This window comes from Mesorhizobium sp. AA23, assembly GCF_001672435.1.
GTDB lineage: Bacteria > Pseudomonadota > Alphaproteobacteria > Rhizobiales > Rhizobiaceae > Mesorhizobium.
Window position 1 is genome coordinate 1 of record NZ_LYTP01000009.1, and the last position, 98,131, is coordinate 98,131.

Sequence of the window (98,131 nt, forward strand, 5' to 3'; positions counted from 1 at the left end):
GCGAGGCGCTGGAGGATTTTGCGCGCAGTGAAGGGGTTCCGCCGGCGGAGTTGCAGATCTTTCTTGTTCTGCCCAGCAACGAGGCTGTGCGTCAGGCGGTGGAGGCTGGTGCCGGCGCGACTATAATTTCCGAGCTCGTCATTGCGCGTTCGCTGGCGGAAGGCAGCTTGCGATCCGTGCCGGTCGTTCTGCCGAAACGCGATTTCGCCATGATTACCCATCGCGACCGGCAGGCGAGCCTCGCGCAAATGGCGCTCAAGGCGCATCTCACCGGCAAGCAGGACGCGTCGTCAACGGGGAGGGGCTAGAGCAAGGAAGCGTCAGGCGAATTTGCGCCGCGCATCAAGCGCGAGCCCAAGCCCGACCGAGCCGAACATATCGCCTTCGATGACCGAGGCCTGCGGCACCAGCGAAAGGATCCGCCGCTTTGCCAGCGGGATCGCCGTCGAACCGCCGGTGAGGAACACGGCGGTGATGGCCGAAGCGGGAACGCCTGCGTCGGCAATCGTTTGCCTGACCGTCGCGGCCACCCGTTCGATGTCGCCGCCGATCGTCTCTTGCAGGCCGGCGCGCGTGATCCCGGCCGCGAAGCGTACGCCGGGCAGCGACACCTTCACCTCGGCCCAGAAATGTTCTGTCAGCGCGATCTTGGCCCGTTCGACCAGGCCGGCCATCGCATGCCCGTAGCGATGCTCGACAATGTGGATGAAGCGGTCGACGAGATCGGCGCGCTCGGCTTCGAAGCGGATCTGCTTCAAATCCGACATCGCCTTCGCGGTGTAAATGAGATTGATGCGCTGCCAGGTCGCGAGGTCGATGAAATAACTTGCCGGCAGATTGCGCTTGCCGTCCTTGGTCGGCGTCAGATAGCCGAGCTCGGGCATGATATGGGCGATGCTGAGCAGCCGGTCGAAATCCGTGCCGCCGATATGGATGCCGCGATTGGCCAATATGTCGCCCTTGCGGTCGTCCGAGCGGGCGCGCTCCGGCGAGACGCGCACGATCGAGAAGTCGGAGGTGCCGCCGCCCATGTCGACGATCAGCGCCAGCTCTTCGCGGGCGACGTTCTGTTCGTAGTCGAGCGCCGCCGCGATCGGCTCGAACTGGAAGGCGATGTGCTTGAACCCTTGTGCGCGCGCCGCCTTTTCGAGCTCGCTTTGCGCCTTGGCGTCGGCGTCGGCATCGTCATCGACGAACTGCACGGGGCGGCCGAGCACGACGCGTTCGACCGGGCCGCCGGCATCCTCTTCCAGCCGCTTCTTCAAATGGCTGATGAATAAGCCGATGATATCGGTGAAGCCGATCAGGCGCGCCTTGATGCGCGTCTTCTCGTTGGCGAGCGAGCTGCCGAGAACGCTTTTCAGCGAGCGCATCAGCCGGCCCTCGACGCTGTCGGTGTAGTCGGCGATCGCGCGGCGGCCGAAATAGGTGTGGCCGTCCTCGAAGTTGAAGAAGACGGCGCTCGGCAAGGTGGGCTGTTCACCCTCAAGTGCTACCAGTTGCGCCCGGCGTGGCGGATCACGCCCACTGTGGAATTGGACGTGCCGAAATCGATGCCGCCGAATGCTGGATGCATAGCAGCCTCCTGTCATTGGTTTCGTCGCAGCGCATCGCCGGCGTCGAAAAACGCGCCGTCACCCGGTCGCCGGACCGCTCTGCCGAATTGAATGTGTGCTTGTCCCCGAGTTGGGAGGCGGCGACTTATCCCAAATCCGGGAAAAGGGGAACCCTCATTCGCGCGAAAAACGTCAATCCTTGCGGAAAACGATGCGTCCGAGCCAGCCGGTGAGCATGGCAAGGGACACGGCGAACACGCCGTAGAGGAAGGAATAGTCGTGCGCGACGCGGAAGATCGACTGTTCGAAACCGGACTTGCGGATTTCGAGCTGGGCCGAGCTCTCCTTCACGAACATGCCGCTCTTGAACAGGAAGGCGCGTGCCTTATGGGTGCCGACCGGGATGTTGGGCGCGAGCCGGACGGTGGCCCGGAACAGGTTCTGCGACAGGAACTGGACGCCCCCGACATTCTCGCTGTAAAGGCCGGTCGCCGTCTTGCGCTCGCGAAGTGCCGAGGTGAATTCCTCGATCGTGATCGGGCTGTCGCTGGGCTCGGCCGGTTGCATGTAGAGGTTCGAAGCGCCGAGCGACAGCTGCTTGTAGCTGTTCGGCTCGGTGATGTCCTGCAGCGGGCGGGTCGTCGCCACCGAGTAGGATACCGGCACGTTCTCGAAAGTCTCCGATTCCAGATTGATCCAGACGCCGAGCACCCTGTCCTTGCGGCGCACGACGACGGGGCGGGCGGGACCCTCCAGCACGACGATGACATCGTAGCGTCCCTGGCGCGCGATCAGCGGATCGGGATTTTCGAGCGAGCCGAAAATGGTGAGGTCAGCGCCGGAAAACCCGGCGGTAATCGAAATGGCGTCGGTCGACAGGCCGATCTGGATGCTTTCCGTCGCCGGCGTCTGTGCCGCCGCCGGCAGTGCTGCGGCAGCGAGCGACAGGATGGCGGCTGCGAACGCTCTCAACGGCCCCATCAGGTCAGGCCCGCGAGCGAATAGCGATTGGGAGGCGTCACGAAGAGGTCGATGGCCAGACGGATGGCGACGGCCAGAACCAACAGCGCCAGAAGCGCCCGCAACTGCTCGCCCCGCAGCCGCTGGCCCGCTTTGGCGCCATATTGCGCGCCGGCAACGCCGCCCGCCATCAGCAGGAAGGCCAGGATCACGTCGACCGTCTGGTTCGTCGTGGCATGCACCAGCGTGGTGTAGGCCGAGGTGAAGATGATCTGGAACAGCGAGGTGCCGATAACGACGTTGGTCGGCACCTTGAGCAGGTAGATCAGCGCCGGCACCATGATGAAGCCGCCGCCGACGCCCATGATCGACGACAGGAAGCCAATTGCCGCGCCGAGGCCGAGCACCGGGATGATACTGACGAACAGCTTCGAGGCGCGGAAGCGCATCTTGAACGGCAGCCGGTGGATCCAGTTGTGCTGGCCGGATTTCTTCAGCACCGGCGCCGCGCCGCTGCGCGAGGCGCGCAGCGCGTTGACGCTCTCGACCAGCATCAGCCCGCCAACGGTGCCGAGCAGCGCGACGTAGAGCAGCGAAATGAAGAGGTCCAATTGGCCGAGCCGGCGCAGCAGCGCAAAGACATAGATGCCGGCGGTCGAGCCGACAATGCCGCCGGCCAGAAGCACTCCGCCGAGCTTGAAGTCGAGCGTGCCGCGCTTGAAGTGCGACAGCGCGCCGGAGAAGGAGGAGGCTATGACCTGGTTGGCCCCCGTGGCCACCGCGATCGCCGGCGGGATGTTGTAGAAGATCAGGAGCGGCGTGATCAGGAAGCCGCCGCCGACCCCGAACATGCCCGACAGGAAACCCACCGCCGCGCCCATCGCGAGCAGCACGAACACGTTGACGGAAATTTCCGCGATCGGGAGATAGATGCCCACCCGTCTGTCTCGATCAGTTTGCCTGTCGGCGAATGCCGCCGTCCCCGGCAGTTTCGCACCGAAAAGCCAATTTTTTCTTGCGCGGCGCGGCGCCGGGGTCAAACCCCGGCGCCGCGCCGAAACGAAAACCGTCTCAATCAGTTAACAGGCAAATCTGTGGCAAGCCGTCGCGGAAGCGACGCGCCTGCCGTTATTTGTGCGCAAGCAGCGCCTTGACGAGTGGCGCGTCGATCTCGCCGGTCGGCTTCATCTTGTTGTCGGTCTGAAAGGCCATGATCGCGTTCTTGGTCTTGTCGCCCATCACGCCGTCGGCGCCGCCGGCATCATAGCCGTTCTTGTTGAGGATCAGCTGGATGTTCTTCACCGCCTTCTTCATGTCGATGCCGGCGGTGGTCTGCGGCGTGCTGTCCTGCCAGGATTCCGGAATGTCGGCCGAGTTGGTGGCTGCGTTGAGCGGCTTTGCCTTCCACAGGTCCGTGGCGGCGCGCGCCCGCTCGAGCTGCTCGGGCCTGAGCGCATTGGCGATCTCGTCGCGTTTGGCCGCAGCGTCCTTGTCGCCGGTCTTGGCGACGAGAGCGAACCATTTGTAGGATTCCTCCAGGTTCTGCTTCATGCCGACGCCCTTGGCCGAAAGGATGCCGAGATTGAACTGGCTGTCCTTGACGCCGAGGTCGGCCGCCTCCTGGAACCAGTGCGCCGCCGACTCATTGTCGGTCACGCCGTCCGCCGCCATGGCGAACAGAACCGCCAGATTGTGCATGGCGCTGGCGTTGCCCTGTTCCGCCGCGAGTTGGTAATAGGTCTTGGCTTTCTTGATGTCGCGCGCGACGCCGATGCCCTTCTCGTAAAAATTGCCGATGCGGTATTCGGCCGGTGCGAAGCCCAGTTCGGCGGATTTCTCATACCATTTGGCGGCCGCCGCCATGTCTTCCTTGACGCCGCGCGATTCCGCGTAGCGCGAGCCGATCTCAAACAGCGCCTTGGCGTCACCGCCTGCGGCCGCGTCGTGCAGCGCCACCGGACCGATATCGGCCGGGACATCGATCTTGGCGGCCGCACTTGCCGTCTGGCCGCCGCCCGGCGGGACGGTGCCCGTGGTGTCGGCGGACGTGGTTGCCGGCGTGCCGGCCGAGGAAGCGCCGGCTGCGGCGGCACCGGGCACTGCTGTGCTCGCCGGCCGCGGGCCGATGGTGGGTTGCGCGTCGCCGTCCGTGTCCATGGCAGGCCCGTTCGCAGCCGGAGAGACTGGCTCCGACGGTGTCGCCGAAGCCATCGGCGCGGGCCGGGCTGGCGCTGACGGAGTCGCCGGAGCAGGCGCCGGTTCGGCTGGCGCCGCGGCCGCGGGTATTTCGGGTGCGGATGGCTGAAAGGCGGCCTGTGGCGTTGAATCGTCCTTCGACGGCTCGGCCTGCCTGACGGCACGCGCCGGCGCGCTCTCGAACTTCGCAGTGCCCGTGTCGGGCTTGGGTGTGCTGACATCGAGCGAGGCGGTTTCGACCGATTGGGTGGAGACGATCGGCGCGACGTCGTTGCTGGCGACCGGCGCGGGGTCGGAGAAGAAGGCCTTGCCGAGCTGCAGGCCGGCCAGTGCCATCATGATCGCGGCCGCCGCCATCAGGATGGGCTTCCGCCGCGCCTTGAGCAGATCGCCGATTCTGAGCGCCTTCACCGGGCCGGTCATCGTCGACTGCCGCTTTAGCGCGTCGGCTTCCGCGGCGGCGGCCTGCGCCGCGCGGCGGGCGGCCGCGATGAAATCGGATTTGGCGGCATCTGTCTCGCTGCGCTTGGCCGGCTGACCGCCGCGCTCGTCGCGCACGCGCTTCATGATGGCGTTGAGGTCCGGCGCGCCGGAACCAGGTTCGAGCGGCCGGTTGGCGGCTCTCGGATCGAGCGGTTCGTCGATGTCGACGGTCGGAACGTCGCCGGCCGGTGCCGAGCCGGCAAGCGGCGGCGTGTCCTCGTTCTTCTTGCCCTTGAAGGCACGCGCCAGTCCGCTGAACATCGACTTCTTGCGGCCGGTGGTCTCAGCCTTCTCGCCAATTTCGTCCGATCCGAGCGCAGCCATTGCGGCGGCGGCCGCGGCCTCGGCGGGCGTGCGAGCGGCAGCTTCGCCGCGCATTACAGGTTCGCCACGCGTAACAGATTCGCCACGCGTAACAGGTTCGCTACGCGTAACAGGTTCGCCCGGTGCAGCCGGCTCGTTTCGCGAAACCGGATCGTGGCGCAGGATGGAGGCGGCGCGCGCATCGAGATCGGCGATGTCTCCGGTCAGTGGCAGCGGCTGGTCGATATCCATCGACGGCGCGTCCTGGACGGCGATCTTGCCGGTGCGGGCGGCCCGCTTGCCGCCCGGCTGCGGGTCGATCAGTTCGCTGACCGCTTCACTGGGACCTTCGGCCTCCAGCGAGCCGAGCCGGTCGACGATCTTGAGCAGCGTGTCGTGGATCGCCTCGAACGTGCGCGAATTGCGCTCGTCGGAACGGCGGGTGAGCGCTTCGAGCGTCTTCAGGTCCTGCGCGAGCCCGCTCACGGCGGCTGCGTTGGAAGCAGCCGTGCCGGAACTCGATTCGCCCAGCGACCGCACGGCGTTCTCCGCAGCCTCGCGCGCGACGGTGAGGATGGAATCGCGCGTGCCGGCCAGCGACTTCTCGATCTCGTCGAGGCGCGGGCTGATGTCCTCGAAATCGGGAAGCGGTCCGCTCGGCTTCGAAAGATGCGCCGAAAGGACGGTCACCTGCGACTCAAGGCTGCGGATCAGTGCCGGATCAATGCCGGCGACCTGCGCGGCGGAGGATTCCAGCCGGCTGGAGATGTCCTCGAGCCGGCTTTCCAGGCCACGGATCGCCATCTCGTTGGCGGGATCGGGCGCGCGCGTCTCGATGCGCTTGGCAAGCGCGGTGAAGCGGGCGTCGATCGCCTCCATGATGCCAGCGCCGTCGTCCTGCCGCATGCGCTGGTCGAGCCTGTCGGCGACTTCGTCCAGCCGCCGCTCGAGGTCGCGGAACAGCAGGTTGCTCTGCTCGATGGCATCGCCCTGGCGGCGCTCGAGCAGCGTGGACAGCGCGTCGAAGCGCTGCTCCAGGCCCTGGAAGATGTGGTCGGCGTCGGGCATCGCCGGCGCGCGGTCTATCTTGTCGGTGATCAAAGCAATCTGCTTGCCGAGACGCTCCATCGCCTGCTCCGGCAGATGGGCGCGCCCGGCGAGCTCGTCCACACGGCTGGACAGAAGGTTGAGGCGGTCGATGACCTCGGCGCCGGGACGTGACTGCGCGACCTCCTCGATCTGCTCCGCCAGCGAGGCGATCCGTTTCTCGATTCGCCCGAAGGTTTCCGGATCGAAGGCATTGGCCTGCGCGGCCACCGTCGAGGCGACGATGGCGCGCGAGATCTCGTCCAGCCGCTCGTCGATCATGGCAAGCGTCTCGCCGCCGCGCATCGTTTGCTGGCTGGCGAAACGGTCGACCGCTCCGGCGAGGGTGCGCACCTTTTCCTCCAGCGAGGCGAGCGACAGCGATTGCGGCAGGTTGTTGACCGCGCTGCTGATCTGTTCGAGGCGGTCGGTCAGCGCCGAAAGGTTGGGACCCTCGGCGCGCTGGCGCTGGTCGGCGTCGACGCGATCCTCGAAGGCGCTCCAGCGGCGATCGAAATCGTCCCAGCGGCGGTCGACGGCCTGCACACTTTGGTCGACGGCCCGCACGCTTTCCTCGCGCGCCAGCGTGTCGAGCGCCGCCTTGACCTGCTCCAACTCCAGCCGCAGCAGGTTGACGCTGCGATCGTCGCTTTTTTCGGCAAGCGTGTGGATGGCGCCGGAAAGCCGTTCGAACTCGAGGCCGAGCTCGGCGCTGTTCTTGTCGGCGGGGGCACCATGCTGGCTCGCCGCCTGCATGGCGCGATCGATATCCTGACGCAGCGCGTCGAATTCGCGCTGCAGGCCGGCGGTCATCTGATGGCGCAACTCCTCGCGCAGGCCGCGCAATTCGACCGCGATCTTGCCAACCATCGCGACGCCGTCTTCCTGTCCGCGCACCCGGTCGATGTCGCGGGCAATGGCCTGATAATTGGGGCCGAAGTCGGAAGCTGCGGCCGCCGGGTTCTGCGGCCCGCGGTTTTGCGGTCCGCGATTTTGGTCCCTCTGCGTGGTGTAGGGTTCCTCGTACCAGCGGGGCGAACCATAAGGTTGCGCGGCCGCATAGCGGGGCTCGGGGGCCGGCCGCCGCGGATCGGGGCGCTCGGGCGTGTCGCTGCGCGTCCGCTCCAGCCGCTGCTCCAGCGTTTCGAGCGAGCGGCTCAGATCCTCTAGCGAGGTCTGCGACCGGCGCTGCCTACCGGCGTTGAGTGTATCGAGATAGGACCGCTTGCTGTTCATCGATGCGCCCGTGTTCAGAATGACCGGCTGAGACCGGTTTCCCAGAGTCTGCCGGGAACGAAGGCGTCCGCGCGGTTTTGCTGCGGAGGAAGACGGGCTTCCCGGGTTTCTCACCCACGCTTCGAAAACCGTGAAAAATTCGCTACAGGATAAACACGGGTGACCGACATGCGCACATTTCGCCCAACGTGGTAAACAAGGCGTTAACCAAGCTTAAGAAGTGGCGCATAATCCTGACCCGCCCGGTGGCATCCGAGTGCGGCATAAAGGAGTGTTTCCGACAACGCGCTTGCGTCAGGTGCCGGCTGTCGGTATAGAATTGACGTAAACGTAAAAGGTGCGAAGCCGTGCCTCTTGCGATTGAATTGTCGAAACCACGATTGGAAGCACGCCCCCGCTTCCACTCAGGCGACGTTTGGTCCGTGACCGCGACGCCATCAGGGGAAAGCCAGTGACCATGAAACTTGTTTCGCCCGGCGAAGCCGCGGCCAATAGCAATCACATATCGGTCGAGACCGACGAAGAATTCGTCCGTATCGGCGAGATGGCCAAGAAGTACGGCGTGACCTTGCGCACGCTGCGATTCTACGAGGACAAGGGCCTGCTCAATCCGAAGCGCGACGGCTCGACCCGTCTCTACACGCGCCGCGACAAGGCCCGGCTGAAGCTGATCCTGCTCGGCCGCAAGGTCGGTTTCTCCCTACGCGACGTCAAGCAGATGATGGACCTTTACGATCCGACCGGATCCAACACCAAGCAGTTGCGGCTGGCGCTCGACAAGTCCGAGAAGCAGCTTGCCCGCTTGCAGAAGCAGCGCGCGCTGATCGATGAGGCTATCAGCGACTTGAGCAATTCGATGGCGATCGTTCGCCAGATGCTGACCGAGCGGGCTGCGCCGCAGGCAAGCGCCGCCGGCTGATCTCACGCTAACGGCAAGCCCAGGATAGAGAAAGCCGCGTGGCTGCAGGCGCGCGGCTTTTTTGTTGCCCTGGAGCCAGCGCTCATCAAAAATTTCGGGCTGCGACGAAGTTGACGTTTACGCAAACGTCAATATTTGCTATCGGGAGCATCGACATTGGCCCGGCCTCCCACTCCGCATCCGGATCGGGAGCTTGCTGGCCGGCTGGGGCCGCAAGGGTGGAGGAAGGCATGACGATCTACAGGGCGCCCGTCCAGGACACGCTGTTCGTGCTCAACGACGTGCTCGGCTACCAGCGCTATTCTAATCTTCCGGGCTTCTCGGACGCCACGCCGGACGTCGTCGAGGCGATCCTTGCCGAAGGCGCCAAGCTCGCCGAAAACGTCATGCATCCGCTGAACCGGGTCGGCGACATGGAAGGCTGCGTGCGCCATGACGACGGTACGGTGACCACGCCCAAGGGCTTCAAGGACGCTTTCAACCAGTATCGCGAGGGCGGCTGGATGGGCCTAGCGGCACCCGCCGAGTTCGGCGGCCAGGGTCTGCCCTATACGGTCCACACCGCGGTCTCCGAATACATGGTGTCCGCCAATATGGCGCTGATGATGTATCCCGGCCTCACGCAGGGCGCGATCGCGGCCATTGTCACCCATGGCACGGACGAGCAGAAGGCCACCTGGTTGCCCAGGCTGATCGAGGGCGCCTGGACCGGCACCATGAATCTGACCGAGCCGCACTGCGGCACCGATCTCGGCCTGCTGCGCACCAAGGCGGTGCCCAATGGCGACGGCACCTACAGGATTTCCGGCCAGAAGATATTCATCTCCGCCGGCGAGCACGACATGGCCGACAACATCGTCCATCTGGTGCTGGCCCGCGTCGAGGGGGCGCCGGAAGGCGTCAAGGGCATCTCGCTGTTCATCGTGCCGAAGTTCAAGCTCGACGGCTCGGGCAATGTCAGCGCGCGCAACGCGCTCTCCTGCGGCTCGATCGAGGAGAAGATGGGCATCCACGGCAACTCGACCTGCGTCATGAACTATGACGAGGCCGAAGGCACTTTGCTCGGCGAGTTGAACGGCGGCCTGAAAGCCATGTTCACGATGATGAACGAGGCCCGCCTGGGCGTTGGCCTGCAAGGGCTCTCGGTCTCGGAGATCGCCTATCAGAACGCGGTGGCTTACGCCAAGGACCGCCTCCAGGGGCGGTCGCTGTCGGGCATCAAGGCGGCGGACAAGAAGGCCGACCCGATCATCGTCCATCCCGATATCCGCCGCTCGCTGATGACCATGAAGGCGTTCAACGAGGGCGGCCGAGCGCTGGCGCTGTGGACGGCGATCAAGTCGGACGTCGCGCACCGCTCCGGTGACGACAGGGACCGCCAGTCGGCCGACGACTACACCGGTCTGATGACGCCGGTGGTCAAGGGCGTGCTGACTGACAAGGGCTTCGATCACGCCGTGATGGCGCAGCAGGTGTTCGGCGGCCACGGCTACATCGAAGAACACGGCATGAGCCAGTTCGTCCGCGATGCCCGCATCGCCATGATCTATGAAGGCGCCAATGGCATTCAGGCGCTTGATCTGGTCGGCCGCAAGCTGGCGCAGAATGGCGGCCGCGCCGTGCAGGCCTTCTTCAAGGAGGTCGGCGAATTCTGCGAGGAAAACCGCGCTGACGACAAGATGGCGCCCTTCACCAAGGCGCTGAAGAAGGGCCTCAACGACCTGCAGGCGGCGACCATGTGGCTGGTGCAGAATGCCATGGCCAAGCCCGACAATGCGGGCGCCGCCTCGACCGATTACATGCATCTCTTCGGGCTTGTCGCGTTGGGCTACATGTGGGGCCAGATGGCCAAGGCCGCCCAAACGAAGCTCGCCGAAGGTGCCAATGGGGCCTCGTCGTTCTACGACAACAAGCTGGTCACGGCGCGCTTCTTCATGGAGCGGATCATGCCGGAGACCGCGACGCGCCTCGCCCGCATTTCCAGTGGCGCGGATACGCTAATGGCGCTGCCGGCGGAAGCGTTCTAGAAATGCTCGGCGTCCCCCTCCCCCTTGAGGGGAGGGTGGCCCGAAGGGCCGGGAGGGGTCGCCCGCGACGAACTCGACGCCAATTCTGGCGACGCACCCTGGGAGAAGGACTAACGCAATGCCCCGCACGCGGGTCAGTTTCGAGATGCGACAGAAAGCGCGCTCGCTTCGTCTGCACACGACGAAGGCCGAATCCTTGCTGTGGTACGAATTGCGCGAGCTGACGGCTGATGGCCTGAAGTTCAGGCGGCAATCGCCGATAGGCCCGTACATTGTCGATTTCGTCTGCCCGAAGGTCAAACTGATCGTCGAGGTCGACGGCGACCTGCACGAAACCGAAGCTGGCAGACGTCATGATGTGAACCGCGACGCCTGTTTGCCGTCACTCGGGTATGTCGTTGTCAGGATTGATGAGCCTGATGTCATTAACAGTGCATGGCATGTGGCGCAGTTTGTTAAGGACAAGGCCGAGCACCTCATCGGCGACCCCTCCCGGCCGCTTCGCGGCCACCCTCCCCTCAAGGGGGAGGGGGACGCCGGCGCAGTGGAGGAAACAGCATGACAAATCCAGCCGACGTTCTTGGCCTGCCGAAGCCCGCCTGGGCGGCGGACGAAGTCGGCATGCTCTACGAGATGGCGAACCGCTTTATGTCGGAGGAGATCGCGCCGCGCTACGAAGAGTTCGAGAAGAACGAGATTTTCGACCGCGAGAGCTGGCTGAAGGCGGGCGCCGCCGGCCTGCTCTGCGCCTCTATGCCGGAGAAATATGGCGGCTCCGGCGGCACCTTCGCGCATGAGAGCGCCATCATCGAGGCCATCGGCCACGTCGGGGTCGACGGCTTCGGCATCGGCCTGCACAACTCGATCGTCGCGCCATACATCCTGCATTACGGCTCCGAGGAGCAGAAAGAAAAATGGCTGCCGAAACTGGCGACCGGCGAGCTGATTGGCGCCATCGCCATGACCGAGCCCGGCGCCGGCTCCGACCTTCAGGGCGTCAAGACCCGTGCCGAGAAGGACGGCAATCACTACAAAATCAACGGCTCCAAGACCTTCATCACCAACGGCCAGCTTGCCAACCTGATCATCGTCGTCACCAAGACCGATCCGGACAAGGGCGCCAAGGGCACCTCGCTGATCGTCGTCGAGACCGACGAGGTCGAGGGCTTCGAACGCGGTCGCAACCTCGACAAAATAGGGCTCAAGGCCAACGACACCTCCGAGCTGTTCTTCAACGACGTGCGCGTGCCGACCTCCAACCTGCTCGGCCATGAGGAAGGCAAGGGCTTCGTCCAGCTGATGCAGCAATTGCCGCAGGAGCGGCTGCAGATCGGCACCGGCGCGATCGCCATGATCGAGCGGGCGCTGGCGCTGACCATCGACTACGTCAAGGAGCGCAAGGCCTTCGGCAAGGCGATCATCGATTTCCAGAACACCCAGTTCAAGCTGGCCGAGCTGAAGACCGAGGCCACGATCGGCCGCGTCTTCTACAACGACTGCGTCGCCCGCCACATCGACGGCGGCCTCGACCCGGTCACCGCCTCTATGGCCAAATACTGGCTGTCCGACCTGCAGGGCAAAGTCGTCGACGAATGCCTTCAACTGCATGGCGGCTATGGCTACATGAACGAATATCCGATCGCCCGCATGTTCCGCGACGCCCGCGTCCAGCGCATCTACGGCGGCACCAACGAGATCATGAAATTGCTGATCGGGCGCTCTCTGTGAGCGCAGCGACCGGCAAATCCAAGGAGCACGAAAATGGCCGAAGCTTACGTCTATGACGCCGTGCGCACGCCGCGCGGCAGAGGCAAGAAGGATGGCTCGCTGCACGAGGTGCCGGCGGTGCGGCTCGCGGCAAAGACGCTTGAGGCGCTGCGTGACCGCAACGCGCTCGACACCGGCACGGTCGACGACATCATCTTCGGCTGCGTCGATCCGGTCGGCGAAGCGGGCTCGGTCATTCCGCGCGCCGCCGCCTTCGAGGCCGGCTACGACACCAGGGCGCCGGGCATGCAGATATCGCGCTTCTGCGCTTCCGGACTCGATGCCATCAATTTCGGCGCCGCCAAGATCGCGCAAGGCGCGGACGAGATCGTCATTGCCGGGGGCGTAGAATCCATGTCGCGTGTCGGCATGGGCATGTCCGGCGGCGCCTGGTTCATGGACCCCTCCGTCGGCCTTCCCGGCTGGTTCGTGCCGCAGGGCATCTCGGCCGACCTGATCGCGACGAAATACGGGTTCAGCCGCGACGACGTCGACGCTTACGCCGTCGAGAGCCAGAAGCGCGCCGCCAAGGCGTGGGACGACGGCCGCTTCAAGAATTCGGTGGTCCCGATCAAGGACCAGAACGGCCTCACCATCCTCGACCGTGACGAGCACATGCGGCCTTCGACCGACATGCAGTCGCTCGCCTCGCTCAATCCGTCCTTCGTCATGCCGGGCGAGATGGGCGGGTTCGATGCGGTGGCCGTGCAGAAGCATCCGGAAGTCGAGGAAGTGAACCACGTCCACCATGCCGGCAACTCGTCCGGCATCGTCGACGGCGCCGCTGCTGTACTACTCGGCTCCAAGAAGGCCGGCAAGGCCATGGGCCTGAAGCCCCGCGCGCGCATCCGCTCGTTCGCCAATATCGGTTCCGAGCCGGTGCTGATGCTGACCGGCCCGGTCGACGTCACCGAAAAGCTCTTGAAGCGTGCCAAAATGAAGCTGTCGGACATCGACCTCTTCGAGCTCAACGAGGCCTTCGCTTCCGTTGTGCTGCGCTACATGCAGGCCTTCGACATCCCGCATGACCAGATCAACGTCAATGGCGGCGCGATCGCCATGGGCCATCCGCTCGGCGCCACCGGCGCGATGATCTTCGGCACGGTGCTGGACGAGCTGGAGCGCCGGGACCTGAACACCGCGCTGGTCACGCTCTGCATCGGCGCCGGCATGGGCACTGCCACCATCATCGAACGCGTCTGACGGGGAGAGAAAAGATGAGCTACACCAATTTCACCCTCGACATGGACGCCGATGGGATCGCGCTGGTCACCTGGGACATGCCGGGCCGCTCGATGAACGTCTTCACCGAAGAGGCGATGCGCGAGCTCAACGCCATCGTCGATCGTGTGGCGGGCGACGCCGCCATCAAAGGCGCGGTCATCACCTCCGGCAAGGACAGCTTCTCCGGCGGTGCCGACATCACCATGCTGCAGAAGATGCTCGCCACCTTCGCCGTCGAAAAGGAAAAGGACCTCGAAAAGGCGACCAAGGCGCTGTTCGACAATGCCGGTTACATGACCGGTCTGTTCCGCAAGATCGAGACCTGCGGCAAGCCGTGGGTGTCGGCGATCAACGGCACCTGCATGGGCGGCGCCTTCGAGATGTCGCTCGCCTGCCACGGCCGCGTCGCGGCCGATTCCGACAAAGTGAAGATGGCGCTTCCCGAGGTGAAGATCGGCATCTTCCCGGGCGCCGGCGGCACCCAGCGCGTGCCGCGGCTGACCGATCAGCAGCAGGCGCTGCAGATGCTGACCAGCGGCCAGAATCTGACGCCGCAAAAGGCGAAGTCGATGGGCCTGATCCACGAGATCGCCGAGCCGAAGAAGCTTGTCGAGACCGCCAAGGCGATGATCAAAAACGGCCTGAAGCCGGTGGCGCCATGGGACGAAAAGGGTTTCAAGCTGCCCGGCGGTCCGATCTATTCGGCGGCCGGCGCCAATCTCTGGCCGCCGGCCATCGCCATCCTGCGCCGCGAGACCTTTGGCAACTATCCGGCGGCCGCCGCGATCCTGAAATGCGTCTATGAGGGCCTGCTGGTGCCCTTCGACACCGGGCTCCGGATCGAGCAGCGCTACTTCACCGAGATCATGCAGACCAAGGAAGCGGCGGCGATGATCCGCTCGCTTTTCGTGTCGCTGCAGGAACTGAACAAGGGCGCGCGCCGCCCGACCGGCGTGCCGGACAGCAAGTTCAAGAAGATCGGCATACTCGGCGCCGGCTTCATGGGCGCCGGCATTGCCTATGTCACGGCCAGGGCCGGCATTCCGGTCGTGCTGCTCGACCGCGACATGGAGTCGGCCGAGAAGGGCAAGGCGCATTCCGACGGCCTGATTTCGGACCAGGTGAAGAAGGGCCGCGCCAAGCCCGAAGAGAAAGACAAGTTGCTGTCGCTGATCACGCCGACGGCCGACTATGCCGACCTTGCCGGCTGCGACCTTGTCGTCGAGGCGGTGTTTGAGGATTCAGGCGTGAAGAAGCTCGCCACCGAGAAAGCGGAAGCGGCGCTGAAGTCCTCGGCGATCTTTGCCTCGAACACTTCGACCATCCCGATCACCTCGCTGGCGAAGAACTCGGCGCGGCCGAAAAACTTCATCGGCATCCACTTCTTCTCGCCCGTCGACAAGATGATGCTGGTCGAGATCATCCTCGGCAAGAAGACCGGCGACAAGGCGCTCGCCGTCGCGATCGACTTCGTACGCGCCATCAAGAAGACGCCGATCGTCGTCAACGACACGCGCGGCTTCTACGTCAATCGCTGCGTGCTGCGCTATATGTCGGAAGCCTACAAGATGCTGATCGAAGGCGTCCCTGCGGCGATGATCGAGAACGCCGCCAAGGCCGCGGGCATGCCGGTCGGCCCGCTGGCGCTGACCGACGAGACGGCGATCGACCTTGCCCAGAAGATCATGAAGCAGACCATCAAGGATCTAGGCGAGAAAGCCGTCGACCCGAAGCAGATGGCGCTGATCAACACCATGGTCGACACGCATGGCCGCTTCGGCCGCAAGAACGGCAAGGGCTTCTACGACTATCCTGCCAAGCCGGCGAAGAAGAAGCTGTGGCCGGGTCTCAAGGATCTCTATCCGCAGCTGAAGCCCGAGAAGGTCGACTACGAGAAGCTCAAAGAGCGCCTGCTGGTCACCATCGCCCTGGAGGCAGTGCGCGTCATGGAGGAGGGCATCGTCACCGATCCGCGCGAGGCGGACGTCGGCTCGATCCTCGCCTTCGGCTTCGCGCCGTTCACCGGCGGCGCGCTCTCCTACATCGACGGCATCGGCGCCAAGCGTTTCGTCAAGATCGCCAAGGGCCTGCAGAAGAAATACGGGGCCGAGTTCAAGGCGCCCAAGCTTTTGCTCGACATGGCCGAGAAGGGCGAGACTTTCTACCAGCGCTTCGACCCTTACCAGAAGGGCGAGGTCAAGAAGGCCGCCTGACGAACTCCGATGTATGTCTGGGGGCGCCTCGCGCGCATGATGGCCACGGCGCGTAGCCGTGGCCCTTATCAAATCGGCGATCAGAGCCGGCTGGCCTTTCGCTGCCTGCCGACCGACATCGATTTCAACAGCCATCTCAACAATGCCCGTTACATGATGCTGGCCGATCTTGGCCGTATCGATGTTTTTCTTCGCGTCGGTCTTGTCGCGCTCGCGCGGCGGAACGGCTGGCGCCGATGATCGGCGGGCTGCAATCGGCCTATGTGCGCGAGATCAGGCTGTGGAGCCGCTTCGAGGTGGTGTCGTCGATCGAGACCTGGGAAGGCACTTCGGTGATCGGCAAGCACCGCTTCGTCCTCGACGATGGGGAGACGGCGGCGCTGATCCTGACCACCGGCGGCGTCTATGACCGGCGCGGTGGCCGCTTTCTCGAAATTGAGGAGGTCGTCGCGGCGCTCGGCCATTCGGCGGAACCGCGCCCGCCGACCGAGCCCGAGCGGGCATTCATGATCTCGCACCGGAACCTGCGCGAAGAGGCCAAGCGGGCCTGATCGAGCAAGCGTTCAATGTTCGGCCCGGAAGGTTTTGCCCAGATCGACCGCGTCGCCAAAATAGTGCCGGAACACATAGAACAGCGGATTCCATCGCGCAGTGTCGATGTGGTTCGTTCCCGGCAAGACGATGCTGCTGTGCGCATGTACTCGCTGCACGTCTACCTCCATGATGAGGTGCATCGAGGATGCGCCTTGCTGCTTCGCGCTGCGATGGCAGGTCAGCAGGCGTGTTTCGAACGCAGGGGACATTCTGCGATGCGCGGCGTCAGGATCAATTCGCTGGGCTGGATCGCAAAACCGCCTAAAGCGAACTTGTCGGCCTCATGAACGAACCCCAATTCGGCCTTATGGGGTGGAACGGATTCGCACCCGTGGTGCGCGCGATCCGTTCGACATTCGCCCAGAGGCTGGCCGCGGGAAAATTGAGGGTGCATTCGCCATCCCGCAGAAGATTGATGGCGCCCTGGGTCGCCGAACTCAAGCCGAGGACCACGCATGAACCCAAGGCCCACGCGGCCGTCATCGTTTCGGGTAACCATCAGGACGACAGGCGTCCCAAAATACAGAACGGATGGGGCGATGGATTGGTGGTTCGGCAACATGAGCAGTCCTTCGCAATTCGAGGACCGCACCCTACCAAGCTTGCGCACCGAGACGTTTCGGCCGGGGTCGAACGATGCATCGCGCACGCGGCGACATGGTCGGTGCCGGCGCCCGGCTCAGGATCGAGCCCGTCAATCTTGCGGAAGCGGCGACTTTCTCTGCAATCCGCTGTTCGCGCCGGTGGACAATTGAATGGTCGCGCGTTAGACAGCAGTGAGGCATTTTTTCCTGTTTTTCGAAGGAGAGCGGACTTGCTCTCACACGATCGCGTCTGGGCCGCAATCGATGCTCTTGCCGAACGCTATTCGCTCTCGGCTTCCGGTCTCGCCCGCCGCGCGGGCCTCGATTCGACCGCCTTCAACAAATCCAAGCGCCTGTCCTCCGACGGCCGGCCGCGCTGGCCTTCGACCGAATCGCTGGCCAAGATCATCGAGGCCACCGGCGCCTCGCTGGAAGAATTCACCGTGCTGGTTGAGGGTCACGGTGCCTCCGCCGCGCCGCCGCCGCGTATGGCCGTGCCGCTGCTTGGCTTCGCCCAGGCCGGTGCCGGCGGTTTCTTCGACGATGCCGGCTATCCCTCAGGGCAGGGCTGGGATCTGGTCGAGCTTCCGGCGCGGGCGGCGGAAACCTCCTATGCGCTGAAGGTCCAGGGCGATTCCATGCTGCCGCTCTACCGCAATGGCGACGTGCTGATCGTCGAGCCGGGCGCGCCGACGCGCAAGGGCGACCGCGTCGTCGTCAAGACCACCGCCGGCGAGGTGATGGCCAAGGTGCTCGACCGGCAGACCGCGAAGTCGGTCGTGCTGGTCTCGCTCAACCCCGCTCACCCGGACCGCGATATCCCGATGAGCGAGGTCGAGTGGGTGGCGCGGATCGTCTGGGCAAGCCAGTAGGTCCGGGCTGGTGCGGGTCCTCCATCTTGCCCTGGCGCTTGTGGCGGTTCCGGCAATGGCGGCGCTGGTCGTCGCCGGAGGCCACTCGCTGAAGGGCAGCGAAAGCGTCGTCGCGGTCGATCAGATCGATCCGGCCAGTGCACTTCCGGGGCAAGACGCCGATGTGGCGCCTCGGGAATCGATAACTGCGGAACCGGCGACGTCCGCCATTCTGGCGCCTGCCGCGCCGCAGCCGCCGAAGCCGGTGGCGCATTCGCGGGCGATCGATCCCGACGTGGTGGCGCCACCCGAAGTGCCTGCCGAGGAACTGGAACGGGTCGAGCCGCGCGCGCCGCTCAGCGATCTGGCGCTGGCCGGTCCGCCCAGGCCGCGGAAAACGAAACTGCCGGATGGCGAGGAGGGCACCAAGTTGCTCCAGCCCGTCGCCACCGCCGCCGGCCTGATCAAGGCCAAGGATTATTCCATCGCCGTGTCGGGCATCGACATCGTCAAAGAGGACGAGACCTGCAGCGACGAAGGCAAGTCATGGGACTGCGGGGTTCGCGCCAGGACGGCATTCCGGGCTTTCCTGCGTGGCCGGACCCTGGTCTGCTCAGTGCCGCCGCAAGACGGGCAGAAGGCCATCGCGGTCAAGTGCTGGGTCGGCAACAAGGATGTCGGTCTGTGGCTGGTGGAAAACGGCTGGGCCCGCGCGGCGCCAGGCGGCCCCTATGTCGAGGCGGGCGACAAGGCGCGCGCGGCGAGGAAAGGCATTTTCGGCGCCGCTCCGAATCTCGGCGGCCTGCCGGCATTGCCGGCCGCCACCGGCCCGGCGCCCGCCGCGCCGAGTTCCATCCTGCCGGCGGAAGATGGCGACGTTACGCAGCCAGCTGACCAGCCAGAGCCCGCTCAATGAGAACGCGCGTCTCCGTAATGCCGTAGAGCGCCGCGAAAGAGCCGAAACGCGGCCCCCGTTCCTGTCCGATCAGCACCTGATAGATCATCTGGAAGAAGGCGACCGACACGCCGGGTCCGCCTTCCGGGCTCTGCTTGGAATGGTCCTGATAGCGCTCGATCCGCCGCGCGACGTTGAGCGCCGCGTTCTGGATCGCCTCGCCGTCCGCGCCCTGCGGCAGCGCGCCGAGCGCTTCCGAAAGCTTCGCCAGCGCCTCGCGCTCAACCTCGTCGGCGGCGCGATAGACCTTGGTCGGCTTCACGAAGTCGTCGAAATAGCGGATGGCATACCCTGTCAGCCGGTCGAGCTCGGGGTGCGTCTGCGGCGTCACCCCGGACGCGTGGCGCGAGATGAAACCCCACAGCACCGCCTTGTCATGCGCATTGGAGGCGCTGACCAGATTGAGCAGCAGCGCGAACGGGACCGGCAGGTCGATGGCCGGCGGATTGCCGTCATGCATGTGCCAGACCGGGTTGCCGAGCCGCTCCTTCCACTCCTGGCGCGGATAGGCGGACAGGAATGCGTAATATTCGTCGACCGCCTTCGGGATAACGTCGAAATAAAGCTTCTTGGCCTGCCGCGGCCGCTGGTACATGTAGAGGCCGAGGCTCTCGGTGGGCGCATAGGTCAGCCATTCGTCGATGGTGAGCCCATTGCCCTTCGACTTCGAGATCTTCTGGCCGTTCTCGTCGAGGAACAGCTCGTAGACGAAATGCTCCGGCGCGCGGCCGCCGAGGATGTTGCAGATGCGGTCGTAGATTGCCGCGTTGGTCTGGTGGTCCTTGCCGAACATTTCGAAATCGACGCCGAGCGCTGCCCAGCGCATGCCGAAATCCGGCTTCCACTGCAGCTTCACATGGCCGCCGGTGACCGGCAGCGTGGTCTCGCTGCCTTCGTCGTCGAAGGTGATGGTGCCGGCCTTGGCGTCGACCTGCTTCATCGGCACGTAGAGCACGCGGCCGCTTTTCGGCGAGATCGGCAGGAATGGGCTGTAGGTCGCCTGGCGCTCTTCGCCGAGCGTCGGCAGCATCACCGCCATGATCTCGTCATAGCGCTCGGCGGCGCGCAGCAGCACTTCGTCGAAGCGCCCGGACTTGTAGTATTGGGTCGCGCTGGCGAACTCATAGTCGAAGCCGAACGTGTCGAGGAAGCGGCAGAGCATCGCGTTGTTGTGGTCGGCGAAGCTCGCATAATCGCCGCCGAACGGATTGGGCACCGATGTGAGCGGCTTGTGCAGGTAGGGCTCGAGCGCCGCGCGATCGGGCACGCTGTCGGGAATCTTGCGCATGCCGTCCATATCGTCGGAGAAGCACAACAGCTTGGTCTTGACCTTGTCCTGCGTCAGCACGCGGAAGGCGTGCCTTACCATCGTGGTGCGCGCCACCTCGCCGAAGGTGCCGATATGCGGCAGGCCGGACGGGCCGTAGCCGGTCTCGAACAGGACGGTATCGGGAAAGTCCTTGTTCTTGTAGCGGGCAATGATCTTCTTGGCTTCTTCGAACGGCCATGCCTTGCTTTCGCCGGCGGCCGCAAGCATCTCGGCATTGAGATCGATGATGTTTGATCCCGTCATGTCACTTTCCAGGGTAATCTGCCGGCCAGATGTGTCGGCTTGGGCGCGCAAAGATTTTCACCCGGTCTCTAGGCGCGACGGGCCGGAGCGTCAACGATTTGCGGCGCTTTTCCTTGCGGCGCCTCACTGCCAATCCTACGTTGAAGCCTCACCATCAAGGAGTTTTGAATGCCTTTGACGCCGCACGAAGCCCTGATCTATCTCATGGTCATCACTTCGGCATCCGACCGCGACATGACCGATGTCGAACTGGCGCGGATCGGGGACGTCGTCCGTTCTTGGCCCGTGTTTGTCGATTTCAACAGCGACAGTCTGGTCGGCGTGGCTCAAGCGTGCCAGCAGGCTCTGCACGACAAGGACGGGCTGGAAGGCGTCCTCGCGCGCGTCGCCGATGCGCTGCCGGAGCGGTTGCGTGACACCGCCTATGCCGCCGCTTTCGAGGTCGCGGCAGTCGATCTCGAAATGCGCATGGAGGAGTTGAGGGTGCTGCAGCTCATCCGACGGGAGCTTGATCTCGACACGCTCACCGTGGCGGCGATCGCCCGTGCGGCGAAGGCCCGCCTGCGCACACTGACTTAGAAAAAGCTCACCGGAAAATAGCGCAGGTAGAACTCGGCGAAGGTTCCCTTGATCGAGATTTCCTGCAGCGCGTAGTCGAAGGCGGCGGCCAGCGCCGGGTCGCCCGCCCTGGTGGCGATCGCCATGCCCGAGCCCAGATATTCGGGCGCCAGATAAGGGCCGCCGGCGAAGCGGCAGCAGCCGGCGGCTTCCGAGCCGCCGAGCCAGAAGGCGAAGCGCATGCCGTCGCCGAAGGCGGCGTCGATCCTGCCGGCCTTGAGGTCCGCGTAGAGGTCCTCGGGCTTGTCGAAGGGCACGACCTGCACCGTGCTGAAATAGTCGCGCAGCATCTTCTCATGCGCCGAGCCGGCGATGACGCCCACGCGCTTGCTGCGCAGCTTGTCGAGGATCGGCTCGGTAAACGCCTTGGCCTTCGGCATGATGAAGCGCGCCGGGAACTGCAGATAGGAACGCGAGAAGGCGTATTTCTCGCGGCTTTCCGGCGTCGCCGCGATGCCGGCGATGATCGCCTCGCCTTCGCCTTTCTGCAGCGCGTCGTCGAGATCGTTCCAGGGCAGCGCCTGGATCTGGCATTTCTCGACGATGCCGAGTTCGGCGCAGATCGCCCGCGCCAGGTCGATGTGGAAACCCGACAGCCGGCCGGAGCCGTCGAGGAAGTTGAAAGGCGGAAAATCGGTGGTGGTGAGGAACCTCAGCCTCGGCAACGCTGAAAGATCGGGCTTCGGCAGCCGCTCCTTGGCATCCCACAGCACCGGAACCTGCGGCTCCGCCGCGCGAGTCGCGTCGGCAAATGGCAACGCTCCGATCAGCGCCGACAGGAGGGCCAGAAATATCCATCGGAATGGCACGATAACGCTCCGCCCAATCATGTCCTTGGCTTTTCGTACGAAAACAGTGCAGGCACAATTGTTTTTGATTTCAAACGGGCGAATTCGGCGTATGGTTTAGTGCGTTTGCAAGTTTCAGCGCGCGCCCGCAACAGGGCAGGTGTCGCGAAGAAACTTGTGGTCCGGGGTTGATGGCGAAGGGTGGTTCGGGCATCTACGATCGGTACGAAAAGCAGAAGCAACATGGGGTAGATGTTGCGATGAGCATGTTCGATAGAACTCTGGAATACATCGACCAATTACAGCACGCCAACACTGCTGCGGCAGTGTGCGAGCGGCTGCTCGGCGTCACCTCGAGTTTCGGGCTGACGGCGCTGATGGCCGGAACGGTCCCGCAACCCGGCACGCCGCGCGGCCAGCAGAAGGACCATGTGCTGCTCTGCGACTGGCCGGGCGAGTGGCTGGAGCGCTATGTGGCGCGCAACTATGTCGACCATGATCCGGTCGTCAGCCACATGAAGCAATTGCAGGCCCCGTTCCAGTGGCGGGAGGCTTCCCAGGCCATCGTCATCGACAAGAGCAGCGACGAGGTCATGGGCGACGCCCGCGAGTTCAAGCTGCGCGACGGCCTCGCCTTCCCGCTGGTCACGCTCGACGGCCAGATCGTCATGGTCTCGCTGGGTGGCGAGTCCGTTGAACTGTCGGACGTCGAATTCGGAATGGTCTCGCTGGTGTCCACCTACGCCATCGGCCGCGCCATGCAGCTTCACACGATGGCCGGCAAGGTCGTCGACCACATCGAACTCACACCGCGTGAGCGCGAATGCCTGCAATGGGCAGCTGTCGGAAAGTCCGAGTGGGAAATTTCGCAGATTCTCGGCATTTCGGAGCATACCTCCGAGAAACACCTTCTCAACGCGAAGAGCAAACTGGGCGCCGCTAACCGTGTGCAGGCAGTCGCCGAGGCGATCAGGCGTGGCTATATTAGCTAAATCGGCCGTGCTGGCCCAGAAACGGTCCCATGCGCATTCGCGTAATATTTTAAGCAAGGGCGAGCGGTGTCCTTGTCTTAAGAGAGGGCTAATACTTTCTTAACGCCAAAGCAAACTGGGCGTCGCCATCCGCGTGCAGGCGGTCGCGGAGGCAGTTAGGCGCGGCTATATTGGCGGGGTCGGTCGGTGCCGACCTAAAAATTCTTGCCTACGCGATCGCGTAATATTTTCCGGAGAGCCCGGCCGTATCTTCCTCTCAAGCCCAGGAGACGGCTAATGCTTTTTTCCCTCACAACTCAGGAATTGATGGCGCGCCCCGATCTGTGGGAAGCGGTTCATCGCCTGCGCTACAAGATCTTCGTCGAGGAGATGGGCTGGACCGATCTCGACCGCCCGGATGGCCTCGAGATCGACCAATTCGACCATGACGAAGCCGAGCATCACCTCGTCATCCGCAACGGCGAGCTAGCCGGCTATCAGCGCATGCTGCCGACGACGCGGCCGCATCTACTGACCGATGTGCTGACGGACCTCTATGAGGGGACGCCCCCCTCGGGGCCGCGAGTCTGGGAGCTGACCCGCTATGCGGTGGCGCTGGGCTTCCGTGACGGCAAGCGCGGCGTCTCTACGGTCGGCACCGAGCTGATCGCCGGTTTCGTCGAATGGGGCCTCAAGCGCAACGTCAACCAGGTCATCATCGAGTTCGAACCGATGTGGGTGCTGCGCGCGCTGCAGCTGCACTTCCTGGCGACGCCGCTCGGTTACCAGCGCACCTATGGCAATCAGCAGGTGGTGGCGACGCTGCTCACCTTTTCCGAGCATACGCTGGAGGTGGTGCGCCAGCGCCGCAACCACTTCCCGCCGGTGCTGATGAGAGGCTATCCCGGCCAGCTCGGCCTCAGACAGGCTTCGTGAGGAGGTTGTCATGAGCTTCCACCCCGAACCTGAGCTGCGCGGCCACACGCTGGTCGTCACCGTGTCCTCGCATGACGGCCGGCCGGTGCTGGACAGGCACGCCTATGCGAGCCTCGCCAGGACCTTCCACGAGGCCGCCGTCAATGACGAGGTTCGCGTGGTCGTGCTGCGCGGCCTTGCCGGCTGCTTCTGCCTCGGCGGCGACTTCTCGGAGTTCCTCGACGCCGCCAAGCACCAGCAGCTGATTGCCGCCGTCACCGATATGTTTCGCAGGCTTGCGACCTTTCCCAAGCCGGTCCTTGCCTGCGTCGACGGGGACGCCGTCGGCGTCGGCTGCACCATCCTGTTCCACTGCGACATGGTGATCGCCTCCAGGGGCAGCACGTTCAGGGTGCCGTTCGTCGATTTCGGCCTGGTGCCGGACGCGGCGACCAGCATCCTGGCGCCCCAGAAGCTCGGCTATGCCGGCGCCTTCCGCTTCTTCTGCCTGGGCGACACGCTGGGCGTCGACGACGCCAAGGCGCTTGGCCTTGTCGGTGAGATCGTGGAAGGCAGCGCCGAGGAAATAGCCTTGGCGCGGGCAAGGCAGCTCGCCAAGAAGCCGGTTGCCGCGCTGTTGCAGACCCGCGGCCTGCTCAAGGGGGATACGGACGTTCTGTGCGACCGCATCGACCATGAGATATCGCTGTTCCAGCAAGCGCTGCAGGACGACGCCACGCTGAAGCGTTTGCAGCGGATCGCCCGCCTCGCGGCGTGACACCTTGGTGGAAAGTCTCAGCGCCGCGTACCCGCGAAGGTGCGCGGCGCTGTAGTGTTGGCCGCCGGCCGCGGGCACGGTGCAAGCTATTTCTCCAGGAACGACGGGCCTTCCCCGATGATCTTCTTGTCGGGCTTGCCGACGGCGTCGAGGTCGCGGCCGTCATAAGGCAAGGACAGAAGGATACGCTGGATCACCGCAAGCCGCGCACGGCGCTTGTCGTTGGCGCGCACGATGATCCAGGGCGCGAACTCCTTGTGAGTGCGCTCGAACATCAGGTCGCGCGCCTTGGTGTAATCGTCCCATTTGCTGATGCCGGCGACGTCGATCGGCGAGAATTTCCAGTTCTTCAATGGCGACCAGCGGCGATCATGGAACCGTTCAAGCTGCGTCTCGCGACCGATGTTCAGCCAGAATTTGAAGAAGTGGATACCCTCGTTGCAGATCATCCGCTCGAAATGCGGCGTCTCGTCGAGGAATGTCTCGTGCTGCTCCGGGGTGCAGAATCCCATGACCGGCTCGACGCCGGCGCGGTTATACCAGGAGCGGTCGAAGGTGACGAACTCGCCGGAGGTCGGGAAATGGTCGACATAGCGCTGATAGTACCATTGGCCATGCTCCGTCGGCGTCGGCTTGGTCAGCGCCACGTTGCGTGCCGTGCGCGGGTTCATGTACTGCCGCAGGACGAAGATCGTGCCGCCCTTGCCAGCCGCGTCGCGCCCCTCGAACAGCGCCAACACCCGTTTGCCGGTCGCCTGCAGCCAGGCCTGCGCCTTGACCAGCTCGATCTGCAGCCGCTCGAGTTCCTCGTCGTACTCTTCACCCTTCATCTTCTTGTCGTAGGGATAGCCGCCGGCGGTCAGCTTGTTGTCCTCGATCCAGTCCGGCAGCACCGGGTTGTCGATGTCGAACTCGCGTTCCTTACCCCCTATCCTCATCTTGATCGGTCCTGCGGCAGGCGCCGCGTCGGCATTTCCCTCGGCTTTTTTCATCGGGACGAACCTTTCCAGCTTGCGGACTCGTGCTATGGGAGCCTCTGAGGCGTTGCGTCCGTCTGGACGCGCGGTAGCACTTTGATTTTGCGCATGAACACTCCAGAAAATCGATTCCGATTTTTGGGGGTCATGCGCAGGTCCAGTCGGCTGACCTTTCACCGACGGGGATACGAGGCAGCGCATGGTCGATAAGGGCGCAGACCAGAAAGGCGCAACGCGGGCAGCCATAGCCCAGCTGCGGCGCAGCCGCTGGTTGCTGGCCGCGGCCCTGGTCGCGGTCCTCGGCGTCTATGGTTTCGGCGGCCTTTCGATCTTTGTGCCTCTGCTGGCCCTCGCGTTGCTGGTCGCGGCCGCAATGCTGCCGACCGCCGCCGAGCGCCAGTCAGCCGGCGGGACTGCCGCCGTCGAAGTCGGCGGGCTGCAGCGGCTGTCCGGCGAATATCTGGCCGCCGCCGTTGCCGATCCGCTGATCATCTTCGACCGGACCGCCACTATCGTCCACGCCAACGCGGCCGCCTTTGCCGCCTTCGGTGGGCTGGCCCCCGGCATGTCGCTGTCGCTCAAATTCCGCGCGCCGGAAATGCAGGCTTTGCTTGACGGGATCGTCTCGGGAACTATGGCGTCCGATGTCGTCGACTACACGGAAAAGCTGCCGGTCGAGCGCACATACCGGGTGAGCGCGTCCTCGGTCGGCCATGGCACCGATCTTTACGTGCTGGTGTTCAAGGATCAGAGCGAGGCGCGCCGCATCGACCGCATGCGCGCCGACTTCATCGCCAATGCCAGCCATGAGCTGCGCACCCCGCTCGCCTCGATCGCCGGCTTCATCGAGACGTTGCGCGGGCCTGCCCGCAACGACGCGGCGGCGCGCGACCAGTTCCTGCAGATCATGCAGAACCAGACGGGCCGCATGGCGCGCCTGATCGACGACCTGTTGTCGCTGTCGCGGCTGGAGATGAAGCCCTATCTGCGGCCGGGGACCGAAGTCGACCTTCGACAGACCATCGACAGCGTCATCGACTCGCTCGCGCCGCTGGCCAACGAGAACGGCATCGCCATCGAGCGGGACTTCATCGATGGGCCGATTTCCGTGCCGGGCGACCGCGACGAGCTCTTCCAGGTTTTCGAGAACCTGCTGGAGAATGCCTGCAAATACGGCCAGTCGGGCGGACGCGTCACCGTGTCGATAGCACACGCCGAGGACGGCCACGACCCAGGCATCGACGTGACCATAAGGGACTATGGTCCAGGCATTGCCGAGGAACACATCCCCCGCATCACGGAGCGCTTCTACCGCGTCGACGTGGAAAACAGCCGGACTCAGAAAGGCACCGGCCTTGGCCTTTCGATCGTCAAGCATATATTGACACGTCATAACGCAAGGCTGTCGATCAAGTCGGAAGTCGGCAAGGGCGCGGCGTTCACGGTTCATTTGCCGGCTCAATGATCCTATATTGGTTGGCAACCGGCATTTTCTTTTTTCTGTCATCCGGCTCGCGTATCAGCGGCAGATTGAGGGAACGCACCAGCCGGCAGGAACCGAGAAGGCATATCGATGCAGTCCGTCCACATTGTCAGTGCCTATGACGAAGAACTGAAATTCCTGTCGAAGCGCATCGCCGCCATGGGCGGGCATGCCGAGCGCATGGTCGAGCAGGCTATCGCGGCCCTCGTGAACGCCGATCCGGGTTTGGCACAGAAAGTCATCCAGGACGATCTCGTTCTCGACGAGGGACAGCGCGAGATCGACGACAAGGCGATCGTCATCATCGCCAGGCGCCAGCCGATGGCGACGGACCTGCGCGAGATCGTCGGCGCCATCCGCATCTCGGCCGACATCGAGCGCGTCGGCGATCTCGGCAAGAACGTCGCCAAGCGCGTCGCGGCGGTCATTGACGGCCGCCAGCCGAGCAGCCTCTTCCGCGGCCTCAAGGCGCTAGCCGATCTGGCGTTGACGCAGCTTAAGGAAGTGCTCGACGTCTATGCCTCGCGCTCGGTCGAGAAGATCGGCTTCGTGCGCGACCGCGACGACCAGATCGACGCCATGTACACTTCGCTGTTCCGTGAACTTCTGACCTATATGATGGAAGATCCGCGCAACATCACCCCCTGCACCCACTTGCTGTTCTGCGCCAAGAACATCGAGCGGATCGGCGACCACGCCACCAACATCGCCGAAACCATCTATTACATCGTCACCGGCGACCAGATGCCGGCCGAGCGGCCGAAGGGCGACAAGACCGACCAGGTGGTGTTGCCTGGCCCAGTATCGGCCGGGTGACGCGGTATCGGCGACCCAAGATCGGCCAAGTGAAGGGGCGGCCACTCGAACGGCTTTCCAATTTAGGCTAAGCTATTCCAGGTGCAGCAGTTTTGTCAGTCGCCGTCTCGGAGGTTTTGCGATGGAGCAAGTTCGAAACCTGACCGCGGCCCCGCAGCCGACATCCGGCATTGTTGCGTGCAGCGTCTATTCCGCCGGCAAGCGCGTCGCCGACATTACGATCGAAGAGGCCGGCATATGGGCGGCAAAGCCCGGCCATGTCGTCTGGATCGGCCTGCTCGAGCCGGACCGCAACCTGCTGCTTAGGGTGCAGGCGCAGTTCCATCTGCATGATCTGGCGATCGAAGACGCAGAACACCCGCATCAGCGGCCGAAAATCGAACAGTATGGCGATGCCTTGTTCATCGTCGCCCGCACAGCGCAACTGATCGATGGCCGCGTCACCTTCGGCGAGACGCATCTCTTCGTCGGCACCGGCTATATCGTCAGCGTCAGGCACGGCCCGTCGACCTCTTACGCCGCGGTGCGCCAGCACTGGGAAAGCTGCCCGTCCTCGCTCGCCAAGGGCGAGGATTTCGTCCTCTATGCAATTCTCGACTTCATCGTCGACAACTACATGCCTGTGCTCGAGCAGATCGAGGACGAGGTCGAGCAGATCGAGGACAAGGTGCTGCTGAAGCCGATGAGCGGTGGCGACATCGAGCGGCTCTACATGCTGCGCCGCGATCTGCTCAGGCTGCGCAACGCGGCGCTGCCGCTGGTCGAGGTCTGCCGGCGGCTGACCAGCGCCGAGCTGCCGCAGATCCATGCCGCCATGCATCCGCTGTTCCGCGACGTGACGGACCACATCCGCACCGTGCAGGAAAAGATCGACAGCCTGCGCGAGGTGCTCGCCTTCGCCTTCGAGGCAAGCCTTCTGGTCGGACAGAGCCAGGAAACGGCGATCTCCAAGAAGCTGGCCTCATGGGCGGCCATCCTGGCGGTGCCCACGGCCTTCGCCGGCATTTACGGCATGAATTTCGACGACATGCCTGAACTGAAGATGGAATACGGCTACCCGACAGTCCTGGCCGCCATCGCGCTGATCTGCGCGTTTCTGTATTGGCGGTTCAGGAAGAATGGATGGCTGTGAAATAGCGAATAGCGAATAGCGATAAAGAAGCTTGTGCCGGACTCGAATACCGATGTTATTCCTATTTCGTTCGCTATTCGCTATTCGCTATTCGCTATTCGCTATTCGCTATTCGCTATTCGCTATTCGCTATTCGCTATTCGCTATTCGCTATTCGCTATTCGCTATTCGCTTAGCGGCTTCTGCGCCTTTCCGCCGCCGGCTGGAACGCCACCCTTGCATGGTATTTGCAGTACGGCCCGGTTTCGCCAGCGTCGTTGCCGCAGAAGCTGAAGTCTTCCGACAGCGGATCGCCGTTGGGCCATTTGCAGGTGCGCTCGGTCAGCTCGACGAGCTGCAGGTTGCGCGAGATTGGCACGACAACGTTCTCGACCGGGCGGATATAGTGGCGCGCCACCGGCTCCGCCTCGAACTGCACCTGCAGAGCGGTCGCGCCGATGGAGGCCGTCACATGACGGGCTGCGCTGGCGGCACGAGCCACGGACTTCTGCATCGAGGCGCCCTGCGTGGCCTTCTTCTGCCGTGCCGGCGCCGCGGTCGCGCGGCCGCGGCCCGACAGTTTCAGGCGATGCACCTTGCCGATAACGGCATTGCGGCTCACACCGCCGAGCTGCGCGGCGATCTGGCTGGCGCTGAGACCCTCCGACCACAATTTCCTGAGAAGTTCGACTCGCTCGTCAGTCCAGTTCATGAGACCGCGCTCCTGCTGAGGCGTGCGGCGGTCAGAATCCTTTCCCGAGCCGGCTCTCGCCGGGCAAACGACACCACATGTACCGGGTGATTAGATCCGCCGCACGAAATCTAGTTATTTCTCGACTACAATTACCTTATGCGCTGACTCGGTGACAAGAGTCCCCAGGGCAACACCGATTCGGTTTTTACGGTTTTCCCCAACTTGCCCAACCGCTGATGGGCCGGCGTGGCGCTGGAGCCTTGCCGCGCGCTTCTGCGCGACCTTTTCGTTGACTTCATGGCCGAAAAACATGATAAGCCGCAAAGGCCGCCGCATTGGCGGCTTTTTTGATTTCCGGTTCCGGAGACGCATATAATGAGCGGTTCGGCGCTTTACGAGACTTTTGCTCGCGCACCCCTGGCCTTCGACCGCGGGGAGGGGACCTGGCTGGTCACCGACAAGGGCGAGCGATATCTCGACTTCGCCGGCGGCATCGCCGTGAACTCGCTGGGCCACAGCCATCCGCATCTGGTCGCGGCGCTCACCGGGCAGGCGGCCAAGCTGTGGCACGTCTCCAATCTCTACGAGATCCCGGAGCAGCGCCGGCTGGGCGAAAGGCTGGTCGATGCAACCTTCGCCGACAAGGTGTTCTTCACCAATTCGGGCGCCGAGGCTCTGGAATGCGCCATCAAGTCGGCCAGGCGCTATCAGTTCGTCAAAGGCCATCCGGAGCGTTTCCGCATCATCACTTTCGAGGGCGCCTTCCACGGCCGCACGCTGGCGACGATCGCCGCCGGCGGTCAGTACAAATATCTCGAGGGTTTCGGTCCGAAGGTCGAGGGCTTCGACCAGGTCGCGTTCGACGATATCGATGCCGCCGAGAAGGCGATCACACCGGAAACCGCGGCTATCCTGATCGAACCGGTGCAGGGCGAGGGCGGCATCCGCCCGGTGCCGACGCAGTCGTTGAAGCGGATTCGGCAACTCTGTGACCGGCATGGCCTGCTTCTGATCTTCGACGAGGTCCAGTGCGGCATCGGGCGCACCGGCAAGCTGTTCGCGCATGAGTGGGCGGGCGTCACGCCTGACCTGATGGCGATCGCCAAGGGCATCGGCGGCGGTTTTCCGATGGGTGCCTGCCTCGCAACCGACGACGCGGCGGCTGGCATGACGGCCGGCGTGCACGGCACCACTTTCGGCGGCAATCCGCTGGCGATGGCGGTGGGCAACGCCGTGCTCGACGTCGTGCTGGCCGACGGCTTCCTCGAGGACGTTCAGCGCAAGGCATTGCTGCTGAAGCAAGGACTGGCGGCGGTCGCCGACGAATTTCCCGAGGTCATCGAAGGCATCCGGGGAAGCGGGCTGATGCTAGGGCTGAAATGCGCCATGCCCAACGCCAAGGTTAACATGGCGCTGCGCGACCAGCACTTGCTTGCGGTGCCGGCGGGCGACAACGTCATCCGGCTTTTGCCGCCGCTCACCGTCACCGACGAGGAGATCGGGGAGGCGCTGAAACGCATTCGGTCGGGCGCCAAGGGCCTGACCGACGCGATTACGGCCGAAGCCGCGAAGTAGTTCTGGAATCTGCCGATGAGCGTTCGTCACTTCACCGACCTGTCCGCCGTTTCCGCAGGCGATCTGCGCGTCATGCTGGACGATGCGATGGCGCGAAAGACCAGGCTCAAGGCCGGCGAGCGTTCGAAGCCGCTCGAGGGCAAGGTGCTGGCGATGATCTTCGACAAGCCTTCGACGCGCACGCGCGTTTCCTTCGACGTCGGCATGCGCCAACTCGGCGGCGAGACCATCATGCTGACCGGCACCGAGATGCAGCTCGGCCGTTCTGAAACCATCGCCGACACCGCCAAGGTGCTGTCGCGCTATGTCGATGCCATCATGATCCGCACCACCTCGCATGACCGGTTGCTGGAACTCACCGAAAACGCGACCGTGCCGGTGATCAATGGGCTGACCGACGATACCCATCCCTGCCAGCTGATGGCCGACATCATGACCTATGAGGAGCATCGCGGTCCGGTGGCCGGCAAGACCTTCGCCTGGACAGGTGACGGCAACAATGTGCTGCACTCGCTTCTAGAAGCCTCGGCGCGGTTCCGCTTCAACCTCAATGTCGCCGTGCCGGAGGGCAGCGAGCCGTTCGAGAAATATGTCGACTGGGCGAAGGCCAATGGCGGCAAGGTGAGGTTTGCCGGCTCGGCCGAAGAGGCCGTCGACCAGGCCGATTGCGTCGTCACCGACAGCTGGGTGTCGATGGGCCAGGAGCATCGCGCCCGCGGCCATAACGTCTTCCTGCCCTACCAGGTCAACGCCGCGCTGATGGCGAGGGCGAAGTCCGACGCGCTTTTCATGCACTGCCTGCCTGCGCATCGCGGCGAGGAGGTCACCGACGAGGTGATCGACGGACCGCATTCGGTGGTCTTCGACGAGGCCGAGAACCGGCTGCACGCCCAGAAGGCGGTGCTGGCCTGGTGCCTGGGCGCTCGACCGGGGTCGACTTGATCCGCGCCAACTTGATCCCGGGATGTGTGATGCCTATTTGCGGGCCATCACTGAAATCGAACGCGCTTCGACCCATGCCGCCTGGAAAGCGGGATGGATGCGCCCCGGAGTTTTGTCATGCTGGAAACGCTTTCCTTGGCTGAGCATCAACCCAAACTCGGCGAATTCGGCTTCGCAGGCGACGACCATGTCGTGCCTTACGAAGTAGCGCCCCTGGATGTGCGCGGCCGCACGGTGCAGCTCGGGCCGATGCTCGACGCCATTCTCAGCCGCCACGATTATCCCGAGCCGGTCGCGCGCCTGCTGGCGGAGGCCTGCGTGCTCACCGTGCTGCTCGGCACGTCGCTGAAATTCGAGGGCAAGTTCATCCTGCAAACCCGCACGGACGGACCGGTCGACATGCTGGTGGCGGACTTTACCACGCCGCATTCGTTGCGCGCCTATGCGCGCTTCGACGCCGACCGGCTGCAGGCGCTGATTGCCTCGGGCGAGATCTCGCAGGAGAAGCTGCTCGGCACCGGCGTCTTGGCCCTGACCATCGATCAGGGCGCGCACACGCAGCGCTATCAGGGCATCGTCCAACTCGACGGCACATCGCTGGAAGAAGCCGCGCGCACCTATTTCCGCCAGTCGGAGCAGATCCCGACCGATCTGAGGATGTCGGTGGCGAAGCTGGTGACCCCGGGCCCGGGCGGGGCCCGCGAGCAATGGCGCGCCGGCGGTATCCTGGCGCAGTTCCTGCCGCAGGCGCCCGAACGCATGCGCGTGCCCGACATTTCGGGCGGGGATGGCGATCCACGAGACGTGACGCACGAACCGGCCGACAATTCCTGGCGGGAACTCTTGGCGCTGCTCGGCACCATCGAGCCGACCGAGCTCATCGATCCGACGGTGGGTGCCGAGCGGCTGCTCTACCGGCTGTTCCACGAGCACGGCGTGCGCGTCTTCCGCGGTGTGCCGGTCGCCGATCAGTGCTCCTGCTCGCGCGACAAAATCCGAGGCATTCTCGAAGGCTTCTCGGCCGAGGAGATAAAGGACTCGACCGAGGACGGCGGTATCCATGTCGCTTGCGAGTTCTGCTCGACGCAGTACGACTTCGATCCGGCGGAGTTTGCGGCGGAGTGAGAAAGCTCCGGCTCCTCGCCCCCGCTTTGCGGAGGCGGGGAACTCGAGTTCTTTAATTCACCGTCCTTTTCGTCCCCGGCATATCGAGCGAGAAAGCCGGAATGGCGACGTCGAACGTTTCGCCGCGGCCGTTGCGCATCGTGTAGCGGCCGACCATGATGCCGGATGGCGTCGAGAGCGGGCATCCCGACGTGTACTGATAGCTGTCGCCGGGGTTGAGCTCCGGCTGGTCGCCGACCACGCCCTCGCCGCGCACTTCTTCGACTCGGCCACGCCCGTCGGTGATGTGCCAGTAGCGCGACAGAAGCTGCACGAACTCGTCCGACCGGTTGTCGATCGTCACCTGGTAGCCCCAGACATAGCGGTTTTCGGACGGATCGGAACGGTCCTCCAGATAAAACGGCCTGACCTGCACTTCGATGTTGCGCGTCACGGCGCGATACATGAGCCACTCCGGTGCCGCAGGGAACATTTTACCGCGCTTCGCGGTTCTACCTCCGCGGCGTCGCCAGCCTGCCGGCTTTTCCACCGCAAGTGCCGACAAACAATGTCATTTAAGTGACACATGACAATGTTGGTGTGCACAAACCGTGCGGGCGACTCGGGCGCTTTGTCGAGTGATGAAACGGCCTCGGGCGGCCTTTCCGGAGTGACCAGATCTCGATGGAACTGACCCTCGCAGCCGCCTTTGCCTCCTCGGCCCTTCTTTTTTCCAACCTTGCCAGCATCCTGCTCGCGTCGTCGCGGCTGAAGGCTCGTTGCGCCATTCCCGCGCCCTCCGGCGGCCTGTCGCCTGTCTCGATCGTCGTGCCGTCGCGCGGTGTGGAGCCGTTCACGCAGGAGACGCTCGACCGCGCCTTCTCGCTCGATTGGCCGCGCTACGAACTGATCTTCTGCGTCGCGCACGCCGAAGATCCCGTGGTCAAGCTGATCAACGCCGCCATCGCGAGATTTCCGAATGTTCCGGCGCGGCTCCTCGTCGGCGATGACAGGATCAGCGCCAATCCCAAGCTAAACAACTGCATCAAGGGCTGGCAGGCGGCGCGGCACGACTGGGTGATCCTCGCCGATTCCAACGTGCTGATGCCCAAGGACTATGTCCAGCATCTGATGGCGGCCTGGGGGCCGGACACCGGCCTCGTCTGCTCGACGCCGATCGGCTCGCGTCCGAACGGTTTCTGGGCCGAGGTCGAATGCGCCTTCCTCAACACGCTGCAGGCGCGCTGGCAATATGCCGGCGAAGCGCTCGGCCTTGGCTTCGCCCAGGGCAAGAGCATGCTGTGGAACAAGCCGATGCTGGATGCAAATGGCGGCATCCAGGCTTTGGCCGCCGAGATCGCCGAGGACGCGGCGGCGACCAAGCTGGTCAACAGCCTTGGCCTTTGGGTCAATCTCGTGGCCGCGCCCTTCGAGCAGCCGCTCGGCCAGCGCACGCTCGCCGAAATCTGGTCGCGCCAGGCGCGCTGGGCGCGGCTGCGCCGCGTCACCTTCCCATTGTTCTTCGCGCCCGAAATCCTGACCGGTGTGGTCGTGCCGCTGCTTCTGGCGCTGATCGCGGCGGCAAGCGCCGGTGTCAGCCTGCCCACGACCGCGCTCTGCGTGCTGGCGATCGCCTATGTGCCCGAATGCATGCTCGCCTGGTCCAAGGGCTGGCATCTGTCGCCGCGCAGCGTCACCGCGATGATCGTGCGCGACGCGATGCTTCCCGCCATCTGGGCGCGCGGCTGGCTTGGCGGGGCCGTCGAATGGCGTGGCAACGCAATGACCATCCGCAACAGCGGGATGACTGAACTCGAAGAGATTGCTTGAGCCGGCTGCGGCTCAAGCGCCCTCTTTGCCGCCGTGGCGGTTCATTCCTTCGCCGCCTTCAGCGCCTGTTCGATGTCGGCGAGCAGGTCGTCGGTATCCTCCAGCCCGACGGAGAGCCTGAGCGTGCCTGGTCCGATGCCGAGCTCGGCGCGGGCCTCGTCAGTGAGGTTTTTGTGCGTCGTCGTCGCCGGATGCGTGATCAGGCTCTTTGCGTCGCCGAGGTTGTTCGAGATCAGCACGATGTCGAGCGCGTTCTGCAAGGCGAAGGCCGCCTGCTTGCCGCCCTTGACGTCGAGGCAGATCAGCGTCGAGCCGCCCGACATCTGCTTCCTGACGATATCCGCCTGGGGATGGTCGGCCCGGCCCGGATAGATGACGCGGGCGATCTCCGGCCGGCCAGCCAGGAAGTCCGCGATCTTGCCGGCGCTTTCGGTCTGGTGGCGCACGCGCAGCGGGAGCGTCTCGAGGCCTTTCAGCAGCGTCCATGCGTTGAATGGGGACAGGCTCGGGCCGGTGTGCCGGAAATAATCGTGCAGGTTCTCGTCGATCCACTTCTTGTCCGACAGGATGACGCCGCCGAGGCAGCGGCCTTGTCCGTCGATGTGCTTGGTCGCCGAGTAGACCACGATATGGGCGCCGAGCTGCAGCGGCTTCTGCTGCAGCGGCGTGGCAAAGACGTTGTCGACGATCACGCGTGCGCCGATCGAATTTGCTAAAGCGGCGACAGCGGCGATATCGACCACTTCCAACGTCGGGTTGGTCGGACTTTCCAGGAAGAACAGCTTGGTGTTCGGCCTGACCGCTTTTTCCCAATTGGCAATGTCGGTGCCGTCGATCAGCGTTGCCTCGATGCCATAGCGCGGCGCCAGCGTCTCGACTACCCAGCGGCAGGAACCGAACAGGGCTCGCGCCGCAACGATGTGATCGCCGGCCTTGACGCTGCAGAGCAGGGCGGCGGACACGGCGGCCATGCCGGAAGCGGTTGCACGTGCGTCTTCCGCGCCTTCCAGCGCGCACATGCGCTTCTCGAACATATCGACGGTCGGGTTGGCGTAGCGCGAATAGATGAAGCCGGGTTCCTCGCCCTTGAAGCGGGCCTCCGCTGCCTGGGCCGTCTCGTAGACATAGCCCTGGGTGAGATACATCGCCTCGGCGGTCTCGCCGAAGCCGGAACGCAGCGTCCCGCCATGCACGAGTGCCGTCTGAGGTTTCCAGTTACGCGTCTTGGTCATCGCCCTGCTTCCAAACACAAAAAAACCGGCCGCGACGTCGCAACCGGTCCATACGGCCTTGCGGCCCGACGGTCCTTTAGCGACTTGTTTAACGTGGCTGCAAGCCGACCGGCCAAATCACCACGGGATAACGACCCTTTAGACCTCGCCCGCGCTTGCGTCAATTGCCGGCTTGATTAAGAGGGTTGTACCAGGCAGCCTCCGCAAAAGTGTCCCGCGGTTTTGCGACAGGAAACTGCGACGACAATGACTTCGCCCGGAGCCAGACATTGCGGCAGACAGGCATTCTTCCGGATCAGGACATCGCGGCGCTCTTCCAGTCGGGCGCGCTGAAGTCGCCGCGCGCGCTCGACACCAACCAGATCCAGCCGGCCAGCCTCGATCTCAGACTTAGCGACAAGGCCTTTCGCGTGCGGGCTTCCTTTCTGCCCGGTCCCGATCATCTGGTGGCCGACAAGCTGGACCGGCTGAAGCTGCATGAGATCAACCTTGCCGAGGGCGCGGTGCTGGAGACGGGCTGCGTCTACATCGTGCCGCTGCAGGAAAGCCTGGCGCTGCCGGCGGAAGTCTCGGCTTCGGCCAACCCGAAGAGCTCGACCGGACGGCTCGACATTTTCACGCGTGTCATGACCGACCGCGGCCATGAGTTCGATAAGATCGCCGCCGGCTATCATGGCCCGCTCTATCTCGAGGTCAGCCCGCGCACCTTCCCGATCGTCGTGCGCGCCGGCTCGCGCCTGTCGCAGATCCGCTTCCGCACCGGCAATGCCGTGCTGTCGGAGAATGAGTTGCGTGACCTCCATCACGCCGAGATGCTGGTTGCGACCGAGCCGCCCAACATCTCCGGCGGCGGCATTGCGCTCTCTATCGATCTCGACGGCGACAAGGACGGCCTGGTCGGCTATCGCGGCAAGCACCACACCGGCCTCGTCGACGTCGACAAGCGCGCCGCTCAGGATGTGGTCGACTTCTGGGAACCGCTCTACAAGAGCGGGGCCGGCGAGCTCGTGCTCGACCCGGACGAGTTCTACATCCTGGTCTCTCGCGAAGCCGTGCACGTGCCGCCGCTCTATGCCGCCGAGATGACGCCTTTCGATCCGCTGGTCGGCGAGTTCCGCGTCCACTATGCCGGCTTTTTCGACCCGGGCTTCGGCCATTCCGCCGCCGGCGGCAGCGGCAGCCGCGCGGTGCTTGAAGTGCGCAGCCACGAGGTGCCGTTCATCCTCGACCACGGCCAGATCGTAGGCCGCCTCGTCTACGAGCATATGCTGAAGCGGCCGCAGGCGCTCTATGGCAGCGAGCTGGGTTCCAACTATCAGGCGCAGGGGCTGAAGCTCTCCAAGCATTTTCGCGCCGCGCGCTGATCGCCAGGCTGTGCTTGCCCGGCCTCGCGCGCCGTGCTTGGCTGCGTCTGAGCATGTAGCACCTGAACCCAAGGGGATGAAAATGCAGATATCCAGATGGATCCTGTCGGCTGCGGCCGCCGCCATGCTGGCGCTCGGCGTCGGTTCGGTAGACGCGGCCGAAAAGATCAAGATCGGCACCGAGGGCGCCTATCCGCCCTTCAACACCATCACGCCGGACGGCAAGGTGGAAGGCTTCGACATCGACATCGCCAATGCGCTCTGCGCGCAGATGAAGATCGAATGCGAGATCGTCACCCAGGATTGGGATGGCATCATTCCGGCCCTGCAGGCCAAGAAATTCGACGCCATCATCGCCTCGATGAGCATCACCGAGGAACGCAAGAAGCAGGTCGCCTTTACCCACAAATACTACACCACGCCGCTTGCGCTGGTCGCCCTGAAGGACGCCGATATCGCCTCGACCGAGCCGGCCTCGCTTGCCGGCAAGACGGTCGGTGCCCAGGCCTCGACCACCCAGGCCAACTACGCCCAGGACGTCTACGCCAAGGCCGGCGCCGAGGCGAAGCTCTACCCGACCCAGGAAGAGGCGGTCACCGATCTGCTCAACGGCCGGCTCGACGCCGTCATCTCGGACAAGTTCGTGCTGGTCGACTGGATGAAGAAGGCGAGCGACGGCTGCTGCAAGCTGGTGGGCGACGTCAAGGGCACCGAGACCGAGGCCGGCATCGCCGTGCGCCTGGAGGACGCCGCCCTGCGCGACCGCCTCAACGCGGCAATCGACGCCATTGTTGCCGACGGCACCTACAAGAAGATCCAATCGAAGTATTTCGATTTCGATATTTATTGAGGTTGAAGCTGCCAATCTCCCCCCTCGTGGGGGAGATCACGCTCTAACCTCACAGCGCCTTCACCGCCACCTTCACTGGCTTCTCGATCTCGAGCGGGTTGCGCAGCGGCAGGCCGAAATCCTTCGCCTCGATCTCGAACGTGTCGCCTTCCTCGGTCCTGACGCCGTCTGCGAACGAGAGTGTGGCGGTGCCGAACATGTGCACATGCACGTCGCCCGGCTGGCGGAAGGCTGAATATTTGAAATGGTGATGCTCGAGATTGGCGATGGTGTGCGACATGTTCGCCTCGCCGGACAGGAACGGCTTTTCCCAAAGCACTTTGCCGTCGCGCCAGATTCGTGAAGAGCCCCTTATGTCGGCGGGCAGCTCGCCGATCAGGATTTCCGGTCCGAACGAGGCGTTGCGCAGCTTGGAATGGGCGAGGAACAGGTAGTTCACGCGCTCGGTCACATGGTCGGAAAACTCGTTGGACAGCGTGAAGCCGACGCGGAACGGCGCGCCGTCGTCGCCGATGACATAGATGCCGGCGATCTCCGGCTCCTCGCCGGCGTCTTGCGCGAAGGCCGGCGACATCAGCGCGGCACCGGGCGCCACCGCCATGGTGCCGTTGCCCTTGTAGAACCATTCCGGCTGCACGCCGATCTCGCCCTTGGCCGGCTTGCCGCCCTCCAGCCCCATGCGGAACATCTTCATGGAATCGGTGAGCTGCTGCTCCTCGCCGTCGCTGAGCTTCTTGTGCATGGAATCGCGTGTCGCGGCGGAGCCGAGATGTGTAAGCCCGGTGCCGGTAAGGTGGAGATGCGCGGGGTCGGGATGGTTGATCGGCGACACCAGGCGTCCCTTCTTGTAGACGGCGTCGAGGTCGACCGTCTCGCCATAGCCCTTGCGCTCGATCAGCGCCTCGAGCCCGGTGCCGGTGCGGGCTGCCTCCATCGCCAGCGAATAGACGCTGCGCGCGCCGTTGATGATCCGGGTCTTGCCGCCGCTGCGGGCAACGACGCGGATCGTCTCGGCGTCATCGAGGATCTGGGAAATCAGCATGATGAACCCTCTCTCTTTTGCCTTGGCCCGGCTGCCGATTGGCAAGCCCTGACCGGCGCGGCCCGGAACCGATCCGCGCCACGGTTGAAACTCTTCGTCCGGATTGCACTCGCGAGCCTGGTCCTTCCAGGACTTCTTCGCGCCGACGGGTTGCCGGCAGCTTCGCGATCTAGAACCCGTATGCCTCCTTAGTCCTTGCCTCCGGCCTCTACGCCTTGTTCTTGTTGTAGACGTCGAAGATGACGGCACCGAGCAGCACCAGGCCTTTGACCACCTGCTGCCAGTCGACATTGACGCCCATGATCGACATGCCGTTGTTCATCACGCCCATGATGAAGCCGCCGACCACGGCGCCGATGACCTGTCCGACACCGCCCATCGCCGAGGCGCCCCCGATGAAGACCGCGGCGATCACGTCGAGCTCGCTGCCCAGACCGGCGGCCGGGACGGCCTGGCCGAGGCGAGCGGCGATGATCAGGCCGCCGAGCGCCGACAGCACGCCCATGTTGATGAAGACGAGCAGCGTCAGCCTTTCGGTGTTGATGCCCGACAGCTGCGCCGCCTTGGCGTTGCCGCCCATCGCATAGATGCGGCGGCCGATGGTCATGCGCTTGGTGACGAAGACGAACAGCGAGATCAGCACGCCCATCACCAGAAGCACCACCGGCAGGCCCCTGTAGCTGGCGAACTGGAAGACCAGGAACAGCGCCAGCGCGCTGCCGACCAGCGTCTTGACGACGAACAGCGGGAAGGGCTCGGCCTCATAGCCATGCCGTTCGCGCTTACGCCGTGTTCTGAAGCCGAAATAGGCATAGGCGAGCACCGCGACCAGACCGAGCACGATCGTCGTCATGTGCAGCGTAAGGCCGCTGCCGACGATGGTCTTGCCGGCGGCATTCACCGTCGGCGGAATGAGCGTCAGCGGGCCGATGACGTCGGGGATGAAGCCGGAGCTCAACGCCTTGAAGCTGTCGGGAAGCGGACCTACCGAGGAGCCGCCGCCAAGCAGTGCCTGGCAGATGCCGCGGAAGATCAGCATGCCCGCCAGCGTCACGATGAAGCTCGGTATTCGGTGATAGGCGATCCAATAGCCTTGCGCCGCGCCGATAAGCGCACCGACGATCAGGCAAACGATCGAGACCACCAGTGGATTGCTGAATATACCGAGCGGCCAGATGACCATCATCATTGCGGCAAGCGCGCCGATGAAGCCGGCGACCGATCCCACGCTGAGGTCGATATAGCCGGCGACGATCACCAGCAGCATGCCAAGCGCCATCACGATGATGAACGAGTTCTGCTGCACCAGGTTGCTGAGGTTGACCGGTTTGAACAGCGTGCCGGACGTCGTGTACTGGAAGAACAGCATGATGACGATCAGCGCGATGATCAGTCCGTATTCGCGCAGGTTCGTCGTCAGCGCCGAAACGGCGACACGCGGACCATGCTTGACGTCTTCGGCGACGCCGCTCTGCGGCGCGGGAGCGCTTTCTGTGCTCATGAGGCTTTTTTTCCTTCTCCCCGAACGATGGCGCGCATGATCTTTTCCTGGCTGGCGTCGCTTGCCGCCATTTCGCCGACGATACGCCCTTCGTTCATGACATAGATGCGGTCGGTGATGCCGAGCAATTCAGGCATTTCCGACGAGATGACGACGATTGCCTTTCCCTCTGCGGCGAGGCGGGCGATGATCGTGTAGATTTCGTACTTGGCGCCGACGTCAATGCCGCGCGTCGGTTCGTCGAGGATCAGCACTTCCGGGTCGGCGAACAGCCATTTCGACAGCACCACCTTCTGCTGGTTGCCGCCCGAAAGATTGCCGGTCAACTGATAGACGCTGGATGCGCGGATGTTGGTCTTCTTGCGATAGTCGTTGGCGACGCTCATCTCGCGCATGTCGTCGATGACGCCGCGGCTGGAGACGCCTCCCAAATTGGCCAGCGTCACGTTGTGCTTGATGTGGTCGATAAGGTTGAGGCCAAAGGTCTTGCGGTCCTCGGTGACATAGGCGATCCGGTTCTCCACCGCCTTGCTCACCGTCGAAAGATCGAGAGGCTTACCCCTGAGCAGGACCTCGCCGCTGATATGCCGGCCATAGGAACGGCCGAACAGGCTCATCGCGAATTCGGTGCGGCCGGCGCCCATCAGCCCGGCAATGCCGACCACCTCGCCCTTGCGCACATTGAGGTTGACGTTCTTGATCACCTGCCGCTCGGCGTGGATCGGATGGTACACCGACCAGTTCTTCACTTCGAAAATAACCTCGCCGATCTGCGGCTCGCGCGGCGGGTAGCGGTCGTCGAGCGAGCGGCCGACCATCGAAGTGATGATCCGGTCCTCGCTGATGTCCTTCCTGGGCAGGGTCTCGATGGTGCGCCCGTCGCGGATCACCGTAACCTTGTCGGCGACGCGGTTCACCTCGTTGAGCTTGTGCGAGATCAGGATCGAGGTCATGCCCTGGCGCTTGAACTCGAGCAGAAGATCGAGCAGCGCCTGGCTGTCCTTTTCGCTGAGCGAGGCGGTCGGCTCGTCAAGGATCAGCAGCTTCACTTCCTTGCTGAGCGCCTTGGCGATCTCGACCAGTTGCTGCTTGCCGACGCCGATATTGGTGATCAGCGTCTTGGGATCTTCCTTCAAGCCGACTTTGTCGAGCAGGGCCTTGGTGCGCTTCTCGTTGGCGTTCCAGTCGATGACGCCGTAGCTGGCGTGCTCGTTGCCGAGGAAGATGTTTTCCGCGATCGACAGCATCGGCACCAGGGCAAGTTCCTGGTGGATGATGACGATGCCGATATGCTCGCTATCATGAATACCCTTGAAGTGGCATTCCTGGCCGCGAAAGACGATCTCGCCTTCATAGGTACCGGTCGGGTAGACGCCCGACAGCACCTTCATCAGGGTCGATTTGCCGGCGCCGTTCTCGCCGACGATGGCGTGGATCTCTCCTTCCTCGACGCTGAGGTTCACGTTCGACAGCGCCTTCACGCCGGGGAACGTCTTGGTGATGTCGCGCATCTCCAAAATCGTCGAGCTCATCAGGAATTCCGCTCCCTGGCGCAGGCCTTCCGTTTCCGGAAAACGTTATGCGCGAAATCAACATACTGCAGTCTGGCTCGCGCCGCGATGGCGCATGGCGCTGCAGAAGCCGGCAAAAACAATATCGGGGTCGCTTCTGAACGAAAAGGGGCCCTGCGTCGCGCAGGACCCCCCCTTAAAGGCTGGATTACTTCAGCTCTTCGGCCTTGATGTAGCCGGAGTCGACGACCAGCGCCTTGTAGTTCGACTTGTCGACCTCGTGCGGCGTCAAGAGGATCGAGGGAACGACCTTGACGTCGTTGTTGTAGGTCTTGGTGTCGAGGCCGTCGGGCTTGCCGCCGGAGAGCACCTTGTCGACCAGCTGCACGGTGGCCTTGGCCAGCTCGCGGGTGTCCTTGAACACGGTCGAATACTGCTCGCCCGAAATGATCAGCTTGACCGAGGCGGTCTCGGCGTCCTGACCGGTCACGATCGGCCAGGGCTGAGCATCCGTGCCGTAGCCGACAGCGCGCAGCGAGGCGGTGATGCCGCGCGACAGGCCGTCATAGGGCGAAAGAACGCCATCGACGCGGCTGCCGTCCGAGTAGTTGGCCGAGAGCAGGTTGTCCATGCGGGCCTGGGCGGTGGCGGCGAGCCAGCGCAGCGTGCCGACCTTGTCCATGCCCATCTGGCCGGACTTGATCTTGATCGAGCCGTCGTCGATCAGCGGCTGCAGGACCGACATCGCGCCGTTGTAGAAGAAGAAGGCGTTGTTGTCGTCGGGCGAGCCGCCGAACAGCTCGACGTTCCACGGCTTGGTGTTCGGGAAGCGCTCCTTGAGGCCCTTGACCAGGGAATTCGCCTGGATCACGCCGACGCCGAAATTGTCGAAGGTGGTGTAGTAGTCAACATTCGGGGTCTTCTTGATCAGCCGGTCATAGGCGATGGTGACGACGCCTGCGTCATTGGCCTTCTGCAGCGCATCGGCCATGGTGGTGCCGTCGATCGAAGCGATGATCAGCGCTTTCGGGCCTTTCGTGATCTCGTTTTCCAGCTGGCTGAGCTGGTTCGGGATGTCGTCCTGCGCGTATTGCAGGTCGACCGTGTAGCCCAGCGCTTCGAGCTGGGACTTGACGGCGTCGCCGTCGTTGATCCAGCGCTGCGAGGTCTTGGTCGGCATCAGCACGCCGACGAGACCCTTGTCGGCGGCGTGCGCCGAATAGGTCGTGGCGGCAATGCCAAGGGCCGCGACGGCGGCCAGCGTCTTGATGATCTTCACATTTACTCTCCCTGGTTGATGGACGCGACACCTCGGGGCTTCGCGGGCCGCGCAGTCGAACAGGAGCGCAGTCGCGCCTCTGTCGGCTTTATCGATCTCCGGTATCCTCCCAATCGGCCCCGCGACGCAGTTTCAATCGATACGATTTTGCTCGTTGCCGATCGCTGCGTCTCGGAACGCGCGAAGGGTGTGTCCCTTTGACATAACTGTCAAATGCGATCTTTGCTGGTTGCTATACCGAGACTGGTATGATTTAGCGTAGAGCAGAGAACTGCCGGAGAGGCTGGGAAATCATGGCGGCGCTGCGCGATCCTGATGCGATTTCAGGGAGTTACGAGAAGCTTCCGGGGGACGGCGAAACGCTCCTGCGCAGCGGCCTGAGCCTGCGCCATATGCGAATGATCGCCGCGCTCGACGATCACGGACGGGTGAGCGCCGCCGCCCAGGTGATGAATATTTCCCAGCCGGCGGCCTCGCGCATGATCGCCGAGATGGAGGCGGTGCTCGACGTGAAATTGTGCGAGCGGCTGCCGCGCGGCGTGACGCTGACCCCTTACGGTCAGGCGCTCGCCAGGCGCGCCCGCTCGATCCTGCTCGAAATGCGCGAAGCCGACCGCGAGATTTCGGAACTCAAGGCAGGCAAGGGCGGCTCGGTGTTTCTCGGCGCCGTGACTGCGCCGGCGATCGAACTGGCGGTGCCGGCGATTCGCGAGATCCGCCGCATCTATCCGCGCATCGAGATCACCATGCAGGTCGAGACCTCGAACGTGCTCGCTCGCGAGCTGATCGCCTCCCGCCACGACTTCATCATCGCCCGCATCCCCGATGACCTCAATCCGCGGCTGTTCGAATCGCGCGTCATCGGCATCGAGAAGGCCTGCCTGATCGTGCGCCGCGGCCATCCGCTTGCCGGCGGCGGGATGGTCGGCCTGGAGGAGACGGCTGCCTATGATTGGGTCTTCCAGTCCGGCGGCTCGCCCCTGCGCCAGGCGATGGAAAGCAATTTCTTGAACCGCAACATCCCGCTTCCTGACCGCATCCTCAACACCTCGTCGCTGCTCTTGACGCTGGTAATGGTGGCGCAATCTGACGCCATCGCCCCCGTTTCGGTGCAGGTGGCCAAGTTCATCCAGAGCGGCGACGGGCTGTCCGGAGCGATCGATGTCGTTCAGACCGAGTTCGACATCGAGGTCCGGCCCTACAGCCTGATCACGGTCAGGAACCGGGCGCTCTCGCCCGCCGCCAAGATGCTGCACGACTTCATCCTGCGCGAAGTGGGGTAATGGAACGAGAATGCTACCTGTGCGTTCAAACAGATCGGCAGTTCGCTGGAGCCCGTTTGGGTGAGGGAACCACCTGCCGATGCTGAACTATCGGGAGGTCTTTGATGGAACGTCGCTTGTTTCTAACTGGAATGCTTGGCGTTGCGGGGGCAGCGGCAATTGCAACCCTGGCTGGCCCCAGCAGGGCGGTTGCCGGAATTCCAAGCGGCAACGGAATTCTCGATGAACTCGATAAGCCCGATACCGCCGTCTTCGAGGATGGAGACGAACGTGCTGAAGTGGAGCAGGTTTACCATCGTCATTGGCATCACGGCCGTCGCCGCCGCAGACGGCGCCGCGTTTGGAGACGTGTTTGCCGCCGCTACTGGCGTCGTGGCCGCTGGCGTCGCCGCTGCTGGCGCGAACGTGTTTGGATTGGCTTTTGGCTTTAGGGGTCCATAGCGGTTCAGCTTTGGATAAGAGCCGCTCACCCGCAGTAAAGAACTGTTTTTACGGAATTCCGGACCGAGACGTGGTCCCGGATTGCTCAACCGGTCCAGAGCCGGCCGCCGCAACGTGGCTGGCTTCTTTTTCGCCATAGATCGCGCGGCGATCCTCTTCTAGGGCCCAAGCCCCTCGCCTTTCGAGCGGCTCTTTCGTTTGCGCGCTTTCGCCGAACGAGGTGGCTCCCTTCGGAGTGCGGTCAAAAAGCACGTTGATTTTCCAGTCCCCCTGCTGTTGAGCGGGCAGTTGGGCGATCTGGATGTTCGATGTTTTCAAAGCTGCCTGTTGTTAACCATCGCAATGTTAGCCTTGGTCTCGCCGGATGAGCGAGGTCACCAATATGCACGCCGATCTGCCGCGCGCGCGGGTTAAGCGGAGGCTGATAGCCAAGGCGCTAGCGTTCCTCGCCGCCGCCCTGACAACGCTGCCCGCAGATGCCGAAACGGTGCAGGAAAATCCCGGCGGTCAGATCGTGATCTTCGCTTTGCACGTCGCCGAGCTGCGCGCCGCGAACGAGCCTGTGGAATTTGACGGTGCCTGCGACAGCGCCTGCACGCTCTATCTGTCTTTGCCCGCCGAGCAGCTTTGCATCACGCCGCGTGCATCCTTCGGCTTCCATCTGCCTTACGGCGTCGGCGCCCATGAGAACGCAATCGCCGCGCAGTACCTGATCTCGCAATATCCCGACTGGGTTCGCCTGTGGATCGAGGAACACGGCGGCCTGTCGCACACCATCGTGCGGATGGAAGCCGCCGAGGCCGCAAAGCATCTTCCCCTCTGCGGCGTGCTGGCATGACCGCTAACGGCAACGATCGCATTCGCCTTCGGCCGCTTGAGGACGCTCTGCCAGATCGCTGCGACCGCGCGGCACTGTAGCGAGGGATGGAGCGGGTAGCGGGAATCGAACCCGCGCGTTCAGCTTGGGAAGCTGACAGGCTACCATTACATCATACCCGCGCAACAGCCTCGTTACCATGATGGCCCCGCATCTAGCAATCGGCGATACATTGAAAGCTGAGAGCCATCCACCGGCGCTTTGACGCCGCGCCACAACATGGTAATGGCTCAGGGGTTAAGGGTGGGGACCCAGCTTGGAAATCAATGTTCGGAAGAGGAAGCGAGCCTCTCGCTCCGGAAAAGCCTTTGCTGTGGAAGATCTCGGATTCCTGCTGAGGCTTCCTGTTTTTGTATTCGTCTCTCTTTTCGTGCCTGAGAAGAGATGGCGCAGTGTCTGCCTTTGGCTGGAGCGGCTGAAACGGGCGCCTGAGTCTCGGCGCGACGTTGGTGACCAACCGGATCTTGCCGCCTTTGGCATAGCCGGCCGCGAGGACCGGCTCCGGGTCGACGCGATGCGCAGCGAACACAACATCCAGATCGTCCGCGAGTGGCTCGTCGGCTGGCGACCCGAGATCGAACTCCTCGGCGCCGAGCATCTCGATGCGGCGCGCGAACAGGGCCGTGGCGCCGTCCTGTGGATTGCGCATTTCGCCTTCAATGCGCTTGCGGCGAAGATGGTTTTCGCCAAAGCCGGCTTCGATGTCTTCCATGTCAGCAGGCCCGAGCACGGTTTCTCGAAATCGCGCTTCGGCATCCGGTTCCTCAACCCGATCAGAACCGGCGTCGAGCTCAGACATGCCGCGGGCCGTATCGTGATCGACCGCGCCAATCCCGCCGCCAGCATGAACGAGGCGAGGCGGTTGCTTCGCCAGGGCAAGTTTGCGTCCATCACCGCTGGCGCCTGGGAGGGTGAGTTGCTCGTGCGTGCGCGAATCGGCCAGTCGGCCATTGAATTTGCCGGCGGTGCGCCCCGGTTGGCCAGGATCGCCGGCGCCCCCCTGCTGCCGGTCTTCGTCGTTCGTGACGACAGCACAGGCAGGATACGGGTGACTGTGGAAAATCCGATCGATCTTGATCGCGGCCAGGACAAGGCCGAACTGATCCAGAGCGCCGCGCAAGACTTCGCCGATCGGCACCTGGCCTATCTGAAGGCCAGTCCCCACCAGTGGCGAGACTGGGGCAAGTTGAAGGCTCACCAAGGCACCTTGATCGAGACGGAAGCCGGATGCCTCTCTTCAGCATTCTGATCACCGACGGCGGCAGCGAGCACCTTTCCGGGCTCGTTGCCGAAAACATCCACTCGCTCACGGCTGCTCATCCGGGCGACGAGCACCGCCTGTTCCGGGAAGCGGCGTTGGCGGAGTTCATTTCGACGCATTTCGGAGCAGAGGTGCTTTCGGCTTTCAGGACGCTGCGACCTTATTCATACAAGGCGGACCTCGCCAAATATTGCCTTCTCCATGAGCAAGGCGGCCTTTATGCCGATCTTTCCTATTTCTTCCTGCGCGGAGTGCCTCGCGCCGATGGAAAATTGTCGATCTTTCGCGATTTCCTCAGCTCGACCCCGTGGGACACCAGCATCGGGGTTGTTGCCGCGCCGCCTCGCCACAAGGCGCTCGCCAAGGCGATCGAGCTTGTCTGCGCCAATGTGAAACGGGAATATTACGGGCCGACTGCGCTCTGCCCCACAGGCCCGACCTTGTTCGGCAAGGCCGTCGCGCTGACCTGCGAACCGGAAGACCTCATCGTCGGCGAAGCCCTCAGGTCGGTGCCATCTGCCGCGCCTCTTCAGCCGTCCGCGGATTTCGGCCATTGCCTCAGCCATGATGGCGAGCCGGTCGCGATCAAGCGCAAGCGGGGCGGCAAGCCGATATCGCACCTCGGTATCGGCGGCGGCAACCGCTACAACAGGCTGTGGCGCTCCAGGGAAGTCTACCGCGACCGGCCGCTTTGGGCCCGCATCTTCCGGTGGAGAATCTGACCGAGCGAGCCACGTGTGCCGGCCGGATCGGGCTATCAAGGCCGCCGGCACAATAGCTTCGCGCGCGGCCTTCGGCTTGATGCCGGGTATCCGAGTGCGTATTTCTGAGGTCGCGCCCCGAATCGGGCAGCTCGAACCGGAGAACGGCCTTGTCCGCACTGACACGCTTTCTCGGCGATACGCCACTCAGGGTGCTTGTGAAGCTGCTGGTGGTTTCCTTCCTCGTCGGCCTCGTCATGCACGCTTTCGGCTGGTCGCCGATGGACGTGCTCTACGGCATCCGCCAGTTCTTCATCGACCTGTGGAATCTCGGCTTCCATACTCTCGACCGCTTCCTGGGCTATATCCTGCTCGGCGCCGCGATCGTCGTGCCCGCCTTTATCCTGCTCAGGATTGCGAGCTACAGGAAGTAGCCTGGCGAGCGTCAGCATACGCGGCCGCGACCTCGAACAGAATGGCGTGGCGCGCGGCAAGCGCCGGCACGTCGCTCGAATAGCCGCCGCCGATGACGCCGCATAGCGGGATGCCGGCCTTGCGGAAATGGCTGATGACCAGCTCCTCGCGGCTGCGCAGGCCGTTGTCGGTCAATGTCAGCCGGCCAAGCCGGTCCTTGGCATGGACATCCACGCCGGCATTGTAGAACACGATGTCCCAGCGCCGCCTTGCGCAAAGCTCTGGAAGAATGGCGCCGAGCCGGTCGAGATAGGCAGCGTCGCCGGTGCCGTCCGGCAGCGCGATATCGACATCGGAGGCGATCTTGCGCGCCGGATAATTGCGTTCGCCATGCATGGAAAAGGTGAAGGCGCGCGGCTCATCCTTCAAAATGTCCGCCGTGCCGTCGCCCTGATGCACGTCGAGATCGACGACCAGGATGTTTTCGACGGCGCCCTCCGCAAGCAGGACCAGGGAAGCCACGGCCACGTCGTTGAAGGTGCAGAAGCCCGCGCCTTGGGCACGCCTGGCATGGTGGCTACCGCCGGCGGCGTTGCAGGCTATGCCGTGTTTCAGCGCCAGCCGCGCCGCCAGCACCGTGCCTGCCGTTGCTAGCTGCGCTCTCAATGACACGCGCTGGCTGACCGGGAAGCCGATCTCGCGCTCGATCTTTTCAGGCACCTCGCAAGCGAGCACCTGGTCGACATAGTCGGCCTCGTGCGCGAGCTTGAGCCACGCCGCCGGCGCCCGTTCCGGCATCGAAAGCGCTCCCGCTGCTGCCAGCCCGCGGCTGTGCAAAGCCTCCATCAGCAACGGATATTTGCTCATCGGAAAGCGGTGATTGACGGCAAAGCCGGCGTCGTAGTCGGGATGGTGGACGATCTGCAAAGGCATGATGGGGCGGCCTGCGCCAGAGCTGGAATTCGGTTGGCCGTCACCCGATGGCGATTGCGCGGCAGCGGCAAACTGGGGCACATCGGCCGTTCTAGCAAGCCGCAATGAGCAAGGCAGCAATCCTTGGACAAGGGTGCGACCCACATCAACGCCGGGACCTTCATCGTCACCAACCGGTCGGTGCTGGCGATCGCTGTGCCGATGACCCTTGCCTATCTGACGACGCCGCTGCTCGGCATCGTCGACACCGCGGTGATCGGGCAGTTCGGCGATGCGGCTCTTCTCGGCGGACTGGCGGCAGGCGCGCTGGTCTTCGACGTCGTCTTCACCACCTTCAACTTTCCTGCGCTCCGGCACCACCGGCCTCGTCGCTCAGGCTTTCGGACGCGGCGATCCGCTGGAGGAGCAGGCGGTGCTCTGGCGGGCCGTGCTGATCGCGGTCGTCGCCGGCGTGGTGCTTGCAGCACTTGCGCCGCTGTTTGCGATAGGCGGCCAGTGGTTCATGGGCGCCGAGCCGCGTGTCAGCGCGGCGATGTCGGTCTATATCCGCATCAGGCTCATTGCCGCGCCCTTCTCGCTCATCAACTACGCCATTTTGGGCTACGTTCTGGGGCGTGGCGAGGGCGGGATAGGGCTGATGTTGCAGGCCGTGCTCAACGGCATCAACATCCTGCTCTGCTTCCTGCTCGGCCTCGAGCTCGGCTGGGGCGTGGCGGGCGTTGCCTGGGCGACCGTCACCGGCGAGTTCCTGGCCATGATGCTCGGCCTTGCCATCGTGCTGAGGCGGTTCCGCAAGCTGGAGCGGCCGTCACGCCGGCGCATCCTCGACCTGCCGGCCTACTTGCGCATGCTGTCGCTCAACCGCGATATCATGATCCGTTCCTTCTCGCTGCTTGCCGCCTTCGCGCTGTTCACCAGGCAGGGCGCGCAGTTTGGCACGGTGACGCTCGCCGCCAACGCCGTGCTGATGAACTTCTTCCTCGTCGCCGGCTATTTCCTGGACGGATTTGCCACCGCAGCCGAGCAATTGGCAGGCCGCGCCATCGGCGCGCATGCGGCCACCCCTTTCCGGCAAGCTGTCCGGCTGACGCTGATTTGGGGCGTTGGCCTGGCGGCTGCCGCCAGTCTTATCCTGCTGACGGCCGGCGCACAGCTGGTGGCGATGGTGACGACCGCTCCGGAAGTCCGCGCGGTCGCCGACACTTATCTGCCCTGGGCGGCCTTCACCGCGCTGAGCGGCGTGCTCGCCTTTCAGATGGACGGCGTCTTCATCGGCGCCACCTGGTCGCGCGACATGCGCAACATGATGCTCCTGTCTTTCCTGGCCTTCGCCGCGGCACTGATCACGCTGGCACCCGCCTTCGGCAACAACGGCCTATGGGCCGCGCTGCACGTCTTTTTGCTGGTGCGGGGTTTCAGCCTGCTTGCGGTGCTGAGGCTCAGGATGCGCACGGCATTCAGCTGATCGGCTTTGAAGCCCAGCGCTCGCAAGCCGAGTCGCGCAAATCCTGGATCGAGCCAAGCCGCTCGCGCTCCACAAACCGCGCCATGCCGGCAACGATGCGGCCAGGCAGCGCCGGGCCGGCATAGATCATGCCGGTATAGAGCTGGACGAGATCGGCGCCGGCGCGGATCTTCTCCAGCGCGGTTTCCACCGAGTCGACGCCGCCGACCCCAGCGATCGTCACTTGTGAGCCGAGCAGCTTGCGCATCCGGGCGAGTACCGCCGTCGAGCGCTCGAAAAGCGGCTTGCCTGACAGCCCGCCGGCTTCGCCGGCCAGACTTGCGCTGCGCAACCCGACCCGGGCAAGCGTCGTGTTGGAGACGATGACCCCGTCGATCTTTTTCTCGATGACTTCGGCGGCGATGTCTTCCAGTTCCGCTTCGACGAGGTCCGGCGCGATCTTGAGGAAGATGGGCGGCTGAACCGACGCAGCCGCGCGCGCCGCCACCACGCGCGACAGGAGTTCGCCCAGTTGCTCGCGCGCCTGCATGTTGCGCAGGCCCGGCGTGTTGGGCGAGGAGATGTTGACCGTCAGATAACTGGCATGAGCCGCGAAGCGGGCGACGCCGCGCTCATAGTCGGCAATGCGGTCGGCGCTGTCCTTGTTGGCGCCGATGTTGACGCCGACAATACCCGGCCGCCCTTTGCGCGCGGCAAGCCGTCTTTCGGCGGCCGCATGCCCTTCATTGTTGAAGCCGAGCCGGTTAATCACCGCTTCGTCCGCGGTCAGCCGGAAGATGCGCGGCTTTGGATTGCCCGATTGCGGCAGCGGCGTGATGGTGCCGACCTCGGCGAAGCCGAAGCCAAGCCCAAGCAGCGCGTCCGGCACTTCGGCGTTCTTGTCGTAGCCGGCCGCCATGCCGAGCGGGTTCGGAAAATCGAGCCCGCAGACGCTGACCTCGAGCCGCGCGTCGCGCGGGGGAGGCGAGGCGGCCGGCAGGCCGCAGCGCAAAGCCGCGATCGACAGGCCATGCGCCGTTTCCGGGTCGAACGAGAAAAGCAGCTTTTGGCCGATCCGGTCGAGCACGCTCATTCGTCCTCCAGCGGCGAGAATTCGTGGCCGTCGGCGCCGAGCGGCAACGGCCTCACCCAGAGAACGGCGTCGAGGGCGAGCGCGGCGTAGAGATGCGGGAACAGGGCGCCGCCGCGCGACACCTCGTATTTCAGCGCGTCGCCCAGCTTTGCCGCGTCGACAGCGATGAGAAGCAGGTCCGCCTGGCCGGCGAAATGCTTGGCCGCCGTCTCGCGCACTTGAGTTGCGGTGGAAAAGTGGATGAAGCCGTCGGCGATGTCGATCGGCGCCCCGGTGAAGCGGCCGTTCCGTTCCGCTTCGCTCCACATGGCTTCAGGCGCGATCTTGTAGATAAACTGAGACATTGGCGCGCTATAGTCCGAACGATACATGGGGGAAAGGGTGCTTGCGAACTCTTCCCCATTTCAGGCGCAAACCTGTGATATTGTTCGCACAACGGCTCATGGAGGATAACATGCGTCTGCAGCACATTCTAATCCCGGCGGCGCTTTGCTCGCTGGTCGCCGCATCGGCCTATTCCGAGGAGACGGACCGCTATCGGCTCGAAAAGTCCGCCAACGGCTATGTCCGCATGGACACCCAGACCGGCGCCATGTCGATCTGCGAGGAGCGCTCCGGCCAGCTCGTCTGCAAGTTGGCCGCCGACGAGCGCTCCGCCTTCCAGGACGAGATCGACCGGCTGCAGAGCACGGTGAAGGCACTCGACGAGCGCGTCGCGAAGCTCGAGAACTCGCTCTCGGCCCGGCTGGAGTCCCAACTGCCGAGCGAGGAGGATTTCAACAAGACGATGAGCTACATGGAGCGCTTCTTCCGCAGCTTCATGGATATCGTCAAGGACATCGACAGGCAGGAAGGCGACGGTGGCACGAAGCCCAGCCCGCAAAAGACCTGAGCTCCCGGGAAAAAGCCTGCGCGCGCGGCCTTTGCTGCTTGAAAACGCGCCGCGCCGCCGCATAATCGTTCCGATCCCCTAAGAAAGCACACAATCAGCAATGGGATCCGGGGAGGAGTATTTGCCGTCGGGCCACACTTTCGTCATTGCCGACGACCATCCGCTGTTTCGCGGCGCACTAAAGGAAGCGCTCGCCGGCATAGGCGACGTCGCCGCCATCCATGAGGCCGGCGATTTCGAAAGCGCCAAGGCGCTGGTCGTCGCCAATGAAGACATCGACATGGTGCTGCTCGATCTGTCGATGCCGGGCGCCAGCGGCCTGTCCGGACTGATCTCGCTGCGCGGCATCCATGCCTCGGTGCCGCTGGTGGTGGTGTCGGCTCATGACGATCCAGCCACCATCCGCCGCGCGCTCGATCTCGGCGCGTCCGGCTTCATCTCCAAATCGGCAAGCATGGAGGAGATACGCAGCGCCGTCCTGACCGTGCTTGCCGGCGATATCGCAGCACCCGCCGGCATCGAGCTCGGCGTCGAGCGCGACCCGGAGATTTCCGATCTGATCAAGCGCCTGCAGGCGCTGACGCCGCAGCAGACGAGGGTGCTCGGCATGTTGGCCGAAGGCCTGCTCAACAAGCAGATCGCCTATGAGCTCGGCGTCTCCGAAGCCACCATCAAGGCGCATGTCTCGGCTATATTGCAGAAGCTCGGCGTCGACAGCCGCACCCAGGCGGTCATCCAGCTTTCCAAGATCGGCGGCGACCCGCTGCAGCCGGTGAGCTGATCATTCCGCCGCGGGCGCCAGTGCCCTGACGCGCGCCATCATCGAGCGCAGCACGGCAGGCTTCAGCGGCTTGTTGATCACCGGCACATCAAGCAGACCAGCAGCAGTGCGCACCTCGCTGGAGCGGTCTGCGGTGACCAGCACGCAGGGCAGATCCTTGCCGTAGGCGGCGCGCAGCCTGGCGATGGCGTCGAGCCCGGTACCGCCGTCGAGATGATAGTCGGCGAGCACCACATCCGGCCTTGCCGCACCCGGGCGCATCAGGTCCTGCGATCCCGAAGCGGTCTCGACGCTGCAGCCCCAGCCTTCGAGCAGCAGGCGCATGCCGTCGAGGATGCGCGCGTCATTGTCGATGCACAGCACATTGAGTCCGGCAAGTGAGGATGGCGCGCGCGCGGAGGCCTTTCCCGTCTCGCGCGGCGGCGCCGCGATCGCGGCGACCGGCAGGATGACGGAAAAACGCGTGCCCTTGCCGGGGCTGGAGAAGATGCGGATCTCGAGCCTGAGAACCCTGGCGATGCGGTCGACGATGGAAAGGCCAAGGCCAAGGCCTTCGGCCTCGCGAGCGCCCTCGTCCAACCGGGTGAATTCGTGGAAGACGGTGTTCAGCTTGTCGGCGGCAATGCCGATGCCGGTGTCGATCACCTGGATCTCGGCCAGCTCGCCGCGCCTTCTCACGCCGACCAATATGCGGCCTTCGCGCGTGTATTTGATCGCATTGGAAACGAGGTTCTGGATCAGCCGGCGAAGCAAATTGCGGTCGGTCATCACGCCGAGCGACGACGGCATGATTTTCAGGCCGAGCTTCTTTTCGGCGGCGAGCGGGCGAAAATCGTTGCCGATCTGGCCAAGCAGCCCGCCGAGGCTGAAGGCGGTGTCCTCGGGCTTCAACGCGCCGGCGTCGAGCCGCGATATGTCGAGCACCGCGCCGAGGATGGTCTCGACCGATTCCAGTGAGGATTCAATGTTGGTCGCGGCCCTGCCGGCCGGCCCCTTGCCGGCCTTCTCGATCAGCGAGGAGCAATAGAGCCTGGCGGCGTTGAGCGGCTGCAGGATGTCGTGGCCCGCGGAGGCGAGGAAGCGCGTCTTGCTGAGATTGGCCTCCTCGGCAAGCATCTGCGCCTGCGCCAGCTCCTCGTTGACGCGGGTGAGCTCGGCGGTGCGGCTCCTGACCCGCTGCTCCAGCGATTCATTGGCCCGCTTCAGCGCCAGGTCCTGCTCGACGCGGCCGGAAATGTCGGCATAGGTGGCGACGATGCCGCCGTCGGGCATCGGGTTGGAACGCAGCTCCAGGATGCGGCCGCTGGTCCTGAGCTCCATCTGCCAAGGACCGACGAAGCTGGTCAGCCGGTTGAGCATCGTCACCCGCTGGTCGGCGGCGATATCGCCGCGCTCGGCCAGATGCCGCAGGATCTGGTCGAGCGACACGCCCACTTGGCCCATCTCGTCGGGCAGATCGAACAGCGCCCGGTATTGCCGGTTCCAGCAGATCAGCCGCAAATCCCGGTCGAAGACGGTGATGCCCTGCTCCATCTGGTCGAGCGCGATCTGCAGCAGGTCGCGGTTGTGCTGCAGCGCCTCGGTGGCGTCGTCGAGCAGCCGGAAGGCATCCTTGGAGTCGCGGTCGTTGCGGCGGAACAGCAGCGACAGGATAAGCCGCGCCGACGACGAGCCCACGGCGCTCGCCAGCAACTGCTCCGAGAAACGGATGACGTCCATGCTGGCCTGTTCCTTGCCGTGCAGGGAGACGTTCGCGTTCTTCTCGAAGGACTGGAAGGAGCGCTCGGTGCGCTCGACGCCGAGATAGCGGGAAATCGTGTCCTTGAGGTCGTTGACCGTGACCGCGGTGCGGAAGCGGCGCAGGCTTGGCATCGGCCCCGCCTCGCGCGGCACGAAGATCGCCGCCTGGATGCGCTCCAGCGGCACCGATGCGCGGGACAGCGAACCCATCACGAAGAACAGCGTGTTGACTGACAGGCTCCACAGCACGCCGTGGTTCAGCGGCTCGCCGACGGTGCCGAACAGCGCCTGGGGTCTCAGCGCCTCGAAGCCGAACAGTCCATGGACGACAAAGTCGGAGCCGGGACCGACGAGGGAAGGGAGCAGCAGCGTGTAACCCCAGACCGCGATGCCGGCGACCATGCCGAGCGCGGCGCCCCGGCCATTGGCGCGGCGCCAGATCAGCCCGCCGACCAGGGCGGGCGCGAATTGCGCGATCGCTGCGAAGGACATCAGCCCGATCGAGGACAGCCGCGCGCTGTTGGTGCTCTCGCGGTAATAGAGGAAGGCGATGAACAGCATGATGAAAATCGACGCTCGCCGAACGTTCAGGATCAGCGTCGACCAGTCTTCGTTCTCCGAAGAAGTGGTCTTGAGCAATCGACGCACGAACAGCGGGATGACGAGGTCGTTGGAAATCATGATCGACAGCGCCACGCTCTCGACGATGACCATGGCGGTGGCCGCCGACAGGCCGCCGATGAAGGCGATCATCGCCAGCACGTCGTGGCCGCTGAATAGCGGCAGCGACAGGACGTAGAGGTCGCTGCTGGTCCTTGCGCCGACCAGCGACAGCCCGGCAAAGGCGATCGGCAGGACGAAGAGGTTGATCGCCACGAGATAGAGCGGAAACACCCAGGTCGCGGTGCGCAGCTCGGCCTCGCTGCGATTCTCGACGATGGTGACGTAGAACTGGCGCGGCAGCATCAGGATGGCGAAGCCGCTCAAGGTCGTCAGCACCAGCCAGGTGACCAAGGACGTGTTGTAGCCCATCGCCTGGCGCACCTCGGCATTCGCCCCGAGCGTCGCCAGCATGTCGCCGGGGCCGCCGAAGATGAGAAACGTGACCATAAGGCCTATGGCGAGGAAGGCGGCGAGCTTGACCACCGTCTCGACCGCGACCGCCAGCACCAGCCCGTCCTGGTGCTCGGTGGCGTCGGCGTGGCGGGTGCCGAACAGGACCGCAAACAGCGCCAGCAGCATCGCCACCACCAGCGAGATGTCGCTTACAAAAGGATCAAAGGAAGGCGGCGATCCCGTATAGTGCTCGATCATCAGGCTGACCGAGCCGGAGATCGCCTTGAGCTGCAGCGCGATATAGGGCACGGCGCCGACCGTGGCGATCAGGGTCGCGATCGCCGCGACGGCAAAACTCTTGCCGTAGCGGGCGCCGAGAAAGTCCGCAATCGAGGTGATCTTTTCGCTCTTTGCCAGCCGGACGATGCGGTTGAGCAGCGGGAAGCCGAACACGAAGACCAGCACCGGGCCGGTGTAGATGCCGAGGAATTCGAGACCCCGCTCGGAGGAGAGCCCGACCGAGCCGAAGAAGGTCCAGGAGGTGCAGTAGATGGCGAGGCTGAGCGCATAAATGGAGGGCCGTGCGCGGCCGAGTCCGGCTGCCACGGAGCGCCGGTCGCCGACGCTGGCGATGGCAAAAAGCAGCGACACATAGGCGATCGCGATGATGACGACGAACCAGCCTTGCACGGTTCGAACTTCCTTCCTGACCGGCTGCTCGTCCGGTTATCAAACGCAACCACAGCTTTGACGCCAAGTCCACCGCGGCTTTCGGCGCATAGGTGCTTGGTGACGCCCAGAAGCGCGAACCGGTTAGGCACAAACCGGCGGCTCCGACCTTTTCCGGTTTTGCAACTGGGGGTTTTTGTTATTGTGGCTTCGGGGCCGGCGCCGGAGAGCCGGGGCGGCAGCGCGGCCCGTTATGGCAAGGAGGGTCGGATGCTGAAAGAATTCCAGGAATTCATCTCCAAGGGCAATGTGATGGACTTGGCCGTCGCCGTCATCATCGGCGCCGCCTTCGGCAAGATCGTCGATTCGCTGGTCAATGACATCATCATGCCGATCATCGGCGCGATTTTCGGCGGGCTTGACTTCAACAATTACTTCTTTGGGCTGTCCTCCAATGTGCACTCGGCCACGCTGGCCGAAGCCAAGAAAGAGGGAGCCGTTTTCGCCTATGGCAGCTTCATCACCGTCGTGCTGAATTTTCTGATCCTCGCCTTCATCATCTTCCTGATGGTCAAGGCGGTGAACAATCTGCGCAGGCGGCTGGAGCGAGAGAAGCCTGCGACTGCCGCGGCGCCGCCGCCGGCGGATGTCCAGCTTCTGACCGAAATCCGCGACCTGCTCGCCAGGAAATAACGCATCCAACGTTCTCGCTGGACCAAAACCCCGGCCGCTTGCGGCTGGGGTTTTCTGTTCAGTGATCTGGTAAGAGCGCAGCAAAACGAGCACGGATTTGTCCATGACCCTGAGTGAGACCTTGCGCGCCGAAGCCCGTGCTGCCCCCGAAAGCGGCATTGTCGCCGTCGTCAATCACGGCCGCTTGCGCGAAGGCCTGATTCCGCTCTGGGCCGGAGAGGGCGACCTGCCGACGCCTTCCTTCATCAGCGATGCCGCCGCAGGCGGCCTCGCCAATGGCGAGACCTTCTACACCTGGCAGAAGGGCATTCCCGAGCTTAGGCAGGCGCTCGCCCGCTACTATGCCAGGCATTTCGGCCAGCGCTTCGCCGAGGAAGAATTCATCGTCACCGGCTCGGGCATGCATGCCATTCAACTGGCCATCGACGCGATCGCCGGCAGCGGCGACGAGGTCGTCTATCTCTCGCCGGCGTGGCCGAATTTCGCTGCCGCCGCCGGTGTTGCCGGCGCTGTTCCCGTGCCGGTCACGCTCGACCAGTCCGGCAATGGCTGGTCCTGCGATGTCGACAAGATCGCAGCCGCCATCACGCCGCGTACCAAGGCGCTGTTCATCAATACCCCCTCGAACCCGACCGGCTGGACAGCCGACAAGGAAACGCTTCAAGCGATCCTCGATCTGGCCCGCACGAAGAAGCTTTGGATCATCGCCGACGAGATCTATGCGCTGTTCCACTATGGCCACGGCCGCGCGCCGTCTTTCCTCGATATCGCAACGGCGGAAGACCGCATCCTGTTCGTCAACAGCTTCTCCAAGAACTGGGCGATGACCGGCTGGCGAGTCGGCTGGATCAAGACCCATCCGGCGCTGCAGCAGGTGTCGAGAACCTGATCCAGTATTCGACCTCGGGCGTCGCCCAGTTCATGCAGCGCGGCGCGGTTGCTGCCCTCGACGAGGGTGACGGCTTTATCGTCGAGCAGGTGGAGCGGGCACGTGCGGCGCGCGATCTGGTCTGCGACATCCTGGGTGCCACCGGCAAGGCGCGCTTCACCGTGCCGCAAGGTGCGTTCTACCTGTTCTTCACCGTCGACGGCATCACCGATTCCCGCGCCGCCGCCTTCGACATCGTCGACAACGCCAATGTCGGGCTGGCGCCCGGCACGGCCTTCGGCCCCGGCGGGGAGGCCTTCCTCAGACTGTGCTTCCACCGCCGCCTCGATCAGCTCGAGGAAGCGGCAAATCGCCTGGCGAAATGGATGAAGACGGTGTGAGACGGGCGGCTTCAGCCGCCTGATTTCGGCACCAGGAGTGGAATAATCCGGTCGCTCTTGGCGACGGCCGGGCGGCCGGAGGCGGCATAGGGGATGCCGAGCGCGTCCCAGGTCTCGACCAGCGCGTCCTGCAGTTCGGCGATCAGCGCGTCGGAATGGAAGGGTGTCGGCGTGATGCGCAGCCGTTCGGTGCCGCGCGGCACCGTCGGATAGTTGATCGGCTGGATGTAGATGCCGTGGACGCCAAGCAGGCGGTCGCTCGCCATCTTGCAAAGCTCGGGATCGCCGACCAGCACCGGCACGATATGGGTGGCCGATTCCATCACCGGCAGCCCGGCCGCGGCAAGCACCTGCTTGGCCCGCGCTGCCTGGCGCTGCTGGGCGTCGCGCTCGGCCTGCGAGCGCTTCAAATGCCTGATCGAGGTGGTGGCGGCCGCCGCGATCGCGGGCGGCAGCGCCGTGGTGAAAATGAAGCCCGGCGCATAGGAGCGCACCGCGTCGATCACAGCGCTCGTGCCGGTGATGTAGCCGCCCAGCGTGCCGAAGGCCTTGGCCAGCGTTCCCTCGATGATGTCGATGCGGTCGGCAAGACCCTCGCGCTCGGTGATGCCGCCGCCGCGCGCACCGTACATGCCGACAGCATGAACCTCGTCGATATAGGTCATGGCGTTGTAGCGCTCGGCGAGCTCGACGATCTGCTTGATCGGCGCGATGTCGCCGTCCATCGAATAGACGCTTTCGAAGACAATCAGCTTGGCGCGCTCGCGTCCTGCCGCCTGCAGCAGGCTTTCCAGATGCGCAACGTCGTTGTGGCGGAAGATCTTCTTCTCGGCCCCGGAACGCCGCACGCCTTCGATCATCGAGGCATGGTTCAACTCGTCCGAGATGATCAGGCAGTTGGGCAAGAGCCTGGCGATGGTCGAGATCGAGGCTTCGTTGGAAACGAAACCGGAGGTGAAGACCAGCGCCGCCTCCTTGTCGTGCAGGTCGGCGAGCTCATGCTCGAGCTCGACCAGCGGGTTGGACGTGCCGGAAATGTTGCGGGTGCCGCCGGCGCCCGAGCCCATCCGGCCCGCCGCGTTCTGGAAGGCGGCGATGACGTCCGGATTCTGGCCCATGCCGAGATAGTCGTTGGAGCACCAGACGGTGATTTCCTGGGCGCGACCGTTGGAGCGCCAGATGGCGCGTGGAAACTTGCCCACGATGCGCTCGAGGTCGGCGAAAACGCGGTAGCGCCGCTCGGCATGGAGCTGGTCGATCGCGTCTTCGAAGAACCGCTGGTAGTTCATGTCGGCTTCCCAATTTTGCGCCGGATCATAGTCACGGGCCTATGTTACGTCCACCGCACCGCACCGGTCAAAATGCCACGCCCCGCGCCTGTTCCTAACGATGCCGGATCATGGCCTATTCCCGGGGATGTGAACCAGTTTTGTTTCGGTACGATGCCTCGGGCAGGCGGAACTGTTACAGACTTAACACTAAAAAGGGAGGCTAATGGGCTTACGGCGGAGTTTCCAGCACGGCTGCTGTTGAGACAGTTTCCGATAAATCTTGATCAGCGAGGTAAGCGATGACGGTTTTGGTGACGGGCGGTGCCGGCTATATCGGCAGCCACATGGTCTGGGAGCTTTTGGACGCCGGCGAAAGCGTCGTCGTGCTCGACAGGCTTTCCACCGGCTTCGAATGGGCGGTGGCGCCGGAGGCGAAGCTCGTCGTCGGCGACGTCGCCGATCGCGATCTGGTCGGCCGGATCATCCGGGAAAACAAGGTCGACGCCATCATCCATTTCGCCGGCTCGATCGTGGTGCCGGAATCGGTCGCCGATCCGCTCGGCTATTACGAGAACAACACCTGCAAGACGCGCGCGCTGATCGAAACCGCCGTGCGCGAGGGCGTGTCGCATTTCATCTTCTCGTCCACCGCAGCCGTCTATGGCGGCGCCGGGCTGGAGCCGGTGCGCGAGGATGCCCGGCTGGCGCCGGAATCGCCCTACGGCCTCTCCAAGCTGATGAGCGAGTGGATGCTGCGCGATGCCGCGATTGCGCACGACATCGGCTACACGGCGCTGCGCTATTTCAATGTCGCCGGCGCCGACCCCAAGGGCCGCACCGGACAGTCGACGCCCGGCGCCACGCATCTGATCAAGGTCGCCTGCGAGACGGCCCTCGGCAAGCGACCATTCATGCAGGTCTTCGGAAAGGACTATCCGACGCCGGACGGCACCTGCATCCGCGACTACATCCATGTGAGCGATCTGGCGGCGGCGCACCGGTTGGCACTGCAGCGGCTGCGCGATGGCGGGGAGAGCCTCGTGGCCAATTGCGGCTACAGCCATGGCTATTCGGTGCTGGAAGTGATCGACAGCGTGCGCCGCGCCTTCGGCCATGATTTCGACGTTCGCATGGGTGCGCGACGGCCGGGCGACGCCGCCGCCGTGGTCGCCAATTCCGACCTTGCCCGCAAGGAGTTCGGCTGGACGCCGCAGCGCGACGATCTCGACCAGATCGTCAAGGATGCGCTGGCCTGGGAACGCATCCTGACGACCAAGAACTCCGTTCGAAACTAAGCAGTTGAGGAAAGTGTGTAGCGGTTGGGTTCGGCGACTTCGCCGTAGCCTTCGTCCCGGAATTGCGTAATGAGACTGACCTGTTGGGCCAAGGGCTCGTCCGGCGAGTTTAGACGCGGTATTGAGGCTCATGCGTTGGTGTGCCGAAGGCGCACTGTTGGAATGAGCCTTGAGGGACGGCATGAAGGTCTTGGTGCTCGGCGCCGGCGTGATTGGCACGGCGGCCGCCTACTATCTGGCTAAAGACGGTCATGAGGTGACGGTGATCGAGCGCCATGAGGCAGCGGCGCGCGGCACCAGCCAGTCGAACGCCGGCCTGGTCTCGCCGGGCGACGCCACCGCCTGGGCCTCGCCGGCGGCGCTCAAGACCTTTCTGCGCGCGCTCTGGAACCATGACCTCGGCATCAAGGTCCGGCTGCGCCTCGATCCGTATTTCTATGCCTGGAGCCTGCGCTTCCTGCGCGAGTGCACCGTAGCGCGCCTGCGCGCCAACACCGACGTCAAGCTGAAGCTCGCGCTCTATTCGCGCGACTGCATCAATGCGCTCTCGGAGGCGACCGGCATCCATTACGACGAACGCAAGAAAGGCATCCTCTACTTCTTCCGCTCGCAGAAAAGCTTCGACACCGGCACCGACAATTACCGCTACCTCGGCGAGCGCGGCCTGCCGATCGAGATCGTCGGCCGCGACCGCTTGGCCGAGCTGGAGCCGGGCCTTGCCAGCGTGAAGGACAAGATCGCCGGCGGCATCTATTCTCCAATCGACCAGACCGGCGATTCCAAGCAATTCGTCGACAAGCTCGCCGCCTATGCGGCCGAGAAGCTCGGCGTCAGGTTCCTGTTCGGCACGACAATCGAGGGCCTCGACATCGAGGGCGAGCGGGTGCGAGCCGTGATGACCTCGGCCGGACCGGTAACGGGCGACGCCGTCGTCATTTCGATGGGACCCGAAAGCGGCCTGTTCGGCCGCCGCTACGGCATCGACCTGCCCGTCTACCCGGTGAAGGGCTACACCGTGACCGTCCCGCTCGAGGACGAAAGCAGGGGCCCCACCATGGGTGGCGCCGACGAAGACCGGCTGATCGGCTATTCGAGGCTGGGCAACCGGCTGCGGATGTCCTCGACGGCGGAATTCATCGGCTTCGATCGCAGCTTCAAGCCGGGTGATTTCAGAACCATCCTGGAAACCGGCAAGGACCTGTTCCCGGGCGCCTTCGACGAGAAGAAGGCGCTGCTTTGGGCAGGCCTGAGGCCGATGATGCCGAGTTCCGTGCCCATCTTCGGTCAGGCGAAATACCGCAACCTCTATCTCGACACCGGCCACGGCCATCTCGGCTGGACCATGGCTTGCGGCTCGGGAAAATTCCTGTCCGACCTCGTCGCCGGCCGCAAGCCCGAGATCGATACGCAAGGGTTGCTTTACGCGACAGCGGGCTGAGACGATCGGTGCGCAAGTTGCCACCGGCCTATGTCGGCGCTGGTCGGCGTGACCTGTCAAGTTGTGGCAAATACCATGGCGGGGATCACGTCCCGACGACCCGCTGCCACGCTCGCGCGTAATCATGCCAAGCCGGATCTGAGGGTGGCTCGGTCCGCTCGCCTTTGCTGATGACGGTAGCGCCGTCTGACGCCAGCAGTGCCGCGCCGATGCTCGTTCCTGTCGACGTCTCCGACGCAATGACAGCCCGTCCCGTTGCCGCCGCCAGCATGCGGATAAAAAGCGGGTTCCGCGCAAAGGGCCCTTCGACCGTCGTCGGCCCGTCGCCGCCAATCAACTCCAGGCAGGTCACGGTCATCAGCGCCAGATAGAACGAGATGGCGGTGAAGCGCTGGCCGGGAGGCAAGCCCTCGGCGTTGACCCATTGCGCGGCGCGGTGAGGGAATGGCCCGGAGCCTTGTTGGGTTGACGGCAGAAGCGATGCTTTTCGTGCCAGCGCGGCGGCAACATCGGCCTCGGTCCAGTCCTGCCGCTGGCCTTCAGTCAGCAGCGAAAACTCGCGTCCACCCATGAAGCGCGCCGACGGCACGGGATCGCCGAGCGCATTGACATTGACCAGCGTGTCGCGCGCCGGGTCGAGCTCGACCTTCTTGCCGCCGACCGCCATCGACACCACCCATGTGCCGGTCGAGACGACGGAGAAGGGCGGCCGATCGGACAGCAGATGCGGCAGAAGCGAGGCGTTGGAGTCGTGCAGGCCGCAGAACACGGGAGTCGCGGGGTCGAGCCCTGTCAGTCGGGCAATCGCCGGCAGGATCGATCCGAGCCTGTCCTTCGCCCGACGCACGGGCGCCATCAGCGGACGCCAGCCCATCCTGTCGACCAGCGAGGAATAGTCGGACGTCCAGGGGTTCCACAGATCGGTGTGGCAGCCCAGCGATGTCACTTCGTTGGCGGCGACGCCGGTCAGCCGCAGCGCCCAATATTGCGGATACATCAGCATCGCGGCGGACTTGGCGAATTCCACTGGAAAGCGCTTTTGCTGCCAGAAGAATTGCGCGCCGAGATTAAGGCCGATGGGCAACCGCGGCGTGCCTGTTTCGGCGAAGGGAGCGCGTACGGCGTCGTAGTCGGCCGCAAGCTGGTCGGGGCCGTCGAACTCATAGTCGAGCACCGGCAGCACCAGTTCGCCGGCGGCGTCGACCAGCGCCCCGGTCGCGCCATGCGTGGTGATCGAGATCGCATCGATCCGCCGCTCGCGGTTGATATCGGCGAGGCTGTTCAGGATGAACGTCCACAGCGCCTCGACATCGTGATAGGGGTAGGGCGCCTGCCAAACGGGCGCGTTCGCGGTGCGGCGCAGCGCGATCTCGCTCGGCGTCGTGAGCTCGACCAGCGCCACCTTGGCGTTGGTCTTGCCGATATCGATGACGGCGACGTGGCGGATCATGCCATATGGAACATGGTTTCCAGCGGCACCGCCACCGGCTCATTGTCGGGTTTGGTTTCCATGAGGTCGGCCATATGCGCCCACCAGCGCTGCATCACAGGATGTTTCGGCAGGTCGGCCATGCCGTGATCGTCGCGTCGCCACAGCACGCCGAAGAGGATGCTGGTCTCCTCGTCGAGATAGATCGAATAGTCGGAGACGCCGGCATCTCTCAGCAGCTCCGCCAGCTCAGGCCAGATCTCGTCATGGCGGCGCTTGTACTCGGCCTTCATGCCGGGATTGAGCTTCATCTTGAAGGCGTGTTTCTCCATCAGGCGAAACGTCCTTCGCGCAGCCGCCGCCAGACGATCGGCAGCGCAATGACGATGATCAGCAGCAGGCCGATGAAGATCGACATGACGATGCCGGGCACGTTGAGCAGGCCGAGGCCGAAGGTCACCAGCCCCATGATGAAGGCGGCAAGAACCACGCCGAGGATGCTGCCGGCGCCGCCGAGGATCGACACACCTCCCAGCACCACCATGGTGATGGCCTCCAGCTCATAGCCCTGCGCAATCGACGGCCTTGTCGAGCCGAGCCGCGACGTGATCAGCACCGAGGCGATGCCCGACATCAGCCCGGTCAGGCAAAACAGGATGAATTTGATGCGGTCGACGCGCACACCGGAGAACTGGCAGGCGACCGGATTGTTGCCAATGGCAAAGACGCGCCGGCCGAAGCTCGTGCGATGCAGCACGAACCAGTAGACCAGCGCCGCGAAAAGGAACAACGCCAGCTCGAACGAGAAGACCCACCAGACATAACCTTGGCCGAAGAAGGCGAAACTCTCCGGATATCCCTTATAGGCTTGGTCGCCGAGGATGATGAAGGCGATGCCGCGAAACAGGCTCATCGTGCCGATGGTGACGACGATGGAAGGCAGGCCGAGCCTGGTGACGAGCAATCCGTTGAAGGCGCCGCAGCCGAGCCCCACGGCGATGCCGATCGCGACCAGCACCGGCGTGCCGGCGCCCGCCTGCGCCGCCATGCCCATCATCGTCGAAGCGAGCGCGACAATCGCGGCAACCGACAGGTCGATCTCGCCCGAGATGATCAGCAGCGCCATTGCAAGCGCAATCAGGCCCTTTTCGGTGAAGTTGAAGGTCAGATCCGAGAGCGACCACGGGTCGAGGAAATAGGGCGAGGCGAAGCTGTTCACCGCGAAGATGAGGATCGCGATGACTACGAGCAGTGCCTCCCAGGAAAAGATCGCCGAAGAAAGCGGCTTGTCGAGCCGGTCGGGGATATGGCGCGGGGCAGGGGTGGTGTCCGTCATGCCGCTTCCGCCTTTCTGAGGATGATGCGACCCTGCCGGCGCTCGCCGCGCGCGTTGAGCACCACGGCCAGGATGATGGCGCTGCCCGAGATCGCCATCTGCCAGAAGGGCGAGATGTTGATGACCGGCAGCGCGTTGGAGATGATGCCGAGGAAGAGCGCGCCGAGCACCGCGCCGCCGACCGAGCCAATGCCGCCGGCGATCGAGATGCCGCCGATGACGCAGGCGGCGATGATGTTGAGCTCGTAGCCGTTGGCGACTTCGACCGAGGCGATCACGTAGCGCGAGATCCATAAGTACCCGGCTAGCCCGCCGATCATGCCGGAAATGCAGAAGACGATGAACTTGGTGCGGCCGACATCGATGCCGGCATAGACCGAGGCGGTCGGGTTGACGCCGATGGCATAGATCGAGCGGCCGATCTGCGTGCGCGTCATCGCCAGAAAGAACAGCGCAATGACGAGAAGCGCGATCCACGACAGGACCGGCAGGCCGAGGAAGGCGGCGCGCTGGAAGTTGATGAAGTCGGGGCTCATCTGGTCGGCATTGACCCAGGCGCCGCCGGAGACGACGAAGGTGGCGCCGCGATAGATGGTGAGCGTGCCGAGCGTGACCACGATGGACGGGATATTCAGCCGCCACACCAGGAAGCCGTTGATGGCGCCGAGCAGGAGGCCGACAAGCAGTGCGATGACGATCAGCACCGGGATCGGGATCGCCGGATGGGCGGCGTTGAGCATGGCCACGACCATGCCGGTGAAGCAGAGGTTGGACGCCATCGACAGATCGATCGAGCGCGTCAGGATCACCACCATCTGGCCGAGCGCCAGGATCATCAGGATCGAGGTGTCATTGAACACCTGGCGCAGATTGGCCGGATCGGCAAAACCGGGGAAGCGGGTCGAGATCAGCCCGATCAGCAGGACGATGCCGGCGAGCAGCCAGATCTCGCGGTACTTGAGAAAATTCTTCATGCCGCGATCCCCGCTGCGGTCCTGACCAGCGTCTCGGCGTCGAGGCCTTTGTTGTCGTAGGTGGCCGCGATACGGCCTTCACGCATGACCACGACCCGGTCGGACATGCCGAGGATTTCCGGCAGTTCCGAGGAGACCATGATCACCGATAGCCCCTGCGCCACGAGCTCGGCCATGAAGCCGTGCACGGCGGCTTTGGAGCCGATGTCGATGCCCTTGGTCGGCTCGTCGAGGATGATGACCTTCGGCGTGGTCGCCAGCCATTTGGCGATGACCACCTTCTGCTGGTTGCCGCCGGAAAGCGTGCCGACATCCTGGCTGAGCGACGAGGCGCGCAGGTCCAGCCGCTCGGTGTAGGAGCGGGCAAGTGAGAACTCTTTCGCCAGCTTGAGCACGCCGGATTTCGAGGTGCGCGCCAGCGAAGGCAGCGACACGTTCTGAAAGATCGGCAGGCCGATGACGACACCCTGCTTGCCGCGCTCTTCCGGCACATAGACGATGCCGGCCTTGATCGAATCCGCCGCCGATTTCGGCGCGATTGAGTTGCCGTCCAGCGAAATCGTGCCGCGGCTGGTGCGCGTGATCCCGGCGATCGCCTGCATCACCTCGCTGCGGCCGGCACCGACCAGGCCATAGAAGCCGAGGATTTCGCCCTTGCGCAATTCGAAGCCGATATCGTCGAACTCGGTCGGGTGCGACAGGCGGGAGACCGACAGCACCGGCGCGCCGATCTTCGGCTCGCGCTGCGGAAAGATGTGGTCGACGTTGCGGCCGACCATCATACGCACGATCTCGTTCTGGCCGGTGTCCTTGAGCAGGCCTTCGCCCACCATCTCGCCGTCGCGGAAGACGGTGTAGCGGTCGGCGATGCGGTAGATCTCGTCGAACTTGTGGCTGATGAAGAGCACCGCCTTGCCTTCGCTCTTCAGGAATTCGATCAAGAGGAAAAGCTCCTCGATCTCCTTCATCGAAAGTGCGGCGGTCGGCTCGTCCATGATGACGATGCGCGCGTCGATGGACATGGCGCGCGCCACCGCCACCAGATGCTTGTTGGCGATGCCGAGGTCCTTCAGGCGGGTGTCGGCGTCGATGTGACCGGCGCGCATCGTCTCCAGCACCTCGCGCGCATTTTTGCGCATGGTGCGCCAGTCGATGGTGCCGAAGCGGGTGCGCGGCGCATGGCCGAGGAAGATGTTTTCGGCGACCGAAAGGTCGTCGAACAGCACCGTCTCCTGATGGATGGCGGTGATGCCGTGGCCGAAGGCGGCATGCGCGCTGGGCAGCGTCGTGGCCTGGCCGTCGATGCTGATTTCGCCGGCGTCGGGCTGGTAGATGCCGGTCATGATCTTGACCAGCGTCGACTTGCCGGCGCCGTTCTCGCCGATCAGCGCCGTCACCTGTCCGGGATAGAGCGACAGGCTGACATTGTGCAGCGCCCGAACGCCCGGAAAACTCTTGGAGATGCCTAAGAGCGTCAGGCGCGGGGCCAATTTGTCCTCGCCCTCGCGGGGAGGGTCGCGAACAACGTGAGCGGGATGGGGGTTGTCTAGCATATCAAGTTAAGGTCCTGGTGCATGGAAGCGTCGTCACCCCCGCCCCGTCTCGCCAGTTTTGCTTCGCGACACCGCCTCGCCGACCCTCCCCACAAGGGGGAGGGTGCAAGCTCCTCAGATCAATAGATCTTTGAGAACTTCTCGATGTTGGTCTTGTCGAACTGGAAGGGCGGAGCCATCGCAGCCGAGTTGGTGTCGTCGAGCGTCACCTTGCCGACGCGGCCGATCGACAGCGTGGCGCCGGGCTTGGCCTCTTCTTTCTTCACCGCCAGGTCATGCGCGAGATAGATCGCCGAGTAGCCGAGGTCGATCGGGTTCCACAGCGCGACCGCCTGGCTGGCGCCGTTGTCGATGAACTTCTTGAACTCCGACGGCAGCGCGAGGCCGGTGACGTTGACCTTGCCGATCAGGTTCTCGTCGGTGACGACCTGCGCGGCGGCAACGACGCCGACGGTGGTCGGCGCGATGATCGCCTTGAGGTTCGGATAGGATTTCAACAGGCCCTTGGCTTCGTCGGTGCTCTTGGCGGAGTCGTCATCGCCATAGACGATGGCGACCAGCTTGATCTTCGGGAACTTCTCCGGCAGCACCTTCTTGGCCGCTTCGATCCAGGCATTCTGGTTGGTCGCGGTCGAGGATGCCGAGAGGATGGCGACATCGCCGCCTTCCGGCAGGTAGTCGGCGGCGAGCTTGATGATGGTCTCGCCGATCAAATTGGTGTCGGACGGGTTGAGGTGGAGCTGGCGGCCTTCCTTGGCGACGCCGGAGTCCCACGAGATCACGGTGATGCCGCGATCCATCGCCTTCTTCAGCACCGGCACCAGCGCATCGGCGTCATTGGCCGAGACGGCGATGGCATTGACCTTCTGCGCGATCAGCGAGTTGATCACCTCGATCTGCGCCTCCGCCGTCGCTTTGGTCGGACCGGTATAGATCACGTCGACGTCGCCCAGTTCCTTGGCCGCTTCCTCGGCGCCCTTGTTGGCGGCGTCGAAGAAGCCGTTGCCGAGCGACTTCACGACCAGTGCGATCTTGACGTTCTCGGCATAGGCGCCATTCACGAACATGGCGGCGGAAAAGGCCGCCGTGACCAGCAGTTTCTTCAAAAAGCTCATCGAATATCCTCCCTTGAGCGTTGCATTCCATCGCCGCTGCGGGCGCGAGTTGTCCTCAGACCTGCAGTGAAGATTCCTCCTTGTCGCTTGACTGTTTGCGGGCGACGATCAGCGCCACACCCGCGGTTTCCAGCATCTTGGCTTCGCGGTCGTCGATACCGTCGTCTGTGATCACGGTCGTGATGCGCGACAGCCCGCACAGGATCAGGCTGGAGCGCATGCGAAATTTCGAGGAATCGACCAGCACCACCAGCTCGTCGGCCTGGTCGATCAGTTTTTGCTCCGCCTGGATCAGCAGCGGGTCGCCTTCCATCAGGCCGAGCGGTCCCAACCCTTGAGCGCCCATGAACATGCGCCGCGCATAGAAATTGCGCGTCACGTCGTTGTCGAAGGGCGACAGGATGATGTTCTGCTCGCGATAGATCGTGCCGCCCGACAGCATCACCGTGTTCTTCGAGTGCTTGAGCAGGTGCTCGGCGATCGGGAACGAGTTGGTGAAGATCGGCATGCGGCGGCCGGTCAGGAAATGCACCATCTGGAAGGTCGTGGTGCCGCCATTGATGATGATCGGCTCGCCGTCCTTGCAAAGGTTCACCGCTTCGCGGGCGATCGCCCGCTTCTGCGCGGCGTTCAGCGTTTCGTTGACCGAGAAGGGCCGGCCGGCAAGGCCGATGACTTGCGGCGGTGAGATCGCCTCGGCGCCGCCGCGCACCCGGCGCAGCCGCTTTTGCACATGCAGCGCCGCGATATCGCGCCGAATCGTCGCCTCGGAGGAGTCCGTCAGGTCGACCATTTCCTGCACCGTCACCACAGGCTTTTCCTGGACGGCGGACAGAATGATCCTGTGGCGCTCTTTTTCGTGCATGGTTCCTCCCTGCCTGGCTATCAGGCACCAGAAAACGCGCAGTGTCAATCATTTCCAATCACATATTTTCATTGTGCAGTGCAATATGATCGATCTTGATCGTTTATGATTGACAAGAGGCCCTGTTGCGTAGACATTCCAGCCAAATTGGACTGCTCGGTTTTAGCGTCCCAAGGGAGGATACCTATGCTCGACAAGCGCTCCGGCTCGCGCCTCGCCAATCTGTGGGACGATGCAAGGGCCGAAGGGATGAGCGGTCCCGAGCTTCTGGTCTATCGCTCGAACACGCTGGGTTCAGACAAGCGCGTCACCAATTATGGCGGCGGCAACACCTCGTCCAAGGTCTGGCAGAAAGACCCGCTGACCGGTGAGGACGTCGAGGTGCTGTGGGTCAAGGGCTCGGGCGGCGACAGCGCTTCGATCAAGCTCGACGGGTTTGCGACCCTCTACATGGACAAGCTGCGCGCGCTAAAGAGCCTCTATCGCGGCGTCGACCACGAGGATGAGATGGTGGGCTATCTGCCCCACTGCACCTTCAACCTCAATCCGCGCGCGGCCTCCATCGACACGCCGCTGCATGCCTTTGTGCCGAAGGCTTGCGTCGACCACATGCATCCCGATGCCATTATCGCAATTGCCGCGGCGAAGGACTCCAGAGCGATCACGAAAGAGGTGTTTGGCGAGGCCATCGGCTGGCTGCCTTGGAAGCGGCCGGGCTTCGAGCTTGGGCTGTGGCTGGAGAAATTCTGCCGCGAGAACCCCGACGCCAAGGGCGTGGTTCTCGAAAGCCACGGCCTGTTCACCTGGGGCGACACGCCGAAGGAATGCTACGAAAGGACGATTTCGGTGATCAATCAGGCGATCGACTGGTTCGAGCGCAAATCCGACGGCAAGGCGATCTTCGGCGGCGAGGTGGTGAAGGCGCTCGACGCGCCGGCACGGCGTGCCATTGCCGCGAAACTCATGCCGAGAATCCGCGGCCTGATCTCGGAAAAGAGCCATAAGCTCGGCCATTTCGACGACCAGCCGGCAGTGCTCGAATTCGTCAATTCGAAAGACCTGCGCCCGCTGGCGGCGCTGGGCACGTCCTGTCCGGACCATTTCCTGCGCACCAAGATCCGGCCATTGGTGATCGAGTTCGATCCGGCAAAGCCGGATGTCGATGCCGTCATCGCGCGCCTCGCCGACGACATTGCAGCGTATCGCGTCGGTTACCAGGCCTACTACGACAGCTGCAAACATCCGGACTCGCCCGCCATCCGCGATCCGAACGCGGTCGTCTATCTGATGCCGGGCGTCGGCATGTTCACTTTCGCCGGCGACAAGGCGACGGCGCGCATCTCCGGCGAGTTCTACGTCAACGCCATCAACGTCATGCGCGGCGCCTCGACGGTCTCGTCCTATGTCGGCCTGCCGGCACAGGAGGCCTTCGACATCGAATACTGGCAGTTGGAAGAAGCCAAGCTCCAGCGCCTGCCGAAGCCGAAGGCGCTGGCGGGACAGATCGCCCTGGTCACCGGCGGTGCCGGCGGCATCGGCCGCGCCACCGCCAACCGCCTGCTGCGCGAAGGCGCCTGCGTCGTGCTGGCCGATATCGATGAGACCGCGCTTGCCGGCGCTCACGAAGAACTGTCGAAAGCCTACGGCAAAGACTTCGTCCGTCCGGTGCGGATCGACGTGACCTCGGAAGATCAGGTCACGTCGGGCTTTGCCGAAACTTCGGTCGAGTTCGGCGGCATCGACATTCTGGTTTCCAATGCCGGCCTGGCCTCCTCGGCGCCGATCGAGGAAACGACGCTGGCGTTGTGGAACAAGAATATGGACATCCTGTCGACCGGCTATTTCCTCGTTTCGCGCGAGGCTTTCCGGCTGTTCCGCGCGCAGAAGATCGGCGGCAATGTCGTCTTCGTCGCCTCCAAGAACGGCCTTGCCGCTTCGCCCAACGCCACCGCTTACTGCACGGCCAAGGCGGCCGAGATCCATCTCGCGCGCTGTCTCGCGCTTGAGGGTGCGGAGGCGCAGATCAGGGTCAACGTCGTCAATCCGGACGCCGTGCTGCGCGGCTCCAAGATCTGGACCGGCGAATGGAAGGAACAGCGCGCCGCCGCCTACAAGATGTCGACCGACGATCTCGAGGAGCATTACCGGTCGCGTTCGATGCTGAAACGCTCGGTATTTCCGGAAGATATCGCCGAAGCGATCTACTTCTTCGCTTCCGACATGTCGGCCAAGTCGACTGGCAACATCGTCAATGTCGACGCCGGCAACGCGCAGAGCTTTACGCGGTAAATTGTCAAAGCCAGCGCTGCCCCTCACCCTTACCCTCTCCCCGTAAGAACGGGGAGAGGGGGCGCCAGCGCTGGAGCGCGTCCCTTCTCCCCGTGACTATACGGGGAGAAGGTGCCGGTAGGCGGATGAGGGGCAGCGCAGACGAATTGGGAGGAAAAAATGTCCGAACACATCATCGCAGCCGACCTCGTCGCCAAACATAACGCTGTGCGCAACGCTTACCTGGAGCGCGACTACGCCTCGCTCGGCGAACGCCTCGACCGGCGCGGCATTGCCATCGACGCCATCCGCGACAAGGTGGAAAAATTCGGCGTCGCGATCCCGTCCTGGGGCGTCGGCACCGGCGGCACGCGCTTTGCCCGTTTTCCCGGCCCCGGCGAGCCGCGCGACATCTTCGACAAGATCGAGGATTGCGCCGTCATCAGCCAGCTGACGCAAGCGACGCCTACCGTCTCGCTGCATATCCCGTGGGACAAGGCCGATCCGAACCGGCTGAAGCAGGCGGCGGCGCGTTTCGGGCTCGGGTTCGATGCGATGAACTCCAACACCTTTTCCGACGCGAAGGACCAGAAGCTCTCCTACAAATTCGGCTCGCTGTCGCACGCCGATGCCGGCACGCGCCGCCAGGCGGTCGAGCACAATCTCGAATGCATCGAGATCGGCAGGACGCTTGGGTCGAAGGCGCTGACGGTTTGGATCGGCGACGGCTCGAACTTCCCCGGCCAGGTCAGTTTCGCCAAGGCCTTCGAGCGCTATCTCGACGCCATGCGGCAAATCTACGCCGGCCTGCCGGACGACTGGCGGCTGTTTACCGAGCACAAGATGTACGAGCCGGCCTTCTATTCGACCGTCGTGCAGGACTGGGGCACGAACTACATCATCGCCAAGGAGCTCGGCGACAAGGCCTTCTGCCTCGTCGACCTCGGCCACCACGCGCCCAACGTCAACATCGAGATGATCGTGTCGCGGCTGATTCAATTCGGCAAGCTCGGCGGCTTCCACTTCAACGATTCCAAATATGGCGACGACGATCTCGACGCCGGTTCGATCGATCCTTACCGGCTGTTTTTGGTCTTCAACGAGCTGGTCGATGCAGAGCTTTCGGGTGCCAAGGGCTTCCATCCCGCGCATATGCTCGACCAGAGCCATAACGTCACCGATCCGATCGAAAGCCTGATGCTGTCCGCGGTCGAGGTGCAGCGCGCCTATGCGCAGGCGCTGCTGGTCGACCGCAAGGCGCTGGACGGTTTTCAGGAAGCGAACGACGCGCTGATGGCGACGCAGACGCTGAAGACCGCCTACCGCACCGATGTCGAGCCGATCCTCGCCATGGCGCGGCTGAGAACCGGCGGCGCCATTGATCCGGTCGCCGCCTATCGCGAGGCCGGCTACCGGGCGAAGGTCGCGGCGGAGCGGCCGGGCGTCGCCGGCGGTGGCGGCGGGATCGTCTGACACCCTCATCCGGCCGCTTCGCGGCCGCCTTTCTCCCAAGGCAGAAGAGGTTGGCGTCGGCGCTGACGAGCTCCTTCCCCCGCGGGAAGAGGTCGGACTGCCCCGAATTGCCCTTCGCAATTCGAGGCAGGTGAGGGGCTCTGCCCAATGCTACTCCAATTGTTATTGGACTAACGCGCTCCAACGGTCTTTCCTGGGTGTCCCCCCGCCTTGGAGACCCACCATGCATCTCACCCGCCGGACGCTGATCGCCGTCAGCTTTGCGCTCACTGTTGCCTTCACACCATCGGCCGCCGTTTTTGCGGCTTCGCCGGCTCCCGCCAAGGGCGAGCACGGCATGGTGGTGACCGCCCAGCATCTCGCCACCGAAGTCGGCGTCGACGTGCTGAAGAAGGGCGGCAACGCCGTCGATGCGGCGGTCGCCGTCGGCTATGCGCTGGCCGTCGTCTATCCGAATGCCGGCAATATCGGCGGCGGCGGTTTCATGACCATCCGCTTGAAGGACGGCCGTTCGACCTTCATCGATTTCCGCGAGCGCGCGCCCCTTGCGGCGACCAAGACGATGTATCTCGACAAGGACGGCAAGCCGATCAAAGGTGCCAGCCTCGACGGTTATCTCGCCGTCGGCGTGCCTGGTTCGGTGGCCGGCTTCGAGATGGCGCGCGAGAGATACGGGACCTTGTCCAGACAGGATCTCATGGCCCCGGCGATCGCCTATGCCAAGGACGGCTTCGTCCTCAACCAGGGCGACGCGGCCTCCTTCGCCGGCGGCGCCGACCGGCTGGCCAAGGATCCGGCAGCGGCCGCTATTTTTCTGAAAAAAGACGGGAAGCCCTATGGCATCGGCGAGAAGCTAGTCCAGCCGGACCTTGCGGCCTCGCTCTCGGCGATCTCCGAGAAAGGCCCCGATGCCTTCTACAAGGGGCCGATTGCCGACGCGATCGTCAAGGCGAGCGGCGCCAAGGGCGGCATCCTCGCCAAAGGCGATTTCGAGCAATACGCGGTGCGCGAGCTGAAGCCGGTGACCTGTTCCTATCGCGGCTACGAGATCATCTCCTCGCCGCCGCCGAGTTCGGGCGGCGTCATCATCTGCGAAATCCTCAATGTGCTCGAAGGCTATCCGCTGTCCTATCTCGGAGCCGGCTCGGCCGAGACCGTCCACGTCATGGTCGAGGCCATGCGTCATGCCTATGTCGACCGCAATTCGGCGCTCGGCGATCCGGATTTCGTCGACAATCCGGTCTCGAAACTGCTCGACAAGGGCTATGCCAAGGACATCCGCGACAAGATCGATCCGTTCCGCGCCGGCGTCTCGAAGGACTTGATGCCCAAGGGCTTCGGCGAGTCGAAGGAAACCACCCATTATTCTATCATCGACAGGGACGGCAACGCGGTAGCCGTCACCTATACGCTCAATGGTTCCTTTGGCGCCGGCGTCGTCGCCGACGGCACCGGGATCCTGCTCAACAACGAAATGGACGATTTCACCCAGAAGCCCGGCGTGCCCAACCTCTACGGACTGGTCCAAGGCGAGGCCAACGCGATCCAGCCGAAGAAGACGCCGCTGTCCTCGATGAGCCCGACCGTCGTTGTGAAGGACGGCAAGCCGTTCATGGTCATCGGCAGCCCGGGTGGCTCGCGCATCATCACCATCACGCTGGAGGCAATCGTCAACGTCATCGACCACGGCATGAACATTCAGGAGGCGATCGACGCTCCGCGCATGCACCATCAATGGCTGCCCGACACCGTCTATGTCGAGCCTTTCGGGCTTTCTCCCGACACCGAAAGGCTGCTTGCCGGCATGGGCTATCATCTCGATCTCAGTGACCAGACCTGGGGCCAGGCGGCCGGCATCCTTGTCGGCGGCAAGAGCCTGGCGGAGATCGAGAAAGGTGGCGGCGCCCGCTACAACGGAGCCATCGACAGCCGCGCCGCTTCCGGCGAGGCGCTGGGCTACTGACTATACGACAAGGGTAATGGTCGAGGCAATCAGCAGCACCGCCGCGATGCCGACGAACAGCGCATACATGCGCGGCCGGTCAATCAGCAGCGCGTTGCCCGAAATCCAGGCCGAAGTGGCGCCGCCCAACGCAAACAGGAAGCCGTTGCGGTGGCCGAAGGTCATCGAGGCGGCCATCAGGCCACCGATGATCAGCGCGCCGAACACGATGATGACGGCAACGGCATATTTCTCGAAATCATTGCCGCTGCCCATCGCCGGTCCCATTGCGTTGAGATTCGGCAGATCGTCCGGATCAAAGGGGCTGGCCGAGCCGTATTCGTCTTGACCGAGGGATTCGCGCATCATTCGTTCTCCGCTGAGCGGCAACAAACCATCAACGCTTGCCAAGTGCAACCGGCAACGCCACCGCCATCATGCGTTCGCCACCCGGCTGGTGCCAACGTGCCACGGTTTCCTGGATAGCCTCAACGCCGAGGGCTTCGATCCGGTTCCACAAGCTTGATCTCTCTGGAAAAATCGCTGCGCACGATGCCGTGCCGCTGCAGCTTGTCGTAGAAGGTCTTGCGCGGAATGCCGAGCGCCTCGATCGTACGCCGGACATCGCCGCCATTGCGGCCAAGTGTCTCGCGGATGATCTCGGCCTCGTAGCGCTCCAGCCGTTCCGGCAAGGGCATCGAGACGTCCAAATCTGTCGGCTGAGCGGCGGGGCTGCTGCCGATCTCTTCCAGACCGAGCACGAAGCGCTCGGCAAAATGGGCGAGCTCGCGGACATTGCCGGGCCAGTCGTGTTCGCGCAGATGGCGCTGGACGGCGGCCGGCGCCGCGGGCACCTGGCGATGAAAGCGGGCAGCGGCGCGCTCGGCGAAATACCCGAACAGCAACGGCACGTCGTCCCGGCGCTCGCGCAATGGCGGGATCGAAAGCGTCACCACATTCAGCCGATAATAGAGGTCTTCGCGGAAATTGCCGCGCTGGCCGGGATCGCCGAGATCGATCTTGGCGGCGGCAACGACGCGCAGGTCGACCGGCCGGATTTCGTTGGTGCCGAGTGGCGTCACCTCGCGCATTTCGAGCACGCGCAGCATCTGCACCTGAGTGGAGGGCGGCATGCTTTCGATCTCATCGAGGAACAGCGTGCCGCCGCTCGAATGCTCGATGCGGCCGACGCGCTTCTTCTGCGCGCCCGTGAAGGCACCGGCCTCATGGCCAAACAATTCGCTTTCGATCACCGTCTCCGGCAACGTGCCGCAATTGAGCGCGACGAAATTGCCCTTGGCGCGGCGGCTCCAGCGATGCAGCAGGCTCGCCACCACCTCCTTGCCCGAGCCTGTCTCGCCGGTCACCAGCACATCGACATCGGTGTCGGCGATCTGTCTCAGCGTGCGGCGCAGCCGCTCCATAGCCGGTGTCTGGCCGATCAGCGGAAGACCTTCCTGCGCCTGCTCGGCCGCTTCGCGCAAGGCGCGGTTCTCCATAACAAGACGGCGCTTTTCCGCGGCGCGCCATACACTTTGCGCCAGCCGGTCGGCCGCGAAGGGCTTGGTGATGAAGTCATAGGCGCCGTCCTTGATCGCCTTTACCGCCATGGCGATATCGCCGTGCCCGGTGACGAGGATGACGGGGATATCCGGGTCAAGGTCGACCACGAGGTCGAAAAGCTGCAGGCCGTCCATTTCGGGCATGCGGATGTCTGACACCAAGACGCCGGCAAAGCCGGCATCGAGGCCGGCGAGTGCCTCGCTTGCCGAGGAAAAGGCAGACACGGCAAAACCGGCGAGTTCGAGCGTCTGCTTCGTCGCCTTGAGCAGGTCACTATCGTCATCGATCAGGATGACCGGATTGCCGTCTGTCATCTCGGGCCAGCCTTCGAGAGATGGATGGTGAAGCGGGTGCCGGTCCCGCTGCTTGTCACCTCGATACGCCCGCCATAGTCGGCGACGATGTCCTTCGAGATGACGAGCCCGAGCCCCAAGCCCTTTTCCTTCGAGGTATTGAAAGGCGTGAACAGCGATTTCAGGATCGCCGGCGGAATCCCCGGTCCGTTATCGGACACGATCAGCGCGACGCCGTCGGCGGTTTCCGCGGCGGACACTTCGACCCGAGCACCGTCACGCCCCTCGAGCGCTTCCAACGCGTTCTGGAACAGGTTGATCAGCACCTGCTCCAACCGCAGCCGGTTCCCCATCACTTTCAGCGTCGCCGGCGGCAGCGTGATCGCCAGCGCGTCCAATCGGCCGGCAAAGCGGCTCCTGAGCAGCACCACTGCGCCTTCGATGACGCTGCGCAACTCGACCGGCTCGGCGGCGGTGCGACCCTTGCGGGCGAAAGCTTTCAGCTCCTCGGTGATGGAGCCGATGCGTTCGGTCAGCGCGGCGATGGCGCCGAGATTTTCCTCCGCCGGCGCCGTCTGCTTGCGTTCCAGGAAAACGCGCGCATTGTCGGCATAGGCGCGGATGGTCGCCACCGGCTGGTTGATCTCATGCGCGACGCCCGCGGCAACCTGGCCGAGCGTCGCCAGGCGGTTGGCCTGCACCAGCTCCTGCTGCATGACCTGCAGCTTGGCTTCGGTGCTGCGGTGGTCGGCGATCTCGGCCTGCAGCCGGTCGCGCGCGAGGCTGAGGTCCTGCGTGCGCTCGACGACGCGCCGTTCGAGTTCGGCGCGCGCCGCCTGCTCGGCAGCGATCCGCATCTGCGCGGACTGCCGGCGCCACAACAGATAAGCGGCCAAAGCGAGCAGCGGGACAAGGACGCCGAGGGCCAACAAACGCATTTCGCGCTGCGCCGCCGCGATCGGCGCTTCCGCCGGCACGAGATAGTCGAGGCGCCATGGCGTCGACGGCACGGCGGTGGATAGCCGCAGATACTCCGCGTCGCTGCCGCCGGGCGTGATGGCGTGCACCAACGCGACATCGGGGCTGAGCGGTTGTGGCCTCGTGATGGGCAACGGCACCAGCGGAGCCTCGCCGAACTGCTGGCTGGCGCGGATGTCGGCCGCGACTGGAGCGGCCAGCGGCGCCGTCGTCATGAAGCGCCAGGAGGGCACGCTGGTGATCAGCACCACCCCATGCTCGTCGCTGACATAGGCCGGGCGGTTCGCCTCGTGCCAGTCGGCTTCGAGCTGGTCGAACTCCATCTTGACCACGACGACGCCGAGCGGGGCCGCCGCACTCCCGACACGGCGCGAAATGTAGAGGCCCGGGCGCTTGCTGACATTGCCGAGCGCGAAATACTCGGCCGTGCCGGATTGCATGGCGCCCGAGAAATAGGCGCGAAAACCGTAGTCATTGCCGACGAAGCTTACCGGCTCGCGCCAGTTGCTGGAAGCGATGGCCAGCCCGTCCGGGCCGGTGACGTAAAGCACCGAGGCCTTGGTGCCCGAAACCAGCCCTTCGAGCTTGCGGTTCAGCACGTCGATCGAGGCGGGGCTGCGCTCAGCGAGCGCGTCATGCACCTGCTGGTCTTCGGACAGAAGCAGCGGCAGCGCGCGCGGATTTTCCAGCACCGCGCGCAGCAGCGCGACCTTGAGATTGGCGTCGGTCCGCCCTTGTGCCGACAGCGCCTCGATCTCGGTCGAGCGTCCGTAGAGGCCGGCGCCATAGAGTGCTGCAAAGACGATGAGAAGCGCCACCGCCGCAAACAGCAGCCAGGCGCGCCGCGCCCGCCCGGCGAGCAGTTCGGGCGTCGAAGCGAGGGCAGCGGCGGGGCGTTGCAGCATCGCCCATTTGTGCATGATTTCGCACAAAGCACAATTCGAGCTATGCGGATCGCCGCACTGCGCTGTCGAATGGCAAAGCGCGTTGCGTCAGAAAACCAAACAAAATCAATGCTCGACGCCTCAAGGCGCAATCTGGCACGGCCGTTGCAAATGCATCCGCAGCAGCCGCGAGGCTGTGAAGGTCAACTGCCCCGGGAGGTCGAGCTTCTCGATCGGGGCCGAACGGAGGACATCATGCAGACGGCAATCGCTGCCGCGGAACCGCGCGGCAAAGTTCCCTTTTATCGGCATCTTTACGTGCAGGTCCTGGCGGCGATCGCCGCCGGCATCCTGCTCGGCCATTTCTATCCCGACATCGGCGCCTCGCTGAAGCCGCTCGGCGATGCCTTCATCAAGCTGGTCAAGATGGTGATCGCGCCAGTGATCTTCCTCACCGTCGCGACCGGCATCGCCGGCGTCTCCGACCTGCATAAGGTCGGCCGGGTCGCCGGCAAGGCGATGATCTATTTCCTCGTCTTCTCGACACTGGCGCTCATCGTTGGCCTGATCGTGTCAAATGTCGTCCAGCCCGGCGCCGGCATGCACATCAATCCGGCGACGCTCGACGCCTCGAAGGTCTCGACCTTCACCGAGAAGGCGCATGATACGACGATCGTTGGCTTCCTGCTGAACATCATCCCCGACACCATAACCGGCGCCTTCGCCCAGGGCGACATCCTGCAGGTGTTGTTCTTCTCGGTGCTGTTCGGCGTCGCTCTCGCTTTGGTCGGCGAGCGCGCTCGTCCGGTGGTCGACTTCCTGCAGGCGCTGACGGCGCCGATCTTCCGCCTCGTCGCCATCCTGATGAAGGCTGCGCCCATCGGCGCCTTCGGCGCCATGGCCTTCACCGTCGGCAAATACGGCATCGGGGCGATCGCCAATCTCGCCTTCCTGATCGGCACCTTTTACCTGACGTCGTTGCTCTTCGTGCTGATCGTGCTGGGCGCGGTGGCATGGTACAACGGCTTCTCCATCCTCGCGCTGATCCGCTACATCAAGGAAGAGCTGCTCCTGGTGCTCGGCACCTCATCGTCGGAGGCAGCACTTCCCGGCCTGATGGCCAAGATGGAGCGCGCCGGCTGCAATCGCTCGGTGGTCGGTCTTGTCATCCCGACCGGCTATTCTTTCAACCTCGACGGCACCAACATCTACATGACGCTGGCAGCGCTGTTCATCGCCCAGGCGACCGATACGCCGCTCACCTTCGGCGACCAGATCCTGCTGCTGCTCGTTGCCATGCTGAGCTCCAAGGGTGCCGCCGGTATCACCGGCGCCGGCTTCATCACCTTGGCGGCCACGCTTTCGGTCGTGCCTTCGGTGCCGGTTGCCGGCATGGCGCTGATCCTCGGCGTCGACCGCTTCATGTCGGAGTGCCGCGCGCTGACCAACTTCGTCGGCAACGCCGTCGCGACCATCGTCGTGGCGCGCTGGGAAGGCGAGCTCGACCAGAAGCAGTTCGCCGCCGCCATGGCCGGCCAGATGCCGGAGGAGGCAGACCTCGCGCTCTCAGGCGGCCTGCAGCCGGCCTGAGCGACCGAAGCAATTCCGGGAAAATTGCCTCGGTGACTTCACCGTAGCCTTCGATCCGGAGTTGCGCAGACAAAGAGCGTCCACCCAAGCCGAAACAGGCCGTGGCTCCGCCGCGGCCTGTTCTTTTTGTCGGACGCCGCATAGGGTGGCGCGGGCCGGCATTCTTGCCGGTGCATCCAAGCGTGAGGGCCGGCGGATGAGCAGCGCGTTTCCCGAGATCTACCTTGTCCGCCATGGCGAGACGGAATGGAGCGCATCGGGCAAGCATACCGGCCGCACCGACGTTCCGTTGACCGCGAAAGGCGAACAGGCCGCACGCGGCGTCGCCGACCGCCTCAAGGACCAGGCCTTCCAGGCGGTCTGGTCGAGCCCGTCGCAGCGCGCCTTCGACACCTGCCGGCTGGCCGGCTTCGGCGAGCGCGCGCTCAAGAAGGCCGATCTGCAGGAATGGGACTACGGCGCCTATGAAGGCGTGACAACGAAGGAAATCCTTGCCGGACGCCCCGGTTGGCAATTGTTTCGCGACGGCTGCCCGGGCGGCGAGACGGCAGCCGATGTCGGCGCCAGGGCCAATGCGATCGTGGCCGAAATCCGGACGGCGGCCGGCAATGTGCTCATCTTCTCGAGCTCGCATTTCCTGCGCGTGCTTGCGGCGCGCTGGATCAGCCTGCCGCCGGAAGGCGGCGAACATTTCGTCCTCGATACCGCGAGCCTCAGCATCCTCGGCTACGAGCACGACCTGACCGAACCGGTCATCCGCCGCTGGAACCAAAAGTAGTTCCGGCCCCTGTTAAGCGGCAAGCATCGCCAGCTCCACGGCCGTTAAATGCCGCGCCTTGCCCTTCGCGAGATCACCCAACTGCAGCCTCCCGATCGCCACCCGCACCAGCCTGAGCACCTCGATGTCGAAGGCGCCGAGCATGCGGCGGATCTGGCGGTTGCGGCCTTCGTCGAGCACGATCTCCAGCCAGGCCGTGTGCCCGCCGCTGCGCAAGAGCGCGATCGAGCTCGCCGTCAGCAATTCCCCGTCGACGACAGCGCCTTGGCGGAACCGCTCGAGCATCTTCTCGTCGGGCGCGGAAGCAATCTGCACATGATAGGTCTTGGCGACATGCGAGGCAGGATCGAGCAAGCCGTTCGCCCAGCGCGTGTCGTTGGTCATCAACAGCAGACCTTCGCTCGCTTTGTCGAGACGGCCGACCGGCGACACGAAGGGCAGGTCAAGATCAGCAAGGCAGTCATAGACCGTGCCGCGCCCGTCGGGGTCGTCGCGCGTGGTGACCAGCCCGCGCGGCTTGTTGAGCATCAGATACACTTTTCGTTCCGCGGCGACCTGTGCGCCATCGACTGCGATGCGGTCGCGATCCGGATCGACGCGCAGCGACGGATCGCGCGCCACCTTGCCGGCAACGCGCACGCGTCCTTCGGCGATCATCAGTTCGGCCTGCTTGCGCGAGCAGAATCCTAGCTTCGACAGCGCTCGGTTGAGGCTGACTTTTCCAGCGATCGGTCGTCGCGGGAATTCGGGAAGCTGTCGTAGGGGCTTGCGTGTCATCGGCCGACAGATGCCATGCCGGGCAACGCCGGCGCAACCTGGCCGCCGTGCTTGCACTTCTCGCATTGCCTTTCGCTCGCAGATCGGCCGCACCTTGATCCCGCGCCAGATCCCGGCCGGCCTGGTCGCCACGCTCGCTGGCGGTCTCGTGCTGATGTGGCTGCTCCGGTGACGAGAAGCGGTGCAGCCAGCGTTTCGGGTGGTGACGAGTACGTGACTTTGCTGAACCGGCAGCGTCGTCGACCGCAATCAAATCACGGTTCCGGCGGAGCGCTCAACCGCCGGTAAGGGACGCCGTCGAAGGTTGCCGTCACGAAGCTCTTCACCGACATCTTGCGCTTATGGCCGTCGCTGCAGGCATAGACCGGCCAGCCGGCCTCGCTGCATTCGCTGGCCGCGCAGAGGCGGGCAAGGCAGTTGCCGACAGTCAGCCGGAAGCCGCCTTTGCCGGCGAAGCCCTGCAGCAGGCTGCCATCGGCCGAGCGCCATGTCCGCTGGCGAAATTCCGGCCGCAGGGCCAAAGGTTCGAGAGGGGCGGCGAGATTGGCGGTGCCGGTACGCGCCATGAGCTGAAGACGGTACCGGGCCATCCCGGTCGTATATGCGGTTACGAGGTCGGACTCACCCGAATACGCGGACGCCAGATCGGAGCGGTCGAAGAGAGGAGCCGCTCGCTCGCCTGCTTCTGTTGGCCTCGCAAGGGCAACAAGGGCGACAAGGGCCAAACAAGCTCGCACCATTTTGATTTCCAGCAGCCATGCATCTCCGGCCTGCCAGCGCCCCCGGCTGCCTTCCACACCATCCCGCCAATTGCTGCGCGGTGCAAGCCGCTGCGCCAATAACCCGTGTCACCCATTGGGCGCCGGCGGCAGTTCGAACAGGGTGGCGCCATTCTCCTGTCCCCGCTCGACATAGCCGATGAGCCGAAACCATTTTGCGACGTCCGGTCCATCGAGCCAGCTGCGCGAGTGCACGGGCAGGTTGCCGGCGAGCGCCTGGATGTGGCGGATGTGACGCCTGCAGAAGCGAACAGTTGCCGCTCTGAAGAAGTCCTCCTGCGCGGCAAACAGCGTGTCGGCCGCGTCGCCATGCTCATGCCAGGCGATAAAGGCGACGGCCTGCGCGCCCTCGACCAGCGCATGGGCCCGGCCTTCCTTCAGATTCATCATCAGATTGTCGTAGGCGGCCTTGCTGTCCTTGCCGGCCGCCAGGTACTCGTCCGACATTCGCTTGGACAGGCCGCGGAAAACATCCTCGAGATCTCCGACCGTCGCTGCGCGTGCTCTCATTTCTCCTCCTGACAGCCCGGCGGGAGTTTGGCCCATGGGAGGAGGATCACCAAGCAAATGAAATCCGCCATGCGCCTGACACGCGCAAATGCATTTCACTTGGCTTAGATGGCCGGTTGCCGCGCTCGTACGACCCGCGGTCCCGATTTGCCCAATGGACACAGGTGTCCATTCAAGCTAAGTTCGCCCCGCGCGAAGGTGGACGACTTTGTCGAACCGCGGCAGAACGGGATGGGTTATGGACTTTCGAGGACGGGGCGAGTTGATTGCGCCGGTTCGGTACGGCGCCGCCGATATGGCGTCTCAGCGGTTCTTGGCCCGTTGCACTATCGCTCACGTGATGCGGGCCTGAGCGCATGACAAGGCACTATTCAGCGCTTTCGCTATTCAAGGAAGGCGTCGCCGGCCAGACGGGCTGGGAGAAGGCCTGGCGCTCGCCGGAGCCCAAACCGCGTTACGACGCCATCGTCGTCGGCGGTGGCGGCCACGGCCTCGCCACGGCTTACTATCTCGCAAAGAACCACGGCGTCACCCATGTGGCGGTGCTCGAGAAAGGCTGGATCGGCGGCGGCAACACCGGCCGCAACACAACCGTGGTCCGCTCAAATTACTTCTACCCGGAAAGCGCGGCGATCTACGGATTGGCGCATAGTCTCTACAAGAGGCTATCGAAGGATCTGAACTACAATGTGATGTTTTCCGCGCGCGGCATTCTCACCCTCGCGCATAGCGAAGCGGGAATGGAAACCGCTGCCCGGTCCGTCAACGCCATCCAGGTCAACGGCATCGATTGCGAATTGTTCTCGGTCGAGGACGTCCGCCGGGTGGTGCCGATCTACAATTTCGGCCCGGATGCCCGCTACCCCGTCTATGGCGGCACCTGGCAGCCGAGCGGCGGCACGGCCCGTCATGACGCTGTCGCCTGGGGCTATGCGCGCGCCGCCAGCCGTCTCGGCGTCGACATCATTCAGAACTGCGAGATCAGCGACTTTATCATCGAGAACGGGCGCTGCCGCGGGGTCGTCACGTCGCGCGGCGCAATCCGGGCAGAGCGTACGGGGATGGCGGTGGCCGGCCACTCCTCGGTGCTGGCGGCGAAGGCGGGATTCCGGCTGCCGGTCAATTCCTATGCGCTGCAGGCCTGCGTGTCCGAGCCGGTCAAGCCGATCATCGACACGGTGGTGATCTCGCCGGATACGGGCGTCTATGTCAGCCAATCGGACAAGGGCGAACTGGTGATCGGCGGCGCGCTCGACCGCATCCCGTCCTATGGCCAGCGCGGCAACTTGCCGGTGCTGGAAGGCGTGATCGCAGGCATGCTCGAAATGTTCCCGATCTTCGGCCAGCTGAAGATGATGCGGCAATGGGCAGGCATCGTCGACGTCGTCCCCGATTCCTCGCCCATCATCGGCGAATCGCCACTGCCCGGGCTTTTCCTCAATTGCGGCTGGGGCACGGGCGGCTTCAAGGCGATTCCCGCCGGCGGCACGCTGCTTGCCCATTTGCTTGCCACCGGCAGGCACCACGACATCAGCCGGCCTTTCGATCTCGACCGCTTCGCCCGCGGCCGGCTGATCGACGAGGCTGCCGGCTCCGGCATTGCCCATTGAAGGTGTAGAAAAGATGCAGCTCTTTCCCTGTCCGTTCTGCGGGCCGCGCGAAGAAAGCGAGTTTCACTATGGCGGCGAGGCCGGCAATTTGCGGCCCGACGGCGGGGACGTGACGGCCGAGCGCTGGGCCGGCTATCTCCATATGCGCAACAACCCGAAGGGGCCGACTCGCGAGATCTGGATGCACCTGACCTGCGGCGAGTGCTTTGCGATGAGCCGCGACAGCGTCAATCACAAGGTGTCGGGTTCCTCCGTGCTCGGCGACGCGGAGCATGGCGCATGAGCGCTTCGCGTCTTGCCAATGGCGGCTGCGACATCGATCGGGCCCGCCCGCTGAGCTTCACTTTCGACGGCACGCGCGTCGACGGCTTTGCCGGCGACACGATCGCGTCTGCCTTGCTGGCGAGCGGCCGGGCGATCGTCGGCCGCAGCTTCAAATATCATCGGCCGCGTGGCATCTGGGGATCCGGCGTGGAGGAGCCCAACGCGCTGATCGATGTCGAAAGCGCCGGCGGCCGCGCGCCGAATGCGCGGGCAACGACCGTGCCGGCGCGGGACGGCCTCACGGTCAAGAGCGTCAACGCGTCGCCGACGGCGCTGGCCGACCGCAACGCGATGCTGGACCGCCTTGCCCGTTTCCTGCCCGCCGCATTCTACTACAAGACCTTCATGTGGCCGGACTGGCACCTGTTCGAGCCGCGCATCCGCGCCATGGCCGGGCTCGGCGTCGTCGACCGCAATTGGAAGCCGCGTCACGTCTCGGACCAGATCAATCACCATTGCGACGTCCTGGTGGTCGGCGCCGGACCGGCCGGCCTCGCCGCGGCTGCCGGCGCGGCGGCAGCCGGGCACTCGGTCGTGCTGGTCGACGAGCGGACGCATCCCGGCGGGTCGCTGCGCCACCGTGCAGGCGCAGTCGACGGTGTCAAGGGTGCGGCATGGATCGATGCGACGGTGGCCCGGCTGAAGAGCAGTGGGCATCTCGTGCTCAGCGATACGACCGCCTTCGGCCTATATGATCACAATCTGGTCGCGCTCAACCAGCTTCACCGCGACGGCCGACCCGACACGCTGTGGCGCGTGCGCCCGCGCCGCATCGTGCTGGCGACGGGCGCGATCGAGCGGCCGGTCCCGTTCGCCAACAACGACCTTCCGGGCATACTCTCCGCTGACGCGGCGTTGAGCTACCTGCGCAGGCATGGCGTCCTTGTCGGCCGGCAGATCGTGGTCGCAACCAACAATGACAGCGCCTACGAGCCGGCCTCGGCGCTGGCTGCGGCCGGCGCTTCGGTGACGGTGGTTGATTGCCGGCGTGAGGGTGGCGTACAGGCGAAGAGCGGTATTCGGGCCCTCGCCGGACGCGCCATTGCAGCGGCGCGCGGCCGCAACGCCGTTCAGAGTGTTCTGCTCGACGACGGTACCGCCCTTGCGGCCGATTGCCTGCTCGTCTCGGGCGGCTGGACACCCACCGTGCATCTGTTCTCGCAGGCAAAAGGCAAGCTCGCCTGGAGCGATCAACTGTCGGCTTTCATTCCCGCAGAAGCGATCGAGGGGATCGGCGTAGCCGGCGCCGTCGCCGGCACGGTCTCGCTTTCCGAGACCTTGGCCAGCGGCCTGGCGGCCCTCGGCGGGTTCGGCTCGGCGCCGCCGGCACCTCGCAGCACTGGCGAGGAAAGAACGCTTGGCGTCGTCAGCCTGTGGCCGAAGCCCAAAGCCAAGGGCCGCGTCTGGATCGACTACCAGAGCGACGTCACCGCCAAGGACGTCGAACTGGCGACGCGGGAGAATTTTGTCTCCGTCGAGCACCTGAAGCGCTATACGACCCTTGGCATGGCGACCGACCAGGGCAAGACGTCGAACCTGAACGGTCTGGCGCTGCTGGCCGCGGCTACCGGCCGCGCCATCTCGGATGTCGGCATCACCACCTACCGGCCGCCTTTCACGCCTGTGCCGTTCGCCAGCCTGGCGGGAGCGCGTCGGGGCAGCATGCACGCCCCGGTCCGTCGCCTACCGCTGGAGGCAAACCATCGCGCAGCAGGCGGAGTGTTCCAGGAATATGGCGGCTGGCTGAGGCCGGCCTATTACGGAAGCGGCGAAGCCGGAGCCACGATCCAGGAGGATGCGCGGCGCGCCCGGCAGTCCGTTGCGCTCTTCGACGGCTCGACGCTCGGCAAGATCGAGGTGATCGGTCCACGCGCGGCCGAATTCGTCGACTTCATCTATTACAACACCATGTCGACCCTCAAACCCGGCCATTGCCGCTACGGTTTCATGCTGTCGGAAAATGGCGTCGTCTTCGATGACGGTGTGCTGGTTCGTCTCGACGAGCACCGCTTCATCGTCTCCTGCTCGTCGTCGCATGTCGCCGCTGTCCACGCGCGTCTCGAAGAATGGCGGCAGGATCGTTTCGGCCGCGATGCGGTCTATATCCACAACGCCACCGCGCAATACGCCACCTTGACGATTTCGGGTCCGAAAGCGCGCGGCCTGATAGAGGCGCTCGATCTGGGTGCTGCGCTGGACGATGCCAGCCTGCCGCACATGGCGGTTACCGCCGGCCGCTTTGCCGGCGACGAGGTGCGCATTGCCCGGGTCTCCTTCACCGGCGACCGAAGCTACGAGATCTCCATCCGCGCCGACCGGGCCGAGGCGCTCTGGGCGAAAATGCAGCAGGAAGGCCGCGCGTTCGACGCCGTGCTGCTCGGGCTTGAATCCCTGATGATCCTGCGCGCCGAGAAGGGCTTCATCGTCATCGGCAAGGACACCGACGGCAACGTCATGCCGCACGACCTCGGCGTCGCGGGACCGCGGACCAAGCGTACAGGTGAGTTCGTCGGCCGGCGCTCGCTTTTCACCGAAGCGGCGAGCCGAACCGATCGCAATCAGCTTGTCGGCCTGGCTGTCGCCGAAGGCGAGGCGCCGCTGGCGACCGGCGCGCATGGTGTGGAGAAAAGCGGCGGCCGGCTCCGGAGCATCGGCTTCGTCACCTCCAGCTATCAAAGCCCGACCCTGGGCCGCCCCGTCGCCCTGGCGCTCATCGAACGGGGTGCCGCACGGCATGGCCAAACGATCGACGTTCAGCACCTCGGCGTCCTGCGCCAGGCCACCATCGTCGCGCCCTGCGCCTTCGATCCGGAAGGGAGCCGCCTGCATGCGTAACCTTGCCGAAAAATGGCCCGCAGCGCCCGACTGGATCACCGCGGTCCTGAACACGGACGGGATCAGCGTGCGCACATTGGACGGGCTGAAGCAGCTTCTGGTCAGCGGCGACCTGACGGCTTGGGCGCAGGCTTCGGGTCTCGCGGGGGAAGGTGTCGGTGCCGGCGCGGTTGCCAATGGCGACAAATACATGGTGCGCATCGCGCGCGATCGCATTCTCGCCGTAAGCGAACGGCCATTGCCCGTCGCGGCCGGCTGGCACGCGGCCGGTTTCGCGGTCACGGTCATGGATGCCGGGCTGCATGTATTCGAGATGAAAGGGCCGGGATTGGCCGGTCTGGTCGCCAGGGGCACGGCGCTCGATCCGAGGCAGGCAAGTCCCTCGGCTTCGATCCTTTTTGCCGGCGCCGGCGTTCTCTTCTACCGGTTCGGCAACCCCGATCGGGCGCGGGTGCACGTCGACCGGGGCCTTGCCCCGTATCTTTGGGGGTGGCTCGAACAGGTGCAAGTATTCTAGCGGGGGCGGTTTCAGGTCTATCTAGCCGGCATTCAAACCTGGCCAGCCCGAGATGCTTTCGGATTCCAGTGCAGAGGCAGTCGTGCGACGGTCCGGTCTGATCGGCAACACCAAGGTGACGCGCGAGGACTGGATGAAGCTCGCGCTGGAGACGCTGATCTCCGAAGGCGTGGAGGCGGTGCGCGTCCTCGCGCTCGGGCAGAAGCTGAACGTCTCCCGTTCCAGTTTCTACTGGTATTTCAAGAGCCGTCAGGACCTGCTCGATCAGCTTCTCGACTATTGGCGCAACAACAACACCCGTTTCATCCTCGAGCAGGCCGGCCGGCCCGCCGCGTCGATAACTGAGGCCGTACTCAATGTCTTCGAGTGCTGGCTGGATGAGAGGCTGTTCAATCCGCGCTTGGATTTCGCGGTGCGTGCCTGGTCGCGCCACTCCGCCAAGGTCCATCGTATCGTGAACGAGGAAGACGATGCGCGGGTCGATGCCATCCGGGCGATGTTTTTGCGGCACAGTTACGCAGACACCGAAGCCTTCGTGCGGGCGCGCGTGCTGTACTTCACGCAGATCGGTTATTACTCGCTCGAGATCGTCGAGCCGGTGAGCAACCGTCTGTCTCTGACGCCGGCCTACCTGTTCACGCACACCGGCAAGCAACCTCGTCAAGGCGAGGTGGAGGCCTTCGCCGAAAAGGTACGGGTGCGAACCGGCAGTTGACCACGGCCGACTGCTCAGCGGTCCGCAGCGCCGTCACCTTCGTTTCTCAAACACGTTTCAGCGCTGCGAGATCGGAAATCGTCTTCCTGATGACCGCTTCCACTTTCGACCGTTCCTCGCCGCCGATCGGCAGGCGCGGCTTTCGAACGTGTTCCGGAGCGCTGTACACCAGATGCTCGGCGAATTTGATGTACTGCACCAGCTTGACGTCCGTATCGAGATGAAATGCCGGCGTCATCAGCCGGTAGAGCGGAAGCGCTGCCGCATAATCGCCGCCGCGGGCGGCGTTGAACAGCGATACGCACTCGGCCGGCCATGCATTGGTCATGCCCGACACCCAGCCGACAACACCGAGCGTCAGGCTTTCAAGGATAAGATCGTCGACGCCGCAAAAGATGTCGAAACGGTCGCCGAAGGCGTTGAACAGGTCGGTTACCCTGCGGATATCGCCGGTCTCTTCCTTGATGGCGACGATGCCGGAAACATCGACCAGCGCCTTCAGCGTCTCGACGTCGACGTCGACCCTGTAGGCGAGCGGATTGTTGTAGATCATCACCGGCAGATCGCTGGCCTCGGCCACGGTCTTATACCATGCCACGGTCTCATGGCGGTCGGTGCGATAGGCGAGACTGGGGAAGGTCATCAGCCCCTCGGCTCCGAGCTTCTGGTAGTTGCGAGCCGCCGCGGCCGCGTCGTCGGTGGACAATTCCGCAAGACCGGAGAGCAGCGGCACCCGTCCCGCCACGACTTCCCTGGCTGCTGCAACCACGGCATCGCGCTCGGCCTGTGTCAGCGTGGCATTCTCGCCAAGCATGGGCAGGACGATTACGCCCGACACGCCGTTCTGAACAAGCCGCTCGATGCTGGCTTGCGTGGCTTTCAGGTCGACTGCGCCGGAAGCCTGCATCTTGGTCGTCACTGCTGGAAACACGCCGCTCCAGGTCATGGAATGCTCCTTGGTTGGGGTGTGGCCGGCGGAGGCGTCATAGAAGGGACGCATGCCGTATCGCCGGTCGGCACCAGCTTCCCATTTCTAACGCCACATGTTGATCTGCCAAGCCGCAAATGCGTCTTCGCCATAGCCCAGCGGTTTGTCGCGAAAAAACCGCCGCCGACCGTCAGCGGCCTATTGCAGCGGATGCCGATGCGATCGGCGCCAGCAGCAGCATGCCAAGAGCCGGGCGCATAAGACGGCTGCTTCGGGTAACGGCGCCTAACCGGTCGCCAAGGCGCGCGCCGCTCTGGTCAGGCCGTCACGTAAATGCTCCCGGCCTCGACGGTGACTGGGAACGTCCGCGCGCGAACGGACGGGTTGACCAGGGCCGCACCCGTCTGGATGTCGAACTCCCACCCATGCCAGGCGCAGCGAACGATTTCGTTCTCGCGGTGGTAGATGAATTCGGGTCCCTCGACTGGAGCGGTCGTTCCGCATTGCGGCCCTTCGCAAAGCGGAGCGCCTCGGTGAGGACAAACATTCAGCAGCGCATGGAAACTATCGCCGATCCGGAACACGCCGATCGACAGGCTGCGCACCTCGGCGATGAATGGCGTCCCGACCTGGATCTCGTCGGCGCGACAAATATACGTCTTCTCGGCCATTTGGGTCCTCGTCACGCTGCCGCGGCGGCTTGCGGGCGGGGGATCCGCTTGTAGACGTCCAGCGCATTCTGGCCGAGCACCTTGCCGCGCCATTCCGGCGGGATGTGCAGCGTGTTGACGTCATCGTAATCCCAATGCGGGTAGTCGGACGCAAACAGCAGCGTGTTCTCCCCGTCTATCGCCTCCAGGATCGCCCAGAGGTGTTTGACGTTCGACGGTTGCTCCAATGGTTGCGTGGAGAAGCGTATGTTGCGTCGACAATATTCCGACGGCAGCATCTTCAGCCATGGCGTCTCCTTGCGCAGGGCTTTGTAGTCGGCGTCAAGTCGCCAGAGCACCGACGGCACCCAGGCGATGCCGCACTCGATGACGACAAAGTAAAGATCCGGCCATTTTTCGAACACACCATGCGCGATCATGCTCGCGACATGCGACATGGCCGACATGTGCAGGATCGCATGGGTCTCCCAGAAGAAAGTCGTGGGCGCGGGCGCGACGGCATTCCAGTTGATGCCGCCATGCCCGCCAAGATGTATGGCGAACGGCAAGCCGACCTCGGCACAGGCCTCGAAGATCGGGTGATAGAACGGATCGCCATACGGCCGCACCGAGCCTTGGGAGGCCAGAACTTGCGCCATCCGGGGATGCGCGCCGAGCCGCCGGATCTCCGCCGCCGCAAGGCGTGGGTCCTGCGGCGCGATGACGATGGAGCCCATCAAGCGGCTGTCTTTCGGCAGCCATTCATTGATCTGATACTCGTTATAGGCGCTTACCAGCGCGCTGGCGTAATAGGGATTTGCCAGCGTCGAAGCCTCGATCGGCTCGTCGCCAGTCAGGATTGCCACTCCGATATTGTATTTATCGAGGTGCTTCTCCTTCATGATCAGGTAATTGTCCGCCTCGACCTTCGGACGCACGTCCTTCCGGGAGAAATCCTGCGGATGAAACCAGGGGCGATGGCCGTGCGGAAAGGCGCCGACGGGGCCGGTCTTCTCGCCTTCGATGAACATGTCTTTCCAGACGCCGGACAGGTAGGGCTCCAGCACCGTCGCGCTGGACCAGTAATTGTGGCAATCGCAATCGACTATGAACACTTGTCCCTCTTGATGATGCGGGCGCCGCTGAACGCCTCTGGATTCCTGCATCGAACTTCCGCCTTGTCAGTGTTTGGATCAAGCGTATGATCGGGCCGATACGATCGTAAAAATCGATTGGCTGGCCCATGCAGCTGGAACAGGTCGAGACCTTTCTGGACATCATCGAATCGCGGAACTTCAACCGGTCGGCGGAGCGCCTCGGACTGACGCAATCGACGGTCAGCACCCGTATCAAAAATCTAGAAACCGCCGTTGGATCCGAGCTCTTCCACCGCGGCCGCGCCGGTGCCGAGCCGACGGCGGCAGGGCGGCGGTTTGAGGCCTATGCGCGGTCGATGCTGTCGACCTGGTCCCAGGCGCGTCACGATGTGCGCGCCTTCAACAGGTTCGAGGGCAGCCTACGGGTCGCTGCCCAGGTCGGGATGACCCGCTCGATCCTGCCTGGTTGGCTGGAAATGCTGCTGCAAGTCTTGCCCCGGTCCTCGATCCACGTCGAATCCGATTATTCGCCGCAGATGATATCGGATCTAAGCCTGGGAAACCTCGATATTGCCGTTGTTTATGCTCCGCGCTACCTGCCCGAGATCACATATGACCAGCTCATGGTCGAGGAATATGTGATGGTCTCGACCACGGCGCGCAGGCTTTGCGATGTAAGCCCCGACACTTACATCCGGCCGGGTTACACGGTGGTGCTCGAGAAGGCTCATGCCGAGGCGCTGCCAAACCTGACTGCGTGCCGGCTTTCGATGGGCTCCGAGACGCTTGCGGACAATATGCTGCGGCGGGCCGGCGGCACATGCTACATGCGCGCCGACGATGCGCGACGCTTCGCCGCCGAGCGCCCCTCCCACATCGTGGAAGAAGCTCCAACTCTGCATCAGCCCGTCTACACGGCGGTCCTCGCACGACGCCGACATGAGCCGATCATTAAAAAAGGCGTGCGCGCGCTTCACCTTGCCGTCATGTCGCTGGAGGGTTGATCGATATAATCGATCGTAAACGCCTGGAGCACCCTCCTGCATCGAACGCAGGCCTGCTGGCAATGTCGGCTCGTTAAACGCGAGCCAGCTGGTGAATCATTCAGGAGACACACGACGTAAAGACGTTCGTCCTCTCCCCAAATGGCTGGCGGGTAGGTCAGTTCAAAGCTGGCCAGTTGATCATGCTGAATCTGGTGATCGACGGCGCTCCGGTCGCACGCAACTACTCGATCTCTTCATCGCCCACGCGGCCGGATGACCTGAGATGACGGTCAAGCGCGTCCCCGGCTGAGCGGCGATGTGGAAACGCTCGATCTCGGCGGGCTCAGCGCAGAGGAGAAGGCCATGCGATGCGTACTCGCCTGCTGCACCGTCCCCTATGGCCGGTCTGCGTGAACCTCTAATCAAGGCGGCGCATCCAACAGGAGGATGGCCGACGTCTCTGCAGCGATCGTGCTGATCGGCACGGCGGCACACGGTCCTAAGCGATCTTCATCGCCTTGCAGATTTCTTCGACCAGCATTGCGGCCGAGACCGAGCCGGGGTCCGGATGGCCGAGCGAGCGCTCGCCGAGACGCGCGGCGCGACCGACGGTTGCGATCATGTCGCGCGTCGCTTCCGTGCCCCGGCGGGCAGCGGCGGCTATGGCATCGGCGTTGTGGCCATTGACTGCCGCGTCGGCGGCCGGCCCCCAGGCGTCGAGCATTGTCTTCTGGCCGGGTTCCGCCTTGCCACGCTGGGCGATGCCGTCGCGCATCGCCGCAATGATGGTACGCAACTCGCCGGTCGGCATCGATGCGCGCGGACCCGCGGCCTTGCCGGCGCGCAGAAGGGCGGTCGCGTAGAGCGGTCCGGAGGAAGCGCCGACTGCGTTGAGAAAGCCTTTGGCGGCGGCATTGAATATATCCTGCAGCGTGCCTTCCGCGGCTTGCGCCGCTTCGGCCGCGGCTTTCATGCCATGTTCCATGGCAATGCCGTGATCGGCGTCTCCGATCACTCCGTCCAGCGCGCAGAGCCTGTCGCGTTCCGTCGCCATCCGTTCGGCGAAAGCGCCGAAGAGGGCTTTCAAATCCCCGGTCGTGAAATCCATCGCGCTCAGCTCCGGAACATGGCGCAGTCGCACGGATGGTCGATCATGCGTTGCAATTCGTCATCGAGATGCATGACGGTGATCGAGGCGCCGGCCATGTCGAGCGATGTGCAGTAGGGACCGACCAGCGTCTTGTGGGCGACCAGCCCGGCAGCCTTCAGTCGTTCCGCGATCCGGGCGTTCAGGATGTAGAGTTCCATCAACGGCGTTGCGCCGAGCGAGTTGACCAGCACCGCGACACGATCGCCGGCCGGCGCATTCATTTCCGCCAGGATGGCGTCCATGATTTCGTCGCCGACCTCGTTGGCCGCACACAATGGCCCGCGTCGCACGCCGGGCTCGCCATGGATGCCCATGCCGATCTCCATCTCGCCGACGGGGAGATCGAAGCTTGGCCGCCGCGTCTGCGGCAGGGAGCAGGACGAGAGCGCCACACCCATGGTGAAGGTGCGGTCGTTGGCGTGACGGGCGATCCGCTCCACCTCGTCCAGCGGCATCATCATGTCGGCGGCCGCGCCCGCGGCCTTGAAGATGAAGACGTTGCCGGCCACGCCGCGGCGCTTTTGCCGTTGGTCGCGCGGCGCCGACGCAATGTCGTCGGTGGTCAGCACGGTGTGCGCCTCGATGCCTTCCATCTCCAGCAGCTCCGCCGCCATGTCGAAATTCATCACGTCGCCGGCATAGTTGCCGTACATGAATAGGACGCCGGCACCGCCGCTCGCGGCCATCGCCGCGTCGACCGCCGGCTGCGGCGGCGGCGAGGCGAAGACGTTGCCGATCGCGGCGGCATCCGCCAGGCCCTTGCCGACATAGCCGAGGAAGGTCGGCTCATGGCCTGACCCGCCGCCGATCACCAGCGCCACCTTGCCGGCGCGAGGACCATGCTTGGCGACGACCGCACGCGGCGCGTTGTCCGGACGCCAAAGATGCTCGGGATGGGCGGCCATGATGCCGACCAGCATTTCGTCGACCGCCGCATTGCCGTTGTTGATCAGCTTCTGCGTCAGGCTCATTCACACCTCCTGCATCGTCCTCGGCCATGAGACTAGAGCAATTCCAGGAAAAGTGTGTAGCGGTTTTCCGTCCGGATTTGCGTGAAAACAAAGAGATAGAGCGTTTCGCGCCGGCGTGGAATCGTTCTTCTCCTGGTGTTGTTTCGGATGTGATCGCGTAGCGGAAGGTATCGGTCAGCGAGCGTTGTACTTGGCGTCCATCTGGTCGATGGCGGCGACATTGCCGGCCGACCGCCCCTTTGGATCGAAGGTCTCCTTGAGAAAGGCATCGGCAATCGACTTTGCCAGCTCAGGCCCGATCACCCGTGCGCCCATGGTGATGATTTGGGCGTTGTTCGACAGTGCGGCGCGCTCGGCCGAGTAGGTGTCGTGGGTGAGCGCCGCGCGGATGCCCGGCACCTTGTTGGCCGAGATGCAGACGCCGATCCCGGTGCCGCAGATCAGGATGGCGCGGTCATATTTGCCGGCCAGCACATCGCTCGCGACCCGGTCGGACAGGTTGGCATAGAACGGGTCGGGCCCGGCTTCGGTGCGCGACACTTCCGACACCTCGTGCCTGTCCTTCAAGTAGTCGGCCAGAACCCTGGCCAGGCCTTCGCCGGCGCTGTCGCCTGCTACCGCGAGCTTCATGATCGTCTCCTTCAGAGTTTGGCGGCGCATCTGGACAGGATGTCGAGATAGCCCTCGACCGCCCATGCGGCGCGTCCGATGAACAACCCGTCGATATGCGGGCATGCGATGAGTTCGGCGCAATTGTCGGGGTTGACCGAACCGCCATAGAGGCAAGGGACCCGGACACCGAGCACGTCCCGGGCGGTGGCGATGATCTCCGCCTGGCGCGCGTCCGCATAGTCCGAGGTCGCCGGAATGCCCTTGACGCCGATGGCCCAGACCGGCTCGTAGGCAAACAGGATCGGCGCGCGCCTCTGCGCCGCATCAAGTTTGGACAGCGCGCTTCGCACCTGCCTGTCGAGAACCTCGCGGGCACGGCCGGCCTGGCGCTCGGCCAGCGTCTCGCCGATGCAGATCAAGGGCGTCAAGCCGTGGCGTATCGCGGCCTCCGTCTTGAGGCCCACCGTTTCGTCGGTTTCGCCGAAATGCTCGCGGCGCTCGGAATGGCCGAGCTCGACGATATCCAGGTCACAATCCTTCAGCATCAGCGGCGAAATCTCGCCCGTCCACGCGCCTTCGCCGGCCCAATGCATGTTCTGGGCTCCGACCTTGACCGACGTATCCTTCAGCATCGCCTTGACCTCTCGCGCCGCCGTGAAGGGCGGGATCACAAAGCGCTGGACACGTGGGTCACCTTCCGGTTCGGCAAGCAGTCCGCCGGCAAAGGCGCGCGCCTCGACGAGCGTCTTGTTCATCTTCCAGCTTGTGCCGATCCAGACGTGGGGCATCTGTGTCATTGGTCAGTCCCGTGGCGACAGCGATTTGAATGCGGGTGAGTGCGGCATGGCGCCATCAACCTCCGAGACCGTCACGGATGGCCGAGAAATAGCGATCGGTCCCCACCTGCCCGCCCTTCAGCGCCACCTCCAGACCGTCGATCGCAGCGATGCTCGAATGGGCGACGCAGAGCGGCGAGCCGGGCGATGCAGGCAGCGGCATCCTGACCGTCAGCGCATCGACACCCATCTGGCCGAGCGCGTGGCTGGAGGTGTCGCCGCCGGCAATGATCACGCGCTTCAGCTTCTGTCCCACGCTCAAGGCACGCAGCAGTTCGCCGAGCCCGCGGCCGAGCTTGTGGCGGGCGCCCTCCTGGCGATCGATCTCGGCGCC

Annotated in this window: 84 protein-coding genes, 1 tRNA gene, 4 pseudogenes and 1 riboswitch; of the genes and pseudogenes, 46 read left to right on the forward strand and 43 right to left on the reverse strand. The window is 64.1% G+C overall.

What is annotated here, in order from left to right; translation table 11 throughout:
* Positions 1–308 (forward strand): LysR substrate-binding domain-containing protein (locus tag A9K66_RS09220; RefSeq protein WP_245307472.1); only part of this gene is annotated, 308 nt, incomplete at its 5' end.
* A gap of 12 nt (positions 309–320) precedes the next feature.
* Here the strand turns inward: A9K66_RS09220 and A9K66_RS09225 are convergent.
* The 4 genes and pseudogenes from A9K66_RS09225 to A9K66_RS09240 form a co-directional block, all read right to left on the reverse strand.
* Positions 321–1,576: pseudogene (locus tag A9K66_RS09225) on the reverse strand (Hsp70 family protein).
* Positions 1,577–1,748: 172 nt separating this feature from the next.
* On the reverse strand, positions 1,749–2,537 hold the full coding sequence (locus tag A9K66_RS09230) for a TIGR02186 family protein (protein WP_067322676.1): 789 nt from the start codon (positions 2,535–2,537) through the stop codon (positions 1,749–1,751).
* Positions 2,537–3,454 (reverse strand): sulfite exporter TauE/SafE family protein, encoded by a 918-nt coding sequence (locus A9K66_RS09235; RefSeq protein ID WP_066996707.1) that lies wholly within the window; start codon positions 3,452–3,454, stop codon positions 2,537–2,539. The genes A9K66_RS09230 and A9K66_RS09235 overlap by 1 nt, the downstream gene beginning before the upstream one ends.
* Positions 3,455–3,644: 190 nt before the next feature.
* Positions 3,645–7,820, reverse strand: coding sequence for a peptidoglycan-binding protein (locus A9K66_RS09240; RefSeq protein ID WP_067322680.1), 4,176 nt, complete (start codon positions 7,818–7,820; stop codon positions 3,645–3,647).
* A 457-nt stretch (positions 7,821–8,277) separates the two neighbouring features.
* Between A9K66_RS09240 and A9K66_RS09245 the strand changes: the two genes are divergently transcribed.
* From A9K66_RS09245 to A9K66_RS09275, 7 genes and pseudogenes are all read left to right on the forward strand, one after another.
* On the forward strand, positions 8,278–8,739 hold the full coding sequence (locus A9K66_RS09245) for a MerR family DNA-binding transcriptional regulator (RefSeq protein WP_082953808.1): 462 nt from the start codon (positions 8,278–8,280) through the stop codon (positions 8,737–8,739).
* A gap of 230 nt (positions 8,740–8,969) precedes the next feature.
* Positions 8,970–10,766 carry an acyl-CoA dehydrogenase gene (locus A9K66_RS09250; protein ID WP_067322683.1) on the forward strand — a complete coding sequence of 599 codons (1,797 nt, stop codon included), beginning with the start codon at positions 8,970–8,972 and terminating at the stop codon, positions 10,764–10,766.
* A 118-nt stretch (positions 10,767–10,884) separates the two neighbouring features.
* Positions 10,885–11,328 (forward strand): endonuclease domain-containing protein, encoded by a 444-nt coding sequence (locus A9K66_RS09255; protein WP_067322686.1) that lies wholly within the window; start codon positions 10,885–10,887, stop codon positions 11,326–11,328.
* A complete protein-coding gene (locus tag A9K66_RS09260) occupies positions 11,325–12,494 on the forward strand; it encodes an acyl-CoA dehydrogenase family protein (protein WP_082953801.1) in 1,170 nt (389 codons plus the stop codon). Before A9K66_RS09255 ends, A9K66_RS09260 begins: the two co-directional genes overlap by 4 nt.
* A 33-nt stretch (positions 12,495–12,527) precedes the next feature.
* On the forward strand, positions 12,528–13,736 hold the full coding sequence (locus A9K66_RS09265; RefSeq protein WP_067322689.1) for an acetyl-CoA C-acetyltransferase: 1,209 nt from the start codon (positions 12,528–12,530) through the stop codon (positions 13,734–13,736).
* Between the two features lie 14 nt (positions 13,737–13,750).
* A complete protein-coding gene (locus A9K66_RS09270) occupies positions 13,751–15,970 on the forward strand; it encodes a 3-hydroxyacyl-CoA dehydrogenase NAD-binding domain-containing protein (protein WP_067322692.1) in 2,220 nt (739 codons plus the stop codon).
* A gap of 9 nt (positions 15,971–15,979) precedes the next feature.
* Positions 15,980–16,521 (forward strand): annotated as a pseudogene (locus tag A9K66_RS09275) (thioesterase family protein).
* 12 nt (positions 16,522–16,533) lie between these two features.
* On the opposite strand, the gene A9K66_RS31125 reads toward A9K66_RS09275, so the two are convergent.
* Positions 16,534–16,773: a hypothetical protein gene (locus A9K66_RS31125; protein WP_245307474.1), complete on the reverse strand. Its 240-nt coding sequence runs from the start codon at positions 16,771–16,773 to the stop codon at positions 16,534–16,536.
* A gap of 605 nt (positions 16,774–17,378) precedes the next feature.
* On the opposite strand from A9K66_RS31125, the gene A9K66_RS09285 reads away from it, so the two are divergent.
* Positions 17,379–18,020 (forward strand): helix-turn-helix transcriptional regulator, encoded by a 642-nt coding sequence (locus A9K66_RS09285; RefSeq protein WP_067322695.1) that lies wholly within the window; start codon positions 17,379–17,381, stop codon positions 18,018–18,020.
* Positions 18,021–18,030: 10 nt separating this feature from the next.
* Positions 18,031–18,915, forward strand: coding sequence for a thermonuclease family protein (locus A9K66_RS09290; protein ID WP_245307476.1), 885 nt, complete (start codon positions 18,031–18,033; stop codon positions 18,913–18,915).
* Here A9K66_RS09290 and A9K66_RS09295 read toward each other — a convergent pair.
* Complete coding sequence (locus tag A9K66_RS09295; protein WP_067322702.1) at positions 18,878–20,527, reverse strand: lysine--tRNA ligase; 1,650 nt, start codon at positions 20,525–20,527, stop codon at positions 18,878–18,880. The two genes, A9K66_RS09290 and A9K66_RS09295, sit on opposite strands and share 38 nt — an antisense overlap.
* Before the next feature lie 168 nt (positions 20,528–20,695).
* Between A9K66_RS09295 and A9K66_RS09300 the strand changes: the two genes are divergently transcribed.
* A complete protein-coding gene (locus A9K66_RS09300; protein ID WP_067322705.1) occupies positions 20,696–21,106 on the forward strand; it encodes a tellurite resistance TerB family protein in 411 nt (136 codons plus the stop codon).
* Here A9K66_RS09300 and A9K66_RS09305 read toward each other — a convergent pair.
* Positions 21,103–21,975 (reverse strand): transporter substrate-binding domain-containing protein, encoded by an 873-nt coding sequence (locus A9K66_RS09305; protein WP_156751047.1) that lies wholly within the window; start codon positions 21,973–21,975, stop codon positions 21,103–21,105. The genes A9K66_RS09300 and A9K66_RS09305 overlap by 4 nt on opposite strands.
* Before the next feature lie 218 nt (positions 21,976–22,193).
* On the opposite strand from A9K66_RS09305, the gene A9K66_RS09310 reads away from it, so the two are divergent.
* From A9K66_RS09310 to A9K66_RS09320, 3 genes are all read left to right on the forward strand, one after another.
* Positions 22,194–22,925: a LuxR family transcriptional regulator gene (locus A9K66_RS09310; protein WP_066996863.1), complete on the forward strand. Its 732-nt coding sequence runs from the start codon at positions 22,194–22,196 to the stop codon at positions 22,923–22,925.
* Positions 22,926–23,201: 276 nt separating this feature from the next.
* The gene (locus A9K66_RS09315; protein ID WP_067322708.1) at positions 23,202–23,840 is read left to right on the forward strand and encodes an acyl-homoserine-lactone synthase; all 639 of its coding nucleotides are present in this window, start codon (positions 23,202–23,204) and stop codon (positions 23,838–23,840) included.
* 10 nt (positions 23,841–23,850) lie between these two features.
* On the forward strand, positions 23,851–24,597 hold the full coding sequence (locus tag A9K66_RS09320; protein ID WP_067322711.1) for an enoyl-CoA hydratase-related protein: 747 nt from the start codon (positions 23,851–23,853) through the stop codon (positions 24,595–24,597).
* Between the two features lie 86 nt (positions 24,598–24,683).
* On the opposite strand, the gene ppk2 is transcribed toward A9K66_RS09320, so the two are convergent.
* Positions 24,684–25,589 carry a polyphosphate kinase 2 gene (ppk2, locus tag A9K66_RS09325; RefSeq protein ID WP_067322713.1) on the reverse strand — a complete coding sequence of 302 codons (906 nt, stop codon included), beginning with the start codon at positions 25,587–25,589 and terminating at the stop codon, positions 24,684–24,686.
* A 184-nt stretch (positions 25,590–25,773) separates the two neighbouring features.
* Here ppk2 and A9K66_RS09330 point away from each other — a divergent pair, with 184 nt between their 5' ends.
* The 3 genes from A9K66_RS09330 (at position 25,774) to A9K66_RS09340 (ending at position 29,005) form a co-directional block, all read left to right on the forward strand.
* The gene (locus tag A9K66_RS09330; RefSeq protein WP_067322716.1) at positions 25,774–27,039 is read left to right on the forward strand and encodes an ATP-binding protein; all 1,266 of its coding nucleotides are present in this window, start codon (positions 25,774–25,776) and stop codon (positions 27,037–27,039) included.
* Between the two features lie 108 nt (positions 27,040–27,147).
* Positions 27,148–27,873, forward strand: coding sequence for a phosphate signaling complex protein PhoU (gene phoU, locus A9K66_RS09335; protein ID WP_067322722.1), 726 nt, complete (start codon positions 27,148–27,150; stop codon positions 27,871–27,873).
* A 121-nt stretch (positions 27,874–27,994) separates the two neighbouring features.
* On the forward strand, positions 27,995–29,005 hold the full coding sequence (locus tag A9K66_RS09340; RefSeq protein WP_067322725.1) for a magnesium and cobalt transport protein CorA: 1,011 nt from the start codon (positions 27,995–27,997) through the stop codon (positions 29,003–29,005).
* 172 nt (positions 29,006–29,177) lie between these two features.
* On the opposite strand, the gene A9K66_RS09345 is transcribed toward A9K66_RS09340, so the two are convergent.
* Positions 29,178–29,696 (reverse strand): GcrA family cell cycle regulator, encoded by a 519-nt coding sequence (locus A9K66_RS09345; RefSeq protein ID WP_066996757.1) that lies wholly within the window; start codon positions 29,694–29,696, stop codon positions 29,178–29,180.
* A 357-nt stretch (positions 29,697–30,053) separates the two neighbouring features.
* On the opposite strand from A9K66_RS09345, the gene A9K66_RS09350 reads away from it, so the two are divergent.
* The 3 genes from A9K66_RS09350 (at position 30,054) to A9K66_RS09360 (ending at position 33,320) form a co-directional block, all read left to right on the forward strand.
* Complete coding sequence (locus A9K66_RS09350) at positions 30,054–31,253, forward strand: aspartate aminotransferase family protein (protein ID WP_067322728.1); 1,200 nt, start codon at positions 30,054–30,056, stop codon at positions 31,251–31,253.
* A 15-nt stretch (positions 31,254–31,268) separates the two neighbouring features.
* On the forward strand, positions 31,269–32,195 hold the full coding sequence (gene argF / locus A9K66_RS09355) for an ornithine carbamoyltransferase (protein WP_067322731.1): 927 nt from the start codon (positions 31,269–31,271) through the stop codon (positions 32,193–32,195).
* A gap of 93 nt (positions 32,196–32,288) precedes the next feature.
* Positions 32,289–33,320, forward strand: coding sequence for an Hsp33 family molecular chaperone (locus A9K66_RS09360; RefSeq protein WP_082953802.1), 1,032 nt, complete (start codon positions 32,289–32,291; stop codon positions 33,318–33,320).
* 52 nt (positions 33,321–33,372) lie between these two features.
* Here A9K66_RS09360 and apaG read toward each other — a convergent pair whose 3' ends face one another.
* Positions 33,373–33,765, reverse strand: coding sequence for a Co2+/Mg2+ efflux protein ApaG (apaG, locus tag A9K66_RS09365; RefSeq protein WP_067322738.1), 393 nt, complete (start codon positions 33,763–33,765; stop codon positions 33,373–33,375).
* A 218-nt stretch (positions 33,766–33,983) separates the two neighbouring features.
* Here apaG and A9K66_RS09370 point away from each other — a divergent pair, with 218 nt between their 5' ends.
* Positions 33,984–35,129, forward strand: a complete 1,146-nt coding sequence (locus A9K66_RS09370) for a ceramide glucosyltransferase (RefSeq protein WP_067322741.1) — start codon at positions 33,984–33,986, stop codon at positions 35,127–35,129.
* Between the two features lie 41 nt (positions 35,130–35,170).
* Here the strand turns inward: A9K66_RS09370 and A9K66_RS09375 are convergent, their stop codons facing one another.
* On the reverse strand, positions 35,171–36,361 hold the full coding sequence (locus tag A9K66_RS09375) for an O-succinylhomoserine sulfhydrylase (RefSeq protein ID WP_067322744.1): 1,191 nt from the start codon (positions 36,359–36,361) through the stop codon (positions 35,171–35,173).
* Positions 36,362–36,417: 56 nt separating this feature from the next.
* Positions 36,418–36,495, reverse strand: a riboswitch (SAM riboswitch).
* Between the two features lie 135 nt (positions 36,496–36,630).
* On the opposite strand from A9K66_RS09375, the gene A9K66_RS09380 reads away from it, so the two are divergent.
* Both A9K66_RS09380 and A9K66_RS09385 read left to right on the forward strand, forming a co-directional pair.
* On the forward strand, positions 36,631–37,725 hold the full coding sequence (locus tag A9K66_RS09380; protein WP_067322878.1) for a 2'-deoxycytidine 5'-triphosphate deaminase: 1,095 nt from the start codon (positions 36,631–36,633) through the stop codon (positions 37,723–37,725).
* Positions 37,726–37,807: 82 nt separating this feature from the next.
* Entirely contained in the window at positions 37,808–38,575 is a 768-nt protein-coding gene (locus A9K66_RS09385) for an ABC transporter substrate-binding protein (protein ID WP_082953809.1), read from the forward strand.
* A 49-nt stretch (positions 38,576–38,624) separates the two neighbouring features.
* Here A9K66_RS09385 and araD1 read toward each other — a convergent pair whose 3' ends face one another.
* From araD1 to chvE, 4 genes are all read right to left on the reverse strand, one after another.
* Positions 38,625–39,617, reverse strand: a complete 993-nt coding sequence (gene araD1, locus A9K66_RS09390) for an AraD1 family protein (RefSeq protein WP_067322885.1) — start codon at positions 39,615–39,617, stop codon at positions 38,625–38,627.
* A gap of 208 nt (positions 39,618–39,825) precedes the next feature.
* Positions 39,826–41,118, reverse strand: a complete 1,293-nt coding sequence (gene mmsB, locus A9K66_RS09395; RefSeq protein ID WP_066996778.1) for a multiple monosaccharide ABC transporter permease — start codon at positions 41,116–41,118, stop codon at positions 39,826–39,828.
* The gene (mmsA, locus tag A9K66_RS09400; protein WP_067322747.1) at positions 41,115–42,650 is read right to left on the reverse strand and encodes a multiple monosaccharide ABC transporter ATP-binding protein; all 1,536 of its coding nucleotides are present in this window, start codon (positions 42,648–42,650) and stop codon (positions 41,115–41,117) included. The genes mmsB and mmsA overlap by 4 nt, the downstream gene beginning before the upstream one ends.
* Positions 42,651–42,837: 187 nt before the next feature.
* The gene (gene chvE, locus A9K66_RS09405; protein ID WP_066996783.1) at positions 42,838–43,908 is read right to left on the reverse strand and encodes a multiple monosaccharide ABC transporter substrate-binding protein; all 1,071 of its coding nucleotides are present in this window, start codon (positions 43,906–43,908) and stop codon (positions 42,838–42,840) included.
* A gap of 293 nt (positions 43,909–44,201) precedes the next feature.
* Between chvE and A9K66_RS09410 the strand changes: the two genes are divergently transcribed.
* Positions 44,202–45,191: a LysR substrate-binding domain-containing protein gene (locus A9K66_RS09410; protein ID WP_067322751.1), complete on the forward strand. Its 990-nt coding sequence runs from the start codon at positions 44,202–44,204 to the stop codon at positions 45,189–45,191.
* Between the two features lie 122 nt (positions 45,192–45,313).
* Here A9K66_RS09410 and A9K66_RS30205 read toward each other — a convergent pair whose 3' ends face one another.
* Complete coding sequence (locus A9K66_RS30205) at positions 45,314–45,769, reverse strand: hypothetical protein (RefSeq protein WP_156751048.1); 456 nt, start codon at positions 45,767–45,769, stop codon at positions 45,314–45,316.
* 227 nt (positions 45,770–45,996) lie between these two features.
* Between A9K66_RS30205 and A9K66_RS09425 the strand changes: the two genes are divergently transcribed.
* Positions 45,997–46,470, forward strand: a complete 474-nt coding sequence (locus tag A9K66_RS09425) for a hypothetical protein (RefSeq protein WP_082953804.1) — start codon at positions 45,997–45,999, stop codon at positions 46,468–46,470.
* Positions 46,471–46,557: 87 nt separating this feature from the next.
* Here the strand turns inward: A9K66_RS09425 and A9K66_RS09430 are convergent.
* Positions 46,558–46,631: transfer RNA gene (locus A9K66_RS09430), tRNA-Gly, on the reverse strand.
* Positions 46,632–46,765: 134 nt separating this feature from the next.
* Between A9K66_RS09430 and A9K66_RS09435 the strand changes: the two genes are divergently transcribed.
* The 3 genes from A9K66_RS09435 to A9K66_RS09445 all read left to right on the forward strand — a co-directional run bounded on the left by A9K66_RS09435 (position 46,766) and on the right by A9K66_RS09445 (position 48,905).
* Positions 46,766–47,758, forward strand: coding sequence for a hypothetical protein (locus A9K66_RS09435; protein WP_197507461.1), 993 nt, complete (start codon positions 46,766–46,768; stop codon positions 47,756–47,758).
* Complete coding sequence (locus A9K66_RS09440; protein WP_067322767.1) at positions 47,737–48,492, forward strand: glycosyltransferase; 756 nt, start codon at positions 47,737–47,739, stop codon at positions 48,490–48,492. The genes A9K66_RS09435 and A9K66_RS09440 overlap by 22 nt, the downstream gene beginning before the upstream one ends.
* 149 nt (positions 48,493–48,641) lie before the next feature.
* Positions 48,642–48,905, forward strand: coding sequence for a DUF6460 domain-containing protein (locus tag A9K66_RS09445; protein WP_066996803.1), 264 nt, complete (start codon positions 48,642–48,644; stop codon positions 48,903–48,905).
* Here A9K66_RS09445 and A9K66_RS09450 read toward each other — a convergent pair.
* Positions 48,880–49,818, reverse strand: coding sequence for a histone deacetylase (locus A9K66_RS09450; RefSeq protein ID WP_067322771.1), 939 nt, complete (start codon positions 49,816–49,818; stop codon positions 48,880–48,882). The two genes, A9K66_RS09445 and A9K66_RS09450, sit on opposite strands and share 26 nt — an antisense overlap.
* A 123-nt stretch (positions 49,819–49,941) precedes the next feature.
* On the opposite strand from A9K66_RS09450, the pseudogene A9K66_RS09455 reads away from it, so the two are divergent.
* Positions 49,942–51,283, forward strand: a pseudogene (locus A9K66_RS09455) (MATE family efflux transporter).
* Here A9K66_RS09455 and A9K66_RS09460 read toward each other — a convergent pair.
* Positions 51,276–52,355 (reverse strand): quinone-dependent dihydroorotate dehydrogenase, encoded by a 1,080-nt coding sequence (locus A9K66_RS09460; RefSeq protein ID WP_067322775.1) that lies wholly within the window; start codon positions 52,353–52,355, stop codon positions 51,276–51,278. The pseudogene A9K66_RS09455 and the gene A9K66_RS09460 overlap by 8 nt on opposite strands.
* Positions 52,352–52,699 (reverse strand): DUF952 domain-containing protein, encoded by a 348-nt coding sequence (locus A9K66_RS09465; protein WP_067322779.1) that lies wholly within the window; start codon positions 52,697–52,699, stop codon positions 52,352–52,354. Before A9K66_RS09465 ends, A9K66_RS09460 begins: the two co-directional genes overlap by 4 nt.
* A 110-nt stretch (positions 52,700–52,809) precedes the next feature.
* On the opposite strand from A9K66_RS09465, the gene A9K66_RS09470 reads away from it, so the two are divergent.
* The gene (locus tag A9K66_RS09470; RefSeq protein ID WP_066996874.1) at positions 52,810–53,247 is read left to right on the forward strand and encodes a hypothetical protein; all 438 of its coding nucleotides are present in this window, start codon (positions 52,810–52,812) and stop codon (positions 53,245–53,247) included.
* Between the two features lie 121 nt (positions 53,248–53,368).
* Positions 53,369–54,028: a response regulator transcription factor gene (locus A9K66_RS09475; protein ID WP_066996819.1), complete on the forward strand. Its 660-nt coding sequence runs from the start codon at positions 53,369–53,371 to the stop codon at positions 54,026–54,028.
* Here the strand turns inward: A9K66_RS09475 and A9K66_RS09480 are convergent, their stop codons facing one another.
* Positions 54,029–57,514 (reverse strand): PAS domain-containing hybrid sensor histidine kinase/response regulator, encoded by a 3,486-nt coding sequence (locus A9K66_RS09480; RefSeq protein ID WP_067322782.1) that lies wholly within the window; start codon positions 57,512–57,514, stop codon positions 54,029–54,031.
* A 249-nt stretch (positions 57,515–57,763) separates the two neighbouring features.
* On the opposite strand from A9K66_RS09480, the gene mscL reads away from it, so the two are divergent.
* Together mscL and A9K66_RS09490 are read left to right on the forward strand one after the other, a co-directional pair.
* Positions 57,764–58,186, forward strand: a complete 423-nt coding sequence (mscL, locus tag A9K66_RS09485; protein WP_067322891.1) for a large conductance mechanosensitive channel protein MscL — start codon at positions 57,764–57,766, stop codon at positions 58,184–58,186.
* Between the two features lie 103 nt (positions 58,187–58,289).
* Positions 58,290–59,455, forward strand: a pseudogene (locus A9K66_RS09490) (pyridoxal phosphate-dependent aminotransferase).
* Positions 59,456–59,466: 11 nt separating this feature from the next.
* Here A9K66_RS09490 and hemA read toward each other — a convergent pair.
* A complete protein-coding gene (gene hemA / locus A9K66_RS09495) occupies positions 59,467–60,744 on the reverse strand; it encodes a 5-aminolevulinate synthase (protein ID WP_066996827.1) in 1,278 nt (425 codons plus the stop codon).
* Between the two features lie 281 nt (positions 60,745–61,025).
* Here hemA and galE point away from each other — a divergent pair, with 281 nt between their 5' ends.
* Together galE and A9K66_RS09505 are read left to right on the forward strand one after the other, a co-directional pair.
* The gene (galE, locus tag A9K66_RS09500) at positions 61,026–62,021 is read left to right on the forward strand and encodes a UDP-glucose 4-epimerase GalE (RefSeq protein WP_067322786.1); all 996 of its coding nucleotides are present in this window, start codon (positions 61,026–61,028) and stop codon (positions 62,019–62,021) included.
* Between the two features lie 181 nt (positions 62,022–62,202).
* Entirely contained in the window at positions 62,203–63,459 is a 1,257-nt protein-coding gene (locus tag A9K66_RS09505) for a D-amino acid dehydrogenase (RefSeq protein ID WP_067322789.1), read from the forward strand.
* Positions 63,460–63,544: 85 nt separating this feature from the next.
* Here A9K66_RS09505 and A9K66_RS09510 read toward each other — a convergent pair whose 3' ends face one another.
* The 7 genes from A9K66_RS09510 to A9K66_RS09540 all read right to left on the reverse strand — a co-directional run bounded on the left by A9K66_RS09510 (position 63,545) and on the right by A9K66_RS09540 (position 70,731).
* On the reverse strand, positions 63,545–64,909 hold the full coding sequence (locus A9K66_RS09510; protein WP_067322792.1) for an FGGY-family carbohydrate kinase: 1,365 nt from the start codon (positions 64,907–64,909) through the stop codon (positions 63,545–63,547).
* On the reverse strand, positions 64,906–65,220 hold the full coding sequence (gene rhaM / locus A9K66_RS09515) for an L-rhamnose mutarotase (protein WP_067322795.1): 315 nt from the start codon (positions 65,218–65,220) through the stop codon (positions 64,906–64,908). The genes A9K66_RS09510 and rhaM overlap by 4 nt, the downstream gene beginning before the upstream one ends.
* Positions 65,220–66,224 (reverse strand): ABC transporter permease, encoded by a 1,005-nt coding sequence (locus A9K66_RS09520; protein ID WP_067322797.1) that lies wholly within the window; start codon positions 66,222–66,224, stop codon positions 65,220–65,222. The genes rhaM and A9K66_RS09520 overlap by 1 nt, the downstream gene beginning before the upstream one ends.
* Positions 66,221–67,198 carry an ABC transporter permease gene (locus tag A9K66_RS09525; protein ID WP_067322800.1) on the reverse strand — a complete coding sequence of 326 codons (978 nt, stop codon included), beginning with the start codon at positions 67,196–67,198 and terminating at the stop codon, positions 66,221–66,223. The genes A9K66_RS09520 and A9K66_RS09525 overlap by 4 nt, the downstream gene beginning before the upstream one ends.
* Positions 67,195–68,751, reverse strand: a complete 1,557-nt coding sequence (locus tag A9K66_RS09530) for a sugar ABC transporter ATP-binding protein (protein ID WP_067322803.1) — start codon at positions 68,749–68,751, stop codon at positions 67,195–67,197. The genes A9K66_RS09525 and A9K66_RS09530 overlap by 4 nt, the downstream gene beginning before the upstream one ends.
* 119 nt (positions 68,752–68,870) lie before the next feature.
* Complete coding sequence (gene rhaS, locus A9K66_RS09535) at positions 68,871–69,866, reverse strand: rhamnose ABC transporter substrate-binding protein (protein ID WP_067322805.1); 996 nt, start codon at positions 69,864–69,866, stop codon at positions 68,871–68,873.
* A gap of 55 nt (positions 69,867–69,921) precedes the next feature.
* The gene (locus A9K66_RS09540; RefSeq protein WP_067322808.1) at positions 69,922–70,731 is read right to left on the reverse strand and encodes a DeoR/GlpR family DNA-binding transcription regulator; all 810 of its coding nucleotides are present in this window, start codon (positions 70,729–70,731) and stop codon (positions 69,922–69,924) included.
* Between the two features lie 186 nt (positions 70,732–70,917).
* Here A9K66_RS09540 and A9K66_RS09545 point away from each other — a divergent pair, with 186 nt between their 5' ends.
* The 3 genes from A9K66_RS09545 (at position 70,918) to ggt (ending at position 76,435) form a co-directional block, all read left to right on the forward strand.
* The gene (locus A9K66_RS09545) at positions 70,918–73,020 is read left to right on the forward strand and encodes a bifunctional rhamnulose-1-phosphate aldolase/short-chain dehydrogenase (protein WP_067322811.1); all 2,103 of its coding nucleotides are present in this window, start codon (positions 70,918–70,920) and stop codon (positions 73,018–73,020) included.
* A gap of 159 nt (positions 73,021–73,179) precedes the next feature.
* Complete coding sequence (gene rhaI, locus A9K66_RS09550) at positions 73,180–74,472, forward strand: L-rhamnose catabolism isomerase (RefSeq protein WP_067322814.1); 1,293 nt, start codon at positions 73,180–73,182, stop codon at positions 74,470–74,472.
* Between the two features lie 223 nt (positions 74,473–74,695).
* On the forward strand, positions 74,696–76,435 hold the full coding sequence (gene ggt, locus A9K66_RS09555) for a gamma-glutamyltransferase (RefSeq protein WP_067322818.1): 1,740 nt from the start codon (positions 74,696–74,698) through the stop codon (positions 76,433–76,435).
* On the opposite strand, the gene A9K66_RS09560 is transcribed toward ggt, so the two are convergent.
* From A9K66_RS09560 to A9K66_RS09570, 3 genes are all read right to left on the reverse strand, one after another.
* Positions 76,436–76,783, reverse strand: a complete 348-nt coding sequence (locus tag A9K66_RS09560) for a hypothetical protein (protein WP_067322821.1) — start codon at positions 76,781–76,783, stop codon at positions 76,436–76,438. It abuts the gene before it with no gap.
* 119 nt (positions 76,784–76,902) lie between these two features.
* A complete protein-coding gene (locus A9K66_RS09565) occupies positions 76,903–78,291 on the reverse strand; it encodes a sigma-54 dependent transcriptional regulator (protein ID WP_067322825.1) in 1,389 nt (462 codons plus the stop codon).
* Positions 78,288–80,153: a sensor histidine kinase gene (locus tag A9K66_RS09570; RefSeq protein ID WP_156751050.1), complete on the reverse strand. Its 1,866-nt coding sequence runs from the start codon at positions 80,151–80,153 to the stop codon at positions 78,288–78,290. The genes A9K66_RS09565 and A9K66_RS09570 overlap by 4 nt, the downstream gene beginning before the upstream one ends.
* A 234-nt stretch (positions 80,154–80,387) precedes the next feature.
* On the opposite strand from A9K66_RS09570, the gene A9K66_RS09575 reads away from it, so the two are divergent.
* Positions 80,388–81,722, forward strand: a complete 1,335-nt coding sequence (locus tag A9K66_RS09575) for a dicarboxylate/amino acid:cation symporter (RefSeq protein WP_067322894.1) — start codon at positions 80,388–80,390, stop codon at positions 81,720–81,722.
* A 196-nt stretch (positions 81,723–81,918) separates the two neighbouring features.
* Positions 81,919–82,500, forward strand: a complete 582-nt coding sequence (locus A9K66_RS09580) for a histidine phosphatase family protein (protein WP_067322831.1) — start codon at positions 81,919–81,921, stop codon at positions 82,498–82,500.
* 12 nt (positions 82,501–82,512) lie between these two features.
* Here A9K66_RS09580 and A9K66_RS09585 read toward each other — a convergent pair whose 3' ends face one another.
* From A9K66_RS09585 to A9K66_RS09600, 3 genes are all read right to left on the reverse strand, one after another.
* Complete coding sequence (locus tag A9K66_RS09585) at positions 82,513–83,277, reverse strand: pseudouridine synthase (protein WP_067322834.1); 765 nt, start codon at positions 83,275–83,277, stop codon at positions 82,513–82,515.
* 254 nt (positions 83,278–83,531) lie between these two features.
* Positions 83,532–84,116 carry a hypothetical protein gene (locus A9K66_RS09595; protein ID WP_245307477.1) on the reverse strand — a complete coding sequence of 195 codons (585 nt, stop codon included), beginning with the start codon at positions 84,114–84,116 and terminating at the stop codon, positions 83,532–83,534.
* A gap of 9 nt (positions 84,117–84,125) precedes the next feature.
* The gene (locus tag A9K66_RS09600) at positions 84,126–84,566 is read right to left on the reverse strand and encodes a hypothetical protein (protein ID WP_066993921.1); all 441 of its coding nucleotides are present in this window, start codon (positions 84,564–84,566) and stop codon (positions 84,126–84,128) included.
* Between the two features lie 356 nt (positions 84,567–84,922).
* On the opposite strand from A9K66_RS09600, the gene A9K66_RS09605 reads away from it, so the two are divergent.
* The 5 genes from A9K66_RS09605 to A9K66_RS09625 are packed head-to-tail and all read left to right on the forward strand — an operon-like array spanning position 84,923 to position 90,567.
* On the forward strand, positions 84,923–86,176 hold the full coding sequence (locus A9K66_RS09605) for a sarcosine oxidase subunit beta family protein (protein WP_067322840.1): 1,254 nt from the start codon (positions 84,923–84,925) through the stop codon (positions 86,174–86,176).
* 13 nt (positions 86,177–86,189) lie between these two features.
* On the forward strand, positions 86,190–86,459 hold the full coding sequence (locus A9K66_RS09610; protein WP_067322843.1) for a sarcosine oxidase subunit delta: 270 nt from the start codon (positions 86,190–86,192) through the stop codon (positions 86,457–86,459).
* Positions 86,456–89,335, forward strand: a complete 2,880-nt coding sequence (locus tag A9K66_RS09615; RefSeq protein ID WP_067322846.1) for a sarcosine oxidase subunit alpha family protein — start codon at positions 86,456–86,458, stop codon at positions 89,333–89,335. The genes A9K66_RS09610 and A9K66_RS09615 overlap by 4 nt, the downstream gene beginning before the upstream one ends.
* On the forward strand, positions 89,328–89,852 hold the full coding sequence (locus A9K66_RS09620; protein WP_067322849.1) for a hypothetical protein: 525 nt from the start codon (positions 89,328–89,330) through the stop codon (positions 89,850–89,852). The genes A9K66_RS09615 and A9K66_RS09620 overlap by 8 nt, the downstream gene beginning before the upstream one ends.
* Before the next feature lie 52 nt (positions 89,853–89,904).
* Positions 89,905–90,567 carry a TetR/AcrR family transcriptional regulator gene (locus A9K66_RS09625; RefSeq protein WP_067322852.1) on the forward strand — a complete coding sequence of 221 codons (663 nt, stop codon included), beginning with the start codon at positions 89,905–89,907 and terminating at the stop codon, positions 90,565–90,567.
* Between the two features lie 46 nt (positions 90,568–90,613).
* Here the strand turns inward: A9K66_RS09625 and A9K66_RS09630 are convergent, their stop codons facing one another.
* The 3 genes from A9K66_RS09630 to A9K66_RS09640 form a co-directional block, all read right to left on the reverse strand.
* Entirely contained in the window at positions 90,614–91,513 is a 900-nt protein-coding gene (locus A9K66_RS09630; protein WP_067322900.1) for a dihydrodipicolinate synthase family protein, read from the reverse strand.
* Positions 91,514–91,812: 299 nt separating this feature from the next.
* Positions 91,813–92,166 (reverse strand): Rieske (2Fe-2S) protein, encoded by a 354-nt coding sequence (locus A9K66_RS09635; RefSeq protein ID WP_067322904.1) that lies wholly within the window; start codon positions 92,164–92,166, stop codon positions 91,813–91,815.
* 11 nt (positions 92,167–92,177) lie between these two features.
* The gene (locus tag A9K66_RS09640) at positions 92,178–93,260 is read right to left on the reverse strand and encodes an amidohydrolase family protein (protein WP_067322855.1); all 1,083 of its coding nucleotides are present in this window, start codon (positions 93,258–93,260) and stop codon (positions 92,178–92,180) included.
* Between the two features lie 128 nt (positions 93,261–93,388).
* On the opposite strand from A9K66_RS09640, the gene A9K66_RS09645 reads away from it, so the two are divergent.
* On the forward strand, positions 93,389–94,246 hold the full coding sequence (locus tag A9K66_RS09645) for a LysR family transcriptional regulator (protein ID WP_067322859.1): 858 nt from the start codon (positions 93,389–93,391) through the stop codon (positions 94,244–94,246).
* Between the two features lie 481 nt (positions 94,247–94,727).
* Here the strand turns inward: A9K66_RS09645 and dhaL are convergent, their stop codons facing one another.
* The 5 genes from dhaL to A9K66_RS09670 all read right to left on the reverse strand — a co-directional run.
* Positions 94,728–95,336 (reverse strand): dihydroxyacetone kinase subunit DhaL, encoded by a 609-nt coding sequence (gene dhaL, locus A9K66_RS09650; protein WP_067322907.1) that lies wholly within the window; start codon positions 95,334–95,336, stop codon positions 94,728–94,730.
* 5 nt (positions 95,337–95,341) lie between these two features.
* Positions 95,342–96,349, reverse strand: coding sequence for a dihydroxyacetone kinase subunit DhaK (locus A9K66_RS09655; protein ID WP_067322862.1), 1,008 nt, complete (start codon positions 96,347–96,349; stop codon positions 95,342–95,344).
* 174 nt (positions 96,350–96,523) lie between these two features.
* Positions 96,524–96,979 (reverse strand): RpiB/LacA/LacB family sugar-phosphate isomerase, encoded by a 456-nt coding sequence (locus A9K66_RS09660; RefSeq protein WP_067322910.1) that lies wholly within the window; start codon positions 96,977–96,979, stop codon positions 96,524–96,526.
* Between the two features lie 11 nt (positions 96,980–96,990).
* Positions 96,991–97,749: a triose-phosphate isomerase gene (locus tag A9K66_RS09665; protein WP_197507462.1), complete on the reverse strand. Its 759-nt coding sequence runs from the start codon at positions 97,747–97,749 to the stop codon at positions 96,991–96,993.
* Between the two features lie 64 nt (positions 97,750–97,813).
* A partial coding sequence (locus A9K66_RS09670) for a nucleotide-binding domain containing protein (protein ID WP_280944344.1) occupies positions 97,814–98,131 on the reverse strand: 318 nt, incomplete at its 5' end.

Bases quoted from the DNA above. Each gene is read 5' to 3' on its own strand.
- A9K66_RS09560 (WP_067322821.1), bottom strand. From the start codon at position 76,783: ATGATGCGCGAATCCCTCGGTCAAGACGAATACGGCTCGGCCAGCCCC.
- argF (WP_067322731.1), top strand. From the start codon at position 31,269: ATGAGCGTTCGTCACTTCACCGACCTGTCCGCCGTTTCCGCAGGCGAT.
- A9K66_RS09635 (WP_067322904.1), bottom strand. From the start codon at position 92,166: ATGGCCGAGAAGACGTATATTTGTCGCGCCGACGAGATCCAGGTCGGG.
- A9K66_RS09530 (WP_067322803.1), bottom strand. From the start codon at position 68,751: ATGCTAGACAACCCCCATCCCGCTCACGTTGTTCGCGACCCTCCCCGC.
- galE (WP_067322786.1), top strand. From the start codon at position 61,026: ATGACGGTTTTGGTGACGGGCGGTGCCGGCTATATCGGCAGCCACATG.
- A9K66_RS09305 (WP_156751047.1), bottom strand. From the start codon at position 21,975: ATGATTGGGCGGAGCGTTATCGTGCCATTCCGATGGATATTTCTGGCC.
- A9K66_RS09580 (WP_067322831.1), top strand. From the start codon at position 81,919: ATGAGCAGCGCGTTTCCCGAGATCTACCTTGTCCGCCATGGCGAGACG.
- A9K66_RS31125 (WP_245307474.1), bottom strand. From the start codon at position 16,773: ATGTCCCCTGCGTTCGAAACACGCCTGCTGACCTGCCATCGCAGCGCG.
- A9K66_RS09300 (WP_067322705.1), top strand. From the start codon at position 20,696: ATGCCTTTGACGCCGCACGAAGCCCTGATCTATCTCATGGTCATCACT.
- A9K66_RS09460 (WP_067322775.1), bottom strand. From the start codon at position 52,355: ATGAGCGTGCTCGACCGGATCGGCCAAAAGCTGCTTTTCTCGTTCGAC.
- A9K66_RS09630 (WP_067322900.1), bottom strand. From the start codon at position 91,513: ATGACCTGGAGCGGCGTGTTTCCAGCAGTGACGACCAAGATGCAGGCT.
- hemA (WP_066996827.1), bottom strand. From the start codon at position 60,744: ATGAACTACCAGCGGTTCTTCGAAGACGCGATCGACCAGCTCCATGCC.
- A9K66_RS09345 (WP_066996757.1), bottom strand. From the start codon at position 29,696: ATGAACTGGACTGACGAGCGAGTCGAACTTCTCAGGAAATTGTGGTCG.
- dhaL (WP_067322907.1), bottom strand. From the start codon at position 95,336: ATGGATTTCACGACCGGGGATTTGAAAGCCCTCTTCGGCGCTTTCGCC.
- apaG (WP_067322738.1), bottom strand. From the start codon at position 33,765: ATGTATCGCGCCGTGACGCGCAACATCGAAGTGCAGGTCAGGCCGTTT.
- A9K66_RS30205 (WP_156751048.1), bottom strand. From the start codon at position 45,769: ATGGCGAAAAAGAAGCCAGCCACGTTGCGGCGGCCGGCTCTGGACCGG.
- A9K66_RS09575 (WP_067322894.1), top strand. From the start codon at position 80,388: ATGCAGACGGCAATCGCTGCCGCGGAACCGCGCGGCAAAGTTCCCTTT.
- A9K66_RS09570 (WP_156751050.1), bottom strand. From the start codon at position 80,153: ATGCTGCAACGCCCCGCCGCTGCCCTCGCTTCGACGCCCGAACTGCTC.
- A9K66_RS09255 (WP_067322686.1), top strand. From the start codon at position 10,885: ATGCCCCGCACGCGGGTCAGTTTCGAGATGCGACAGAAAGCGCGCTCG.
- A9K66_RS09245 (WP_082953808.1), top strand. From the start codon at position 8,278: ATGAAACTTGTTTCGCCCGGCGAAGCCGCGGCCAATAGCAATCACATA.
- A9K66_RS09545 (WP_067322811.1), top strand. From the start codon at position 70,918: ATGCTCGACAAGCGCTCCGGCTCGCGCCTCGCCAATCTGTGGGACGAT.
- A9K66_RS09340 (WP_067322725.1), top strand. From the start codon at position 27,995: ATGGAGCAAGTTCGAAACCTGACCGCGGCCCCGCAGCCGACATCCGGC.
- A9K66_RS09645 (WP_067322859.1), top strand. From the start codon at position 93,389: ATGCAGCTGGAACAGGTCGAGACCTTTCTGGACATCATCGAATCGCGG.
- A9K66_RS09240 (WP_067322680.1), bottom strand. From the start codon at position 7,820: ATGAACAGCAAGCGGTCCTATCTCGATACACTCAACGCCGGTAGGCAG.
- rhaS (WP_067322805.1), bottom strand. From the start codon at position 69,866: ATGAGCTTTTTGAAGAAACTGCTGGTCACGGCGGCCTTTTCCGCCGCC.
- A9K66_RS09625 (WP_067322852.1), top strand. From the start codon at position 89,905: ATGCTTTCGGATTCCAGTGCAGAGGCAGTCGTGCGACGGTCCGGTCTG.
- A9K66_RS09330 (WP_067322716.1), top strand. From the start codon at position 25,774: ATGGTCGATAAGGGCGCAGACCAGAAAGGCGCAACGCGGGCAGCCATA.
- A9K66_RS09320 (WP_067322711.1), top strand. From the start codon at position 23,851: ATGAGCTTCCACCCCGAACCTGAGCTGCGCGGCCACACGCTGGTCGTC.
- A9K66_RS09375 (WP_067322744.1), bottom strand. From the start codon at position 36,361: ATGACCAAGACGCGTAACTGGAAACCTCAGACGGCACTCGTGCATGGC.
- A9K66_RS09360 (WP_082953802.1), top strand. From the start codon at position 32,289: ATGGATGCGCCCCGGAGTTTTGTCATGCTGGAAACGCTTTCCTTGGCT.
- A9K66_RS09585 (WP_067322834.1), bottom strand. From the start codon at position 83,277: ATGACACGCAAGCCCCTACGACAGCTTCCCGAATTCCCGCGACGACCG.
- A9K66_RS09520 (WP_067322797.1), bottom strand. From the start codon at position 66,224: ATGACGGACACCACCCCTGCCCCGCGCCATATCCCCGACCGGCTCGAC.
- A9K66_RS09230 (WP_067322676.1), bottom strand. From the start codon at position 2,537: ATGGGGCCGTTGAGAGCGTTCGCAGCCGCCATCCTGTCGCTCGCTGCC.
- A9K66_RS09370 (WP_067322741.1), top strand. From the start codon at position 33,984: ATGGAACTGACCCTCGCAGCCGCCTTTGCCTCCTCGGCCCTTCTTTTT.
- A9K66_RS09540 (WP_067322808.1), bottom strand. From the start codon at position 70,731: ATGCACGAAAAAGAGCGCCACAGGATCATTCTGTCCGCCGTCCAGGAA.
- A9K66_RS09660 (WP_067322910.1), bottom strand. From the start codon at position 96,979: ATGAAGCTCGCGGTAGCAGGCGACAGCGCCGGCGAAGGCCTGGCCAGG.
- phoU (WP_067322722.1), top strand. From the start codon at position 27,148: ATGCAGTCCGTCCACATTGTCAGTGCCTATGACGAAGAACTGAAATTC.
- A9K66_RS09270 (WP_067322692.1), top strand. From the start codon at position 13,751: ATGAGCTACACCAATTTCACCCTCGACATGGACGCCGATGGGATCGCG.
- rhaI (WP_067322814.1), top strand. From the start codon at position 73,180: ATGTCCGAACACATCATCGCAGCCGACCTCGTCGCCAAACATAACGCT.
- A9K66_RS09385 (WP_082953809.1), top strand. From the start codon at position 37,808: ATGCAGATATCCAGATGGATCCTGTCGGCTGCGGCCGCCGCCATGCTG.
- A9K66_RS09600 (WP_066993921.1), bottom strand. From the start codon at position 84,566: ATGAGAGCACGCGCAGCGACGGTCGGAGATCTCGAGGATGTTTTCCGC.
- ggt (WP_067322818.1), top strand. From the start codon at position 74,696: ATGCATCTCACCCGCCGGACGCTGATCGCCGTCAGCTTTGCGCTCACT.
- A9K66_RS09295 (WP_067322702.1), bottom strand. From the start codon at position 20,527: ATGACGGGATCAAACATCATCGATCTCAATGCCGAGATGCTTGCGGCC.
- A9K66_RS09655 (WP_067322862.1), bottom strand. From the start codon at position 96,349: ATGAGCCTGACGCAGAAGCTGATCAACAACGGCAATGCGGCGGTCGAC.
- A9K66_RS09265 (WP_067322689.1), top strand. From the start codon at position 12,528: ATGGCCGAAGCTTACGTCTATGACGCCGTGCGCACGCCGCGCGGCAGA.
- A9K66_RS09440 (WP_067322767.1), top strand. From the start codon at position 47,737: ATGCCTCTCTTCAGCATTCTGATCACCGACGGCGGCAGCGAGCACCTT.
- mmsA (WP_067322747.1), bottom strand. From the start codon at position 42,650: ATGAGCTCGACGATTTTGGAGATGCGCGACATCACCAAGACGTTCCCC.
- A9K66_RS09315 (WP_067322708.1), top strand. From the start codon at position 23,202: ATGCTTTTTTCCCTCACAACTCAGGAATTGATGGCGCGCCCCGATCTG.
- araD1 (WP_067322885.1), bottom strand. From the start codon at position 39,617: ATGCTGATTTCCCAGATCCTCGATGACGCCGAGACGATCCGCGTCGTT.
- A9K66_RS09510 (WP_067322792.1), bottom strand. From the start codon at position 64,909: ATGATCCGCCACGTCGCCGTCATCGATATCGGCAAGACCAACGCCAAG.
- A9K66_RS09310 (WP_066996863.1), top strand. From the start codon at position 22,194: ATGAGCATGTTCGATAGAACTCTGGAATACATCGACCAATTACAGCAC.
- A9K66_RS09410 (WP_067322751.1), top strand. From the start codon at position 44,202: ATGGCGGCGCTGCGCGATCCTGATGCGATTTCAGGGAGTTACGAGAAG.
- A9K66_RS09525 (WP_067322800.1), bottom strand. From the start codon at position 67,198: ATGAAGAATTTTCTCAAGTACCGCGAGATCTGGCTGCTCGCCGGCATC.
- A9K66_RS09470 (WP_066996874.1), top strand. From the start codon at position 52,810: ATGCGTCTGCAGCACATTCTAATCCCGGCGGCGCTTTGCTCGCTGGTC.
- A9K66_RS09565 (WP_067322825.1), bottom strand. From the start codon at position 78,291: ATGACAGACGGCAATCCGGTCATCCTGATCGATGACGATAGTGACCTG.
- A9K66_RS09450 (WP_067322771.1), bottom strand. From the start codon at position 49,818: ATGCCTTTGCAGATCGTCCACCATCCCGACTACGACGCCGGCTTTGCC.
- A9K66_RS09620 (WP_067322849.1), top strand. From the start codon at position 89,328: ATGCGTAACCTTGCCGAAAAATGGCCCGCAGCGCCCGACTGGATCACC.
- A9K66_RS09610 (WP_067322843.1), top strand. From the start codon at position 86,190: ATGCAGCTCTTTCCCTGTCCGTTCTGCGGGCCGCGCGAAGAAAGCGAG.
- A9K66_RS09505 (WP_067322789.1), top strand. From the start codon at position 62,203: ATGAAGGTCTTGGTGCTCGGCGCCGGCGTGATTGGCACGGCGGCCGCC.
- A9K66_RS09615 (WP_067322846.1), top strand. From the start codon at position 86,456: ATGAGCGCTTCGCGTCTTGCCAATGGCGGCTGCGACATCGATCGGGCC.
- mmsB (WP_066996778.1), bottom strand. From the start codon at position 41,118: ATGAGCACAGAAAGCGCTCCCGCGCCGCAGAGCGGCGTCGCCGAAGAC.
- ppk2 (WP_067322713.1), bottom strand. From the start codon at position 25,589: ATGAAAAAAGCCGAGGGAAATGCCGACGCGGCGCCTGCCGCAGGACCG.
- A9K66_RS09350 (WP_067322728.1), top strand. From the start codon at position 30,054: ATGAGCGGTTCGGCGCTTTACGAGACTTTTGCTCGCGCACCCCTGGCC.
- A9K66_RS09465 (WP_067322779.1), bottom strand. From the start codon at position 52,699: ATGTCTCAGTTTATCTACAAGATCGCGCCTGAAGCCATGTGGAGCGAA.
- A9K66_RS09250 (WP_067322683.1), top strand. From the start codon at position 8,970: ATGACGATCTACAGGGCGCCCGTCCAGGACACGCTGTTCGTGCTCAAC.
- A9K66_RS09605 (WP_067322840.1), top strand. From the start codon at position 84,923: ATGACAAGGCACTATTCAGCGCTTTCGCTATTCAAGGAAGGCGTCGCC.
- A9K66_RS09425 (WP_082953804.1), top strand. From the start codon at position 45,997: ATGAGCGAGGTCACCAATATGCACGCCGATCTGCCGCGCGCGCGGGTT.
- rhaM (WP_067322795.1), bottom strand. From the start codon at position 65,220: ATGGAGAAACACGCCTTCAAGATGAAGCTCAATCCCGGCATGAAGGCC.
- mscL (WP_067322891.1), top strand. From the start codon at position 57,764: ATGCTGAAAGAATTCCAGGAATTCATCTCCAAGGGCAATGTGATGGAC.
- A9K66_RS09260 (WP_082953801.1), top strand. From the start codon at position 11,325: ATGACAAATCCAGCCGACGTTCTTGGCCTGCCGAAGCCCGCCTGGGCG.
- A9K66_RS09665 (WP_197507462.1), bottom strand. From the start codon at position 97,749: ATGCCCCACGTCTGGATCGGCACAAGCTGGAAGATGAACAAGACGCTC.